This is a genomic window from Pseudonocardia nantongensis, assembly GCF_046546495.1.
Lineage (GTDB): Bacteria > Actinomycetota > Actinomycetes > Mycobacteriales > Pseudonocardiaceae > Pseudonocardia > Pseudonocardia nantongensis.
Map to the genome: position 1 here is coordinate 1 of NZ_JBKGXT010000004.1, position 114615 is coordinate 114615.

General features: G+C 73.5%; 105 protein-coding genes, 2 tRNA genes and 1 pseudogene (1 of these 108 only partly in view). 36 read left to right on the forward strand and 72 right to left on the reverse strand.

Annotation, left to right across the window (positions count from 1 at the left end):
* Positions 1-126: 126 nt before the first annotated feature.
* Positions 127-1299 carry an LLM class flavin-dependent oxidoreductase gene (locus ACLFMI_RS05560; RefSeq protein ID WP_410946636.1) on the reverse strand — a complete coding sequence of 391 codons (1173 nt, stop codon included), beginning with the start codon at positions 1297-1299 and terminating at the stop codon, positions 127-129.
* Positions 1300-1536: 237 nt separating this feature from the next.
* Between ACLFMI_RS05560 and ACLFMI_RS05565 the strand changes: the two genes are divergently transcribed.
* A complete protein-coding gene (locus tag ACLFMI_RS05565; protein ID WP_410946637.1) occupies positions 1537-1920 on the forward strand; it encodes a hypothetical protein in 384 nt (127 codons plus the stop codon).
* A gap of 19 nt (positions 1921-1939) precedes the next feature.
* Here the strand turns inward: ACLFMI_RS05565 and ACLFMI_RS05570 are convergent.
* From ACLFMI_RS05570 to ACLFMI_RS05580, 3 genes and pseudogenes are all read right to left on the reverse strand, one after another.
* Positions 1940-2104, reverse strand: a pseudogene (locus ACLFMI_RS05570) (cytidyltransferase); the annotation flags it as partial.
* 41 nt (positions 2105-2145) lie between these two features.
* Entirely contained in the window at positions 2146-3720 is a 1575-nt protein-coding gene (locus ACLFMI_RS05575) for a 4-hydroxyphenylacetate 3-hydroxylase family protein (RefSeq protein WP_410946638.1), read from the reverse strand.
* A 66-nt stretch (positions 3721-3786) separates the two neighbouring features.
* Complete coding sequence (locus tag ACLFMI_RS05580; RefSeq protein WP_410946639.1) at positions 3787-4332, reverse strand: flavin reductase family protein; 546 nt, start codon at positions 4330-4332, stop codon at positions 3787-3789.
* Between the two features lie 148 nt (positions 4333-4480).
* Here ACLFMI_RS05580 and ACLFMI_RS05585 point away from each other — a divergent pair, with 148 nt between their 5' ends.
* Entirely contained in the window at positions 4481-5299 is an 819-nt protein-coding gene (locus tag ACLFMI_RS05585; protein ID WP_410946640.1) for an IclR family transcriptional regulator domain-containing protein, read from the forward strand.
* Positions 5300-5303: 4 nt separating this feature from the next.
* Here ACLFMI_RS05585 and ACLFMI_RS05590 read toward each other — a convergent pair whose 3' ends face one another.
* From ACLFMI_RS05590 to ACLFMI_RS05615, 6 genes are all read right to left on the reverse strand, one after another.
* A complete protein-coding gene (locus ACLFMI_RS05590; RefSeq protein ID WP_410946641.1) occupies positions 5304-5744 on the reverse strand; it encodes a VOC family protein in 441 nt (146 codons plus the stop codon).
* A gap of 245 nt (positions 5745-5989) precedes the next feature.
* A tRNA-Thr gene (locus ACLFMI_RS05595) sits at positions 5990-6063 on the reverse strand.
* A gap of 56 nt (positions 6064-6119) precedes the next feature.
* Complete coding sequence (locus ACLFMI_RS05600; protein WP_410946642.1) at positions 6120-7271, reverse strand: DNA polymerase III subunit delta'; 1152 nt, start codon at positions 7269-7271, stop codon at positions 6120-6122.
* The gene (locus ACLFMI_RS05605) at positions 7268-9331 is read right to left on the reverse strand and encodes a bifunctional MFS transporter/dTMP kinase (protein ID WP_410946881.1); all 2064 of its coding nucleotides are present in this window, start codon (positions 9329-9331) and stop codon (positions 7268-7270) included. Before ACLFMI_RS05605 ends, ACLFMI_RS05600 begins: the two co-directional genes overlap by 4 nt.
* 107 nt (positions 9332-9438) lie before the next feature.
* Entirely contained in the window at positions 9439-9591 is a 153-nt protein-coding gene (locus ACLFMI_RS05610) for a hypothetical protein (RefSeq protein ID WP_410946643.1), read from the reverse strand.
* A gap of 719 nt (positions 9592-10310) precedes the next feature.
* Positions 10311-12692, reverse strand: a complete 2382-nt coding sequence (locus ACLFMI_RS05615; protein ID WP_410946644.1) for a penicillin-binding protein — start codon at positions 12690-12692, stop codon at positions 10311-10313.
* Between the two features lie 161 nt (positions 12693-12853).
* Here ACLFMI_RS05615 and ACLFMI_RS05620 point away from each other — a divergent pair, with 161 nt between their 5' ends.
* Entirely contained in the window at positions 12854-13225 is a 372-nt protein-coding gene (locus ACLFMI_RS05620) for a WhiB family transcriptional regulator (RefSeq protein ID WP_410946645.1), read from the forward strand.
* A 19-nt stretch (positions 13226-13244) separates the two neighbouring features.
* Positions 13245-13958 carry a class I SAM-dependent methyltransferase gene (locus ACLFMI_RS05625; protein ID WP_410946646.1) on the forward strand — a complete coding sequence of 238 codons (714 nt, stop codon included), beginning with the start codon at positions 13245-13247 and terminating at the stop codon, positions 13956-13958.
* Positions 13959-13970: 12 nt separating this feature from the next.
* Here ACLFMI_RS05625 and ACLFMI_RS05630 read toward each other — a convergent pair whose 3' ends face one another.
* Both ACLFMI_RS05630 and ACLFMI_RS05635 read right to left on the reverse strand, forming a co-directional pair.
* Positions 13971-15149 carry an ArsA family ATPase gene (locus ACLFMI_RS05630; protein ID WP_410946647.1) on the reverse strand — a complete coding sequence of 393 codons (1179 nt, stop codon included), beginning with the start codon at positions 15147-15149 and terminating at the stop codon, positions 13971-13973.
* On the reverse strand, positions 15146-16198 hold the full coding sequence (locus ACLFMI_RS05635; protein ID WP_410946648.1) for an ArsA-related P-loop ATPase: 1053 nt from the start codon (positions 16196-16198) through the stop codon (positions 15146-15148). Before ACLFMI_RS05635 ends, ACLFMI_RS05630 begins: the two co-directional genes overlap by 4 nt.
* Before the next feature lie 226 nt (positions 16199-16424).
* On the opposite strand from ACLFMI_RS05635, the gene ACLFMI_RS05640 reads away from it, so the two are divergent.
* Genes ACLFMI_RS05640 through ACLFMI_RS05655 form a run of 4 tightly spaced genes read left to right on the forward strand, consistent with a single transcriptional unit; the run spans position 16425 to position 19415 of the window.
* Positions 16425-16595 carry a hypothetical protein gene (locus ACLFMI_RS05640; protein WP_410946649.1) on the forward strand — a complete coding sequence of 57 codons (171 nt, stop codon included), beginning with the start codon at positions 16425-16427 and terminating at the stop codon, positions 16593-16595.
* The gene (locus ACLFMI_RS05645; protein ID WP_410946650.1) at positions 16592-17050 is read left to right on the forward strand and encodes a RidA family protein; all 459 of its coding nucleotides are present in this window, start codon (positions 16592-16594) and stop codon (positions 17048-17050) included. Before ACLFMI_RS05640 ends, ACLFMI_RS05645 begins: the two co-directional genes overlap by 4 nt.
* A 1-nt stretch (position 17051) precedes the next feature.
* Positions 17052-17657 (forward strand): hypothetical protein, encoded by a 606-nt coding sequence (locus ACLFMI_RS05650; protein ID WP_410946651.1) that lies wholly within the window; start codon positions 17052-17054, stop codon positions 17655-17657.
* A 51-nt stretch (positions 17658-17708) separates the two neighbouring features.
* A complete protein-coding gene (locus ACLFMI_RS05655; protein WP_410946652.1) occupies positions 17709-19415 on the forward strand; it encodes a hypothetical protein in 1707 nt (568 codons plus the stop codon).
* A 35-nt stretch (positions 19416-19450) separates the two neighbouring features.
* Here ACLFMI_RS05655 and rph read toward each other — a convergent pair whose 3' ends face one another.
* Together rph and ACLFMI_RS05665 are read right to left on the reverse strand one after the other, a co-directional pair.
* A complete protein-coding gene (gene rph, locus ACLFMI_RS05660; RefSeq protein WP_410946653.1) occupies positions 19451-22063 on the reverse strand; it encodes a rifamycin-inactivating phosphotransferase in 2613 nt (870 codons plus the stop codon).
* Positions 22064-22197: 134 nt separating this feature from the next.
* Positions 22198-23094 carry a Gfo/Idh/MocA family protein gene (locus tag ACLFMI_RS05665; protein ID WP_410946654.1) on the reverse strand — a complete coding sequence of 299 codons (897 nt, stop codon included), beginning with the start codon at positions 23092-23094 and terminating at the stop codon, positions 22198-22200.
* A 52-nt stretch (positions 23095-23146) separates the two neighbouring features.
* Here ACLFMI_RS05665 and ACLFMI_RS05670 point away from each other — a divergent pair, with 52 nt between their 5' ends.
* Positions 23147-23953 carry an NUDIX hydrolase gene (locus tag ACLFMI_RS05670; RefSeq protein WP_410946655.1) on the forward strand — a complete coding sequence of 269 codons (807 nt, stop codon included), beginning with the start codon at positions 23147-23149 and terminating at the stop codon, positions 23951-23953.
* Positions 23950-24738 (forward strand): MBL fold metallo-hydrolase, encoded by a 789-nt coding sequence (locus tag ACLFMI_RS05675; RefSeq protein WP_410946656.1) that lies wholly within the window; start codon positions 23950-23952, stop codon positions 24736-24738. Before ACLFMI_RS05670 ends, ACLFMI_RS05675 begins: the two co-directional genes overlap by 4 nt.
* A 17-nt stretch (positions 24739-24755) precedes the next feature.
* Here ACLFMI_RS05675 and ACLFMI_RS05680 read toward each other — a convergent pair whose 3' ends face one another.
* From ACLFMI_RS05680 to ACLFMI_RS05695, 4 genes are all read right to left on the reverse strand, one after another.
* Positions 24756-25466 (reverse strand): HD domain-containing protein, encoded by a 711-nt coding sequence (locus tag ACLFMI_RS05680; RefSeq protein ID WP_410946657.1) that lies wholly within the window; start codon positions 25464-25466, stop codon positions 24756-24758.
* On the reverse strand, positions 25463-26722 hold the full coding sequence (locus ACLFMI_RS05685; protein ID WP_410946658.1) for an MFS transporter: 1260 nt from the start codon (positions 26720-26722) through the stop codon (positions 25463-25465). The genes ACLFMI_RS05680 and ACLFMI_RS05685 overlap by 4 nt, the downstream gene beginning before the upstream one ends.
* Before the next feature lie 45 nt (positions 26723-26767).
* Positions 26768-27442 (reverse strand): Crp/Fnr family transcriptional regulator, encoded by a 675-nt coding sequence (locus tag ACLFMI_RS05690; protein WP_410946659.1) that lies wholly within the window; start codon positions 27440-27442, stop codon positions 26768-26770.
* 176 nt (positions 27443-27618) lie between these two features.
* Positions 27619-27867: a hypothetical protein gene (locus tag ACLFMI_RS05695; RefSeq protein ID WP_410946660.1), complete on the reverse strand. Its 249-nt coding sequence runs from the start codon at positions 27865-27867 to the stop codon at positions 27619-27621.
* A gap of 260 nt (positions 27868-28127) precedes the next feature.
* Here ACLFMI_RS05695 and nth point away from each other — a divergent pair, with 260 nt between their 5' ends.
* The 4 genes from nth to ACLFMI_RS05715 are packed head-to-tail and all read left to right on the forward strand — an operon-like array spanning position 28128 to position 31598.
* On the forward strand, positions 28128-28934 hold the full coding sequence (nth, locus tag ACLFMI_RS05700; RefSeq protein WP_410946661.1) for an endonuclease III: 807 nt from the start codon (positions 28128-28130) through the stop codon (positions 28932-28934).
* On the forward strand, positions 28931-29593 hold the full coding sequence (locus tag ACLFMI_RS05705) for a TlpA family protein disulfide reductase (protein WP_410946662.1): 663 nt from the start codon (positions 28931-28933) through the stop codon (positions 29591-29593). The genes nth and ACLFMI_RS05705 overlap by 4 nt, the downstream gene beginning before the upstream one ends.
* Positions 29590-30402, forward strand: coding sequence for an NUDIX hydrolase (locus tag ACLFMI_RS05710; RefSeq protein WP_410946663.1), 813 nt, complete (start codon positions 29590-29592; stop codon positions 30400-30402). The genes ACLFMI_RS05705 and ACLFMI_RS05710 overlap by 4 nt, the downstream gene beginning before the upstream one ends.
* Positions 30399-31598, forward strand: coding sequence for a MarP family serine protease (locus tag ACLFMI_RS05715; RefSeq protein WP_410946882.1), 1200 nt, complete (start codon positions 30399-30401; stop codon positions 31596-31598). Before ACLFMI_RS05710 ends, ACLFMI_RS05715 begins: the two co-directional genes overlap by 4 nt.
* A 59-nt stretch (positions 31599-31657) precedes the next feature.
* Here ACLFMI_RS05715 and ACLFMI_RS05720 read toward each other — a convergent pair whose 3' ends face one another.
* Positions 31658-32932 carry an adenylosuccinate synthase gene (locus ACLFMI_RS05720; protein ID WP_410946664.1) on the reverse strand — a complete coding sequence of 425 codons (1275 nt, stop codon included), beginning with the start codon at positions 32930-32932 and terminating at the stop codon, positions 31658-31660.
* Between the two features lie 227 nt (positions 32933-33159).
* Between ACLFMI_RS05720 and ACLFMI_RS05725 the strand changes: the two genes are divergently transcribed.
* Positions 33160-33738, forward strand: a complete 579-nt coding sequence (locus tag ACLFMI_RS05725) for a hypothetical protein (protein WP_410946665.1) — start codon at positions 33160-33162, stop codon at positions 33736-33738.
* Between the two features lie 5 nt (positions 33739-33743).
* Here the strand turns inward: ACLFMI_RS05725 and ACLFMI_RS05730 are convergent, their stop codons facing one another.
* The 4 genes from ACLFMI_RS05730 to fbaA form a co-directional block, all read right to left on the reverse strand.
* A complete protein-coding gene (locus ACLFMI_RS05730; RefSeq protein ID WP_410946666.1) occupies positions 33744-34433 on the reverse strand; it encodes a lysophospholipid acyltransferase family protein in 690 nt (229 codons plus the stop codon).
* Between the two features lie 187 nt (positions 34434-34620).
* The gene (locus ACLFMI_RS05735; RefSeq protein WP_410946667.1) at positions 34621-35772 is read right to left on the reverse strand and encodes an FUSC family protein; all 1152 of its coding nucleotides are present in this window, start codon (positions 35770-35772) and stop codon (positions 34621-34623) included.
* 85 nt (positions 35773-35857) lie between these two features.
* Positions 35858-36271 carry a DUF3151 domain-containing protein gene (locus tag ACLFMI_RS05740; RefSeq protein ID WP_410946668.1) on the reverse strand — a complete coding sequence of 138 codons (414 nt, stop codon included), beginning with the start codon at positions 36269-36271 and terminating at the stop codon, positions 35858-35860.
* A gap of 61 nt (positions 36272-36332) precedes the next feature.
* Positions 36333-37370, reverse strand: a complete 1038-nt coding sequence (gene fbaA / locus ACLFMI_RS05745) for a class II fructose-bisphosphate aldolase (RefSeq protein ID WP_410946669.1) — start codon at positions 37368-37370, stop codon at positions 36333-36335.
* A 192-nt stretch (positions 37371-37562) separates the two neighbouring features.
* Here fbaA and ACLFMI_RS05750 point away from each other — a divergent pair, with 192 nt between their 5' ends.
* From ACLFMI_RS05750 to ACLFMI_RS05760, 3 genes are all read left to right on the forward strand, one after another.
* Positions 37563-38258, forward strand: a complete 696-nt coding sequence (locus ACLFMI_RS05750; RefSeq protein WP_410946670.1) for an RNA polymerase sigma factor — start codon at positions 37563-37565, stop codon at positions 38256-38258.
* On the forward strand, positions 38255-38602 hold the full coding sequence (locus ACLFMI_RS05755) for a hypothetical protein (protein ID WP_410946671.1): 348 nt from the start codon (positions 38255-38257) through the stop codon (positions 38600-38602). The genes ACLFMI_RS05750 and ACLFMI_RS05755 overlap by 4 nt, the downstream gene beginning before the upstream one ends.
* A gap of 104 nt (positions 38603-38706) precedes the next feature.
* Positions 38707-39720: a DedA family protein gene (locus ACLFMI_RS05760; protein WP_410946672.1), complete on the forward strand. Its 1014-nt coding sequence runs from the start codon at positions 38707-38709 to the stop codon at positions 39718-39720.
* A gap of 123 nt (positions 39721-39843) precedes the next feature.
* Here ACLFMI_RS05760 and ACLFMI_RS05765 read toward each other — a convergent pair whose 3' ends face one another.
* From ACLFMI_RS05765 to ACLFMI_RS05775, 3 genes are read right to left on the reverse strand one after another with little or no spacing between them, the layout of a single operon-like run.
* Positions 39844-40503: a TrmH family RNA methyltransferase gene (locus ACLFMI_RS05765; protein WP_410946673.1), complete on the reverse strand. Its 660-nt coding sequence runs from the start codon at positions 40501-40503 to the stop codon at positions 39844-39846.
* Complete coding sequence (gene pyrE, locus ACLFMI_RS05770) at positions 40500-41057, reverse strand: orotate phosphoribosyltransferase (protein ID WP_410946674.1); 558 nt, start codon at positions 41055-41057, stop codon at positions 40500-40502. The genes ACLFMI_RS05765 and pyrE overlap by 4 nt, the downstream gene beginning before the upstream one ends.
* Positions 41058-41115: 58 nt before the next feature.
* Positions 41116-41889, reverse strand: a complete 774-nt coding sequence (locus ACLFMI_RS05775) for an SDR family NAD(P)-dependent oxidoreductase (RefSeq protein ID WP_410946675.1) — start codon at positions 41887-41889, stop codon at positions 41116-41118.
* A gap of 150 nt (positions 41890-42039) precedes the next feature.
* Here ACLFMI_RS05775 and ACLFMI_RS05780 point away from each other — a divergent pair, with 150 nt between their 5' ends.
* A complete protein-coding gene (locus ACLFMI_RS05780; RefSeq protein ID WP_410946676.1) occupies positions 42040-43647 on the forward strand; it encodes a flavin-containing monooxygenase in 1608 nt (535 codons plus the stop codon).
* A gap of 42 nt (positions 43648-43689) precedes the next feature.
* Here the strand turns inward: ACLFMI_RS05780 and ACLFMI_RS05785 are convergent, their stop codons facing one another.
* The 8 genes from ACLFMI_RS05785 to ACLFMI_RS05820 all read right to left on the reverse strand — a co-directional run bounded on the left by ACLFMI_RS05785 (position 43690) and on the right by ACLFMI_RS05820 (position 51866).
* Positions 43690-44682 (reverse strand): adenosine deaminase, encoded by a 993-nt coding sequence (locus ACLFMI_RS05785; protein WP_410946677.1) that lies wholly within the window; start codon positions 44680-44682, stop codon positions 43690-43692.
* Between the two features lie 50 nt (positions 44683-44732).
* Positions 44733-45755, reverse strand: a complete 1023-nt coding sequence (locus ACLFMI_RS05790) for an SDR family NAD(P)-dependent oxidoreductase (RefSeq protein ID WP_410946678.1) — start codon at positions 45753-45755, stop codon at positions 44733-44735.
* A 90-nt stretch (positions 45756-45845) separates the two neighbouring features.
* The gene (locus ACLFMI_RS05795; protein WP_410946679.1) at positions 45846-46493 is read right to left on the reverse strand and encodes a type III secretion system chaperone family protein; all 648 of its coding nucleotides are present in this window, start codon (positions 46491-46493) and stop codon (positions 45846-45848) included.
* Between the two features lie 103 nt (positions 46494-46596).
* Complete coding sequence (locus ACLFMI_RS05800) at positions 46597-47454, reverse strand: WXG100-like domain-containing protein (RefSeq protein WP_410946680.1); 858 nt, start codon at positions 47452-47454, stop codon at positions 46597-46599.
* Between the two features lie 41 nt (positions 47455-47495).
* The gene (locus tag ACLFMI_RS05805) at positions 47496-47825 is read right to left on the reverse strand and encodes a type VII secretion target (protein ID WP_410946681.1); all 330 of its coding nucleotides are present in this window, start codon (positions 47823-47825) and stop codon (positions 47496-47498) included.
* Positions 47822-48172 (reverse strand): YbaB/EbfC family nucleoid-associated protein, encoded by a 351-nt coding sequence (locus ACLFMI_RS05810; protein WP_410946682.1) that lies wholly within the window; start codon positions 48170-48172, stop codon positions 47822-47824. Before ACLFMI_RS05810 ends, ACLFMI_RS05805 begins: the two co-directional genes overlap by 4 nt.
* 49 nt (positions 48173-48221) lie before the next feature.
* Complete coding sequence (gene clpB, locus ACLFMI_RS05815; RefSeq protein ID WP_410946683.1) at positions 48222-50870, reverse strand: ATP-dependent chaperone ClpB; 2649 nt, start codon at positions 50868-50870, stop codon at positions 48222-48224.
* Between the two features lie 180 nt (positions 50871-51050).
* Positions 51051-51866, reverse strand: a complete 816-nt coding sequence (locus ACLFMI_RS05820; RefSeq protein WP_410946684.1) for a pyridoxamine 5'-phosphate oxidase family protein — start codon at positions 51864-51866, stop codon at positions 51051-51053.
* Positions 51867-52181: 315 nt separating this feature from the next.
* Between ACLFMI_RS05820 and ACLFMI_RS05825 the strand changes: the two genes are divergently transcribed.
* Complete coding sequence (locus ACLFMI_RS05825) at positions 52182-53354, forward strand: globin domain-containing protein (protein WP_410946685.1); 1173 nt, start codon at positions 52182-52184, stop codon at positions 53352-53354.
* 49 nt (positions 53355-53403) lie between these two features.
* Here ACLFMI_RS05825 and ACLFMI_RS05830 read toward each other — a convergent pair whose 3' ends face one another.
* The 4 genes from ACLFMI_RS05830 to ACLFMI_RS05845 form a co-directional block, all read right to left on the reverse strand.
* Positions 53404-54213 carry a TauD/TfdA family dioxygenase gene (locus ACLFMI_RS05830; RefSeq protein ID WP_410946686.1) on the reverse strand — a complete coding sequence of 270 codons (810 nt, stop codon included), beginning with the start codon at positions 54211-54213 and terminating at the stop codon, positions 53404-53406.
* Between the two features lie 62 nt (positions 54214-54275).
* On the reverse strand, positions 54276-55106 hold the full coding sequence (locus ACLFMI_RS05835; protein WP_410946687.1) for an ABC transporter permease: 831 nt from the start codon (positions 55104-55106) through the stop codon (positions 54276-54278).
* 17 nt (positions 55107-55123) lie between these two features.
* On the reverse strand, positions 55124-56080 hold the full coding sequence (locus ACLFMI_RS05840) for an ABC transporter permease (protein WP_410946688.1): 957 nt from the start codon (positions 56078-56080) through the stop codon (positions 55124-55126).
* On the reverse strand, positions 56077-57630 hold the full coding sequence (locus ACLFMI_RS05845; protein WP_410946689.1) for an ABC transporter substrate-binding protein: 1554 nt from the start codon (positions 57628-57630) through the stop codon (positions 56077-56079). The genes ACLFMI_RS05840 and ACLFMI_RS05845 overlap by 4 nt, the downstream gene beginning before the upstream one ends.
* 152 nt (positions 57631-57782) lie before the next feature.
* On the opposite strand from ACLFMI_RS05845, the gene ACLFMI_RS05850 reads away from it, so the two are divergent.
* Positions 57783-59081: an MDR family MFS transporter gene (locus tag ACLFMI_RS05850; RefSeq protein ID WP_410946690.1), complete on the forward strand. Its 1299-nt coding sequence runs from the start codon at positions 57783-57785 to the stop codon at positions 59079-59081.
* Between the two features lie 128 nt (positions 59082-59209).
* Here the strand turns inward: ACLFMI_RS05850 and ACLFMI_RS05855 are convergent, their stop codons facing one another.
* The 4 genes from ACLFMI_RS05855 to dnaK all read right to left on the reverse strand — a co-directional run bounded on the left by ACLFMI_RS05855 (position 59210) and on the right by dnaK (position 63694).
* Positions 59210-59689 (reverse strand): heat shock protein transcriptional repressor HspR, encoded by a 480-nt coding sequence (locus ACLFMI_RS05855; protein WP_410946883.1) that lies wholly within the window; start codon positions 59687-59689, stop codon positions 59210-59212.
* A gap of 23 nt (positions 59690-59712) precedes the next feature.
* Positions 59713-60933: a molecular chaperone DnaJ gene (gene dnaJ / locus ACLFMI_RS05860; protein ID WP_410946691.1), complete on the reverse strand. Its 1221-nt coding sequence runs from the start codon at positions 60931-60933 to the stop codon at positions 59713-59715.
* Positions 60934-60995: 62 nt separating this feature from the next.
* The gene (grpE, locus tag ACLFMI_RS05865; protein WP_410946692.1) at positions 60996-61784 is read right to left on the reverse strand and encodes a nucleotide exchange factor GrpE; all 789 of its coding nucleotides are present in this window, start codon (positions 61782-61784) and stop codon (positions 60996-60998) included.
* A 35-nt stretch (positions 61785-61819) separates the two neighbouring features.
* Entirely contained in the window at positions 61820-63694 is a 1875-nt protein-coding gene (gene dnaK / locus ACLFMI_RS05870) for a molecular chaperone DnaK (protein ID WP_410946693.1), read from the reverse strand.
* Positions 63695-63942: 248 nt separating this feature from the next.
* On the opposite strand from dnaK, the gene ACLFMI_RS05875 reads away from it, so the two are divergent.
* From ACLFMI_RS05875 to ACLFMI_RS05890, 4 genes are all read left to right on the forward strand, one after another.
* A complete protein-coding gene (locus tag ACLFMI_RS05875; protein ID WP_410946694.1) occupies positions 63943-64509 on the forward strand; it encodes a DUF3558 family protein in 567 nt (188 codons plus the stop codon).
* 72 nt (positions 64510-64581) lie between these two features.
* Positions 64582-64965 (forward strand): hypothetical protein, encoded by a 384-nt coding sequence (locus ACLFMI_RS05880; protein ID WP_410946695.1) that lies wholly within the window; start codon positions 64582-64584, stop codon positions 64963-64965.
* Positions 64966-64970: 5 nt separating this feature from the next.
* A complete protein-coding gene (locus tag ACLFMI_RS05885; RefSeq protein ID WP_410946696.1) occupies positions 64971-66521 on the forward strand; it encodes a WXG100 family type VII secretion target in 1551 nt (516 codons plus the stop codon).
* Positions 66518-67363: an ESX secretion-associated protein EspG gene (locus ACLFMI_RS05890; protein WP_410946697.1), complete on the forward strand. Its 846-nt coding sequence runs from the start codon at positions 66518-66520 to the stop codon at positions 67361-67363. Before ACLFMI_RS05885 ends, ACLFMI_RS05890 begins: the two co-directional genes overlap by 4 nt.
* On the opposite strand, the gene ACLFMI_RS05895 is transcribed toward ACLFMI_RS05890, so the two are convergent.
* Genes ACLFMI_RS05895 through ACLFMI_RS05920 form a run of 6 tightly spaced genes read right to left on the reverse strand, consistent with a single transcriptional unit; the run spans position 67360 to position 75129 of the window.
* Positions 67360-68388, reverse strand: coding sequence for a C40 family peptidase (locus ACLFMI_RS05895; protein ID WP_410946698.1), 1029 nt, complete (start codon positions 68386-68388; stop codon positions 67360-67362). The genes ACLFMI_RS05890 and ACLFMI_RS05895 overlap by 4 nt on opposite strands.
* Complete coding sequence (locus ACLFMI_RS05900) at positions 68385-68942, reverse strand: hypothetical protein (RefSeq protein WP_410946699.1); 558 nt, start codon at positions 68940-68942, stop codon at positions 68385-68387. The genes ACLFMI_RS05895 and ACLFMI_RS05900 overlap by 4 nt, the downstream gene beginning before the upstream one ends.
* Positions 68943-68973: 31 nt before the next feature.
* Complete coding sequence (locus tag ACLFMI_RS05905) at positions 68974-70905, reverse strand: hypothetical protein (protein WP_410946700.1); 1932 nt, start codon at positions 70903-70905, stop codon at positions 68974-68976.
* The gene (locus ACLFMI_RS05910; RefSeq protein WP_410946701.1) at positions 70902-73937 is read right to left on the reverse strand and encodes an ATP-binding protein; all 3036 of its coding nucleotides are present in this window, start codon (positions 73935-73937) and stop codon (positions 70902-70904) included. The genes ACLFMI_RS05905 and ACLFMI_RS05910 overlap by 4 nt, the downstream gene beginning before the upstream one ends.
* Positions 73924-74850, reverse strand: a complete 927-nt coding sequence (locus ACLFMI_RS05915; protein WP_410946702.1) for a hypothetical protein — start codon at positions 74848-74850, stop codon at positions 73924-73926. The genes ACLFMI_RS05910 and ACLFMI_RS05915 overlap by 14 nt, the downstream gene beginning before the upstream one ends.
* A 3-nt stretch (positions 74851-74853) precedes the next feature.
* Positions 74854-75129 carry a hypothetical protein gene (locus ACLFMI_RS05920; protein ID WP_410946703.1) on the reverse strand — a complete coding sequence of 92 codons (276 nt, stop codon included), beginning with the start codon at positions 75127-75129 and terminating at the stop codon, positions 74854-74856.
* A gap of 534 nt (positions 75130-75663) precedes the next feature.
* On the opposite strand from ACLFMI_RS05920, the gene ACLFMI_RS05925 reads away from it, so the two are divergent.
* Entirely contained in the window at positions 75664-78189 is a 2526-nt protein-coding gene (locus ACLFMI_RS05925; protein ID WP_410946704.1) for a (Fe-S)-binding protein, read from the forward strand.
* Positions 78190-78376: 187 nt separating this feature from the next.
* On the opposite strand, the gene ACLFMI_RS05930 is transcribed toward ACLFMI_RS05925, so the two are convergent.
* Positions 78377-79264: a hypothetical protein gene (locus ACLFMI_RS05930; protein ID WP_410946705.1), complete on the reverse strand. Its 888-nt coding sequence runs from the start codon at positions 79262-79264 to the stop codon at positions 78377-78379.
* A 42-nt stretch (positions 79265-79306) separates the two neighbouring features.
* Positions 79307-80473, reverse strand: coding sequence for a UDP-N-acetylglucosamine 2-epimerase (locus ACLFMI_RS05935; protein ID WP_410946706.1), 1167 nt, complete (start codon positions 80471-80473; stop codon positions 79307-79309).
* 163 nt (positions 80474-80636) lie between these two features.
* Here ACLFMI_RS05935 and ACLFMI_RS05940 point away from each other — a divergent pair.
* Positions 80637-80707 (forward strand) — tRNA-Gly (locus ACLFMI_RS05940).
* A 268-nt stretch (positions 80708-80975) separates the two neighbouring features.
* Here ACLFMI_RS05940 and ACLFMI_RS05945 read toward each other — a convergent pair.
* From ACLFMI_RS05945 to ACLFMI_RS05960, 4 genes are all read right to left on the reverse strand, one after another.
* Positions 80976-81218: a DUF2267 domain-containing protein gene (locus ACLFMI_RS05945; RefSeq protein WP_410946707.1), complete on the reverse strand. Its 243-nt coding sequence runs from the start codon at positions 81216-81218 to the stop codon at positions 80976-80978.
* 157 nt (positions 81219-81375) lie between these two features.
* A complete protein-coding gene (locus ACLFMI_RS05950; RefSeq protein ID WP_410946708.1) occupies positions 81376-82167 on the reverse strand; it encodes a bifunctional nuclease family protein in 792 nt (263 codons plus the stop codon).
* Positions 82164-82532 carry a hypothetical protein gene (locus ACLFMI_RS05955; RefSeq protein ID WP_410946709.1) on the reverse strand — a complete coding sequence of 123 codons (369 nt, stop codon included), beginning with the start codon at positions 82530-82532 and terminating at the stop codon, positions 82164-82166. Before ACLFMI_RS05955 ends, ACLFMI_RS05950 begins: the two co-directional genes overlap by 4 nt.
* Positions 82533-82874: 342 nt before the next feature.
* On the reverse strand, positions 82875-84032 hold the full coding sequence (locus ACLFMI_RS05960) for a hypothetical protein (protein ID WP_410946710.1): 1158 nt from the start codon (positions 84030-84032) through the stop codon (positions 82875-82877).
* Positions 84033-84553: 521 nt separating this feature from the next.
* Between ACLFMI_RS05960 and ACLFMI_RS05965 the strand changes: the two genes are divergently transcribed.
* A complete protein-coding gene (locus tag ACLFMI_RS05965; RefSeq protein WP_410946711.1) occupies positions 84554-84931 on the forward strand; it encodes a DUF2267 domain-containing protein in 378 nt (125 codons plus the stop codon).
* Between the two features lie 115 nt (positions 84932-85046).
* On the opposite strand, the gene ACLFMI_RS05970 is transcribed toward ACLFMI_RS05965, so the two are convergent.
* Together ACLFMI_RS05970 and ACLFMI_RS05975 are read right to left on the reverse strand one after the other, a co-directional pair.
* Positions 85047-85895 (reverse strand): ANTAR domain-containing protein, encoded by an 849-nt coding sequence (locus tag ACLFMI_RS05970; RefSeq protein WP_410946712.1) that lies wholly within the window; start codon positions 85893-85895, stop codon positions 85047-85049.
* A gap of 298 nt (positions 85896-86193) precedes the next feature.
* Positions 86194-86322 (reverse strand): hypothetical protein, encoded by a 129-nt coding sequence (locus ACLFMI_RS05975; RefSeq protein ID WP_410946713.1) that lies wholly within the window; start codon positions 86320-86322, stop codon positions 86194-86196.
* A gap of 518 nt (positions 86323-86840) precedes the next feature.
* On the opposite strand from ACLFMI_RS05975, the gene ACLFMI_RS05980 reads away from it, so the two are divergent.
* Entirely contained in the window at positions 86841-87566 is a 726-nt protein-coding gene (locus ACLFMI_RS05980) for a GAF and ANTAR domain-containing protein (protein ID WP_410946714.1), read from the forward strand.
* A gap of 136 nt (positions 87567-87702) precedes the next feature.
* Here the strand turns inward: ACLFMI_RS05980 and ACLFMI_RS05985 are convergent, their stop codons facing one another.
* Positions 87703-88800 (reverse strand): FUSC family protein, encoded by a 1098-nt coding sequence (locus ACLFMI_RS05985; protein WP_410946715.1) that lies wholly within the window; start codon positions 88798-88800, stop codon positions 87703-87705.
* 561 nt (positions 88801-89361) lie between these two features.
* Between ACLFMI_RS05985 and ACLFMI_RS05990 the strand changes: the two genes are divergently transcribed.
* Positions 89362-89598 carry a LuxR C-terminal-related transcriptional regulator gene (locus ACLFMI_RS05990; RefSeq protein WP_410946716.1) on the forward strand — a complete coding sequence of 79 codons (237 nt, stop codon included), beginning with the start codon at positions 89362-89364 and terminating at the stop codon, positions 89596-89598.
* Between the two features lie 90 nt (positions 89599-89688).
* Here the strand turns inward: ACLFMI_RS05990 and ACLFMI_RS05995 are convergent, their stop codons facing one another.
* The 13 genes from ACLFMI_RS05995 to ACLFMI_RS06055 form a co-directional block, all read right to left on the reverse strand.
* A complete protein-coding gene (locus tag ACLFMI_RS05995; protein ID WP_410946717.1) occupies positions 89689-90669 on the reverse strand; it encodes a lactate/malate family dehydrogenase in 981 nt (326 codons plus the stop codon).
* A gap of 57 nt (positions 90670-90726) precedes the next feature.
* Positions 90727-91680 (reverse strand): DUF5996 family protein, encoded by a 954-nt coding sequence (locus tag ACLFMI_RS06000; RefSeq protein WP_410946718.1) that lies wholly within the window; start codon positions 91678-91680, stop codon positions 90727-90729.
* Between the two features lies 1 nt (position 91681).
* Positions 91682-91819 carry a hypothetical protein gene (locus ACLFMI_RS06005; protein WP_410946719.1) on the reverse strand — a complete coding sequence of 46 codons (138 nt, stop codon included), beginning with the start codon at positions 91817-91819 and terminating at the stop codon, positions 91682-91684.
* Between the two features lie 271 nt (positions 91820-92090).
* Positions 92091-94253: an HNH endonuclease signature motif containing protein gene (locus ACLFMI_RS06010; protein ID WP_410946720.1), complete on the reverse strand. Its 2163-nt coding sequence runs from the start codon at positions 94251-94253 to the stop codon at positions 92091-92093.
* A 502-nt stretch (positions 94254-94755) separates the two neighbouring features.
* A complete protein-coding gene (locus ACLFMI_RS06015; RefSeq protein ID WP_410946721.1) occupies positions 94756-95133 on the reverse strand; it encodes a hypothetical protein in 378 nt (125 codons plus the stop codon).
* Positions 95134-95229: 96 nt separating this feature from the next.
* Positions 95230-95868, reverse strand: a complete 639-nt coding sequence (locus ACLFMI_RS06020) for a pyridoxamine 5'-phosphate oxidase family protein (RefSeq protein WP_410946722.1) — start codon at positions 95866-95868, stop codon at positions 95230-95232.
* Between the two features lie 119 nt (positions 95869-95987).
* A complete protein-coding gene (locus ACLFMI_RS06025; protein ID WP_410946723.1) occupies positions 95988-96656 on the reverse strand; it encodes a maleylpyruvate isomerase N-terminal domain-containing protein in 669 nt (222 codons plus the stop codon).
* Positions 96653-97618 carry a ketopantoate reductase family protein gene (locus ACLFMI_RS06030; RefSeq protein WP_410946724.1) on the reverse strand — a complete coding sequence of 322 codons (966 nt, stop codon included), beginning with the start codon at positions 97616-97618 and terminating at the stop codon, positions 96653-96655. The genes ACLFMI_RS06025 and ACLFMI_RS06030 overlap by 4 nt, the downstream gene beginning before the upstream one ends.
* Before the next feature lie 15 nt (positions 97619-97633).
* A complete protein-coding gene (locus ACLFMI_RS06035; protein ID WP_410946725.1) occupies positions 97634-97795 on the reverse strand; it encodes a hypothetical protein in 162 nt (53 codons plus the stop codon).
* Complete coding sequence (locus tag ACLFMI_RS06040; RefSeq protein ID WP_410946726.1) at positions 97767-98489, reverse strand: alpha/beta fold hydrolase; 723 nt, start codon at positions 98487-98489, stop codon at positions 97767-97769. The genes ACLFMI_RS06035 and ACLFMI_RS06040 overlap by 29 nt, the downstream gene beginning before the upstream one ends.
* Positions 98490-98499: 10 nt before the next feature.
* On the reverse strand, positions 98500-99324 hold the full coding sequence (locus tag ACLFMI_RS06045; protein WP_410946727.1) for a hypothetical protein: 825 nt from the start codon (positions 99322-99324) through the stop codon (positions 98500-98502).
* A 67-nt stretch (positions 99325-99391) separates the two neighbouring features.
* A complete protein-coding gene (locus tag ACLFMI_RS06050; RefSeq protein WP_410946728.1) occupies positions 99392-99757 on the reverse strand; it encodes a hypothetical protein in 366 nt (121 codons plus the stop codon).
* A 274-nt stretch (positions 99758-100031) separates the two neighbouring features.
* The gene (locus ACLFMI_RS06055; protein WP_410946729.1) at positions 100032-102134 is read right to left on the reverse strand and encodes an Hsp70 family protein; all 2103 of its coding nucleotides are present in this window, start codon (positions 102132-102134) and stop codon (positions 100032-100034) included.
* Between the two features lie 279 nt (positions 102135-102413).
* Here ACLFMI_RS06055 and ACLFMI_RS06060 point away from each other — a divergent pair, with 279 nt between their 5' ends.
* From ACLFMI_RS06060 to ACLFMI_RS06075, 4 genes are all read left to right on the forward strand, one after another.
* Positions 102414-103286 carry a hypothetical protein gene (locus ACLFMI_RS06060; RefSeq protein ID WP_410946730.1) on the forward strand — a complete coding sequence of 291 codons (873 nt, stop codon included), beginning with the start codon at positions 102414-102416 and terminating at the stop codon, positions 103284-103286.
* Between the two features lie 132 nt (positions 103287-103418).
* Positions 103419-104249 carry an IniB N-terminal domain-containing protein gene (locus tag ACLFMI_RS06065; RefSeq protein WP_410946731.1) on the forward strand — a complete coding sequence of 277 codons (831 nt, stop codon included), beginning with the start codon at positions 103419-103421 and terminating at the stop codon, positions 104247-104249.
* 182 nt (positions 104250-104431) lie between these two features.
* A complete protein-coding gene (locus ACLFMI_RS06070) occupies positions 104432-106234 on the forward strand; it encodes a dynamin family protein (RefSeq protein WP_410946732.1) in 1803 nt (600 codons plus the stop codon).
* The gene (locus ACLFMI_RS06075; protein WP_410946733.1) at positions 106231-107724 is read left to right on the forward strand and encodes a dynamin family protein; all 1494 of its coding nucleotides are present in this window, start codon (positions 106231-106233) and stop codon (positions 107722-107724) included. Before ACLFMI_RS06070 ends, ACLFMI_RS06075 begins: the two co-directional genes overlap by 4 nt.
* Before the next feature lie 238 nt (positions 107725-107962).
* Here the strand turns inward: ACLFMI_RS06075 and ACLFMI_RS06080 are convergent, their stop codons facing one another.
* Positions 107963-110671, reverse strand: coding sequence for a helix-turn-helix transcriptional regulator (locus ACLFMI_RS06080; protein ID WP_410946734.1), 2709 nt, complete (start codon positions 110669-110671; stop codon positions 107963-107965).
* 88 nt (positions 110672-110759) lie between these two features.
* Here ACLFMI_RS06080 and ACLFMI_RS06085 point away from each other — a divergent pair, with 88 nt between their 5' ends.
* Positions 110760-111401 (forward strand): IspD/TarI family cytidylyltransferase, encoded by a 642-nt coding sequence (locus ACLFMI_RS06085; RefSeq protein WP_410946735.1) that lies wholly within the window; start codon positions 110760-110762, stop codon positions 111399-111401.
* Positions 111402-111468: 67 nt separating this feature from the next.
* Here the strand turns inward: ACLFMI_RS06085 and ACLFMI_RS06090 are convergent, their stop codons facing one another.
* Positions 111469-112629 (reverse strand): peptidoglycan recognition protein family protein, encoded by a 1161-nt coding sequence (locus ACLFMI_RS06090; protein WP_410946736.1) that lies wholly within the window; start codon positions 112627-112629, stop codon positions 111469-111471.
* Between the two features lie 333 nt (positions 112630-112962).
* Here ACLFMI_RS06090 and ACLFMI_RS06095 point away from each other — a divergent pair, with 333 nt between their 5' ends.
* Positions 112963-114615 carry the 5' portion of an acyl-CoA dehydrogenase gene (locus ACLFMI_RS06095; RefSeq protein ID WP_410946737.1) on the forward strand. The gene runs 186 nt beyond the window's last position, so the window shows 1653 of its 1839 coding nt (coding positions 1-1653); it begins with the start codon at positions 112963-112965; its stop codon lies beyond the right edge, outside the window.

Here is a 114615-nt window from a genome sequence, read left to right on the forward strand (position 1 = left end):
GAACAGATCCTCGGCAGGCAACATGACCGGCGCCCCTGACAGGTCGGCGACTTCAGCAATCACCAGCCTGTCCAGGGGCACCTTCATGTCGTGCGCCGACACGCCGATCAACCCACAGAACGCGCCTCAGCCGGTGGCGCCGCGCTCGTGCTCGTACTTCTTGCTCATGTGGTCGACGGCGTCGAGCTGGCTCCGGGCGTGCGCCTCGCGGGTGTCCGAGGCCCGGTTCTTCGCCGCGATCGTGCCCTGCGCCTGGCCCTGGAACTCCGGCATGACGTGCTGGGCGATGAGCTCGTAGGAGCGCTTGGTGGCTGCCGGATTGGCCCACTCGTGCCCGAGCAGCAGGAACGCGCCGAACCCGCCTGACTGGTCGGCCAGCTTCTGCACCTGGGCCTTCGCGTCCTCGACGGTGCCGATCGCGCCGATCCCGGCCTGGTTGATGAAGTCGATCATCCCCTTGACGTCGGTGCTGTCGCCGACGGCCATCTGCGGGAACGCGGCCACCTTCTGGAAGTAGTTGAACCAGTGCTCGATGCCGTACTCGACGTCCTTGTACGCCTGCTCCCGGGTCTCGGCGATGTGCATCAGCCCGACCAGGCGCCACGTGTCCCGGTCCGGAGCCGGCTGCCCGTGGTGCGCGGCGCGCTCCTCGACCACGTTCCAGTGGTGGGCCAGGGCGTCGAACCCGTCCTGGGTCAGGGTGGCACCGATCGACAACAGCCCGACGCCGTGCTTGCCGGCCATCCGCGGCCCGGTCGGCGAGGCCACCGCCGCGACCGCGATGTCGAAGCACGGGTCGGTGTAGGGGCGCAGCTGCAGCTGGGCGTCGACCAGGTTGTGCGTCGCCGTCCGGCGGGTGACCGACTCCCCGCGCAGCAGCCGCATGATGATGTCGAGGTTCTCCTCGAGCAGCTCGCGGGTGTCGGTCGGGTTCAGCCCGATCATCGACGAGTCGGTGGGCAGCGAGCCCGGACCGCAGCCGAGCATCGTGCGGCCCCGGGTGAGGTGGTCCAGCATCACCATCCGGTCGGCCACCCAGAGCGGGTTGTGGTACGAGATCGAGGTGACCCCGGTGCCCAGCTTGATGTGCCGGGTCCGCTCCGCGGCCGCGGCCATGAAGATCTCCGGGGAGGCGATGATCTCGCTTCCGGCCGAGTGGTGCTCGCCGATCCACGCCTCGTCGTAGCCGAGCCGGTCGAGATGTTCCACCAGCTCCAGGTCGCGCTGCAGGGCCAGGGTCGGGTTCTGACCGGGCTTGTGGAAGGGCGCCAGGAAGGTACCGAAACGCAGACGGCTCACAGATGCTCCAAACGATCTCGATCAGCGGCCGGTCCCGACCGCTCTGTCCGGAACCCCCAGCATGACGGTGCTCACACCTGTCGGCAGTGTGCGGAAAGTGGACAGCGAGCCGAGGGATCATGCGCGCCCGACGCCCCGATGAACAGTTCCGGCGAGCCGTGCATGCAGGGTCGGGACAACCACGACCCGAACTGTTGACACCACCGGTCTCCGGGGATCCAGGTCTACCCTGCGGGAATGAGCATCAGGGTCGCCCCGGAACAACTCGCCGCGACGATCCGCGACCTCCCGATCGCCTACCTGCTGACGTCCGGGGCCGGCCCCCGTCCGCACGTGGGGCGGGTGCAGATCGCCCTGTCCCAGGACCGGATCGCGGTGTCCGGCGCCGGTGCGACGAGCAGGGTGCACGTCGCCGCGGACGCGGCCGTCACGCTGCTGTGGCCGCCCCTGGCACCGGAGGGGTACTCGCTGATCGTGGACGGCACGGCCGGGCTGCACGACGAGCTGGTCGTCGTGCAGCCGGAGCGGGCCGTGCTGCACCGACCCGCGGCGGCCCCGGCAGCGCCCGAGCCCGAGACCGGATGCGCGGCCGACTGCATGGAGCTCCCGGTCGACGGGTGAGTCGGCCCGAGCGCGCGGTTCACACCGCGGTCAGCAGCCGCACGCCGTGGGCGGTGAACCCCTGTTCGGCGCCCCGCTGCCGGAGGACGCCGAGGTCGCCCGCGCCGCGATGACCGAAGGTGAAGTTCGCACCGACCACGACCGCGCTCGCTCCCGGCCCGCCGGCCAGGACATCGGCCGCGAACTCCGCGGGACGCCGACCGGCTCACCAGCGGTGCGAGCGTCTCAGCGGCGCCCGATGACGGACGTGTCGCCCGGGTTGATCAGGTCCGGCACGGTCCAGCCGTTCAGGTCGTACTCCGACATGCACTGCTCGGCGAACCCCTTCATCGCCTCCGCCGCACCCGACTGCTCGGCATTGAACAACAACTCCGCCCGCACACCCTCATGGTTACCCGAGTAGTTGCGCTCGTACAGCTCGTGCCGGCCCCCGAACTCCGACCCGATCGAGTCCCAGATCAGCTTCATCAGCTTCACCCGATCCACGGCCTCGACACCGTGCGAACCCCGCACATACTTGTCCAGATACGGGCGCACCTCCGGCGACAGGAAATCCGCCGAATGGCTCGGCAGATAGATCAACGACGCCCCCAGATCCTGCATGATGATCTCCCGCACCCGCGGATACCCCTGGGTCATGAACCACCGGTACGCCAACCCGTAGTCCAGCTTCGGCAGCTTCGCCCCACCGACCCACTCGTCCGGGTTCGCACACATCGCATCCGACAGTGCCCAGAACATGTTCCGCCAGCCGATGACCTCCCCCACCCGGGTCTGCACCCCCCGGAAGTCCTTGGTGCCGGTCACCTCCAGCCCCTTCATCAACAACCCCGCGATGAAGTCCAGCTTCACCGCCAGCCGGGTCACCCCGTGGAAGGTGAACCGGTGCAGGAACCCCGACCCCGGGAAGAACGTCGAGGCCTTCTCCGGATCCCCGTAGATGAACACGTTCTCCCACGGGATCAGCACCCGGTCCAACACGAAGATCGTGTCGTTCTCATCCATCCGCGACGACAACGGATAGTCGAACGGGCTCCCCATCGTGTTCGCCTGCTGCGCATACGACGGCCGACAGATCAGTTTCATCCCCGGCGCCCCCATCGGCACCGTGCACACCAGCGAGTACTCCCGCTTCTTGATCGGCAGACCGTAATGGGCCAGGAAGTTGAAATGCGTGATCGCCGACCCGGTCGCCACCACCTTCGCCCCGGACACCACGACACCCCGGTCGTTCTCCTCCTCCACGTGCATGAACACGTCGGAGACCTCGTCCGGCGGCCGGTGCCGATCCACCGGCGGGTTGATGATCGCGTGGTTCCAGTACAGCACCTTCTCCTGCGACTCCTCATACCAGCGCCGCGCGTTCGCCGCGTACGGGTCGTAGAAGTCCGAGTTGGCGCCCAACGTGCCCAGGAAGCTGGCCTTGTAATCAGGCGAGCGACCCATGAACCCGTACGTCATCCGGGCCCACTCTGCGATCGCGTCCCGATCCTTCTGCAGGTCCTCCACCGAGCGCGGGGTCCGGAAGAACGGATGCGTGACCCCACTGCTACCGGTGTCGGTCGGCACCGTGAGCGTGTCCTGCTTGCCCGGGTCGTGCAGCGCGTCATACAACCGCGCGGTCATCCGCACCGCATTGCGGAACGCCGGATGCGTGGTGACATCGTCGACCTTCTCACCGTAGAGGAACACCTCCCGGCCATCGCGCAGGCTCTCGACGTACTCGTCGCCTGTCATCGGCCGGGTCGCGCGGCCGTCGTCGGCGGTGGGGGTGGGAACGGAATCCTGTTGAAGCGTCATCGTCGACTCCTTCGAGTGTCTACGGTGCTGTCTCGGTCTCCGGCGCGCGAAGCGGTGGAAGGGGGCTCAGCCCGCGGCAGGCTGCTGGATCCATGCCTGGCCGGACGGACCGTCGGCGGAATCGCCCCAGAGCAGGGGGTCGTGGTCCCCGCCCAGGTGGTGGAACTTGCCGGTGTGGAAGAGCAGCGGCTTGCCGTCGTGCATCACGAAGTCCTGGACCTCACCCAGGTAGAGCACGTGATCCCCGCCGTCGTAGTGCTGCCAGGGAGTGCACGAGACGTGCGCGAGCGCCCCGCCCAGCCGCGGAGCGCCGCACTCGCTGTCGGGCAGCCACTCGACGTCCTGGTTGGGCTTGCCGGCGAAGTGCAGCGCCAGGTCCTTCTGCTCGGACTCGAGCACGTTGACCGTGAACGGGCTCTGCTCCACCAGCGAGCAGAGCTTCGACCGTCGGTCCAGCGAGACGAGTACCAGCGGCGGCTCCAGCGACACGGCGGTGAAGGCGTTCACGGTCGCACCGTGCGGGACGCCGTCGGCACCCTGGCAGGTGATCACGGTGACGCCGGTCGTGAAGTGGCCCAGGCACCGCCGCAGTTCTCGCGGGTCGATCGCCATTGATCAGTCCTACTTTCTGTACGCTTGGCGTACGAGCGGAACGCACTGCGTTCGAAAGACATCGTGACGGGACCTCGGCCGGCCGTCAACGCGTGAAGACACCATGAACGTGACTCGATTCCACTGCATTGAGAGGGTGAGCGACTCGATGGATGACCGTCGGAACGCCCCGGAGGGCCGGGACCACATCCAGAGCATCGAGCGCGGATTCGCCGTCCTCCACGCGTTCGACGCCGACCGCCCCCGCCCCACGTCCACCGACCTGGCCGAGGTCACCGGGCTGTCCCGGCCGGCGGTGCGGCGCATCCTGCTGACGCTCCAGCACCTCGGCTACGTACAACCGGTCGACGGCCGCTGGCGCCTCACGCCCCGCGTGCTGTCGCTCGGGCAGCACTTCACCTCGACGAACTCCATCGTCGAGGTCGCCGAGCCGCATCTTGCCCGGCTCTCCGAGACGACGGCGGAATCCGCGTCGCTGGCCGTGCTCGACGGCACCGAGGCCGTCTACATCGCTCGCGTCAGCGTCCGGCGGATCATGAACATCGACGTCTCACCGGGCACCCGGCTGCCGGCCGCGGCGACCTCGATGGGCCGGGTACTGCTGGCCTGGGCGGAGGAACCGCAGATCGAGCGCGTCCTCAGCGCCGGGGCCCCGGCCTACACCGACCGGACCGTGACCGACCCGAAAGCCCTGCGCGGCATCCTGCGTGACGTCCACTCCCAGGGCTGGTCCCTCGTCGACGGCGAGCTCGACGCCGAGCTGATCTCCATCTCGGTACCGGTCCGCGATCACTCGGGATCCGTGGTCGCCGCGCTGGTCTCGTCGACGAGTGTCGCGCGGGCGACACCGGAGGAGTTCCGGGCCGACGTGCTCGAGCCGCTGCTCGCGACGGCGGCGCGCCTGAGCACCGATCTCGGGCAACCTCGCGGTCTCGCTGCTCGGGAACAGCGGGAGGGGTTCTTCTGAGGCGTCAGCTCGCGCCCGGAACCGGGTGCGAGCCGTCGGCCGCCTTCGGCACGAGCACCTCGCCCTCGAGGCCGTCGGGATCGCGGAAGAACATGCTGTAGGCCGACCCGAAGTCGTTGATCGCGCCGTCGGAAGCACCGTGCTCGATCAGCCGCTCGCGGATCGTCGCGAACGCCGCGTAGGACGACGCGTGCAGCCCGAAGTGATCCAGGCGTCCGCGGTGCCACATCGGCGTCTGGCGGTCGGCCTCGTCGCTGTCGGGCACGGTGAACACGTTGAGCTCGGTGTGCGGCCCGATCCGCATCACCGTCATCGTCTCCTCCCCGCGCTGCCCGTGCGACCGGGTGGAACCGATCTCGGCGTCGAACACCGCCCGGTAGAAGTCTCCGAGCCGCGCGGGATCGTGGGTCAGACAGGCGATGTGGTCCACCCCGCTGAGCAACATGCTCGATCCCTCCCGTCACCGTGGGCCGGGGCTCCGGCACCGATCCGCACGGTCCCACGCCGGCCGATCGGCAGGCGACAGTGCGAAGGCCGGAATCCCCAGGCGGGGAAGCGGCGGATGACGTCACGCTCTGCAACCATCGGCAGCGGCCCCCGCCCTCCCTCTCGACGGGCGAAGGGTACGTAGCGACAGGATCCCGAACAGCAGACAACCCCCGGTAGCGGTGCTACCAGGGGTTTTGGCGGAGCCGCCTGGGAGAGTCGAACTCCCGACCTACGCATTACGAGTGCGTCGCTCTAACCGACTGAGCTAAGGCGGCGTGGTGCGGATCCAGTGTAGCGAGCCGACACACCGGTCCCGGGAGCCCCCCAGGTGTCAGCCCCGGTACAACGCGGTCATCATCGCCTCGACCGCGATCCGCGGCTTCACGTTCTGCGCCAGCGCCTCGCGGCAGGCGAGCACCGCCTCCAGCCGCCGCAACGCCGACTCCGCGCCCCACTCGGCGGCCGCGGTCCGGATCTCGCGCTCGCGGTCCGGGTTGGCCAGCGGCACCGGTGCACCGGACGCGCTGACGATCACGTCCCGGTAGAAGCCGGCCAGGTCGACCAGGGCCCGGTCCAGGGCGTCCCGCTGGGTCCGGGTGGCCCGGCTCTTCTGTCGCTTCTCCAGGTCCTTCTCCGCGGCCTTCGCCGACCGGGCGGCCGCGGCGGCCCCCTTCCCGGTGCCCCCGGCGCCCATCGCGACGGCGAGCTCCTCGCGCTCGGCCTCGTCCCGGGAGGCCCGCAGCGTGTCGGCCTCGCCCTCGGCGGAGCGGATCAGCGCGTCGGCGTGGTGGAACGCGTCGCCGAGCCGGCGCAGCGCGGTCGGGACGGCGAGGATCGCCTCCCGGCGTGCCCGCGCCTGCGGGTCACGGGCCAGCCGCCGGGCGCGGCCGACGTGCCCGCCGCACACCGACGCCGCCCACTGTGCCTGGTCGGGGTCGATCCCGTCCCGCTCGCGCAGCACCCCGGCGACCGCCTCCGGCGACGGGCTGCGCAGGTAGATCGGCCGGCACCGGGAGCGGATGGTCAAGGGCACGTCCTCCGGGTGGTCGGAGGGTGCGCACAGCAGCCACACCGTCTCCGGCGACGGTTCCTCGACCGCCTTGAGCAGGGCGTTCGAGGCGCCCTCGGTGAGCCGGTCGGCGTCAACGATGATCACGATCTGCCACCGGCCCGTGTACGGGTGCCGAGCGCCGATCTGCACCAGGTCACGCATCTCGCGTACCGAGATCGACAGGCCCTCGGGGTTGATCTCCCGGACGTCGGAGTGCGTCCCGGCGAGCACGGTGCGGCACGCCTGGCACTCGCCGCATCCCTGGTACGGGCACTGCAGCGCGGCCGCGAACGCGCGCGCGGCGTTCGACCGCCCCGAGCCGGGTGGCCCGGTGAACAGCCAGGCGTGCGTCATCGCCGACTCCTGCGATGCCGCCGCGTCCAGCTCGGTGACAGCGGCCGGCTGGCCCACGACGTCGTCCCAGACGGTCATGCCCCACCCTCCTGCGGCTGCGTGCGCGCGACCGCGGCGCCGTCGGAGCCGGTCTCCGGTGCCGGTTCACCGCCGGTCGGAGCGGGCAGCAGTGGCAGCACCCCGTCGCGGACGCGGGCGGCGACCTCGTCCTCGGTGCCGTCGGCGTCCACGACCACGTGCCGCTGCGGCTCGCTCGCGACGGCGCGGGTCAGCAACCGCTGCACCCGGGCGTGCTCCACCCCGGCCACCGCGGGCGCCGGGGAGTCCTCCGGGGCGCGGTCCAGCAGCACCGAGAGGTCCGGGCGGAGCCCGCCGGTGGCCCAGCGGGCCAGGTGTTCGAGCTCTCCGTCGTCCGGTCCGGACCCGATCTGCTCCGCGGCCGCACCGAAGCGGGCCAGCGGGCTGGTCATGAACCGGTCCATGACGACGACGGCGCCACCGTCCAGCGCCGGGCGCACCACGCGTTCCACCAGGTCGGCGCGCACCGCGGCGGCCGCGAGGGCCTTCGCCCGGAGCCCGGCGAGGTCTGCCTCCCGGGTGGCCGCGGCCCAGCGGGCCGCGTCCTGCTCACCGGGTCCCGACTCGAGGACCCGGTGTCCGCGCTCGCGCAGCGTGCCGGCCAGCCGCCGGGCGTGCTGCACGGTCTCGGCCGGGGTGGCGCCCTCGACGGCGATCAGCACGCCCTCGCCGGTCCGTCGCTCGCCCGCCCGCAACGCCGAGACCAGGTCCTTCACCAGCGGTTCCAGGCCGCGGTCGTCCATCTGACGGTAGGCGAACGCGCCGACGACCGCGGCCACGATCCCGCCACCGGCCAGCACGAACCGGGTGCCGTCGACCAGGAAGTCCGAGCCGCCGATGGTGATCGTGCGGGTGGCGACGACCCCGACGACGACCGGCACCACCGACATCGAGCCGAGCAGCACCAACCGGACCAGGGACTGGACGAACGCGTTGATCCGGCCGCGGATCCCGTCCGCGACCTGGGTCCCGATGATCGTCAGCCCGGTGAGGAACGCGATCCCGGCGAACCCGCCGACGAACATCACCGCCGCGATCGCCATGAACAGGTGCACTGCGACGGCGACCACTATCAGCGACAGCCCGGCCGCGACGATCGCGGTGCCGAACAGCCGGTTGTGCGGCAGGCGCCGGGCCAGCCGCGGCCCGAGGCCCATCCCGATCGCGAGCCCGCCGAACACCGCGACGAACAGCACCGAGTACGCCGCGTCACCGCCGCCGAGGCTGGCCGCGTAGAGCTTCGCGGTGGCGATCACCGCGCCGCCCGCGGTGAAGGCCCCGACGATGCCGATCACCAGCCCGCGCACCAGCGGGGTGTCGACGACGAACCGGAACCCGTCCCGGAGCAGGAACAGCATCGACGGCGGCGCGTCCCGGCGGTCCTCGACCGCGGTGCGACCGGAGATCTCGGGGATCCGGAAGAACACCACCACCGCGGAGAACAGGAACACGAACGAGTTGAGGAACAGCGCCACGTTCACCGCGGCGATCGGGCTGCCCTCGTCCACCAGCGGGGCCAGCTTGGTGACCAGCGCGAACAGCCCGGCCCCGCCGAGCACCGCGACGCCGTAGGTGACGACCAGGCCGAGCTGGGCGGCCGCCTCCATCTGGTCCGGGCGCCGCAGCAGGTTCGGCACCGCCGCGTCCTTGGCCGGGATCCAGAACATCGTGCACAGCTCGATCAGCAGGGTGACCACCAGCAGCCACCAGAGCGACCCGGCGAACGGGATCGACGCCAGCAGGCCGAACTTCAGCAGGTCGCAGGTGACCATCACCTTGCGCCGGTCGAAGCGGTCGGCGAGGACCCCGGCGAGCGGGCCGAACACCAGCGACGGGATCAACTTGGTGGCGACCACCCCGCCGAGCGCGAAGCTCTGCGCGGTGTACCCGGAGCTCGCGGTGAGGTGGGTGGCCAGCGACGTGAGCGCCAGCAGCGACATCCACTCGCCGGTCGAGGTCAGCGCGGTGACCGACCACAGCCGGCGGAAGGCCGGGATCGCCAGTACCGAGGAGACGCGGTGCGCGGTGGAGGCGGACCGCGGCGAGGCGGGGGATGCGATCGCCGGTCACCTCCTCCGGATCGCCGGCGGGCCGGCTGCCCGTCCGTCCGTCCCCACCAGATTAGTCGGGCGCACCGACGGTCCGGCGGACCGGGCGGCCGGGTGGATCAGAGGATCGTCGACAGCGTCTGGATCGCGATGACCAGGTAGACGAGCACGAAGAACACGGTGAACGCCCGGGCGCCAGTGCGTCCGCGGGTCAGTCGGGAGAAGCCGACCAGCCCCGGCTCGGGATCGACCCGCGGGCGGGCCGACACCACGGGTGGGCGGTAGGTGGTGCCGGCTCCACGATCGCCGGCAGGGCGGTCGGAGCCGGCAGCGCGGTCCGAGTCGGCAGCGCGGTCCGAGCCGGCAGGGCGGTCCGAGCCGGCAGGGCGGTCCGAGCCGGGGGTGGAGGTTGCGGAGCGCGGGCGGCGCGGCGTGGGCAGGCCGGGGAGTGGGCTCCCGGGGGCGCGGCGTGGGAACGGCGGAGCCGGGGTGCGCAGTGGTCGGTCCGGGGGGATCGGGGCGCGGGGGCCAGGGACGGGGCCGTCCGTGCAGCCCTCCGGTCCCGCGGCGGACCCGGACTCGGACCCGGCCTCGGGTTCGGACTCGGGCTCGGACTCGACACGCGTCGGCGCCGCAGGTTCAGGGGGCGAGCCGGTGGACGAGGCGGCAGGCGCGGCGCCGTCGTCGACGGCTCCTGGCGTTCGCTGCTCCAGGGCTGCGCGTTCGGCGGCGCGCTCCGCGACCAGCCTCGCGACGCCCCAACGCCGGTCGTCGGCGGGGGGCTGCGCGGAGGCACGCCTCACCTTCCACCGCACCGCCATCCGGGCATGCTAAAGGCCCGGCGGGCCGACCGTCCCCCTCGGAGCGCGGTGTGCCGCGGACCGCCCCCGGACGGGTGACCGGCGGCGACGGCTCCGCCGTACAGCCGGAGCGTCCTGCGTGGGCGCTCCGGCACGCGGTGAGTCCGGCGCGGTGGGCCGGGCGGCGCGGGTCAGCCGCCGTCCGGTGGAGGCGGCCCGTCACCGCCCCCGGCGGGCGGGGGCGGGGCGGCCGGCGGCGCGGCGCCCGGGAGCGGCGGCGGCGCGGGGACCGAACCGCTGCTCACCTGCAGCGTGACCTGCTCACCGGGCAGCGCCGCCCCACGCGGCTCCTGGCCGACGACCGTCCCCTCGTCGGCGCGATTGTCCACGGTCCGGGTGCTGACCTGCCAACCCGCACCCTCCAGCTCGCCGCGGGCGGCCCGCTCCGAGCGGCCGACGACGTCCGGGATCCGGGACTCGGCACCGCCCTCGAGGTAGCGCGGGTCGGTCGGTGGCAGTGGCGTCGGCGGGGTGCCGGCCAGCAACGGGGTCAGGGCGCCGTACCAGGTCCGGGCCGGCGTCTTGCCGCCGAAGATGTTGCCCTCACCGCAGGCGAACGGGCCGCTGCCGCCGTCACAGAGCGGCCGCGGCGAGTCCGAGTTGTCGAACGTGATCACCGCACCGGACATCTCCGGCACCGCGCCCATGAAGGCCGCGGACTTGTGCTGCTGGGTGGTGCCGGTCTTGCCGGCCATCGGCCGGTTCCAGCCGGCGGCGCGCGCCGCGGCCGCCGAGGTGCCCGAGATGTCGTCCTTGCTCAGGCCGTGGACCAGCGTGTTCGCCAGGCCGGGCTCGACCGCCTGCTGGCAGCCCTCCTCGGTGATCGGCACCGGCGCACCGTTCGCGTCGGTGATCGTGTCGATCGGTGTCGGTGGGCACCACTTGCCGCCGGAGAACAACGTCGCGCCGACGTTCGCCAGCTCCAGGACGCTCGTCGGCGTCACACCGAGGGTGAACGACGCGAGCTTCTGCGCCTTGGTCACCTCGGCGATCGAGCGGTCGGTGCGCTCGCCGGTGGCCGGGTCCACGAACGGCGTCGTGGCCAGCGACTTCATTCCGAGCCGGACCGCCATGTCGACGACGTCCGGGACCCCGGTGAACTCCTCCAGCTTGATGAACGCGGTGTTCGGCGACTGGGCGAGCGCGTCGGTCATGCTCAGCCGGGGTGGCAGGCCCTCGCTGGCGTTCGCGACCGGGATCGGACGGCCGCCGCCGTCGACGTAGATCGGCGAGGCGTAGCCGGACGGCGGCACCTGCATCGAGTAGTTGATGCCCAGGCCCTTCTCCAGCGCCGTGGCCGCGGTGAACATCTTGTACGTCGACCCGGCACCCAGGTTGACCGGCTGGTACGGCAGGCCATAGCTGGTCTGTTCCTCGTCGGCGTTCAACCCGAAGGTGCGGCTGGAGCCCATCGCGAGCACCCGGTGCTCCTCCTGGCCCGGCTGCACCAGCGACATCACGTTCGCGACGTTCGGAGCGTCCGGCGCGACCTCCTTGTCGAGCGAGCGCTTGACCTCCTCCATCGCGCGGCGGTCCAGCGTGGTCTTGATCGTGTAGCCGCCACGGGTGATCTGCTGCTCGGAGAAGCCGGCCTCGGTCAGGTACTGCACCACGTACTTGCAGAAGAAGCCCATGTCACCGGCACCGTTGCAGCCGTTCGGCACCCGGACCAGCGGATCCGCCACGCCGAGCGGGGATGCGGCCGCGTCCTTCGCCTGAGCGTCGTCGATCATGCCCTGCTGGCGCATCTGCTCGATCACCAGGTTGCGCCGCTGGGTCGCGACCTCCGGGTTCTGCACCGGGTCGAACTGCGTCGTGGAACGCACCATGCCGGCCAGCAGCGCAGCCTGCGGGACGGTCAGCTTGTCCGGGGTGGTGTTGAAGTAGGTCCGCGCGCCCGCGGCGACGCCGTACGACCCGTTCCCCAGGAAGACGATGTTGAGGTAGCGGTTGAGGATCTCCTCCTTGGGCAGCTGGCGCTCCAGCTGCAGGGCGATCCGCGCCTCCTTGAGCTTGCGCGCCGGTGTCTGCTCGGTGGCCTTCAGCCGGTCGGCCTCGGTCCGCGCCTCGACGTAGAGCATGTAGTTCTTGACGTACTGCTGGGTCAGCGTCGACGCGCCCTGAACGACGTCCCCGGACGCCGAGTTCGCGACCACCGCCCGCAGCGTGCCCTGCCAGTCCACCCCGTCGTGGTCGTAGAACCGGCGGTCCTCGATCGCCAGGATCGCCGCCTTCATCGCCGGCGAGATCTGCTCGTTCGGGACCTCGGTCCGGTTCTGGTCGAACAGGTAGGCGATCGGCTTGCCGTCCGAGTCGGTCAGCGTGGTCGTCTGCGGAGCCGGGTTGTTCACCAGGTCGACCGACGTCGAGGTGACGCTGTCGCCCGCCTCGTTGGACAGCATGCCCGCGCCACCGACCAGGGGGAACGCCATCCCGGCGGTGACCACACCGAGCAGGACGCACAGGCCGGCGAGCACGCCGAGGGGCCGGAGCAGGCGGCGGGGGAACCTCACGAGAGGCAAGGGTACGGGCGATCAGGTCAGGAATCCGTCAGGTCGACGTCCCCCGGGTTGCGTAGTTTTGCGACCTGCCCCCGACCACCTCCGGTTCCGAGAATCGACGGTGCGAGCGCGGGCCGCTGGGAGAGCCCGCCCGGACCGCCGAGGGGCTACAGATGACCGAGCAGAACGTCACCCCGATCGACGCCGGCCGCCGGACCGGGCGGCCCCGGTTGCGTGCCGCCGGGCGCCGGGCGTCCGGCCCGGTCTGGAACTGGCGGGCCGCGGCCCGCTGCCGGGCCGCCGACGCCGAGGACCTGTTCGTGACCGGCGCCCCGCAGCGCGAGGCCCGCGACTTCTGCTTCGCCTGCCCGGTCCGCACCGAGTGCCTGGCGCACGCACTGGACCAGCAGGTCGAGTTCGGCGTCTGGGGCGGGATGACCGAGCGGGAACGGCGGGCGGTGCTGCGCCGGCGTCCGGACGTCACCGACTGGGCCGGCCTGCTCAGCCGGGCGCGCAGCGACCACTACTCCGGACGGGGGGCGTGAGCCGGTAACTTTCCGGCTCGTGCGCACCACCGACCGCCTGGAGTTCCTCTCCGACCTGTACCGGACCCACGCCGAAGCGCTCGCCGCGGTCGTCGCGCAGCAGCAGGAGTTCCTCGCGGCCCACCCGGAGGCCGTCACCCCCCAGCTCGACGACGTCGAGGCCGAGCTGACCTACCTGCTGCTGCGCCACCACCGGCCGGCGCAGGTCGTCGAGATCGGCACCTTCCACGGCTGGTCCACCACCTGGATCCTGAGTGCCCTGCGCGACAACGACCTCGCCCATCCACCCGGGGGGCACCTGCACTCGTTCGACCGGGTCGACCACGCGCGGCGCACCGTCCCGGCCCCGCTCGCGGACGGCCGCTGGACGTTCCACCAGGGAGACCTGCGGGACACCGTCGACCGGGTCCCGCCGGACACCGGCTACCTGTTCGTCGACGCCGACCACGGACGCCGGTTCGCCCGCTGGTACCTGGACACCCTGTTCCCGCGGATCGCCTCCGGCACGCCGACCTCGGTGCACGACGTGTTCCACCTGCGCTGGGTGCGCCCCTGGACCGAGGGTTCCGAGGTCGTCCGCTGGCTGGACGAGCGCGGCGTCGAGTGGTTCACCGCCGCCCGACCGGCCGCGCGGCCGACCCTCGGCGAGCTCGACGCCGTCCGGGCGGAGCTCGGGATCACCGGGGCGCGCGGGACCGCGCGGAACCCGATGATCTGGTTCGAGATGCCCTGACCCCGGCGGCCCTCAGCTGCCGGTGGCCGCCGAGCCCGGTGTGGTGTCCCCGGCCAGCAGGTCGCCCACCGTGCGCAGCCCGTCCAGGTCGGCGACGTCCCCGGCGACCGCCGGGACCCGGGTCACCGGCACCGACGGGTGCGCGGCGGAGAACCGGGTGAGCAGGTGCTCCTCGCGTTCGGCCAGGTCGACCCGGTCGGCGTGCAGTCGCAGCACCGCGGCCGCGATCTGCGAGCCGGGCCCGCCGACCTGCTCGGCACCGGCCCGGGCACGGGCCGCGGAGACCGGCGCCAGCACCGGGTGCGTCCGGTTCAGCACCAGCCCGGCCAGCGGCATGTCCTCCGAGGACAGCCGGTCGGTGAAGTAGGCGGCCTCGCGCAGCGCGTCCGGCTCCGGTGAGGCGACGACCAGGAACGCCGTGCCCGGGGAGCGCAGCAGCGCGTAGGTCTTCTCGGCCCGCTCGGCGAAGCCGCCGAACAGCGTGTCGAAGGCCTGTACGAACGCCGAGGCGTCCTGCAGCATCTGCCCGCCGATGATCGACCCGACGGCCTTGGCGAACAGCCCGAAGCCGGCCTCGACGATCTTGCGCAGGCCCCGGCCACCGGCCCGGGCCGGCGAGGCGAGCAGCCGGATCATCCGGCCGTCGAGGAACCGGGACATCCGCTGTGGCGCGTCCAGGAAGTCCAGCGCGGACCGCGACGGCGGGGTGTCGACGACGACGAGGTCCCAGGTCCCGGTGGCGACCAGCTGGCCCAGCTTCTCCATCGCCATGTACTCCTGCGTTCCGGAGAACGACGACGAGATCGTCTGGTAGAAGGGGTTCTCGATGATCTTCTGAGCGCGCTCCGGCGGGGCGTGGCCGTGCACCATCTCGTCGAAGGTGCGGCGCATGTCCAGCATCATCGCCGAGAGCTTCCCGGCCGTGCCGTCCGCGGCCCGCCCCGTCCCGACGCCCGGCACCGGTGCCGGGTCGTTGCTCAGCTCGTCCAGGCCGAGCGCCTGGGCCAGCCGGCGCGCCGGGTCGATCGTCAGCACCACGACCTCGCGGCCCTGCTCGGCCGCGCGCAGCGCGATCGCGGCGGACGTCGTCGTCTTGCCGACCCCGCCGGAACCGCAGCACACGATCACCCGGGTGTCCGGGTCGGCGACCAGCGCGTCGACGTCGAGCTCGGGAGCGGTACGCGGGCTCACCGCCGGACCTCCAGGTGCACTCCCTGCGCGGTCATCGACTCCGCCAGCTCGTAGAGCGAGCCGAGGTCGACCCCGCCGAGCAGCGCGGGCAGGGTGAGCCGGGGCAGCGGCGGGTCGGGTTCGGCGTCCAGGCGGCCCAGCGCGGCGGTCTCCCCGGCGACGGCGACGGCGTGCTCGACGGTCTCCGCAACCAGCCCGTCGACCTCCTCGGGGGCGAGCGTGATCCCGGCACTCTGCAGGCCGTTGCGGACCCGCCCGGCGTCCACCCGGCCGCCCGCGGCCGCGCTCACCGACCGATCCGGCAGCCACTGCTCGCGCATCCGGTTGACGACCACCGACCCCAGCGGGATGTCCGCGGCGGCGAGCTCGGCGGCCGCGTCCAGGGTCTCGGTGACGGGCAGGTCGGACAGCAACGTCACCAGGTGCACCGCGGTCAGCGGTGAATGGATCAGCTGGTTGACGCCCTCGGCCTGGCCGTGGATCGGGCCGACCTTCGCGAGGTCGGCCATCGCCTTCGTGACGTCGAGGAAGGTCACCAGCCGGCCGGTCGGCGGCGCGTCGAGCACGACGGCGTCGTAGGCGGGGCGGCCGTCGGCCTCGGTCCGGGTGACGCACTCCTTGGCCTTGCCGGTCAGCAGCACGTCGCGCAGGCCGGGGGCCAGCGTCGTCGCGAACTCGATCGCGCCCATCCGGCGCAGCGTCCGGCCGGCCACGCCCAGCCGGTAGAACATCTCGAAGTACTCCAGCAACGCGGCCTCGGTGTCCACGGCGAGCGCGCGGACCTCGCCGCCACCCGGCGCGACCGCGATCTTCCGCTCCTCGTAGGGCAGCGGCGGGGTGTCGAAGACCTGGGCGATGCCCTGACGACCCTCCACCTCGACCAGCAGCACCCGCTTCCCGCCGGTGGCCAGTGCCAGTGCGAGCGCCGCGGCGACCGTCGTCTTGCCGGTGCCGCCCTTGCCCGACACCACGTGCAGCCGTGCGTGGGACAGCCCCTCGGGCCAGGGGGCGGGTCGTGTCGCGGGGTCGGCGCGGACGGTCGTCGTCACGCGGTCAGCGTACGGAGGGTGCCCGATGTCAGCCTGCCGACGAGGTGCGGCCCACAGCTCTGACGCTCGTTCCGCAAGCTCCACTCGGCACTGATGCTCGTTCCGCAAGCTTCACTCGGCACTGATGCTCGTTCCGCAAGCTCCACTCGGCAACGTCCGTCGCAGTGGGACGGCCATCCGCCGCGCTGCCCGGCCCGTCGCGGGTACTCCACGTTAGAGTCCGGCCATGAGCTCCCCGGTCGTGAAGTGGGAATACCTGACCGCCCCGCTACTGATCCACAACACCAAGCAGATCCTGGACAACTTCGGGCAGGAGGGCTGGGAGCTGGTCACGGTGATGGCCGGCGCCAGCTCCGAGCAGCTCGTCGCGTACTTCAAGCGGCCGGTGCAGCAGTGAGCCCGTCCGAGAACCTGTCCCGTCTCGGGCTCACGCTGCCCCCGGTCGCGACACCGGCCGGCGCCTACGTCCCGGCCCGGCGTTCCGGGAACCTGGTGTTCACCGCGGGCCAGGTGCCCCTCGTGGACGGCAAGGTCGCCCGCACCGGCAAGGTCGGCGCCGACGTCTCCGCCGAGGACGCCTACGACCTGGCCCGGATCTGCACGCTCAACGCGCTGGCCGCCGTCGACGGGCTGGTCGGCCTGGACTCGGTCGCCGGCGTGGTGAAGGTCGTCGGGTTCGTCGCGTCCTCGCCGGACTTCACCGGTCAGCCGGGCGTGATCAACGGGGCCTCCGACCTGCTCGGCGAGGTCTTCGGCGAGGCGGGGCAGCACGCCCGGTCGGCCGTCGGCGTGGCCGTCCTGCCGCTGGACGTGCCGGTCGAGGTCGAACTCGTCGTCGAGGTCGGAAGCTGAGATGACCGCGGCGACGTCCGCGGTCCCGGCCGGACACGAGCTGCTGCTGCGGCTGGCCGGCCGGTTCCCGGACGAGCTGCTGTGGCGGCTGCGCGACTGGCTGGCGTCCGGCACCACCGGGTCCGCGGACGCCGTCGGCGCGGTCCTGCCGCGCACCCTGCTCCGCCACCGGATCGGGCTGGACGACGACGAGCGCGCGCTGCTGGCCGCCGTCGTCGGGCCCGGCTCACCGTCCCGGCGGCTGGTGGCGGCCGTGCTGCCCGGTTCCACGACCCCGGAGATCACCTTCGGTGCCGCCGAACCGGACCTGGGCATCTGGTCGGCGCGATCGGTGGTGGCCGGTCACCCGGGTGCGACCGGCCTGCAGGTCGCCACCCGCGGCGACGGCGCCCAGGTGGTGCTGGTCCGCTGCGTGGCCACCACCGCGGCCCCACCGGCCGGGCTGACCGCCGTGCTGCAGCGACTGCTGCGGGTACACGGTGAGCGCACCCCCCGGGTCGAGGTGCTGCCCGGCGACGTCGAGCCGCCCGCCTACCACCGGGACGCGCTGGCCGCCTCGACCACGGTCTGGACCGGATCCCCGGCTCTGGCGGGCACCGCGCCCTGATCAGTGCCGGGCGCCGTGCCCGCGCCCCGGCCCGCCCGCGAAGGAGGCCCCATGTCCGACCCCGCGTACCGGTTGCTGCTCGAGCTGGCCGGCCGGGTGGACGACGACCTGCTCGCCGCCGGGCGGGAGCTCGTCGCCGTAGGCGAGGAAGGGCACGCGCTGGAGCTGCTGGTGGCCGAGCTGGTCGCCGGGCGGGTCGAGCTGCCCGGCACCGTGCGGCTGGAGCTGGTCGCCGAGGCCGCCGCGCGCCGCGTCCAGCCGGACGCCGACCGCTGCCTGCCCCGCGGCACCGGCGACGGTCCGGGCCACCGGTTCACCGGATCCGGCCCGGGTGGGCCGGCGATCGCGGCGGCCGTCGCGGCGGTGCCGGAGCTGGCCGACGGCGCGCTGGCCTGGCGGACGACACCGGCCGGGGCGGCCCCCGGCGCGCTGCCGCATCCGGTGCTGCTGGCCCGGGCCGGCGACGGCGGGTCCGCCGAGGTCGTCACCTACCGGGGCCAGGTCGCGCTGACCCGGGCCGGGCTGGTGGCCTCGGTGGAGGTGCAGGACGACCGCGACCCGCACACCGACTACCACCGGGCGGCCTGGGCGGCCTCGATACCGGTGCGGTCGCTGGGCCCCGGCAACGACGCCGACGCCGCCGCCGGTGCTCGCACGCCCCCGTCGGCCCCGTTCCCGGCGTCACGGCCGGCGCCGGCGCACTCCGCCCCACCGGCCGGGGTGGAGGACGCTCCGGAACCGGACGGGCCCGCACCCGGCCACGATCCGGGCGAACCGGACCGTGACCCCACGGCGGACACCGCCGACACCCCGCCCACCGGGGTTCCGACCGTTCCGGCGCCCACCGGCGCCGCGGGCCCGCAGCAGGCCACCGATGATCTGCCCGCCGGTGCCGGCACCGGCCCCGCCCCGGGCGCCGGCCCGTTCGACGACGGGCCCACCACGCCCCCGGCACCCGCGCCCGACCCGGCCTCCGACGGTGCGGATCCCGCGCATCCGGCGCCGCGGCCGTCGCCGCCGATCCGGGCGCTGCGCGAGGCCTCGGCCCCGCTCGCGACGGCCGGCGACTGGTTCGGCGGCACTCCCGACGGCGCGCAGGCCCCGTCCGGGAACGGCGTGCACGAGGCGCCGCGGAACGGGTCGGCGCCGGCACCCCCGCCGTCCGGCGGTCCCGCCGTCCCCACCCGGCGGGACGAGGACGTCTGGGCCCGGGACTGGGCGAGCGGCGCCTGGGCCGGTGCCGTGCTCGCCGAGCCGCCGTCCGACGGCCCGTCGACTGCCCGTCGGGAACCGGGGCAGCCGGGCCGGGGCGACGCCGGCCTGCCGAACACGCAGGGCGCCGGGACCGACGCCCCGACCCCGGCACCGGGGGTGCCGATCGCGCGCGCTCCCGCCCCGCCGCCGGGCGCCGCGGACGACTCCCGGCGGCCCCGCCATCTGCTGTTCGGCGGGGACACCACGGACGTCACGTCCGAGGACGCCGGAACCGCTCCGGACTCCCGGCCCGACCCGCAGGACGGTACGGGCGCCCCCGGTCCGACGGCGGAGCCGGCACCGGGAACCACCGCTGACCCGGCCCCGGAGGGCCGGCCGGTGCAGGCGCCGCAGCCGTCACCGGACACGCTCGCCGAACGGCTCAGCCCGACCGAACAGCAGCTCCTGGCGCGGTTGCACGACGAGCTGGATGCCCGGGAGGGCAGCGGCGAGCCGACCCCGCGCAACGGGACCGCCCGGCAGCCGGGGCCCGGACCGGAGTAGGTGCGCTGCCCGGCCGCGGACGGTGCTCGGCACCTCTACGGGAGGATCTCGACGCGCCCGTCCGTGCCGTTCACGCGGATCCGCTGCCGGTCCCGGATCAGCCGGGTGGCGCCCTCCACCCCCACGACGGCCGGCAGGCCGTACTCCCGGGCGATCACGGCGCCGTGGGTCATCAGGCCGCCCACCTCGGTCACCAGGGCCTCGATCGTGACGAACACCGGCGACCAGCTGGGGTCGGTGAACACCGTGACGAGGATGTCGCCCGGTTCGAGATCGGCCCCGGCCATGTCCGGGACGACGCGGGCGCGCCCCTCGACGGTTCCCCGCGACACCGCCAGCCCGACCAGCGCGCCGGCCGGTAGGTCGTCGCGCCGGTAGGCCCCGGCGATGGCCTCGCCGTCCGAGGTGAGCACCCGGGGAGGTGTCAGCGTCCGGTACCCGGCGAGTGCCTCCGCGCGTTCGCGGATGAGTGTCTCGTCGACCTGCCCGGTGCGGACCACCTCGCGCAGCTCGTCGAACCGGAGGTAGAGGATGTCGCCCCGGTCGCGCAGCACGCCGTCGGCCACGAGGCGCTCGGCCTCGCCCAGCAGGGCCCGCTTGTAGACGAGGTAGCGGCTGACCATGCCGAACTTGGGGTACTCCCGATACCCGATGAAGGTCCGCAGCCGGTCGATCATCGCCTTGGTCTCGTCGGCCTTCCGATCGCCGTCGGGCAGGGCGCGCAGGCGTTCCAGCAGGTCCTGCTCCTTGTGCCGCGCGACCTGGCGGCCCTCTTCGACACGCCGCCGGCCGGCGCCGGCTTCGAAGTTCTCCACGTTGCCGAGGATCATCGGGATCAACGCGGTGGGGCGCTCGCTCCACCGCGGCCTGCCGATGTCGATCTCCCCGACACAGCGCATGCCGTAGCGCTCGAGATAGGCGCGCAGCGCGTCGCGCGCCGCGCACCCGCCCGCGAGTCCGGGCAGGTCGTCGAGGAAGTCGTCGTCGGTGACGCCGCGCAGGAACGCCACCACCTCCGGATACGGGCGGATCACGTCGGCCACGTCCAGGAGCGCCAGCCCCATCTCCGAGGTGACGTTGTGCGGGACGGACCGGGTGAGCGTGTCGGCCGCGTTCTGCTCCCCCAGCCAGGCGTGCAGGTGCTCGTCCAGCCACCACGCCGCGTCCATCGCCGTCGTGAACACCTGGTGGCTGCGTGGGTCGAACAGCAGCCGTCGCAGCTCACCGAAGTCCTCCACGATGAAGTCGAGCAGGTCCGGTCCGCGCTGTGTGCGGATGTCGCGTGCGACGGCGGCGAGCGATGCCCGGCTACGGTCGATCAGCTCCTCGACCAGCGCCGGATCGGCGTCGATCATGGTCGACGCGCCACCGGCCGGCGGCCCGCCTGCCCTCTCGCCCGAGGGCGCCCCGACGACGTCGCCGCGGTCGATGACCGTCTGCAGCGCGTCCCGGAGCAGCGGGTCGGACCGCCCCGCCGTCTCCAGGAACCCGTCGCGGGCGGTGGGCGAGGCCAGGATCGCGGTGACGTCGACGAACAGCCTCCCGCCGGCCTCGGCCATCGGACGGGGCGTGGTCATCTGCCACACGGACAGGCCCAGCGGCGTCATCGCGTCGGTCATCATCTGCTGGTGGCCGACCGAGACGTAGACACGGCCGTCCCCGTCCTCGGCCCCCGGGATCGGGAACAGCGTGGTGATCGGCCGGCTCTGGACGATCCGGAATCCGTCGCCGGCCAGGCACCACTCGATGTCCTGGGGACGGCCGAAGTGCGCCTCGATCCGCCGTCCCAGGGCCGCGAGCTGCACCGTCTGCGCATCGGTCAGCGCCGGCCGCCGCTGCTGCCCGGACTCGACGACCTGCTCGCGCGTCCCGCCGCCCGGTGCGGCAACCACGGCCCGCTCCTTGACCGCGACCGCCCGGTCGACCACGGCACCGTCGCGCACCGTGTAGCGGTCCGCGTCCACCAGGCCGGAGACCAGCGCCTCACCGAGGCCGAGCACGGCTTCCACACTCGTGACGGTCCGGTTCGACGTCACGGGGTCGGCCGTGAACAGGACACCCGACGCGTCCGGCGTCACCATCCGCTGCACGACCACGGCCATGTGGACCGTGCGGTGGTCGACGCCGTGGCGCATCCGGTAGGTCACCGCCCGTTCGCTGAACAGCGATTCCCAGCACGACCGGACGCGCTCGAGGACCGCCGCAGGACCTACGACGTTCAGGTACGTGTCCTGCTGGCCTGCGAACGAGGCCGTCGGCAGGTCCTCGGCCGTCGCGCTGGATCGCACGGCGTACGCCGCGTGCTCGCCCGCACGCGCCAGTGACCGGGTGATCGCCGCCGCCAGATCGTCGGGGACGGGGTGCCCACCCACGGCGTCGCGGATCTCCGCACTGATCGCACCGATCGCGTCCCGGTCGTCCGGGCCAAGGCCCGACAGCCGATCGAGGCGGTCCTCGAACGACGGCACCCCCGCCATGGCCCGGCGGAACGCGCCGGTCGTCACGCAGAAGCCGGCCGGCACGGCGACGCCCGCGATCCGCGAGAGCTCCCCCAGGTGCGTGCCCTTGCCACCGACGTCGGCGATCCGGCTCCGGTCGATCTCCTCGAGATCCAGCACGAACGGAGGGAACGAGGCGGTCGTCGCCACGCCGCTACCGGCATCCACCACAGGTTCTCCCGTTCACGACGAAGGTGCCGGAACCAGGACGTCCCCGCAGGTCCCGGCGCCGGAAGGGAGATGGTGCGGCACGACCGGGGCCTTGCCGCAAGACCCGCCATCCGCTATAGCTTGGGAGTGGGAAGGGCCGCCGTCCGGACCTGCTCGACGACCCGTTGCAGGTGCAGCGCGCGCGATGCGTCGACCGGCGAGTGCAGGTCCCCGGCGTCGACCGCGGCGGCCAGGTCGTCGAGCAACCGGCCGTAACAGGCGACGGCGTCGGCCGGTCGGACGTCGATCCGGTGCCGCCCGGCCACACCGACGATCGCCACCTCGAACTCGGTCGGGTCGACCGGGATCCGCAGCGACAGCGCCAGCGAGCTGCGCGCCCCGCCCGCGTGCGCCAGCCCGATCCGCCACAGGTCCGGCTCGTCCCGGCGGGCCTGGTCGACGCCGACGACCGGGCCCAGCGCGGCGTCCAGCAGGTCGATCACGTGCGGGCCGACGTCGAGCAGGGCGCCGTGCTCGGCCCGCCACGCCGAGGTCGCGAACGGCCCGCCGAGCAGCGCCCCGGACAGCCAGCGCGCGGTGGCGGTCGTGTCCGGCCCGTGCGGGCCGGGCGGCACCGCGTCCAGCCAGGCCGCGATCGCCGGGTCGAACCGCAGGGTCAGCACGGTCGCCGAGCACACCCCTGCCGTGGTGATCGCGTCCGCGACCCGCTGCGCCGAGGCCAGGTCCGCGGCCAGCGGCTTCTCCAGCACCAGGTGCTTCCCGGCGGCCGCGACCCGGGGCGCCAGCTCGCCCTGGACCTGCGGCGGGACGGCGAGGGCGACGGCGTCGCAGGCGGCGAGCAGGTCGTCGAACTCCTCGTGCACCGGGCCACCGGACACCGCAGCGACCTCGGCGGCGGCCTCCGGCCGGCGGGCCCACACCCCGCCGGCGCTCCAGCGCGGGTGGGCCGCGATCGCCGGGGCGTGCACCGTGCGGGCCCAGGGGCCGGCACCGGCCAGACCGATCCTCATGCGGGCATTCTCACCATCGGGGCGTGCCCGGGATGGCTTAGGGTCGGCGCCCATGAACGCTCCTCCGTCGGCGCAGCCGGTCGAGCCCAGCCCGGCGGCGACCGTGCTCCTGGTCCGCGACGATCCGGACCGCGCCGGCCTGCAGGTGTTCCTGCAGCGTCGGGTGACCGGCATGGCGTTCGCCGGCGGGATGACGGTGTTCCCCGGCGGCGGGGTGTCCGGCGACGACATCCCGGACCCGGCGCGCTGGCGCGGCCCGCAGCCCGGCTGGTTCGGCGAGCGGCTCGCCCAGCCGGTCGACCTCGCCGCCGCACTGGTGACGGCCGCGGTGCGGGAGACCTTCGAGGAGTGCGGGGTGCTGCTGGCGTCCCGTCCCGGCGCCGAGCCCGGTGCGCTGGACGCCGCCACCGCGCTGCGCGCCGAGCTCGTCGGACGCCGGGCGACCCTGCCGGGCCTGCTCGCCGAACAGGACCTGGAGCTGCGCGCGGACCTGCTGCTCCCGTGGGCCCGGTGGATCACGCCGCCGGCGAACCCGCGCCGCTACGACACCGCGTTCCTGGTCGCCCGGGTGCCCGACGGCCAGATCGCCGACGACGCCACCACCGAGGCCGTCGAGGCCCGCTGGTGGACCCCGGCGGAAGCGCTGGCCGGTTTCGACGCCGGCGACCTCGAGCTGATGGCACCGACCCGGCGCACCCTGCAGGAGCTCGGGCGGCACGACACGGCCGCGGCGGTGCTCGACGCCGCCGCCCGCCGGGACATCGACCCGATCACCCCGGAGGTGCGCCGGGAGGGCCGGGTCGCGACGATCACCCTCCCCGGCGTCCCCGACTGGCGGCACGAGGAGACCAGGGCATGAGTCACCCGCTCTACGGCAGCCTGCGCGCGGTGCACCCGCTGGCGTCGGTGCTGCTGCAGGACAATCCCGGCCGGATGACCCTGGACGGCACCAACACCTGGGTGGTGTCGGTGCCGGACTCGGGGGAGCGGATCGTCGTCGACCCCGGCGAGGACGACGGCGTCCACCTGGAGCGCCTCGCCGACGGCCCGCCGGTCTCGGCGATCGTGCTGACCCACCGTCACCCCGACCACGCCGGCGGCATCGGCCGGTTCGTCGAGCTGACCGGGGCGCCGGTGCACGCCGCGGACCCGTCGCTGACCGCCGGCACCGATCCGCTGACCGACGGAGCCGTGATCGTCGGCGCCGGGGTCGAGCTGACCGTCCTGACGACGCCAGGGCACACCTCGGACTCGGTGTCGCTGCTGCTGGACGGCCCCGGGTCGAACGGCCGGGCGCTGCTGGCCGGGGACACCGTCCTGGGCCGGGGGACGACCGTCATCGCGCACCCGGACGGCGCGCTGGGCCCGTACCTGGACTCGCTGCGCCGGATCGCGGAGCTGCCGTCCGGGACGCCGGTGCTGCCCGGGCACGGCCCCGAGCTGCCGGACGCCCGGGAGATCGCGAACGCCTACCTCGAGCACCGCCGGGAGCGCCTGGAGCAGGTCCGCGCCGCGGTGGAGCAGCTGGGCCCGGACGCGACGCCGCGGCAGGTCGTCGAGGTGGTCTACGCCGACGTCGACACCTCGCTCTGGGACGCCGCCGAGCTGTCGGTGAAGGCACAGCTGGATCACCTGCGGGGCTGAGCCGCCGCCCGGCCGGCTCAGGGCGCCGGCGGTGCGGTGGCGTCGTCGTCGTGCGACTCGATCCACTCGTCGCGGAAGCGGCGCAGGAACTCCTCCAGCACCGCGTGCCGGCGCTCGCCCATCGTGCGGCCGGCGTCGGTGCGCAGCTCGCCGCGCAGCCGCAGCAGCTTCTCGTGGAAGTGTGCGACGACCGACCCGGTCGGCCCGGACCGGTACCCGTCGGCACGCACCGCGGCCGCCGGGTCCCACAACGGCTCGCCGATCGCACCGCCGTAGGCGAACGCACGGGCGATCCCGGTGGCACCCATGGCATCGAGCATGTCGGCGTCGTGCAGGAAGGCGGCGATCGCGGCGGCCTGCTCCGACGGCGGCGCGGGCGCCTCCCCGGCGGAGAACGAGTAGCGACCGGTCGCCTCGACGGCGTCGAGCACCGGCCCGTGGAGCCCCTCGTCGATCCCGGAGCGGCGCAACGCGTCCCGGGCCGCCTCCCGGCATTCGGCGGGCGCCACGGACCGCCCCAGGCGGGCCTCGGCAGCGCGGTGGTGGTCGTGCACGTAGGCGGCGACGGCGGTGACGAACCCGTCGTGCCCCTCCCGGGAGGCGATCCGCGCGGCCAGCCCCGCCACCCGGTCCAGGTGCCCGAGGTCGTGCGCGACGTCCGCACCGGCCATGTCCCCCGCCACGACGTCCCGGAGCGGCCCGAGGCCCCCGGCGGGGCGACGGCTCACGTCCGCGCTCCGGCCGGCACGGGCGTGGTGGCCCGGGCGACGCCGTGCCGGCGCAGCCACAGCAGGCCCGCGACCACGGTCCCGAGCGCCCCGCCGACGGCGTAGCCGGCCGGCCCGAGCAGCTCCACCGACACCCCGGCCAGCGACTGACCCGCCGAGACGCCGAGGACCGCGGCCGTCACCACCCAGTTGAACGCCTCGGTGGCCGAGTCCGTGGGTGCGGTCTGCTCGACGCCCAGCGAATGCGCGGTCACCTGGGGGGTGATCAGCGCGCCGGCGAGCATCATCACCACGGCCAGCAGCGCCAGCGAGCCGATCGGCGAGACCAGGCCCATCGTCGTCACGAGCAGGGCGAAGCCGCCGAGCAGCGCCGGGAACCGCAGGTGCAGCGACCGCGGCCAGGGCCGCAGCCCGTACAACACGCCGGCCAGTACCGAGACCACCGACCACCCCGAGAGCAGGACTCCGCCGGCCGCCGGCGCCCCGGCGAACGCCGCCGCGGCCAGCACCCCGACCTCCGCGGTGCCCACGACCAGCCCGAAGCCGAGCGACGCGAGCGCGACGGTCTGCAGGCCCGGACGCCGGATCACGCCGAGCAGGCCGCCGTCACCGGTCCGGACCCCCGAGGACCGGGCGGCCCGGATCCGGGCCGAGCGCCGCCGGACTGCCCGGGTCAGCGCGAACCACGCGGTGCCGACGATCTCCGCCGCCGCGGCGACGACCAGCGCGGTCCCCGGCCACGGCGTCATCAGGACCAGGACGGCGGCCAGCGCCGGCCCGAGGATGAAGAACGTCTCGAGGCTGATCGCCTCGTAGGTGTAGGCGGCCTCCCGGCGCGGCCCGGCCGGCACCAGATCCGACCACAGCGCCCGCGACGACCCCTCGATCGCCGGCGTGGTCAGGCCGGCGAGCAGGGCGACGGCCAGGACCACCGGCAGCGCGACGGCGGCCTCGATCGCCACCACCAGCCCCGTGACCAGCACCAGATAGGCCGCGACCAGCAGCAGCAGCGGCCGGGTCGGCCCGAGCCGGTCCAGCAGCCGTCCCTGGACCACCATCCCGGCCGCCACCCCGACCAGCAGCGACGCCGAGACGGCACCGGCGGCCGCGTAGGAACCCTGGGCCTCGCGGACGTAGAGCAGCACCGCGAGGCTCTGCATCGCGATCGGCAACCGGCCGAGCGCGGACGCGCAGACCGGTCCGGCCGCCCCGGGGCTGCTCAGGGCAGCCCGGTAGTCGATCAGAGATGCGGGCACGCCGCCAGCATCACACAGTCTGGTACGGGCGTACCAGAGAATTGCTCAGCGGGCCCGGCGGGCGAGCCGCTCCGGCTCCAGGATCAGCACGCTCTTGCCCTCGAGCCGCAGCCAGCCGCGGTGCGCGAAGTCGGCCAGCGCCTTGTTCACGGTCTCCCGGGAGGCACCGACCAGCTGGGCGATCTCCTCCTGGGTGAGGTCGTGGGTCACCCGCAGCAGCCCGGACTCCTGGGAGCCGAACTGGCGAGCGAGCTGCAGCAGCGACTTCGCCACCCGGCCCGGCACGTCGGTGAAGATCAGGTCGGCCAGCATGTTGTTGGTCCGGCGCAGCCGTCGCGCCAGCACCCGCAGCAGCTGCTCGGCGATCTCGGGCCGCTTGCCGATCCACTCGCGCAACGCGGTGCGGTCCATCGTGTGGGTCCGGACCTCGGTCACCGCCGTCGCCGACGACGTGCGCGGACCCGGGTCGAAGATGGAGAGCTCGCCGAACATGTCCGACGGCCCGGCCACCATCAGCAGGTTCTCCCGGCCGTCCGGGGACTTGCGGCCCAGCTTCACCTTGCCGCCGGCAACGATGTAGAGACGGTCACCGGGCTCGCCCTCGGAGAAGATGACCTGCCCACGGGAGAACTCGACGGTCTCCAGCGCCTCGGCGAGCGCCTCGGCCGCCTGGGGCTCCACGCCCTGGAAGATCCCCGCCCGGATCAGAACCTCGTCCACTGAAATGCTCCTCGCTCACCGGCCGCTTCGGTCACGGCGGGTCGTCGGCGCGCCAGTGTAGAGGTCCAGGCCACACACGTGCGCACCACTGACCCGATCGGACCCTACGCCGATCGGGTCACACCTCTACCCGGACGCGCCGCGACAACCTCACGGCGTCCCCGTATTGGATCCTGTCAGGCCGATGGCACCTGGCTCCGCCGGGCCCCCCGACGACGGCGGTTGCGCAGCCGGAAGAGCTCCAGTGCCCGGGTGGTCCCGGACCGGAACAGGGCACGGACCTCGTCCGGCCGGGGCTGCTCGAGCATCTCGTCCAGCTCGTCCTGCCGCACGGTGGATTCCCGCAACCGGGACTCGACGCGCTCCATGCCGAGCGCGAAGAACATCACGAGCAGCGGGACGAGGACGCTCAACCAGGCAGTCATGGCACCTCCGATCATCCACTACGTGTTCGCACGCCACGCCGTGGGGGGTAACCGAATTGCCCGACCCGTGATACATCCGTGACCTCACCGGCCGCCGATCCGGCGTTCGGCCGACCGGGAACGCCGTTCGGCGCCACGCCCGCGCGGCGAGGCGTTGCGATGACCGGGCGAGCGATCCGGGCGGCTGCGTGCTGCCGTCGCCGGGGCCCGCGCGCGACACGGTGCCACGACTGTCGGTGCCCACCCGTACGCTCGGTCACGTGAGCACCTCCGTCCGGCGGCCCACCCCGCGCGCCGCGGCCGGTCTCGCCGCACGGGTCGCGGCCGGGGAGAACCCGATCGGGCGAGCGCGGCGGGTGAACCGGATCCTGCGATCCCTGGCCGAGGCGTACCCGGCCGCGCGCTGCGAGCTCGACTTCCGGACACCGCTGGATCTGGCGGTGGCCACGATCCTCTCCGCCCAGTGCACCGACGAGCGGGTCAACCAGGTGACCCCGGCACTGTTCGCCCGCCACCCCACGGCCGCGGACTACGCCGGCGCCGACCGGACCGAGCTCGAGGCCCTGATCCGCCCCACCGGCTTCTACCGGAACAAGACGAACTCGCTGATCGGGCTGGGCGCCGCCGTCGTGGAACGGCACGGCGGGGAGCTGCCGGCCACCCTCGACGACCTGGTGAAGCTGCCCGGGATCGGGCGCAAGACCGCCAACGTCATCCTGGGCAACGCCTTCGACGTCCCCGGCATCACCGTGGACACGCACTTCGGGCGGCTGGTGCGCCGCTGGGGCTGGACCGCAGAGGAGGACCCGGTCAAGGTCGAGCAGACGGTCGGCGAGCTCGTCCCGCGCCGGGACTGGACGATCGTCTCGCACCACGTGATCTTCCACGGGCGGCGCGTCTGCCACGCCCGCAAACCCGCATGCGGTGCCTGCACGCTGGCCTCGGACTGCCCCGCCTACGGGCTCGGCCCGACCGACCCCGGCGCGGCGTCGGCGCTGGTCAAGGGCCCTGAGCGGGAGCACCTGCTGGCGCTCGCCGGCATCGTCACCGACGAGGCGGGCCGGTGAGCCGGACCGGCGCCCGCCGTTCCGAGCTCGTCTCGACGGCCGTGGTCGCCGTGCTCGTCGCGTTCGCCGTCTGGGCGCTGTGGCCGTCCGCCCCGGAGCCCGCGGGCACCGACCCCGCCGGCACCGCGGCCCCCGCCGGGGGCCCGGACGGCGACCCGGCCGCCGCCGACCCCGCCGCGCTGGCCGCCGCCCGCGATGCCGCCGCGCTGCCGCCGTGCCCGGCCCCGACCGGCGCCGCCCCGGCCGGCCCGCTCGCCGGGATCGACGTGTCCTGCCTCGGCGCGGACGGCACGGTCGACCTCGGCGCCTCGCTGGCCGGCCGGCCCGCGCTGATCAACGTCTGGGCGTCCTGGTGCGTGCCGTGCCGCGCCGAGCTGCCCGCGCTGGCGGAGTACGCGGCCCGGCCCGGCGCGCTGCCGGTGCTCACCGTCGACGTCCAGGACGACCCGGTCGCCGCGCTGGACCTGCTCGCCGAGCTGGGGGTGGCGCTGCCGGCGGTCACCGACCCGCGCGGCACCCTGCGCGCGGCGCTGGCGGTCCCGCCGGTGCTGCCCTCCAGCTACGTCGTCCGCGCCGACGGGTCCGCCGCGATGGTCGCCCCGCCGGTCCCGTTCCGCAGCGCCGACGAGGTCGCGGCCGCGGTGGAGCGGTTGACGTGAGCGGCCCCGTCCCGAGCTCGCTGCAGCCGCTGGTGGACGGCGCGGCCGCACTCGACCTGTCCTGGTTCGGCGCGCGCCGGGAGAAGCCCCCGGGCGGCCCGGACGGGCAACCGGCCGGCGTCCGGCGGGCCGCGGTGCTGATGCTCTTCGCCGACGACGGCGGGCCGCCGGACGTGCTGCTCACCGAGCGCGCCTCGACCATGCGGACGCACGCCGGCCAGGTCGCCTTCCCCGGCGGCCGGCTGGACCCCGGCGACTCCGGGCCGGTGCACGCCGCGGTGCGCGAGGCCGAGGAGGAGACCGGCCTGGACCCGGCCGGGGTCGTGCCGCTGACGGTGCTGCCCGAGCTGTTCATCCCGCCGACCGGGTTCCTGGTGACGCCGGTGCTCGCGCACTGGGCGAACCCGGTCCCGGTCCGGGTCGTGGACCCGGCCGAGACCGCCCGGGTGCTGCGGGTGCCGGTCCCGGTGCTGACCGATCCGGCCAACCGGTTCACCGTGCGTGGTCCCCGGGGACACGCCGGCCCGGCGTTCCGGACGTCGGGGATGGTGATCTGGGGCTTCACCGGGAGCCTATTGTCCGCCCTGCTGCAGCAGTCCGGCTGGGAACGTCCATGGGACGCGAACCGGATCGAGGACCTCGACGGCGCCTGGTCCCGGGCGCGGGCCGAGCACGGCGACGAGGCGGCCGACGACGGGACCGACGACGATCGGCCCGGCGGCGAGACGGGCCCGGACCGACGGCGAGGAGAGCGCGTGACCGACCCCGCACACCACTCCGGACGGGACCGGGAGCGCCGGTGGGCCTGAGCTGGGTGGACGTCGTCGTCGTGATCCTGGCGCTGCTCGCGGCGGCGTCCGGCTGGCGGCACGGGGTCGCGGTGGCCCTGCTGTCGTTCGTCGGGGTGCTGACCGGGGCGGTGCTCGGGCTGCGGCTGGCCCCGCTGCTGGCCGCGCAGGTCGAGTCGCAGCAGGCCAAGGTGCTGCTCGGGATCGGCGCGGTGGTGCTGCTGGTCGCCCTCGGCGAGGCCACCGGCGTCTACCTGGGCCGGTTCATCCGGGACCGGATCCGCCGGGAGGGCACGCTCAAGGTCGACTCCGCGCTGGGTGCCTGCGTGCAGGCGGTCGCGGTGGTGGTCGCCGCCTGGCTGATCGCCCTGCCGCTGGCCTCGACCAACCTGGCCGGGCTCACCAGCGGGCTGCGCGACTCGCGGGTGCTGGCCGGGGTGGACGGCGTGATGCCCGACGTCGCCCGCCAGCTGCCGGCCGAGCTGCGCCAGATCCTCGACGACTCGGGCTTCCCGGACGTCGTCAGCCCGTTCTCCCGGACGCCGGTCGCCGCCGTCGGGCCACCGGACTCGGAACTCGCGCGGTCGCCGGTGGTCTCCGAGGTGCAGGACCGGGTGCTGAAGGTGCGCGGGCGGGCGACCTCCTGCCGCCGCGCCCTGGAAGGCACCGGGTTCGTGGTCGCCCCGCAGCGGGTGATGACCAACGCGCACGTCGTCGCGGGGACCTCCAGCACCGCCGTGGAGGTCACCACGGCCAGCGGCCGCACCCGCAACCTGGACGCCACTGTGATCTTCTACGACCCCGAGGTCGACGTGGCCGTGCTGGACGTCCCGGAGCTCGAGGAGGAGCCGCTGCAGTTCAGCCCGGACCCGGCCCGGGTGGGCGACGACACGATCATCCTCGGCTACCCGCTGGACGGCCCGTACACGATCACGCCCGGCAAGGTGCGCGAGCGGATCCGGTTGCGCGGCCCGGACATCTACGAGCAGGGCAGCGTGGTCCGCGACGTCTACACGGTGCGCGCGGTGGTCCGTTCCGGGAACTCCGGCGGCCCGATGATCACCCCGGACGGCCGGGTGGTCGGCGTGGTGTTCGGCGCGGCCCTGGACGACTCGGAGACCGGTTTCGTGCTGACCGCCGAGCAGGTGGCGCCGGCGCTGAACGCCGCCGTCGACGGCGGTGCGCAGGAGGTGGACACCGGGCGGTGCGCCTCCTGACGCCTGTGGCCCGTGAGTGGTTACCGCGGTCAGGACCGCGATAACCACTCACGGGCGCGTCAGCGCGTGATCGTCTGGTCCCGGCCGGGGCCGACGCCGATCGCGGACACCGGCGCGCCGGTGAGCTCCTCGATCCGCTCGACGTAGGCGCGGGCGGCCGCCGGCAGGTCCTCCCAGGTCCGGGCGGCGGACAGGTCCTCGAACCAGCCCGGCATCTCCTCGTAGACCGGGACGGCGTGGTGGAAGCCGGTCTGGGTCATCGGCATCTCGTCGATCCGGTGACCGTCGACCTCGTAGCCGACGCAGATCGGCACCGTCTCCAGGCCGGACAGCACGTCCAGCTTGGTCAGGAAGAAGTCCGTGATGCCGTTGACCCGCGCCGCGAACCGGCCGATGACGGCGTCGAACCAGCCGCAGCGCCGGGCCCGGCCGGTGTTCACCCCGACCTCGCCGCCGGTCTTGCGCAGCCGCTCGCCCATCTCGTCGTGCAGCTCGGTCGGGAACGGGCCGGACCCCACACGCGTGGTGTAGGCCTTCAGGATCCCGATCACCCGGTCGATCTTGTTCGGGCCGATGCCGGACCCGACCGAGGCGCCGCCCGCGGTCGGGTTCGATGACGTGACGAACGGGTAGGTGCCGTGGTCGACGTCGAGCAGCGTGCCCTGCGAGCCCTCCAGCAGCAGCGTCTCGCCGCGCTCCAGGGCCTGGTTGAGTAGCAGCCGGGTGTCGACGATCTTGTCCGCGAACTCCTTGGACTGCTCCAGGACGGTGTCGACGACCTCGGAGAAGTCCAGCGCGCGCCGGTTGTAGACCTTGACCAGGATCTGGTTCTTCAGCTCGAGGGCCGCCTCCACCTTCTGGTGCAGGATCTTCTCGTCGAGCAGGTCGGCGGCCCGGACGCCGACCCGGGCCACCTTGTCCTGGTAGGCCGGGCCGATACCGCGACCGGTGGTGCCGATCTTGGCCTTGCCCAGGTAGCGCTCGGTGACCCGGTCGATCGCCACGTGGTACGGCATGATCAGGTGCGCGTCCGCCGAGATCAGCAGGCCGGAGGTGTCGACGCCGCGCTTCTCCAGCCCGGCCTTCTCCTCGATCAGCGCCTCGGGGTTCACCACGACGCCGTTGCCGATCACGTTCTGCACGCCCGGCGAGAGGATCCCGGAGGGGATGAGCTTGAGCGCGAAGTCGCGGCCGTCCGGCGTGACGACGGTGTGGCCGGCGTTGTTGCCGCCCTGGTAGCGGACGACCCAGCCGAACTCGCCACCCAGCAGATCGGTCGCCTTGCCCTTGCCCTCGTCGCCCCACTGGGCGCCGATCAACACGATTGCGGGCATGTAAGAGACTCCAGTTCGCACACGTCGTCACGGCCGCGGATCCGGGCGTGTGTTCCGGATTCCGCGGCGGGGAGGGTACTCGATCAGTGGGTTCGACCGATCCCGAAGCGGTGCTGCTCACCTGCTCGCCCGCGAGTGAGCCACGGCGGCACCGTCTCCTGTTCCACGGTATCCGCACCGGTACGCGCCCGGAACGGGTACCGCCCCGGCCGGCCTCGGACCCGGCGATGCGCTCGGTCACGGTGGGCCCGCGCCCCGGCAAGGACGCGGTCGATCCGCTGCTGGCCGAACACCCCGGGACGCGGCTGATCGTGCACGGCACCGACGCCGACCTGGCCGCGGTCCTGCTGCGACTGCTGCGTCGCTCCGCACTGGACACCGAGATCGGCTACATACCGGTCGCCCGGCGCTCGGCCGTCACCGCGTGCTGGGGGCTCCCTGCCGCACCGGCGGCCGCGGCCGTCCTGGCCCGGACCGGTACCGCCCGGCCGGTACCGCTGATCCGGGACGACAACGGCGGCGTCCTGGCCGGTCGGGGGGAGATCGGCGACATCCACGGCGAGGCCTACTGCGACGCCGTGCGGGTGTTCCACGGGCGCATCCCGAAACTGGTCGTCGACGCCGGGCCGGGCGGCGTCGTCGTGCACCGGGGTCGTGGGGTGCGGGCGGCGACCGGCCGGGCCATCCAGATCGGCAGCACCGGCGCCACCCCGGTCCGCGACGGGGTCCCGTATTCCAGGGAGATCCGACGCTGGGCCTGGTACCGGCACACCGAGCCCTGGCACCTGGTCCTGCACCCGACGTGACCGCGTCAGGCGGCGTGGGGCTCCTGACCGGGGAGGTCCTCGGGGCGGCGGTGGTAGGAGTCGACGTAGACCTGGCCGGAGAGGTCGGCGATCGCGTCCATGATCTCGTCGGTGACGGCGCGGCGGATCGCGGGCGAGCCCTGCAGGCCCTCGTAGCGGCTGAACTCCAGCGGCGCACCGAACCGGATGTCGACCCGGGCGAGCCGCGGGAACAACCGCCCGACCGGCTGCACCCGCTCGGTACCGGCCAGCCCCACCGGCACGACGACGGCACCGGTGGACAGTGCGAGGCTGGCGACGCCGGTGTGCCCGCGGTGCAACCGTCCGTCCAGCGAGCGGGTCCCCTCCGGGTAGATGCCGAATGCGCCGCCGCGCTCGAGCACCGCCCGGCCGGCGGCGAGCGCGGCCAGCCCGGCGCGGGCGTTGCCCCGGTCCACCGGGATGTAGCCGAGCGCGCCGAGGAAGGCCGCCATCAGGCGTCCGCGGACACCGCGACCGGTGAAGTAGCCCGCCTTGCCCAGGAACGCGACCGGACGCGGCGCGACGAGCGGGATGAACACCGTGTCCACCGCGGCCCGGTGGTTCGCGGCCAGGATGACCGGGCCGGTCGTCGGGATGTGGTCGGCGCCGCGGACGCGCGGGCGCCAGAACAGCCGCACCAGGGGCGCGAGGACGTAGCGGAGGAGGAACTGCACGTGTGGACCCCGATCACCGAGCGGAGCTTGCGGAGCGAACATCAACACTGATCGACGGCGGGCGGTTTCAAGGGACGGCCGCACCACGTCGTGCAGGGGGCCGGTCGGGGCCCCGGCGCCGGAACGATGCCCGATTCTGCTCCGTGACCGGGTGCCGACGGAACCCTCGACTCCCGATCCGCCCCGATCAGCCCACGTCGGACGAGGGGAGCTCGGCCCGCAGCGCACGCAACGCCTCGGTCCGGCTCAGCCCGGTCGCCTGCAACAGGTCGACGGCGATCGAGCGGACCTGCGCGACCAGCACCGGCCCGGAGAACGACGCCGGGTCGTCGGTCGTCGACCGCGCCGGATCGGCGACCAGCACCGACGCCCGGTGCACCGCGTCGAGCACCGCCGGCCGGGCACGTTCCCGGTCGCCGTTGAGTCCGAGCTCGTGGATCAGCGCACCGATCGCACCGGTGAGATCGGTGATCGCGTCGGCCAGTTCGCGCGGGACCTGCTCGCCGTCCTCCAGCACGGTCAGCGCCCGGCGGGCGAGCACCCGGGCGTTGCGGTGCGCGTAGTCGGCCCGCTCGGCCAGATCCCGGTAGCGGCGCAGCATCCGGCGCCGTGGCCGGTACAGCGGCGACACCGTCGCGACCTCGCCGGCCGAACGCACCGCGGCCCGCAGCTCGTCGATCGCCGGCTGGGTGTCGCGGGCCCGGCGCAGCGCCCGCGACGCGTGCCGCGGATCGCCCTCGCGCAGCGCGGCGGCCACCTCGGTGAGCACGGTGACCAGGTCGTCGAGGACCCGGCGGGCCTCCCGCCGGACGATCCGGATTGGGTTCACCGGGACCACGGCGGCGACCAGGATCCCGGCCGCGCCGCCGACCAGGGCGTCGACGCAGCGGTCGATCCCGCCGCTCTCACCGGGCGGCAGCAAGGTCGTGACCAGCACCGCTGACGCCCCGGCCTGGTTGACGATCAGGTTGCCGCCGTCGGTGAACACCGCGATCGTCATGGCGAGCGCGACGACCAGGATCAGCTGCCACACCCCGCTGCCGATCTGCGCGATGATCAGGTCGCCGACCAGCACGCCGAGGCTCACCCCGACGACGAGCTCGGCCGCCCGGCGCAACCGCGAGTTCAGCGAGATGCCGAGGCTGACCACCGCGGCGATCGGGGCGAAGAAGGGCCGCTGGTGCCCCAGCAGGTCGGCGGCCACGTAGAGCGCGATCCCGGCCGCGAACGCGCACTGCAGGATCGGCAGCCAGGACGCCCGCACCCGGCGGCCCCCGACCCGGCCGCGGCCCCGCACCCGCTGCACGGTGCGCCGCAGCAGTCCGGGCCCGGACGTCACGAACCGGCCCCTCTGGGCGCCGGGCGCGGCGGGGGGCCCGTTCGTGGCACGGCGACGGGTCGGCCGGGGGCGAGCGGCACCGGGGTCAGGCGATGCCGAGGGCGCGGAGGGCCTGCGGGTCCGAGTCCGAGATCAGCGTGCGCAGCCGCTCGACCTCGGCGGTCTCGCCGATGCCCTCGGCGGCGCGCAGCAGCGCCCCGGTGGAGCGCAGGAAGCCGCGGTTCGGCTCGTGCGACCACGGGACCGGGCCGAAGCCCTTCCAGCCGTTGCGCCGCAGCTGGTCCAGCCCGCGGTGGTAGCCGGTGCGGGCGTAGGCGTAACCGGCGACAGTCTCGCCGGCGTCCAGCGCCCGCTCGGCCAGCACCGCCCACGCGATGCTCGACGCCGGGCTGGCCGCGGCCACCTCGGCCGGATCCGTGCCGGCGGCCAGCTCGGCCGCCGCCGGATCGGCGGGCAGGCGGGTGTCGTCCGGTTCGAGCAGGTTGCCGTGCAGACTCATGACCCCATCTTGGCCCTTCGGGCTCGTGAGTGGTTATCGCGGTCCCGACCGCGACAACCACTCACGAGCGCGCCAGCGCCTTCCCCGCCGACTTCAGCGACTCGCAGGCCTCGATGACGCGGTCGGCCATCGCGACCTCGGCCTTCTTCAGGTACGAGCGCGGGTCGTAGACCTTCTTGTCGCCGACCTCGCCGTCGATCTTGAGGACGCCGTCGTAGTTGGAGAACATGTGCGACGCGATCGGGCGGGTGAAGGCGTACTGGGTGTCGGTGTCTACGTTCATCTTCACCACGCCGTAGCTCAGCGACTCGTGGATCTCCTCCAACAGCGAGCCGGAGCCACCGTGGAAGACCAGGTCGAACGGCTTGTCCGCGGCACCGGAGCCGAGCTTCTCGCGGGCCACCTGCTGGCCCTGCTTCAGGATCTCCGGGCGGAGCTTGACGTTGCCCGGCTTGTAGACGCCGTGCACGTTGCCGAACGTGGCGGCCAGCAGGTAGCGGCCCTTCTCGCCGCCTCCGAGCATCTCGACGGTGCGCTCGTAGTCGCCCGGGGCGGTGTAGAGCTTCTCGTTGATGTCGTTGGCGACGCCGTCCTCCTCGCCGCCGACGACGCCGATCTCCACCTCGAGGATGATCTTCGCCTTGGCCGCCTCGTCGAGCAGCTCGGCGGCGATCTTGAGGTTCTCCTCCAGCTCGGTGGCCGAGCCGTCCCACATGTGCGACTGGAACAGCGGGTTCCGCCCCTGGTTCACCCGCTCCTGGCTGATCGCGACCAGCGGGCGGACGAAACCGTCCAGCTTGTCCTTCGGGCAGTGGTCGGTGTGCAGCGCGATGTTGACCGGGTACTGCTCGGCGACGACGTGGGCGAACTCGGCCAGCCCGACCGAGCCGGTGACCATGTCCTTGACCCGGGTCCCGGAGAGGAACTCCGCGCCGCCGGTGGAGATCTGCACGATGCCGTCCGAGCCCGCCTCGGCGAATCCGCGCAGCGCGGCGTTCAGGGTCTCCGTGCTGGTCACGTTGATCGCCGGGTAGGCGAACTCGCCGGCCTTGGCGTTGTCCAGCATCTGGTTGTAGATCTCGGGCGTGGCGATCGGCACGTCGGCCTCCTCGTTGCGGCGGTCGCTGCTTCTGCTCGCGCAGCGGGTCTCCGGCGGGTCAGTATCACGTACGCCCCCGGGAGCCGGGAGCATCCCCGACATGGGCCTGATCACCTCCTCGGCCCGGCCTCCGGACACCGGATCCGGGCAATCCCGTGAGAGCCGTCGGTGGTGGTCGCTAGGGTGGGCGCCGTGGAGGAGGAGCGCGCCGAGAACGCCGTCGACCGGACCCTGGGCCGGTTGCGCGCGATCGACAGCAGGCCCGCGCCCGTCGACGGGACCGGAACGGCGAGTCCGTTCCCGCCAGGGCAGGCGTCCGGCGGGCCGGACGGCGACGGCGTCCCGGACCGGCCACTGACCCTGGCCGACCTCTACCGGGACCACCGGCTGCGCCTGATGCGGCTGGCCATGCTGCTGGTCGACATCCCGGCCACCGCCGAGGACGTCGTGCAGGAGGCCTTCACCGGCCTGCATAGGCACTGGTCCGGGCTGCGGGATGAGACGGCCGCCGTCGCCTACCTGCGGGCCGCGGTGGTGAACGGGTCCCGCTCGGTGCTGCGCCGGCGCCGGACCGCCCGCGAGTACGTCCCGCCGCACTCGGCGAACGCCCGCTCCGCGGAGTCGCTGGCGATGCTCTCGGCCGAGCACCAGTCGGTCGTCGACGCGCTGGGGCTGCTGCCGCCCCGGCAGCGGGAGGTGCTCGTGCTGCGCTACTACGGCGGGCTGAGCGAGTCCGAGATCGCCGAGGCCGCCGGGATGAGCCGGGGCACGGTGAAGTCGACCGCGAGCCGCGCGCTGGACGCCATCGCCCGGGTCATGGAGGAGCGCGCCGGTTCCGCCGGCAACCGGAGCGGCGGGCTCCCGGGGATGCCCGGGGAGCTCCGGTGACCGGCCCGCAGCAACACCAGGACCCGTTCCGGGACGATGCCGCGCGCCGGATCGGCGAGGCGCTGCAGGCCCAGGCGCGCGGCCGGCCGATGCCACCCCGCCCCGGTGGCCCGCCGCCGTCACCCCCGCGGGTGCCCGGCCGGATCCCGCCTCCCGCGCCCCGCGGGGACGCGGCGCCGCCGCCGCAGCGGCCTGCACCGGTGCCCGCGCCGGCCACGGCCCGGCCGTCGGCTCGCCCGATCGTCTGGGCGGCGGTGCTCGCGCTGCTGGTCGGCGCGCTGCTCGGCGGCGGGATCGCGCTGGTCTCGGTACTGCTGCCGGGTGCGTTGCCCCCGCTGGGCTGAGCGGTCCCGCGCGGCCGGGACTTCGTGCCCGTCCGTCCGGTTCGTCCCTGGTCCGGCGAGGGCGGGGATGGCCACCCGTCATCCGACCGATAGCGTTGTCCGGCGTGACGGTGCTCGCCGCAACGCAGACGCTCGCCCTCGGTCCCGACTGGCTGGACCCGGCGGTCATCATCGAATCCCTGGGTCCGTGGGCCCTGGTCGGTGTCGCCGCGATCATCTTCGCCGAGTGCGGCCTGCTGCTCGGCTTCTTCCTGCCCGGCGACTCGCTGCTGTTCACCGCGGGCCTGTTCGTGGCCTCGGGCTCGATCGGCGTCCCGCTGTGGCTGGTCGGCCTGATCCTGGTGGTGGCCGCGTTCGTCGGCAACGCCATCGGGTACGGCATCGGCTACCGGGCCGGACCGGCGATCTTCGACAAGCCGAAGTCGAGGCTGTTCAACCCGAAGCACGTCGAGAAGACGCACGACTTCTTCGAGAAGTACGGCAACCGGGCCATCGTGCTCGGCCGGTTCGTGCCGATCGTGCGGACGTTCATCACGGTCAGCGCGGGCGTCGCCCGGATGGACCCGAAGCGCTACCTCACCTACTCGATGATCGGCGGCATCGCCTGGGCGGCCGGGGTCACGGTGCTCGGGTACTTCCTGGGCCAGTTCACCTTCGTCCGGGAGAACATCGACCTGATCCTGGTCGCGATCGTGCTGGTCTCGGTGCTGCCGATCGTCGTCGAGGTGCTGCGCGCGCGGGCCGCGACGCGCAAGGGCGAGCCGACGCCCGACGTGCGCGGTGCGCTCGCCGCCGGGGCCGCCGCGGCCACCGTCCCCGGTGCCACCGGGGAGGGCGACCCGGGCGCCGTCACCACCCGGATGGCCGCGGTGCCGGCCACTACGCAGCACCCGACCGCCACCCCGCAGCCACCGGCCGACCAGCAACCCCCCGCGCCCCAGCAGCGCCCGGCCGGCCCCCAGGGACCGAGCGGGCAACCCGGGCCGTCCGGGCAGGCACCGGGTGGGCAGCAGCGGCCGACACCACAGCGGCCCGCCGGTCCGGGACCGGACGAGCCGCCGTACCGGCACAGCTCCGGACGCCCGGTGATGGGCCGCCCGGATCATCCCGGCAACTGACCCGGCACGCACTTCCCCGGCCCCGCTGCGTCCGCTCACTCGTCGAGATGCACACCAGCGGCCCGACCTGATCGACAGTTCCCGCTGAGCCGCATCTCGACGGGTTGGCCGGCGGGTGGCCGGTCACCAGGCGTCGGACAGGTTCGCGTGTACCCGGACCCAGGCGTGCATCACGATCCCGGCCGCGACGCCGGCGTTGACCGAGCGGGTGGATCCGAACTGGGCGATCGAGACGGCCAGGTCGGCCGCGGCCCGGGCGTCGTCGGACAGGCCGGGGCCCTCGGCGCCGAAGAGCAGCACGCAGTCCCGCGGCAGCGTCGTCTCCTCCAGCCGGACCGCGCCGGGCAGGTTGTCCACCGCGACCAACGCGAGCCCGCGCTCCCGGGCGAAGCGCACGAGCCCGGACGCGGTCTCGTGGTGGTGCAGCGACAGGTAGCGGTCGGTGACCATCGCGCCGCGCCGGTTCCACCGCCGCCGTCCGACGATGTGCACCCCGCCCGCCCCGAACGCGTTCGCGGTCCGGACGACGGTGCCGATGTTGTGGTCGTGGCCGAGGTTCTCGATCGCCACGTGGAACGGGTGCGCCCGCCGGGCGAGGTCCGCGGCCACCGCCTCCCGCCGCCAGTACCGGTAGGGGTCGACGACGTTGCGCCGGTCGCCGTGCTCGAGCAGCTCCGGGTCCCAGTGCTCGCCGGCCGGCCACGGCCCCTCCCAGGGGCCCACCCCGACCTGGCCCGGGACCGACCACTCGCTGGGCCCGGAGCCGGGGTCGGGGGCGCTCACCCCAGCTGCAGGTCCGCCAGCCCGAGCAACGCCCGGTAGGGCACGTCCTCGGACTCGACGGCCTGCCGCGCCCCGGTGTCCCGGTCGACGACCGTGCACACCCCGGCGACCTGCGCACCGGCCTCGCGCACCGACCGCACCGCCGTCAGCACCGAGCCCCCGGTCGTCGAGGTGTCCTCGACGACGAGCACCCCGCGCCCGGCGACGTCCGGCCCCTCGATCAGTCGCTGCAGGCCGTGCTTCTTCGTCTCCTTGCGGACCACGAACGCGTCCACCGGATCGGTGTCCGGCTCCTGCGCGGCGGCGTGCAGCACGGCCGTGGCGACCGGGTCCGCGCCGAGCGTGAGCCCGCCGACGGCCGAGTACGCCCAGTCCGTGGTCATCGCCCGCAGCAGCCGCCCGATCAACGGGGACGCCTCGTGGTGCAGCGTGACCCGGCGCAGGTCGACGTAGTAGTCGGCGTCCGCCCCGGACGACAGGGTGACCTTCTCGTGCACCACGGCCAGCTCGCGCACCAGCGCGGCCAGCCGGGCCCGGTCCGCGTGCGCCGTCATCGGCCCTCCTCGCTGATGCTCGTCGCTTCCGTGCTCCGGCACGACCGCGCGGGCCCGATCATGTCCGCTCCCGGTCGAACGTCGCCATGAGCCGCCGGACCAGACCGCGGGGCAGCACCCCGACCAGCCCGACGATCGCCTTGTACTGCCGCGAGGGCACCGACACCACCCGTCCCCTGTCCAGATCGGCGAGGGCCTCGTCGACCACCTGTGCGGCATCCAGCCAGAGCGGGCCGCGCCGGGCGCCGGCGTCGATGCCGGCCCGCTCGTGGAACTCCGTGCGTACGAACCCCGGGCAGACCACCGTTGCCCGCACGCCGGTGCCCTGCAACGACGCCGCCATCCCCTCGGTGAACGAGATGACCCACGCCTTGTCGGCGGCGTAGGTGGAGCCGCGCCCGGCCAGGAAGCCGGCCACGCTCGCGACGTTGAGCACCGCACCGGTGCCGCGGTCGACCATGCCGGGCAGCGCGGCCCGGGTCAGCTCCAGCACGCTCGTCACGTTGACCTGGAGCTGACGGCTCAGCTCGGCCGGGTCGTTGCGCAGGAACGGCGCCCCCAGCGCGAGCCCGGCGTTGTTGACGAGCAGGTCGACCGGCGCGACGTCCGGGTCGCCGAGCCGCCGGATGACCCGGGCCCGGCCGTCCGGGCCGGCCAGGTCGGCCGGCAGCACCTCGACGGCGACGCCGAGGTCGCGGTAGCGGGACGCGGCGGTCTGCAGGCGGTCGGCGTCGCGAGCCACGAGCACGAGGTCGCGGCCGTCGGCGGCGAGCCGGTCGGCGAACGCGGCCCCGATCCCCGCCGACGCGCCCGTGATCATGACGGAGGGCACGCGGGGAGCGTAGTCCGTCGCCTCCACCCCGCGCGGCGGACGACGGTGACCGACCGGTAGGTGTGATCCTGCCGACACCGGCGGCAGGCGCGCCCGTGAGACGGACCGCTCTCACGTGCCGCAGCGTTATGCAGCCTTTACCGTCGAATCATGACGTCCGAGGCGCTGCCGATCCAGCGACCGGCCGGTCCCACCACCCCGGACGCCGGTGGCAGCGGTGATCGAACGAGCGGTCCGTCGCCCCGACACTCCCGGGTCGCCGTCGTGGGAGCCGGGTTCACCGGCCTCGCCGTGGGCCTGGCGCTGCTGCGCCGGGGGGTCCACGACTTCGTCCTGCTGGAACGGGCCGACGACGTCGGCGGCGTCTGGCGGGACAACACCTACCCCGGCGTCGGCGTCGACACGCCGTCCCCGCTCTACCAGCTGCGCGCGATGACCAACCCGGACTGGTCGGCCCTCTACGCCCCCGGCCACGAGGTGCAGGACTACGCTCGCCGGCTCGCCCGCTCCACCGGCCTGCACCAGCACGTTCGGTTCGGCGCCGAGGTGCTCTCCGCCCGCTGGGACGCCCGCGCGGCCCGCTGGCGGGTCGAGACCCCGCACGGGATCTACACCGCGGACGTGTTCGTCAGCGCGGCCGGGCTGGTGGCGGATCCGAAGCTGCCGGACATCGAGGGGCTCGCCGAGTTCCCCGGTCCGGTGTTCCACTCGGCCCGCTGGGACCACTCGGCGGAGCTGGCCGGCAAGCGGGTCGCGGTCGTTGGGACCGGGGCGACGGCGATCCAGCTCGTGCCGGAGCTGCAGCCGCAGGTGGCCGAGCTGCACGTCCTGCAGCGCACCCCGGCATGGGTGATGCCGAAGCCGGAGCGGCCGGTCGGGGAGCGCGCCCGGCGCGCGCTCGCGGCGAACCCGGTGCTGGGCCGGATGCAGTTCGACGTGATCTACGCCGGCGCCGAGCTGCTGGCGGCGACCCGCCGCTCGCGGCTGCTGCGCGAGATGCTGAGCCGGGTCGGACACCGGCACATGGCCGCGCAGGTCCCCGATCCGGCGCTGCGGGCCCGGCTCACCCCGGACTTCGACTACGCCTGCAAGCGTCCGCTGGTGTCGAACACCTACCTTCCGGCGATGACCGCGGCGAACACCCGGCTGCACACCGGCGGGCTGGCCCGGGTCGGGGGCAGCACCGTGCACTCCGGCGACGGGACGTCCGCGGAGGTGGACGCGATCGTGCTGACCACCGGGTTCGAGGTCGGTGCCACCGCCCCGATCGCCCGCCGGATCCAGGACACCGGCGGCCGGTCGCTGCACGACCACTGGGGTGCCTACCCGCGGGCCTACCTGGGGATGAGTTACCCGGGCTTCCCGAACCTGTTCCTCATGCAGGGCCCGAACGCGACCAGCGGGGCCAGCTCGACCCTGCTGTTCTCGGAGGCACAGGCCCGCTACGTCGCCGACGCCGTCTGCCGGATGGCCGACCAGGGCATCCGCGCGGTCGACGTGCGGCCCGAGGTGGAGCGGCGCTGGACCGCCTGGATCCGGAAGCGGTCCGCGCGGACCGTCTACGAGACCGGCGGCTGCGCCAGCTACTACCAGAACGGCGAGGGCCGCAACGTCGTCATGTGGCCGGCGAACACCGCCGAGTACCAGCTGCGGACCCGCCGGTTCCGGCTGTCGCCGTTCCGGGCCGAGCGTGGCCGGACCGGGGCCGGCCGGCCGCTGGAGCCGCTGCGCCCGGTCCGGCTCGCTGCTACGGCCTAGCGGCTCGTGAGTGGTTATCGCGGTCCTGACCGCGATAACCACTCACGGGCGCCAACGGCGCACCTCCTCGGTGAAGCCCTCCCGGGCCGACGAGTCCAGGAAGGACGCCTCGAAGGAGTTCCCGGCCAGCGTGCGGAGCTGCTCGGCGTCCAGGCCGAGGCCGTCCCGGGCTGCGGTGTAGTTGTCGTCGGCGTAGCCGCCGAAGTACGCCGGATCGTCGGAGTGCACCGAGACCATCAACTCGGCGGCCAGCATCTCCGGCAGCGGGTGCAGGCCGATCCCCGGCACGCAGCCCAGCCGCACGTTGGACAGCGGGCAGACGGTCAGCGGGGTGCGGTCCCGGCGCAACCGGGCGACCAGATCGTCGTCCTCGATCGCGCGGATGCCGTGGTCGACGCGCAGCACGCCGAGGTCGTCGAGTGCCTCCCGGACGTAGGACGGCGGCCCCTCCTCCCCGGCGTGCGCGACCGGCTTGAGCCCCAGGCCCCGTGCCCGCTCGAAGACCCCGGCGAACCCGGACGGCGGGTGACCGACCTCCGCCGAGTCCAGCCCGACACCGACGATCCGGTCCAGGTACGGCTCGGCAGCGCGCAGCGTGGCCTCGGCGTCGGCAGCCGGCTGGTCGCGCAGGAAGCAGAGGATCAGCCCGGCCGAGACGTCGCCGGCATGCGCATCGATCGCGTCGGTCAACCCGCCGACCACGTCGGCCATCGGCACACCGCGGGACGTGTGCGCCTGCGGGTCGAAGAACATCTCGACGTGCCGGACGCCCTGCCCCGGGCACCGGCGCAGGTAGGCCGACGCCAGTTCGGCGAAGTCGTCCCGGGTGCGCAGGACGGCCATGTTGGCGTAGTAGACGTCCAGGAACGACTGCAGGTCGCTGAAGTCGTAGCGGGCGCGCAGGTCCTCCACACCGGAGTACGGCAGCGCGACGTCGTTGCGGCGGGCCAGCTCGAAGACCGTCTCCGGTTCGAGGGTCCCCTCGATGTGCAGGTGCAGCTCGGCCTTCGGCAGCGGCGGGGTCCCTGTCGTCATCGGAACATCATCCCGGCCCGGACGCCCGGGCCCACCGCAGACCCCGTCGATCAGGCCGGGTGCCGGTCGACCGTGCCGCGGGCCCGGCGGTCGCTGCGGGCGCGGTCCCGGGCCGCGGCGGCCGCGCGGGCCCGCTGCTGCGCGGTCCGCGGGCCGCCGGCCAGGAAGTGCTCGCTGCGGCCGCACCCGCCGGCGGCGGCGACCGCACGGCCGGCGTCGGGGCGGGTCGGTGAGTCCGGCAGCCGGGGCGCCTCGGCGGCATCGCGACGCGCGGGCACCGGCATGAGCGGCTGGCGGGTGGCGTCGGCGAGGAGCTCCGCGCCGCGCCGGGCCATCCGGGCACCGGTGCCCACCGTCCGCAGGGCGCGTCGCGGGAGCTCCAGCGCGGCGATCAGCGGGCGAGGCCCCGGGGCCGGGCCCGGGTCGCTGACGGCGCGGCCCGCGTCGAGGTCGGCCAGCGCGGTGTCGGCGACCCGACCGGCGTCGACCCGCAGCACCCGCCCGGCGGCACCGGACGAGCGCCCGTCGACGTTCCAGGCGGTGTCGACCGCCCCGGGGCACACGGCGAGCGCGCGGACGCCGGTACCCGCCAGCGTGGGCCCGAGCGAGTCGGTGAACGCCGTGACCCAGGCCGCCGCCGGGCCGTGCCCGGCCGTGGCGCCGACGTTCACGATCGCGCCGGTGCCACGGCGGACCATGCCGGGCAGTACCGCGTGGGTGATCCGTGTCGTCGCGGTGACGCACGGGTCGGTCCCGGTCCGGCGGGCCCCGGCCGGGCCGCGCGCGAACCGCTCGGCGGTCTCGCCGGCGGTGTCGTTCACCAGCACGTCCACGGCAGGCGCCTCGATCCCGGACAGCAACGCCGCCACCCGGAACGCGCCGCGCCGGGTCGCCACGTCCGCGACCAGGACGTCCGCCCGGACGGCGTGCCGCTCGGCGACGGCCCTGGCCGTCGCGTGCAGCCGATCGGGGTCCCCGGCTACCAGCAGCAGGTCGTACCCACGGGATGCGAGGCGGTCGGCGAACGCCGCACCGATGCCGGCGCCGCCGCCGGTGATGAGAGCCACAGCCACCCGAACAGGGTATCCAGCCCTGCTCTAGTTAGCGCAATCGGGTGGTCACTTCACGTATCGAATGATCAACCGTGCGCGATCGTGTGCAGGTCAGGACTCGACCGCGGGACGCGCGCCCTGCATGTTCTCCTCGAGCACCGTCGCGACCTCGGCGAGGTCGGCGAGCAGGTCCTGCATCCGCTCCGAGGAGATCCCGACCGGGGCGGCGGCGAGCACCCAGGCGTCCTCGGCCCAGAGCAGCTCGACGTCCTCGCCGACCGCGTCGCTGGCGTCGGCCAGCCGGGCGGTCAGCAGCGGGCGGACGGCGTCGGCGTCGCTGACGAAGGCGTAGCGCTCGCCGACCGGCTCCAGCAGGTCGAGGCCGGCGTCGTCGGGCAGCGGGGCGGACGGCAGCCGCAGCTCGACGGCGGCCGGGAGCGTCTCCTGCACCTGCACGGCGCAGAGCACCGAGCTGATCCGCCCGGCCTGCTCGTGGTCGAACGCGTAGGCCCGGCGCGGCTCGTCCGGGGTCGGGACGTAACCGGAGACCAGGTTGCGGGCCACCCCGGGCCCGCCCTGGTGGATGGTCCCGTAGCGCCAGCGGCTGGGCAGGACGGGGTCGGAGTCCTGGAACTCCCACTCCCGCAGCGACGCCCACCGCCGGCGGTCCCGCGTCGCGCCCCCGCGGAACCGGTCGAACAGGAGGAGACCGATCCCGATGAGGATCGCGACGACGGCGATGACGAACCAGACCGACATGCCGCGGAGCGTAGCCCCGACACGGCCTGCACCGTGGTAACGCCACGACCCCGACCGGGCCTTTCACCACGATCCGGTCCCGTCGGCGCCGCTGTCCGACCCCTCAGCCGGCCGGGGCGTCCCACTCCCGCTCGGTGACCCGTCCGGCGGCGTCCTGCTTCGCGGCCTCGACGCCGACTCCGAGACCCGGCACCGCGCCGAGGGCGGCCTCCAGCCCCCCGGCGGCGCGCAGGCCGGCCGGTCCGAGCCCCGCCGCGAGCTCGTCGGCCAGCCGGGAGAGCCGGCCCAGCTCGCGCAGCACCGCGGCCACCCCGTCGGCCATGTTCGACGCCGTCACCGCGGCGTCGGCGACCAGCGCGGTGACCGCGGCGGGCGCCCCGACCCCGCCGGTGCCCAGCGCGACGGCCAACCAGCGCACCGCCGTGACCACGAACGACGCGATCGCGTCCCGGATCACCGCCCGCTCGGTCCCGACCATCACGCCGGACTCGAGGACCAGCCGAGCCACCTCGCCGGCCGTGCCTGCAACGCGGACGAGCTCCGCCCGGCGGGCGGACGCGCCGTCCAGGTAGCCGTCGGCTGCGGCCCCGGACCAGCCCTGCGCGGCCCGCCGGACGGACTCGTCGAGCTCGGTGGCCCGTTCGGTCAGCGACCGGGCCAGTGCCTGCCAGGCCCGGGCCCGGCCCTCGATCTCGCCGGGGTCACCGCAGAGCTGGTCGAGGGGCTCGCGCAGCCAGGACACGTGTTCCATCGCCCAGCCCAGGCCGGCCTCGGCGAACGCGCCCAGCGGGTCGGCGACCGCGCCGAGCGCGTCCAGGCCGGCGGCGGTGCCCGCCGCGGCGATCCCGGCGGCATCCTGCTCCTGCACGGCGCCGGCCAGGTCGTGCACCGAGGACACGACGCCCGCGCCCTCGAGGATGTCGCCGTCGGCATCGTCGGGGGCGGCGGCCGGGGTGGCCACCCGGGTATCGGTACCCGCTCGGGAGTCCGGGCCGGGCGCGGTCACCGGTCCGGACCCGCAGCCGGGACCTCGATGCCGGCGAACCGCTCCGCGGCGGCGGACTCGGCCCGCCGGTACTCCTCGGCGCAGGCCTGTACCCGGTCGGCGGCACCCTGCAGGGCGGCGGCGAGGTCGGTGACGGCGAGCGCTCCCCGCCCCATCGCGCCGGTCGCGGACGCGGCGAACAGGCCACCGACCAGGCCGTAGGCGCCGGGGGAGAGCGCGGCCGCGGTGGGCCGGCTGCGCCGGACGGCCTCGGCGATCCCGGCGAGCTCGTCGGCGTGTGCGGTGAGCCGGTCCGGTTCGGCCCGGAACCCGCCGGGCCCGGTCACCGGCCGTCCTCCGACGTGAGCGGGGCGACGATCGCCCGGACCTGAGCGCCGGCGTCCGCGGCGGCCTCCCGGGCCAGCCGCAGCACCAGCTCGGCGAGCCGGGCCCGGGGCAGGTCCTCGGCGCGCACCCCGAAGGTCAGGCCGGTCAGCGCGCCGGACGGGTCGACGGTGACCGTCACCGCACCGTCCCGGGTCCGCGCGGTGGCGGTCACCTGCTGCGCCTGGTCACGGGCCCGTTCGGCCCGGACCCGGATGCGGTCGATGCGGTCGCGGTAGTCGTCGAGCCAGACCCGGGCGGCCTCACCCGCGGCGGCCCGGTCCGGGACGGCGATCAGCGGCGGTTCCATGCGCCGGGACGATGACGGGCGCCGTCCCGGTGCACGGCCGGGTGGCCGATCAGTTCGCGATCGCGACCCGGTCCGCCGCCGCGGCCCCGACGACCAGCCCGCCGGTCCCGCCGGACGCCGACGGGTCCAGGTCGACGCGGACGGTGTCGCCCTCGCGGATCGAACCGGCGAGCAGCTCGCGGGCGAGCTGATCTCCGATCGAGGACTGCACCAGCCGGCGCAGCGGGCGCGCCCCGAAGACCGGGTCGAACCCGTTCAGCGCCAGCCACTCCCGGGCCGGGTCGCTGATCTCCAGCGACAGCCGGCGCTTCGCCAGCCGCCGGCCGAGCACACCGACCTGGATGTCGACGATGTGGGTCAGCTCGTCGGTGGACAGCGCGTGGAAGACCACGACGTCGTCGAGGCGGTTGAGGAACTCCGGCTTGAAGTGCGACCGGACCACGGACATCACCGCGTTCCGCCGCCCCTCGTCGTCCAGCGACTGGTCGGCGATGGCCTGGCCGCCCAGGTTGGACGTCAGCACCAGGATGGTGTTGCGGAAGTCCACCGTGCGGCCCTGGCCGTCGGTGAGCCGCCCGTCGTCGAGCACCTGGAGCAGCGTGTCGAACACGTCCGGGTGCGCCTTCTCCACCTCGTCCAGCAGGACGACGGTGTAGGGCCGCCGCCGGACGGCCTCGGTGAGCTGGCCGCCCTGGTCGTAACCGACGTATCCGGGCGGTGCACCGACCAGCCGGGCCACCGAGTGCTTCTCGGAGTACTCGCTCATGTCCACGCGGACCATCGCCCGCTCGTCGTCGAACAGGAACTCCGCCAGCGCCTTGGCCAGCTCGGTCTTGCCGACCCCGGTCGGGCCGAGGAACAGGAACGAGCCGGTGGGCCGGTTCTCGTCCGCGATCCCCGTGCGGGCGCGGCGCACCGCGTCGGACACCACCCGCACCGCCTCGGCCTGCCCGACCACCCGGTGCCCGAGCTCGTCCTCCATCCGGAGCAGCTTGGCGGTCTCGCCCTCCAGCATCCGGCCGGCGGGGACCCCGGTCCAGGAGCTGACGACGTCGGCCACGTCGTCCGGGCCGACCTCCTCCTTGAGCATGACCGCTGTGCCCGCTGTGCCGTGTCCCCCGGCGGTCCGCTCGGCCGCGGCGGTCTTCTCGGCGAGCTCCTTCTCCAGCTGCGGGATCCGCCCGTAGCGCAGCTCCGCGGCGCGGCCCAGGTCGCCGTCGCGCTCGGCCCGCTCGGACTCGCCGCGCAACTGCTCGAGCTGCTCCTTGAGCTCGCGGGTCGACTCGATGGCGCCCTTCTCGTTCTGCCAGCGCGCGGTCAGCGCGGACAGCTCCTCGCGCTTCTCGGCCAGCTCGGCCCGCAGCGCGACCAGGCGCTCCCGGGAGGCGTCGTCCGACTCCTTCGCGAGCGCCATCTCCTCGATCTCCAGCCTGCGCACGGCCCGCTCCACGGTGTCGATCTCCACCGGACGCGAGTCGATCTCCATCCGGAGCCGGGACGCGGCCTCGTCGACCAGGTCGATGGCCTTGTCCGGGAGGAACCGGGCGGTGATGTAGCGGTCCGACAGCGCGGACGCGGCGACCAGCGCGGCATCGGTGATCCGGACGCCGTGGTGCACCTCGTAGCGCTCCTTGAGCCCGCGCAGGATGCCCACGGTGTCCTCCACGCTCGGCTCGCCGACCAGCACCTGCTGGAACCGGCGCTCCAGGGCCGCGTCCTTCTCGATGTGCTGCCGGTACTCGTCGAGCGTGGTGGCGCCGACCATCCGCAGCTCACCGCGGGCGAGCATCGGCTTGATCATGTTGCCGGCGTCCATGGCACCCTCGCCGGACGCGCCGGCGCCGACGATCGTGTGCAGCTCGTCGATGAAGGTGATGACCTCGCCGGCCGAGTCGGTGATCTCGGAGAGCACCGCCTTGAGCCGCTCCTCGAACTCGCCGCGGTACTTCGCGCCGGCCACCATCGAGCCCAGGTCGAGCGCGATCACCCGCTTGCCCCGCAGCGACTCGGGCACGTCACCGGCGACGACCCGCTGGGCCAGGCCCTCGACGATCGCGGTCTTGCCGACACCCGGCTCGCCGATCAGCACCGGGTTGTTCTTGGTGCGCCGGGACAGCACCTGCACCACGCGACGGATCTCGGTGTCCCGGCCGATCACCGGGTCGAGCTCGCCCTCGCGGGCCCGGGCGGTGAGGTCCTGGCCGTACTTCTCCAGCGCCTGGTAGCTGCCCTCGGGATCCGGGCTGGTGACCCGGGCCGACCCGCGGACCGAGCCGAACGCCTCGCGCAGTGCCTCCGCCGTGGCGCCGTGCCGCTGCAGCAGCTGCGCGACCGGGCCGCCGGACTGCGCGAGCCCCACCAGCAGGTGCTCGGTGGAGACGTACTCGTCACCCATCTCGGTCGCGAGCCGCTGGGCCGCTGTGATCGCGGCCAGGGCGTCGCGGGACAGCTGCGGCGCGCTCACCGAGGAGCCGGACGCCGACGGAAGCCGGTTCCCGAGCGCGGTCACCTCCTGGCGGACGGCGTCGGTGTCCGCGCCGACGGCGGTCAGCAGCGGGGCGGCGATCCCGTCACCCTGGGCCAGCAGCGCACCCAGCAGGTGGGTCGGGCCGACGTCGGGGTTGCCGGCCAGCGTCGCGGCCTGGACGGCGGCGGAGACGGCCTGCTGGGTACGGGTGGTGGGGTTGAAGGAGTCCATGCTCCGCGTCCTTCCCGGTCCTTCTCTTCGTCGTGTCACGTGGTCTCGGGAGCGGTACCGGCCCAGTCTGCCCGGGCGGTGCGCTCTTCGATACGTGCAACGTCAGGAAAGTTGAGTCTGTTCCGCTCAACGCGAGAAGGAGGCGGTGCTGCGCACCTCGCTGCTACCCGACCGTGCCGGTCACCGGGCGGGCGGGCGTCGACGCAGCGTCCGGGACGCGCCCGCACCGAGGTGGGTGGTGCTGGGGAAGCGCCGCCGCGGCGGGCGCGGCACCCGCTGCGGGGTGCCCCGGGCGCCGAAGAAGTCGCCACCCTTGCGGGCCGGGTCGTCGGTGCCCCACGGCCGCCGCTGCGTCACCCGCTCCATCCGCGGGATGTGCTTGCGGCAGTGGATGTAGGCCTCCTCGACGTCGATCACCACCCAGTGCTCGGCCCGCCGGCCGCGCTCGCCGTCCCGGGCGTGCTCGGGGTAGCCGAGCCGGAACGCCTCGTCGTCCAGGATCCGGGCGCGGCCGTTGACGTGCAGCCCGATCAACGAGTCGACGAAGTCGACCATCAGCACCCCGACGTGCGGGTTCTCGACGAGGTTGCCGAGGCTGGCGTAGACGCCGTTGCCCCGGTACTCCGGGTAGGCCATCGTCCGCTCGTCGAGGACCTGCAGGAAGCCTGGCGGGCCGGCGCGCAGCGAGCTGTCGCACTCGCCGTGCCCGTCGGCGGTCGCGATGAACGCCATCTCCATCCGCCCGATGAACTCGACCATCCGCGGCAGCAGCCGGTCCCGCAGCTGGTCGCCGTAGAACCGGTCGGCGCGGGCGGTGCTGCCCAGCTCGTCCTGCAGCACGTGCTCGCCACCCGATCCGGGCCGTCCGTCCGGGTCGTCCGGGAGTTCGGGGCCGCCCGCCGGGACCGGGTCGGCGGGCACGGTCGGCCCACGGTCCGGAGCCGGCGCGGGGCGCTCCCGGCCGGGCATCACCGGGATGGGGGTTCGCAACGGCACGTCGTCAACCGTGCCATCCCGCGCGGCCAGGACCAAACGACGAGCACCGGCGAACCGGACGGCCTGCCACGTGGGGCAGTCCGGCGGCCGGGCGCTATCCTGAGTGCGGCGCCACCCACGCCATGACGAGTGACCACCGTCCCCGAACGGATGAGACGTGACCGTACGTACCGGTGAATGTGGCGAGAGCAGTCTCGCCGTCGGACGCCGTCCCGGCGGACGGAGTGTCTCGCGTACCTTGACTGCCGAGGCACGGGCGCCGGGGCCCGGTGCCACCGCGTTACGGAGCACGACCGAGGAGAGTGTCCGCCAGGCATGACTGCTGACCAGCTGATCGCCGGCGGCGTCGCACCGCCGCGGCGGCCCGCATCGGAGGCCGACCGGACCGTCGAGCTCATCCGGACGAGCTGGCAGCTCGTCGAGCCGCAGGCCGAGGAGATCGGCAAGCACTTCTACTCGACCCTGTTCAGCCGCGCCCCCGAGACGCGCGACCTGTTCCCGGTCAACATGGAGGTGCAGCGCAGCCGGTTGCTGCGCGCCCTCGTCCACGTGGTCCAGATGGTCGACCAGCCGGACGACCTGGTCCCGTTCCTGCAGCAGCTCGGCCGCGACCACCGCAAGTTCGGCGTGCTGTCCCAGCACTACGCCGCGGTCGGCGAGGCGCTGCTGTCGGCGATCGCGACCTATTCCGGCGAGAACTGGACCCCGGACGTCTCGAAGGCCTGGCACGGCGCGTACGGGATCGTCGCCGACGCCATGCAGCAGGCCGCCGCGGCCGAGCGCGGGCCGGCGTCATGGCTGGGCCGGGTCGTCGAGCACCGGCGGATCGGCTGGGACCTCGCGGTGGTCACCGTGGCGACCGACGATCTCGTGCCCTACCAGGCCGGTCAGTACGTCTCGGTCGAGACGCCGCACCGTCCCCGGCTGTGGCGCTACCTGTCCCCGGCCTGCGCCCCGCGCCGGGACGGAACCATCGAGTTCCATGTCCGCGCGGTGGAGAACGGCTGGGTCAGCCGGGCGATCGTCGCGCACAGCCGGATCGGCGAGACCTGGCGGATCGGCCCGCCGATGGGCCGGATGGCCGTGCCGCAGGGCAGCGAGCGGGAACTGCTGATGGTCGCAGGCGGTACCGGTGTCGCACCGATGAAGGCCCTGCTCGACGAGGTCGGCCGCCGCCCGCGCCCGCCGCGGACCCAGGTGTTCGTCGGCGGTCGTACGTGGGAGGACCTCTACGACTTCGGGGCGCTGCGCAAGCTGTCCTACAGCCACCCGTGGCTGGACGTGATCCCGGTGGTCGAGCACGAGGACGAGCCCTCCGGCGCGGAGACCGGCACCCTGGCCGACGTGGTCACCCGGTTCGGCGCCTGGAGCGAGCACGACGTGCTGGTCTGCGGCTCCCCGGCGATGATCCGCTCCACCGTCTCCCGGATGCTGGTCGCCGGCACCCCGCTGGACCGGATCACCTACGACCCGTTCACCATGGACTGACCCACCTCACCCGGGTATGGCGCGTGCGGGCTCCACAACGCGGGTGGGGTCAGAAGGCGTCGGTGCTGCGGACCGAGAGGACGTGCAGGGCGCGGGACCCGGTGAAGGCGTCCCGGCCGTGCAGGTACCGGTAGTTGTCCAGTAGCAGCACGTCCCCGGCGTCCATCCGGAACCGCGGCGCGACCTCGTAGGCCCCGGCCAGCAGGTCGGCGTACTCCTCGATCCGGCCCAGGTGCTCGTCCCAGTGCGGCTCGCGCGGCACCGGCAGCGCGTAGTCGCTGGCCCGCACCGCCCGCCGTCCACCCCGGGTGTGCTCGACCATCCGGCGCAGCAGCGGGGTGTCGGGCACCCCGCGCGGCGGGTTCACCCGGCTGCCGAAGAAGTCGACGTCGCAGCCGGTCAGGAACGCGTGCAGCTCCGGGTGGCCGTCGGCCAGCCGGTCGACCAGCGCGTAGCCGTCGACCAGCACCGAGTCCCCGCCGGACGGCGCCGGCACCGAGCAGTGCATCAGCAGGTAGTCCTCGTCCGGGTCGCGCAGCTGCACGGTGCGGCCGTGCACGTCGGCCTCGAGGTACGCGCCGTCGTTGTGCAGGCCCAGGACCGGCGAGTCGGTACCGCCCTGCGGCCGGATGCCGAACAGTTCCCGCAACCGCCCGCCGAGCACGGTCGCGGCCAGCACGACCAGCGCCTCCGGGTCGTCACCCGCATCCGGGACGAGCACCACGCCGTCCTCGGCGAGCACCTCCCGGGCACCGGTGGACGTCGCGCGCCGCGGCACCACCCCGGTGCCGTCCACCAGGTCCTTCAGCTCGGGCCGGGGCTCGCCGCGCCGCCGTCCGTCCGTGCCGGTCTCCGCCACGTCGTCCTCCGTTCGTGCCGTGCAGATGCTCCGGCACAAGTGTGGCAGGAGCGAGGCCGATGTCAGAACTGTCCGGACGACCAGCGTCGCTCCAGCACGCGGCCGGCCGCCGTCACGAGCAGCGCCGTCCCGACCACGACGACGGCCGGCACCAGTACCAGCTGCGGCGCGGCGAACATGTACTGCCGACCCTCGGCGATCATCGCGCCCCACTCCGGGGCCGGCGGCTGCGGGCCGAGGCCCAGGAAGGACAGTCCGGCCACGGTGAGCAGGATGTTCGCGAACCGCAGGCACAGGTGCGAGGTCAGCGGCCGGGCCAGGTTCGGCAGCACGTGCCGCAACGCGATCCGGACCGGACCGGCCCCGATCGCGACCGCCCCCTCGACGTACTCCCGGGACCGCTCGCGCACCACGAGCTGGTAGGTCAACCGGGCGAACGGGATCCAGCCGACGACCACGATCGCGATCAGCAGCGTGTCCAGGCCGGGCGCGCCGTCCTCGGACGCCGCGATCACGATCAGGCCGATCAGCACCGCGGGCACCGCGACCAGCACGTCGACCGTGCGCTGGAAGACCTGCCCCACGACCCGGCCGCACCAGCCGGCGACCAGCCCGAGGAGGGTACCGGTCACCGCGCAGATCACCAGCGCGAGCAGCGTGAACCCGACCGAGATCCGGGCCCCGACGGCGAGCCGGGCCAGCACGTCACGACCCAGCTGGTCGGTGCCCAGCAGGTGCTCGATCGAGGGCCCGTCGAACCGCGACGACAGGTCGGTGCCGTAGGCGTCCAGCGGCAGCAACGCCATCCCGAGCAGGCCCGCGGCCAGGACCGCCGCCACCACCCACAACGGCCGCCGCAGCCGCTCGACCCAGCCGGTCCGGCTCCCGGTCATGACGCTCGCCCAGGCCGTCACCGGACCCCGCCCCCCGTCGCTGCGCCGCGCGCCACCGGGTCCAGGGCAAGCGCGAGCAGCTCGGCACCGATCCCGGCCACCGCCGCCACCGCGACGACCGCAAGCAGCCCCGCCTGGACGACCGGCAGGTCCTGGCCGAGGACGGCGTCGTAGAGCAGCCGGCCCAGACCGGGGATCGAGAACAGCACCTCGACCACCACCGAGCCGCCGAGCAGGCCACCGAGGAAGAGCCCGGACAGCGAGGTGACCGAGGTCAGCCCGAGCCGGCCGCCGTGCCGCCACAGCACCGACCGGTCCGCGAGCCCCTTGGCCCGGGCCACGGTGACGTGCGGCCGGGCCAGTGCGTCGACGGTCTCGGCCCGCACCAGCTGCGCGGCCAGCGCGGCCGGGAACGCGGCCAGGGTGAGCACCGGCAGCACCGCCTCGGCCGGGTTCCCCCAGCCGGTGGCGGGCAGCAGCGGCAGCGTCACGGCGAAGGTCAGCACCAGCACGGTGCCCAGCACGAACTCGGGCACCGCGACGCCGAGCACCGATCCGGTCGTCAGGATCCGGTCCAGCCGGCCGCCGGGCCGCCGCGCGGCCCGCACCCCGAGCGGGATGCCGATCAGCCCGGCGACGACCAGGGCGGAGATCGTGAGCACCAGCGACGTCCCGAGCGCGGGCAGCAGCAGCCCGGACACCGGTGTGCGGCTGGTGTAGGAGATCCCGAGGTCACCGGCGAGCATCCGGCCCGACCAGCGGCCGAACTGCTCGAGCCAGGAGCCGTCCAGGCCGTACTGCGTGCGCAGCGCGGCCAGCACCGCCGGGTCCGGCTCCGCCTCGCCGGTCCGGCTGCGCAGGATCGACAGTGCGGTGTCCCGCCCGGAGATCCGCGGCAGCGCGAACACGAAGGCCGCGGCCGGCACCAGGACCAGCGGCAGTGCCAGCAACCGGCGGGCGAGGAGCGCCCTCACTCCGTCTTCGCCAGGCCCGGCACCACCAGGGTCTTCGCCAGCGGGTCCACCGTGTAGCCGGCGACCTGCCGGCCGACGCCGCCTGCCTGGGTGTGCACCAGCGGTACGCCGACGGCGTCGGCGTTCAGCTTCGCGGCCGCCTGCCGGAAGACCTCCTGCCGGGCGGCCGGGTCGGTCTGGCCGGCCAGCGGGGCGAGCAGGGCGTCGAACTCCGGCGAGCAGTACCGGTTGATGTTGTAGGAGCCCTGGCAGCTGTAGTCGGTGCTCAGGGTGGCTCCGGCGTCCGGGACGTCGAGCAGGTAGCTGCGCGAGGCCAGGTACATGTCGTAGTCGCCGGCGAGCAGATCGGGTTCGCGGGCGTCGTAGTCGCCGACCCGGATGTTCGCCTCGATCCCGACCTCACGCAGCATCTGCTGGACGGCGGTGGCCAGGGTGGGCAGCTCGGGCCGGTTGGCGTAGGTGCCCAGCTCGACGCGCAGCGGGTTGCCGGGGCCGAACCCGGCCTCGGCCAGCAGCTCGCGGGCCCGGGCCGGGTCGGCCGCGGGCGCCGGGCCCTGCGCACCCCACGCGACGGCCGGGCCGAACAGCTCCGAGGCGGGTACGGCGGACCCGGCCAGCGCCTGCTCGCCGAGCGCGGTGCGGTCGATCGCCGCGGTGACGGCCTGCCGGACCCGGATGTCGGCGAACGGCGGCCGGGACTGGTTGAGCTGCAGCGACGCCGTTCGGGGCGCGGCGACGGTCTCGTTCACGTACTCGCCGTCGGTGAACTCCAGCGCGGCCGACTCCGGCAGCTCCTGGGCGATGTCAACGTCCCCGGCCCGCAGCGCGAGCGCGCGGGCCGACGGGTCCGGCACGAAGTTCGCGGTGATCCCGGACAGCTGCGGTCGCTCGCCCCAGTACCGGTCGTTGCGGGCCAGCTCCGCCGACTGGGTGCCGTCGAGCTGCGTGATCGTCATCGGGCCGGTCCCGGTGCCCTGCACCGACGGCGGCGTGGACCGGTAGGCCGACGGGGCCAGGATCCCGGTGTTCGCGCCGCTCAGGCGCAACGGCAGGATCGGGTCCGGCTCGGTCGTGGCGACCCGGACGGCGCCGGTGCCGTCGGCGGTCGCGGTCAGGCCGATCCCCTGGATCGCGCGCGGCGGAGCCGGCACCCCGGCCAGCCAGGTCAGCGCCCCGGCGACGGCCTCGCCGGTGAGCGGCTCGCCGTTCTGGAAGGTCACCCCCGGGCGCAGCTGGAACCGCCAGGTGCGCGGGTCGACCCGGTCCCACCCGGTGGCCAGCGCCGGGCGCGCCTGCCCGTCCGGGCCGGAGTCGACCAGCGACTCGGTGACCCCCAGCTGGGAGAGCACGAACGCGTCGTCGGTGTCGATCGCGTATCCGGCCCCCGGGGCGAACGCCATCGCGAGGGTCATCCGGGCGTCCGGGATCACCCGCCCGGTCCCGCCACCGGACCCGCCACAGCCGGCGAGCACGGCGGCGCTCGCGGTCAGGGCGATCACGGTGCGGAGGAGTCGACGGCGGCGGGCGGGCGGGGCCTGGACGGCGGGCATGCGGGACGGTCCTCTCCGGCGCCGCGGAGTCGTCCGGCGCCCGAAAGATCCTCTGCAAGGCCGCTCGAGCGGTCAAGCTTGTGCGTGGGTGCGCATATCTCGTTACTGCCATCGATTCGCGGCTGCAGCACGGGGTTTGGTACCACTTGACCGTGCTGCGCAGCCTGCTCCGCCGGCCGGTGGATCCCGAGTCGGACCCACGGCCGGTCACCCCGCCCACGCCCGGCCGGTGGGCCCGTTTCACGGCGTTGCCGCCGGTGATGCAGCTGCTGGTGTCCACCCAGCTGGCGTTCAACGTCGGCTTCTACATGGTGCTGCCCTACCTGGCGACGCACCTGGCGGAGGATCTGGGCCTGGCCGCGGCCGCCGTCGGGCTGGTGCTGGGGCTGCGCACGTTCAGCCAACAGGGCCTGTTCGTCGTGGGAGGTGCGCTGACCGACCGGTACGGCGCCAAGCCCGTCGTGCTGACCGGCTGCGCCCTGCGTGTGATCGGGTTCATCCTGCTCGGGGCGGCCGGAACGCTGCCCGCCGTGATCGCCGGGGCACTGCTGACCGGGTTCGCCGCGGCGCTGTTCTCGCCGGCCGTGGAGTCCTCGCTCGCCCGGGAGGCGGGCGAGCGCGAACGCGCCGGACGGGGGCCGGCCCGGACCGAGGTGTTCGCGCTGTTCGCGATCGCGGGGCAGGTCGGCACGGTGACCGGTCCGCTGGTCGGGACGGCGCTGCTGCTGGTCGACTTCGGCGTCGCCTGCCTGGTCGCGGCGGCCGGTTTCGTGCTGGTCGGGCTGGCGCACTGGCGGTGGCTGCCGCGGCGGGCCGCGGAGCACGCCGGCGAGCCGGCGCTGGCCGGCTGGCGCGAGGTGCTCGGCAACCGGGCGTTCCTGGCGTTCGCTGCCGGCTACTCGGGCTGGCTGCTCTGCTACAACCAGCTGTACCTGGCGCTGCCCGCCGAGCTGGAACGCGTCGACGGGACGGCGGCGCTCGGCTTCCTGTTCGTGCTGATGTCGGTGCTGGTCATCACGCTGCAGCTGCGGGTCACGGGGTGGTCGCGGCGGATCGGTTCCGGGCGCTCGGTGGTGCTCGGGTTCTGTCTGATGGCGTCGTCGTTCGCGGTGGTGGCGCTGGCCCGGCTGCTGCCGGACCCGCCCGGCTGGTGGGCCCTGGCCCCGGCGGTCCTGATGGTGCTGCTGCTGACCGCCGGCGAGATGCTCGCGGTGCCGGTCGCGCAGGACCTGGTGCCGCGGCTGGCCGGGGAACGCCGGCTGGGCGCGCACTTCGGCGTGCTCGCCTCGTTCGGCGGGCTGGTGGTGCTGGTCGGCTCGACCGGGGTCGGTGCGCTGCTCGACCCCGCGGTGCCGGCCGCGGTGCCGTTCCTGGTGCTGGCGGCGGTCCCGCTGGCCGGTGCCGCCGTGCTGCGGACGCTGGCCCGGCGCGGCGCGCTCGCCGTGAGCTGAGCTCGAGTGGTCGCCGGTGGTGTGATCACGGGTCGGGTGCGGATCCGGCCGTGGCCGGCCGGATCGGCACCGGATCGTGGATCATCGGCGGGCAGGACCCGGCGCACCGGGCTCACCGGGCGTCGCGGCTACTCGGGCCGCGTCGGCCGCCAGCGGACGACGGCCTGGCGCCGGTCCACCGGGACCAGGTCCCGCCGGTAGGAGCGGTGCACCGCCGCGGTGGCCTGCGCGGCGGCCGCCCGCACGGCCTCCAGCTCCGCAGTGGTCTCCTCGAGCCGCTGCTGCAGCTCGTCGACCAGCTGCTCGAGCTCGATGATCCGCTTGATGCCGGCGAGGCTGACGCCCTCGTCCTGGGAGAGCCGCTGCACCTCGCGCAGCAGCGCGATGTCCCGCGGCGAGTAGCGGCGCCCGCCACCGGCCGACCGGCCCGGGCTCACCAGACCGAGCCGGTCGTAGCTACGCAGCGTCTGGGCGTGCAGGCCGGAGAGCTGAGCGGCGATCGAGATGACGAACACCGGGGTGTCCTGGCCGGCACCGTCCGGGAGGCCGGCGTCCGCGGACGCACCGGGACCGCGCGGGTCCGGTGCGTCACCGTGCCCACCGGGGATGGGTCCTCGTCCGGCCACCGCCGTCACCTCCTGGCGTCCCCGAGCAGGTCGGCCCGCGGTTCGGTGCCCTTCGTCGCCTCGGCGTAGGCCTGCAGCGCGTCGGTCGCCGCCTGGTCGAGCTTCTGCGGCACCGCCAGCTCCACCGTGACCAGCAGGTCGCCCTTCTTGCCGTTCTTCCGTTCGACACCGCGCCCGCGCACCCGCAGCGTGCGGCCGCTGGAGCTCCCGGCCGGGATCTTCAGCGAGACGGTGCCGTCCAGCGTGGGCACCGTCAGGGTCGCACCCAGCGCGAGCTCGGGGAAGGTCACCGGAACGGTGATCGTCAGGTCGTTGCTGTTCTTCGACGACCGCCCGAGCACCCGGTGCGGGGTGACGTGCACGGTCACGTACAGGTCACCCGCGGGCGCGCCGCCGCGCCCGGGCTCGCCCTGCCCGGCCAGCCGGACCTTCTGCCCGTCGTCGACGCCGGCCGGCACCCGCACGGTCAACGACCGGGTCCGGGTGCTGACCCCGTCGCCGCGGCACTCCGGGCAGGGGTCGTCGACGATCCGGCCCGTGCCGCGGCAGTCCCGGCACGGCTCGGAGAACGAGAACGCGCCCTGGCTGCGGTTCACCAGGCCGGCCCCGGAACAGGTGGGGCAGGTGCGCGGCGTGCTGCCGGGCCGGGCTCCGGTGCCGCCGCAGCGCTCGCAGCGGCCCGGTGAGGACAGCTTGATCGGCACGGTCGCACCGCGGACGGCGTCGTCGAACGAGATGGTCAGCTGACTCTCGACGTCCTGTCCGCGCCGGCCCCCTGCGGGCCCGCGCCCGGGGCCGCCGCCCTGGTTGCGGGTGGACCGGCCGAGGATGTCGCCGAGCAGGTCGGAGAAGTCGCCACCGCCGCCCCCGGCCTGGCCGAAGAGGTCGTTGAGGTCGAAGCCGCCGGCCCCGCCGGGGCCGCCTGCGCCGGTCGGCCCACCGCGGGGGAAGCCGCCGCCGGCGCCGAAACCGCCGAAGCCGCCGCCACCCGCGAACATCGCGCGGGTCTCGTCGTACTCCTTGCGCTTGGCCTCGTCACCGAGCACGCCGTAGGCCTCGGAGACCGCTTTGAAGCGGACCTCGGCCTTCTCGTCACCCGGGTTGGCGTCAGGGTGCAGCTCCCGGGCGAGCTTGCGGTACGCCTTCTTGATCTCGTCCTGGGACGCCGAGGACGAGACGCCCAGCTCGCGGTAGTAGTCCTTCTCGATCCAGTCGCGCTGGGTCATCCCGCCTCCTTCCCGTCGTGGCTTGCGCCGCACCACGTGCCGGCGTCCCTGGTCGTTCCCGGTCAGCCCGGGTTCGACGGCTCGCCCGGCCCGGGCTCGCCGTCCGCGGTGCCGGGCTCGGGACCGGAGTCGGGGCCGGGCTCGAAGCCGCCCTCGACGACGGTCTCGGCGCCGGTCTGCGCGGGGACCTCGCCCTCGGGCCGGTCCTGCACCGTCACCATCGCCGGGCGCAGCACCCGGTCGGAGATCCGGTAACCGCGGCGCAGGACCGCGGAGAGCACGGTCGTCGTGGGGCCGGAGCCCTCGGCCGGCTCGTGCTGGACCGCCTCGTGCAGCTGCGGGTCGAACAGCTCGCCCTCGATCCCGAAGGGCTCCAGGCCGAGCTTGGTCAGCACACCGGTGACCTTGTCCGCCGCCGACTTGAACGCACCCGTCAGGTCGCCGTGCGCCTCGGCCCGCTCGAAGTCGTCGAGCACGGTGAGCAGCTCGGACACGAAGGAGACCTTCGCCGAGAGCAACGCCTGGTCCCGGTCCCGGTCGGCCCGGCGCCGGTAGTTGGCGTACTCCGCGGTGACCCGCTGCAGGTCGACGGTGCGCTCGGCGATCTCCGCGGTCAGCTTCTCGACCTCGGGGTCGGCGCCGTCGGCCGGGCCCGCGACCGGGTCGGTCCCGTCGGTGCCGTCGGTGCCCTCGGTGCCCTCGGTGCTCTCGACGGTGGCCCCGGCCGGGGCCGCCGCGTCGGCGGCCCCGGTCGCGGGGCGGGCCTCACCGGTGTCCGGGTCCACCTTGCGGTTGTCCCGGACGGTCACCGGCTCGTCCTGGTGCGCGTTCTCGTCGCTGTCGTGTGCCATGTCGACCGTCCCGCCTCCTGGATGGCCGTCGGCCCTCACTTGTCGCCCTTGTCCTTCTCGTCGTCCACGATCTCGGCGTCGACGACGTCGTCGTCGGCCTGGGAGCCGGCCGCCGCACCGTCGGAACCCGAGGCACCCGGCTCGCCACCGCTCGCACCCTCGGCGCCCGGCTGCGAGTACAGCGCCGAACCCATCTTCTGGGACTCGGTGGCCAGCTTCTCCATCGAGGACTTGATCGCCTCGGTGTCGGTACCCTTCAGGGCCTCCTGGGTCTCGCCCAGAGCGGCGTTCACCGAGTCCTTGACCTCGGACGGGAGCGTCTCGTCGTTCTCCTTGACGAACTTCTCCGTCTGGTAGACGAGGGTCTCGGCCTGGTTGCGGGTCTCGGCCTCCTCGCGACGCCGGCGGTCCTCGTCCGCGTGCGCCTCGGCCTCCTGCACCATCCGGTCGATCTCGTCCTTGCCCAGGGCGGAGCCGCCGGTGATCTGCATCTCCTGGCTCTTGCCGGTGCCCATGTCCTTCGCGGACACGTTCACGATGCCGTTGGCGTCGATGTCGAAGGACACCTCGATCTGCGGGACACCGCGCGGGGCCGGCGGGAGGCCGGTCAGCTCGAACATGCCGAGCTTCTTGTTGTACGCGGCGATCTCGCGCTCGCCCTGGAAGACCTGGATCTGCACCGAGGGCTGGTTGTCGTCCGCGGTGGAGAAGATCTCCGAGCGCTTCGTCGGGATCGTGGTGTTCTTCTCGATCAGCTTGGTCATCACGCCGCCCTTGGTCTCGATGCCGAGGGACAGCGGGGTGACGTCGAGGAGCAGGACGTCCTTGACCTCACCGCGGAGCACGCCGGCCTGCAGCGCGGCACCGGCGGCGACGACCTCGTCCGGGTTGACGCCCTTGTTGGGCTCCTTGCCGCCGGTCAGCTCCTTGACCAGGTCGGTGACGGCCGGCATCCGGGTGGAGCCGCCGACGAGCACGACGTGGTCGATCGAGCCGACCGAGATGCTCGCGTCCTTGACCACCTGGTTGAACGGCTGACGGGTCCGCTCGAGCAGGTCGGAGGTGATCTTCTGGAACTCGGCGCGGGAGAGCGTCTCGTCCAGGAAGAGCGGGTTCTTCTCCGAGTCGACCGTGATGTAGGGCAGGTTGATGCTGGTCGACGACGAGCTGGACAGCTCGATCTTCGCCTTCTCGGCGGCCTCGCGGAGCCGCTGCATCGCCATCTTGTCCTTGGTCAGGTCGATGCCCTGCGAGCTCTTGAACTTGTCGACGAGCCAGGTGACGATCCGCTCGTCCCAGTCGTCGCCACCGAGGTGGTTGTCACCGTTGGTCGCCTTGACCTCGACGACGCCCTCGGCGATCTCCAGCAGGGACACGTCGAACGTGCCGCCACCCAGGTCGAAGACCAGGATGGTCTGCTCCTTCTCGCCCTTGTCCAGGCCGTAGGCCAGCGCGGCCGCGGTCGGCTCGTTGACGATGCGGAGCACGTTCAGGCCGGCGATCTGGCCGGCCTCCTTGGTGGACTGGCGCTGCGCGTCCTCGAAGTACGCGGGGACGGTGATGACGGCGTCGGTGACCTCGTCGCCCAGGTAGGCCTCGGCGTCGCGCTTCAGCTTCTGCAGCACCCGCGCGCTGATCTCCTGCGCGTGGTAGGTCTTGCCGTCGATATCCGACGTCGTCCAGTCCGTGCCGATGTGCCGCTTCACCGAGCGGAACGTGCGGTCGGAGTTGGTGACGGCCTGGTTCTTGGCCGACTGCCCGGTCAAGACCTCGCCGTTGCGTGCGAACGCGACCACCGAGGGGGTCGTCCGGGACCCCTCCGAGTTCGCGATCACCGTCGGCTCGCCACCCTCGAGGACGGCGACGACGGAGTTGGTTGTCCCGAGGTCGATACCGACCGTACGAGCCATGGTGACTGCCTCCGTGCTGTTCGGGGATGAGTGCGTCAAGCTCAAGTTGTATCAGGCCGGGGAGGGATGCGTGCATCTCCCTTGAGTGACACCTGCTCAACTTGCTCGCACCCGGTCCAACGGGCGGGTCCGCGGAGTTGTTCCCGGTCGACTCAACTTTTTCCGCCGTCCTGCGGCTGCGCCGAACGGGACCGTGCGACGACCGCCGCGGGCTAACCTGTGGCTCCCGTCCGAGTCCGGAGGATCCCGTGGCACGACCGGCCCGGCGCCGCGCCCCCGTCCTGTTCGCGCTGCTCGGGGCCGCCGTCGTCATCGCGGGGTGCGGGGGTGCGGAACCGGTCGCACCGCCCGGCCCGTTCCCGCCGCGTCCGGCGGACATCGACGTCTTACGGCTCGACCCGTGCGAGCTGGTCACCCCGGAGCAGCGATCGGCACTCGGAGTCGACGACGGCGAGGCGAGAACGGGCCGGCTCTCGAGCGGCGAGACCCGCGTGTGCCTCTGGCACAACTTCGACGACGGTTACAACTTCACCGCGCAGACAGTCGCGGGACCGTCGGCCGCGACCGCTGCAGGCGCTCCCGACACGTCCGTCGAGTCCGTGGCCGGATACGGCGCAGCGCGGACGACCGACTTCGGCGACTCGGCTCCGTTGTGCGGCCTCGTCATCGATGCCGCCGACGACGCAGCGATCCGCGTACAAGCCCAGGCGACCGGGCGAGGCCCTGACGGCTCGCGACAGACCTTCGATCAGGTGTGTGCGAAGGCCAGCGACGTCGCAACCGACGTCATCGGCAACGCCACTTCCGCCGGCTGAACCGTTCGCGGCTGCGAACGAGCCGTCGCGAACCGGGCCGGTCCCGGCGGCGGCGGGCCTACCGTTCGCCCCGTGAACATCGCCGCGAACGCACCCCGCGGGACCGCATCGGACAGCCTGATGTCGCAGGTCAACGTGGACAACGTGATGCAAGTGCATCGAATGCTCGCGCGGCAGGTGGTCGCCATGCAGCGAGCCCTGGGGGAGGCTGCCTGGCTCCGAGACATACCTCGTTGTGCGAACGACCTCGTCTCAATCGACGCGAAGGAGGTCTTCCAGCCGAAGATCGATCAGATCATGCGGGTGCACGAGGAGCACCTGAGCGAGGTCCGCGAAGCGCGGGACCGGCTCAAGGACGCGGCGGTGCAGTACGGCTTCACGGAGCACGAGGTCGCGGACTCCATCAAGACCACAGAGCTGCGGCCCGTGCAGCATGGCCCGTGGGTCCATCGCTGACAGTCATGGCTCTCCCTCGCTGTTACAACTTCCACGCCTTCGACATGGCGACCAAGTTCGCCTGGGTGAACGGGCAGCCCGGGATGGGTGCGGTCGAGCAGGTGACGGCGGGCCTCACCACTCTCGGCTCGGGCCTGGGCAGTGCCCGTGACGAGACCGATCGGAGTGCTGCGGACCTCTCGATCTCGTGGCGCGGTGCCGCGTCGGACGCGGCGCGCGAATCGCTGACCGGCACCGGCCAGGGCATGGACGCCACGGCCACCGTCACCGAGAACGCATCGACCCGGCTGACCGAATACGGCCACTCGTTCGAGGCCATGCGCCGCCAGATCTCCTACGTCGACCCGGACGACTACGGCTGGTGGCAGAAGGTCGGCGACTGGTCCGGCGAGCTGTGGCACACCCTCGGCGGCAACGGCAGCGACCACGTGACGATCGCCGAGCGCAACCAGGCCAACGACGATGTCGCGAACCGGGCACTGCAGGCGCACTCGGTCGAGACCTCCACCCTCGACGACCGGTTCGGCACCGCTACCGCCCCGGCCCCGCCTGCCGGGTCCGCGCCCCCGACCGGTGGTGGCGGCGCAAACCCTCCGTTCGGCAGCGTGCCGACAGCACCCGGACCGCTCGCGGGGCCGGGGACGGTGGGGCCGGCCGACGTCGGTGGACCGGGCCCGGGTGCCGCGCCGCCGCCGGCTCCGGGTGCCGCGGGGACGCCGAGCACCCCGGGTGCACCGGGCTCCGCAGGCGCACCGGGGCCACCGAATGCGCCGGGTGCACCGGGCGGAGCACAGCCGGGCCCGGTGCCCACCGGCCCGGTCGGCGCCGGTGCCACCCCAGGACCGGGGCCGGCGGGCGGCCGGCAGGGCGGCGGTGCCCGGCCCACCGGCGCCGCCGGAACGCCGGGAGGGCCGGGGACGGCGGGGCTGCCGGCCCCGCGGCCGGTACCCGGCACCGGCGGCGTCCCGGGGCCGGGCGTGACCGGCGTGCCGGGCCGGCCGTCGTCCGGCGGGCCCGCTCCGGTGGTCCGGGGCCCGGGACCGGGCGTGCCGGGCACCGGCACTCGGGACCGGGGGAGCGGCTTCGCGGACCGGCTCCGAGACCAGCCACCCTTCTCCCGCCCGATCCCGGGATACCCGCCGGGCACCGGTCCCGGAGCCGGGCACGGGCTCGGGCCGGTGCCCGGCGGCGGCCGGGAGCTCGGTGCCGGCCGCGGGCTCGGGGGTGGAGTCGTCGGGCCCGGCTCCGGCGCCGCCGCGGAGCCCCACGGCGGCACCGGCGGACGCGGTCCCGCGGGCGGGGCGGGGGCCGGCGGCGGGTGGGGCACCGAGTCCCGCGCGCCCGGCGGTCGCGGCGCGACGGCGCCCGAGAACGGCCCGGCCAGGCCGGGCGAACGGGGCGCCGGGGGCTACGGCCCGATGATGGGTGGCACCGGGGGCCTGCGGGACGGCCAGGACCACCGCAACCGCTACGTCGTCCCCACCGACGAGGTGTTCGACGTCCGGGTCGAGGTCACCGACGCGGTACTCGGCCCCGAACAGGACGACCCCCGATGACGTCGGTGATCGACTGGCCGAAGGCCGTCGTCCTGTCGGTCGCCGAGTTCGACGTCGTCCGGGACCTGCTCGATCTCGGGCCGAACCCGGCCGCGCTGGAGCTGTCGAGTCCCGGCGTGACCGAACTCGACCGCGCCCGCGTGGTCCGGGACGCCGCCGCCACGCTGGCCGCGCGCGGGCTGTTCGGCGGCGGACGGTTCCACCCCGGCCTGGCTGAGGACCTCCGCACGGTGATCGTCCCGGACGCCCGTCGGGACCTGCTCCTCGCGCCACCGCACCGGCAGCGTGCGCTGATCGGGATCCGCCGGGGCGGGGCGGTGCTCGCCATCCGGCTGGACGACGAGGTCGCCCTGGTCCGGATCACCGTCGAGCACGCCTCGGCCGCGCTCGTCGAGCTGCTCGGCCCGCTGACGCCGGGCTCCGGGCCGGCCGTGCGGATCCCCGCCCGGGTACTGGCGGACGCCGTCACCGCCTGCGACGGCGTCCGGGACCGGCTGACCACCGAGCTGCTTCGCCGCGGGACCTCCGGGGCCGAGGCCGCGCTCCTGCAGCGGATGGGCGACGCCGGCGGGCTCGCCCAGCTCGGCGCGGGCCACGGCGGACCGGAGCCGTGCCGCGCACCGGCCGTCCTGCTCGTGCACGCGACCGCACACGGCTGCTTCTACCAGCGCCGGCCCGTCCCGGAGCGGATCGGCGGGCCGCTTCCCGAGGACGCCGTGGTGCACGCCGGTCCGGCGGATCCCGCCCGCCTGGCCGAGGAGCTGGACCGGCTCGCCGAGGCGGCGGAGCACCGGCGCAGCCGGATCGCGGACCCGGGGCAGGGTGACCCGGTCGTGATCTAGGCGGGGTTCGGGGTCGTGCCGGGCCGGGTGGCCAGCGGCACGAGATCCTCGAACTCCCAGGGCACCGGCTGCACCCGCACCGGATTCTCCTTGTTGGGGGCCTCGACCATCTTCCCGTCGCCGATGAACATCGTGACGTGGTAGATCGTCGTCGGGTCCGACGGGTCGTGGGCGTAGAACAGGAAGTCGCCCGGCTGGGCGTCCCGGACCGGCAGGTGGCCGCCGGAGTTGAACTGGTCCCGGGAGACCCGCGGGATCGTCATCCCGGCCGCCTCGTAGGCGCGCAGCAGCAGGCCGGAGCAGTCGTAGGCGTTCGGGCCGGTCGCGCCCCAGACGTAGGGCTTGCCGACCTCACGCAACGCGAACCCGATCGCCGCGCCGGCCGCGCCGGGGGGCAGCGCGCCGGTCGGTCCCGGCTCGCAGCCGGTCGGGTTGGCGACCTCGCCGACGTTCTCGACCAGGCTGGCGGCCAGGCCCTCCCACTTGGAGTAGGCGTCCGGGAAGGCGGAGCGCTGCACGGTCTGTGCGGCCAGCGTGACCGGCATCTGCTCCCAGCCGGGCACCTCGAGCAGGCGCTCGTAGAAGATCCGGCTGCTGTAGGCCGGGTCGGTGATCTGTGCCGGTGACCCCCAGCCCTGGGAGGGCCGCTGCTGGAACAGGCCCAGCGAGTCCCGGTCGCCGTAGTCGATGTTGCGGAGGGTGGACTCCTGCATCGCCGTGGCCAGCGCGACCAGCCACGCCCGCGGCGGCAGATCCATGTCCTTGGCCACCGAGATGATCGCGGCGGCGTTGCCGCGCTGCTCGTCGGACAGCGTCTCGAACGTCGCACCACCGCCCCCGCCCCGGCCGACGGTCTCGGTGCTGATCCCGGTGTCGCACCACGCCGCGCCGGACTTCTGCCCGCCGAGGTTCGGGCTGTACGCGAGGAAGCCGACGGTGAGGAACAGGACCAGCGCCAGGCCGATCACCGCGAACGGCAGCAGCAGCCGAAGCGGTCGCAGCGCGCGGGTGAACGGCGTGCTCATTCCCGTTCGTAGCGAGAGACCCGCCACCCCACGTCGGTGTCGATGACCAGGACCTTCAGCCGGACCGTGTCGGTCGGCACCGTGACCTCGACACTCTTCGGCGACGCCCGGGTCGGGACGACCGGCCCGGTCACCCGGGACGCGGGCACGTTCGCCGGGTCGACCCCGGCGAGCACCCCGAGGAACTCGTCGGTGGTGTAGGGCCGCAGCCCCGCCAGCCACTGCTGGGCGGTCGTGCCCTCGGGGTGGTTCACCCACGCCGACGTCCACACCCGGGCCGCCTCGAGCGCCTGCGGCGCGGCCTGGTCGACCGGCAGCTGCTCCGGGGTCAGCGGCGCGACCGGGGGCAGCCTCGTCGGGGTCGGCGTCGCGGACACCCCGGACCCGCCGGAGTCCCAGCGGTCGCCCTGCCCACCGCCGGTCACACCGCCACCACCGGTGTTGCCGCCGCCGACCGAGCCGCCCAGATACACCAGGCCGAACACCAGCGCACCCAGCACGACCACGGTGAACGCCAGCCGGCCCGGGGAGCGCAGCGGCCACTGCCAGAACACGCGGTACGCCCCGGCCCGACCGCGCGAGGACCTAATCGGCACGGCCACCCCAGACGTCGCCGTCGGCGGTGCGCGCGGCCCGTGGCCGGTAGATCTTGTAGACCGGGACGCCGTCGACGAGCTCGGGCGCGACCGGCGTCGGGTCGCCCGGGCGGCGTGGCGTGGTGTCGCTGCGCCGGTAGATCGACCGGTCGTCGACCTCACCGGGGTCGGTGCGGCCGGGGACCCCGGACCCGGTGTTCGGCCGCCCGGACGCACCCACCGGCAGCTGGCCGCGGGTCCGGTCGGCGATCCGGCCGGCCTCCCGCCCCTCGACGGCGGGTTCCACCGCGGCCCGTCGGCGCCACGGCCGGGCACCCGGCCCGGCGACGGTCTCGGCCTCCGGACGGACGGTGTCGCCGCCCCCGCCGCCGGAACCGGGCGCGCGCTCGTTCCACCAGCGCGTCTGCCGCTCGTCGCCGGGCAGCGGGCCGCGCATCCGGTTCCACACCTTCGACATCGGCCCGTCCCCGGCGCCGGGGACGATCCCGCCGAACTGCTCGCGGGTCAGCGACACCATCGACACCAGCCGCCGGAACGGCCGCGCCACCGCCCACAGCACCAGCGTCACCACGCCGGTGACCAGCAGCGCCAGCCACAGGTCGATCCCGGCGCCGGGGGAGAACAGCGAGACCACCAGCAACGCGTGCAGCCCGGCCAGCGCGCCGACGACCAGGGTGTTCACGATCGCGGCGCCGCCGACCCGCAACAGCGCCGGGATCACGTCCGGCTTGAGCAGCGCCACGACCGCGACCGCCGGCGCGCACACCACCAACAACCGGATGATCAGCATCGCCACCAGCACCAGCACCTTGGACAGCAGCTGGAACAGCGCGATGCAGGCGGCCTCGATCAGCGCGAGCGTGCCGGCGCCGATCCGGCTCCCGGTGGCGCCGGTGAAGTAGGGGTAGCGGTCGCCCATCCGGTCGGCGATCGCGCCGTAGTCGGCCTTCTTGCGTTCCGCGGTCTCCGAGGTGTCCTGGCCCTGGTCGACCTCGTCGATGGTGAACGCCTGCGCCCGCAGCAGGTCCCGGCCGAGTTCCTGGGCCTGCGGGACGTCCGGCGCACCGAACGTGCCGCGGAGCCAGTTCTGGTAGCCGACCTGGTCGACGAGCACGGTCGGCAGGGTGTCCCGGGTGCCGAGCCCGACCTGACCGAGGAATCCCTCCTGCATCTGGGTGACGCCGTCGAGCAGCAGGTCGTCCGCCGCCCGCGACCAGTCCACCGGGGCGAGGTAGGCCGCCGATCCGATCATCAGCGCGAGCACCGCGATCCCGGTGCGCTGCGCCTGGCGGGCGAGGTCGCCGCGCATGGCCAGCAGCAGGACGATGATCGCGAACCCGAGCAGCGCGAGCCCGACCCAGGTGGTGAACACGGTCTCGTACATCGCCTGGGTGGCCGTGGTGATGACCCGGTCCAGCGGTTCGAACAGCGCGCCGCCGTCGGCGATCAGGTAGTGCGCCCAGTTCACCCCGCCGACGGTGAGCTTGGCCAGGTTGAACACCTGGTTGCCCAGCCAGGTGTCGGTGGTGACCGAGGGGTTCAGGACGCCGGAGGCGGCGCAGCCCAGGTCGTAGTTGTGCCAGACCAGGCCGGCGTAGCCGACCTCCTCGTAGACGCTGCCGATCTCACCGTGCAACGCCGATGGTCGATCCAGCGAACCGACCAGCCCGGTGCCGGGCCGGTCCGGCTCGGGCGGGGTCTTGCAGTCCAGGGACTGTGCCATCGCGGGGGATCCGAGCAGGATCGTGCCGCCGACCAGCGCCGCGACGACCAGCAGCGCGCGGCGCCGGGTGCGTGGCCGGGCATCGCCGGGGGTGCGGGCACGGCGCTCCTTGCGGACGGCCACGAGCACGGCCGCCAGCACGACTCCCAGCACCACCCAGAGACCGGCACCGCCGGACGGGTCGAGACCGCCGGTCACCGCCCGTCCCCGTCGGCGTCGGCGGACCCGTCGACGGTGGGCCGGTCGCCGTCACCGGCGCGGTCGTCGGGCCCGGCGGGCTCGTCGAGCAGGTCCTCGTCCAGCTCGTCGAGCAGGTCGAGCTCCTCGTCGTCGTACAGCTCGGTGTCGGCGAGGACGTCCGCGCCGTCCTCCGACGGCATCGCGACGACCTGCACCGAGCCCGCTCGGACGCCCGGCCCGCCCAGCACCGGGTCGGCGTCGCCGAGGCCGATCCGGGTGTCGGTGACGCCCGTCCCGGAGCGCGGGTCGAGGTCGACGTCGTCGCCGTCCAGATCCGGGACGGCCGGCGGCAGCGGGGCCGGGCGGGGCGTCACCGGCAGCGGGGTCGGCTCGTCCGGGGCGTTCATCTCGGGCCCGGACGCGGCCGCCCGCGGGACCGCACGGGTGGCGTCCGGGTTGGTGTCCAGCGCGTCCCGCACGTGTTCCAGGTGCGGTGCCTCCAGATCGATCCGGATCTTCTCGACGCCGCCGTGGCCGTCGGCGAAGACGAACTGGCGCGGGGTGTCGTCCGGCCGGTCGTCGTGCCGGGGGCGCGGGGACAGCGTCCCGAGCATCTCCTCGTAGCCGACGTCGGTGGGCACCCGCAGCAGTCGCAGCGCCTCGGACTGGGCCTCCTCGTCGTCGGTGCGGCCGACGAACACCGCGTTGACCAGCGACGCGAACCCGGAGACCCGCAGCAGGTCACCGGCCAGCTGGGAGGCGAACAGCGCCCGGACGTTGAACTTGCGGGAGTCGCGGGCGAGCCGGTCGATCAGCACCTTGCCGGTGGGGACCTGGGACAGGAAGTGCGTCTCGTCCAGCGCGACGCCCTTGCGCAGGTTCCGGTCGGCGTCGTAGATCGTGCGCTGGGTCAGCCAGGAGGCCAGGTTCAGCAGCTCGACGCCGAGCGCCTCGTTGTCGGTCCATTCCTCGCGCGGGCTGCCCGGCCGGGGCAGCGAGAGGCCCTGCATGGTCAGCACCGTGAGCCGGTAGTCGCGGTCGGCCTGCCACGGGTCGGCGCGGGTCTCGTCCGGGAACAGCAGCGCGGCCTGGGGCAGCTCGCGGCGCTCGTCCAGGAAGTCCGCGACGACGCCGGCGTGCTCCTCGCCCTCGGACGCGTGCCGGCGCAGCGTGTCGATCACCAAGCCGGGGTGCCGGTCGGGGGCGCCGCCCACCTCGCGGACCGCGCGCAACAGCACGATCCGGGTGTGCGGCTGCCGGGAGATCTCGTAGGGCAGCAGCCCGGACAGCACGTCGAGAACCAGCCGGCGGCGGGTGGCGGCGGCCAGCGACCGTTCGCGCTTCCAGGCGCGCTCGGGGGCCTCCTCGTCGGTGAAGTGGTCCGGGCGCGGTTCGGCGACCACCCGGTACGGGTTGAGGATCCCGGGGTCGGCACGCAGCAGGTTGATGTGCCGGGAGAACGGCGCCAGCTCCGGCAGCCGGGCCAGCTCGGCCAGCGGGCCCGACGGGTCGAGCACGGTCCAGCGGGCCCCACCGCGCAGCGTCTTGTAGACGGTCAAACCGGTCAGGAACGACTTCCCGGACCCCAGTCCGCCGATGATCGCCGTCAGCCCGGAGGCGCGGCGCACCTCCTGGGCCAGCCACGGGTCCCAGGCCACCGGGCGCCGGGTCGCGGTGCAGGTCTCGCCGAGCATGATCCCGCGCCGGTCACCGACGCTCGCGGTGGCGGCGGGCACCCCGGCCGCGGCCCAGGTCACCGAGCCACGACGCCGGTACGCCGTGGACGCCAGCGGCTCGCCCGGGATGAACTCGCGCGCGTAGCGGTACTGCGCCTCGGGGTGCTCGATCTGCACCTTCGGCCGGTACATGTCGACGACCTGCTGGGCCCGGGTAGTGGCCTCGGCCTCGTCCCTACCGGAGACCGCGATCCGCCACCAGCCGTAGATCCGGGTGTTGAGCTGGGTCAGCCCGGTGGTGAGCTCGTCCTCGACCTCCAGGACCCGGTCGGCCTGGCGGGCCAGCGACATCGGCGGGTCGAGGTCGTGGTCGTGGGTGTAGTGCCGGATCTGGCTGCGGACCTTGCCCATCTGGCGCTGCAGCTCGCCGGTGACGTCCTCGGGGCGGCGTATGTACATCCGCGCGGACCACTCGACCGGGAACGGCAGCCGGTCCGAGTGCTGCATCCAGGGGTCGTCGATCTCCGGGATGCGCAGGCCGTCCATCAGGCCGACCGAGAGCACGGCGACGTTGCGGGAGACCGCCTGCGACCGCATCCGCCCGACGACCTGCACGGTCGGCGCGTAGGGCTCCTGGTGCAGGTCGACGCCCTCGGTGAAGGTGGCGAGGTCCTCGGCCTCCCAGGTGCTCACCCCGCGCGGCACCGACGACAGCCCGCGCGGCGCGGGCAGGCCGAGCGCCACCGAGCGGTGCATCAGCCACGCCATGTCCTCGGCACTGGCCGGGACGGCGTCCAGGCCGGAGCCGGCGGCCAGCACGTCGAGGTGGTTGACCTCGGACTCCAGCGCGGCGAGCTCGGCCCGCACCGCCGACGGCGCGATCCTGTCGAGGACCGGAGCGGCGCGTTCCACCCAGCGGTCGAGCAGGCCGCGGCCGGAGACCTCGATGCCGAGGAAGACCTCCTTGTCGGCCATCGACAGCCCCATCAGGTGCCGCTGCTCGCCCTCCAGGAAGCCGTCCCAGCCCAGGGCTCCGGGGACGTCGGGCATCCGGCCGAGCGCGTTCTGGTCGAACGACTCGGCCCACATGTGCACCGGGTACGGCCGGGTCGTCACCCGCAGGTGCAGCCAGCGGCCCTGCAGCTCGCCGAGCTGGGCGGCGATCTGCCGGATCAGCACCTCGCGCTGGCCGTCCGAGCGGAAGCTCCAGGCCTGCGCGGCCAGCCGGTACCAGGCCATGACCTGGCTGCCGGTGCGCGTCAGGTGACCGTCGATCGAGCGGAGCGCGATCGACGGCGTGTAGTCCGATCCGCCCTCGCCGGCCCGGGCGCGGCCGCGGCGGGATCGGCGACGTGTCCTCTCAGGTGCGGCCACGGTGGCCACCCCTGCGCCACGGTTCCGGCTGACGGGTGCGGGCCGGGTTGGCGGTCTTGCGGGACCCGCCCGCGAGCCGACCGCGCGCGGTGCGCAGCCGGCTCCGCTTCGGCGCACTGCCCGGTTCGGGCAGCGGCGGGACCACGCGTTTCGGCTCGGCCCCCTCCGGCCCGGTCCGCCCAGCGTTCTCCGGCAGCACAGCGTTCTCGGGCAGCACAGCGCCCTCCGGCAGCACAGCGCCATCCGGCAGGACGGCCCCGGGCTGCACGCCCTCCGGTTGCGCGGCCGCCTGCGGTCCGAGCGGGCTCCTGGTGGCCACCGGCTTGCCGAACGACCCGTTCGTGCCGCCGGGCGCGGCCGGGGCGGTCGACGCGGCGGCACCGCGGTTGCCGAGCGGGCCCTTCGTCGCGACCGGCCTGCCGAAGGAACCGCTCGCGGCGGCCGGTGCCGTGCCGGATGCGGCGTCGCGCGACGAGCGACCGATCACGGCGCGGTCGCGACGGGACCGGGAACGCCACGGCTCCGGCTCCACGGCCTTCGCCCGGCCTGCCGGCCCACGCGAGCCCGAGACCCGCACGTGCCCGGCGTGCACCGAGCCACCGCCGGGCTCGCGACCCGCACGGGGACCGGTCACCTCGGCCCAGAACTGGCCGAGGACCTGCCCGAGCGGACGCTCGTAGTCGATCTTCTTGCCGAGCACGCTGGTGATCGCGACGGTGCCCACCAGTGCCCAGGCGATGGAGAAGAAGTCCAGGCCGATACCCAACCGCCGCTGCACCATCATGATCAGCATGATGACGAGGAGTCCGACGCCGTAGCTGACGTACCGCGCCCGCCAGGGGAAGGTGGCCCGCGGGGGACCCAGCCAGACCGCGTCGACCCGGTATACCTCGTCGTCGGTACGAACGAGCACGGGTCAGCCGGTGGAGACGAGCAGGTTGGCCAGCGCCTGGCCGACGGCCGGACCGTTGCCGGTCACGGCGATGCCCAGTGCGATCAGCCCCACGAGCAGTCCGACACTGCGCCGGGCCACGCCGGCGTTGTCCCCACGACCACCGACCCAGAGCAGGATGACGGCGATCGCGAGCAGGATCAACGGAACGATGTTGTTGGTGATCCAGTCGCGGAGGTTGACCGTCGTCAGCTCGCCCTGTGCGAGCACCAGCTGGATCGCCTCGACCGAGGTCTTCACAGCTCCTCCTTGCGGAATCCGCGTTTCTGGTCGCTCCCGCAGGCGAGTAGACCACGAGACCCGGCGCGATAGTAGTCGTTGGCCCGTACGTCGGATGTGAGCGCCACGCAGTGCGACGCCCCGAACACGGTCGGCTCAGCCTTCGAGCGTCCGACCCGGCGTGACTCGTGACTCACCTGGACCGCCCCGCTGGGCCGCCGCAGACGGAAATGTCATGGTCAAAGCCAGCTACCGTTCAGTAACGATGCACGACCGCCGGACGGTGGGGCACATGGCGGTGGCACGGGCGCACTACCCTTCCCCCGACCGCCGTCGCGCCCCACCACATCAGCGCGGCGACGACGTCCGAGGAGGCACCGCGATGGAGAGGCCCGCCCGGTCCCGGCGGCACGGCACGCCGTGCTCGCGACCGCGCGCCCGCGCCGCGCTGCCACCCCGGCCCCGGCACACGATTCCCGTCCCGTTCCGCCGTGACGACCGCGCTCCCTGTGACGCCCGTCCCCGGCCGGGAGCTCTCGAGGGAGGTTCCTCCACATGACCTGGGTGCAGTGGGTGCTCGGCATCATCACCGTGCTGTCGGCGATCGTCGCCGTGGCGCTGGTCGCCCGCACCGTGACGCAGATGGTGAAGATCATCCGGCTCGGCGGGCCGGATCCGACCCGGACCGGCCCGTTCGGGCCACGGTTCGTCACGATGCTCAAGGAGACCCTGGGCCACACCAGGATGCTCAAGTGGAGCCACGTCGGTGTCTTCCACTGGCTGGTGATGGTCGGCTTCGGCGGCCTGTTCCTGGCGCTGATCGAGGCGTTCGTCGAGGTGTGGAACCCGACGTACCACCTGCCGCTGATCGGCGAGTGGAGCATCTACAGCCTGTTCGTGGAGATCCTCGGCGTCGGCACCGTGGTCGGCATCGCGGTGCTGATCGCGATCCGGCAGCTCAACCACCCGCGCAGCCAGGGCCGGATGTCTCGGTTCTACGGCTCGTACCAGGGCCGGGCCTACTTCGTCGAGGCGATCGTCTTCCTGGAGGGCGTCGGCATCCTGGTGGTGCGCGGGGCCAAGTCCGCGCTCGGTGTGTTCGACGTGCCGACCTGGTCGGCCCCGGTCTCGGTGGCGCTGGGCTCGGTGCTGCCCGCCTCGACCACCCTGGTCACGGTGTTCGCGACGGTGAAGGTGCTCTCGGCGACGGTGTGGCTGATCGTGATCGCGGCGAAGCCGACGATGGGCGTGGCCTGGCACCGGTTCACCGCGTTCCCGAACATCTACTTCAAGCGCGACGACGACGGCCGCAAGGCGCTCGGCGCGATGCGGCCGATGATGTCCAAGGGCAAGGTGCTCGACCTCGAGGAGGCCGACCCGGACGAGGACACGTTCGGCGCGGGCAAGGTCGAGGACTTCACCTGGAAGGGCCTGCTCGACTTCACCACCTGCACCGAGTGCGGGCGATGCCAGAGCCAGTGCCCGGCCTGGAACACCGAGAAGCCGCTGTCGCCGAAGCTGCTGGTCAACGCGCTGCGCGATCACGCCTACGACAAGGCCCCCTACCTGCTCGCCGGCGGTAGCAAGGACATGGCCGGCGACGAGGTCGGCATCACCGGTGACGACGCCGAGGCCCGCCTCGCGACGATCCCGGTGGACGCCCTCAAGGAGGCCGAGCGGCCGCTGGTCGGCGGCGAGGACGTCCTCGGCGTGATCGATCCGGACATCCTGTGGTCCTGCACCATGTGCGGCGCCTGCGTCGAGCAGTGCCCGGTCGACATCGAGCACGTCGACCACATCGTCGACATGCGCCGGCACCAGGTGCTGATCGAGTCGGAGTTCCCTACCGAGCTCAACTCGCTGTTCAAGAACCTGGAGAACAAGGGCAACCCCTGGGGCCAGAACGCCAAGGACCGCCTCGAGTGGACCAAGGGCCTCGACTTCGAGGTCCCGGTCGTGGAGGGCGAGCTCGCGCCGGAGACCGAGTACCTGTTCTGGATCGGGTGCGCCGGCGCCTTCGACGACGGCCAGAAGAAGACCATCCGGGCCACCGCGGAGCTGCTGCACCGGGCCGGTGTCGACTTCGCCGTGCTCGGCTCCGGCGAGACCTGCACCGGCGACCCGGCACGGCGCTCGGGCAACGAGTTCGTGTTCCAGATGCTCGCCCAGCAGAACGTCGAGACCCTCAACGGCGTCTTCGAGAACCGCGAGCCGGGCACCCGCAAGATCGTCACCACCTGCCCGCACTGCCTCAACACCCTCGGCCGGGAGTACCCCGAGCTGGACGGGCACTACGAGGTCGTGCACCACACCCAGCTGCTGAACAAGCTGGTGCGGGACAAGAAGCTCACTCCGGTGTCGGCGCCGGCGGGCGAGGACGCCGCGGTCACCTACCACGACCCCTGCTTCCTGGGCCGGCACAACGAGGTCTACGAGGAGCCGCGCGCCCTGATCAACGCCACCGGGGCGGCCGGGTCGACGACGCTGACCGAGATGCCGCGGCACGGCGACCGCTCCATGTGCTGCGGTGCCGGTGGTGCGCGGATGTGGATGGAGGAGCGCATCGGCAAGCGCATCAACTTCACCCGCGCCGAGGAGGCCGTCGAGACCCTCGGCGACGCGCCCGGCGGCACCCAGGGCGGGGACGGCGCGACCTCCGGCACCCTCGCGGTCGGCTGCCCGTTCTGCCGCACCATGCTCACCGACGGCGTCAACCAGACGATCGGCGAGTCCGTGCAGGTCCAGGACGTGTCGCAGATGCTGCTGGCCGCGGTGAAGCGCGGGGACCCGGCCCCGGAGCCGCCGAAGCCGGCCGAAACCACCCCCGAGGACGCGCCGACGACCGACACCCCGGCCGTCGCGACGCCGTCGGCCGAGGTCGCGGAGGAGGTGGCGATCGAGGAGACCGCCACCGAGAACGCCGCCACCGGCGACACCGCCGGGACCGCGGCCGAGACGGGGACGACCACCGGGTCCGGGTCGGACGGCGCCTCGGCCGAGGGGGCGACGGAGACCTCGGCGAACGGGTCCACACCCGCCGGCGACCAGCCGCAGCAGGAGGAGGAGAAGACCGAGAACTGACGGTCCTCACCCGGACGACGGCCGGTCCGCCCCACCCGGGGAGGGTCGGCCGTTCGCCGTTCCGACCGTCGTGGGCCCGGCGGCCCCGCCGAGTGGCACACCACGTGTCCGCGCCCCGGTCCCCGACCCACGACAGGTGCCATTGACCGTAGGCCCGCTCTACGGTCCGACCGTCCTGGTGGTGCCGTCAGCAGGGAGTGAAGGCGCTGACCTGGTAGGTCGGGGTCGCGGCGTCGGTGCGGGTCAGCTCGACCCTCCCCATGGCGGGGCCGGCTGCGGTGCCCCAGGGCGTCGCGCAGGCATCGACGGTGGTGGTCCCGCCGGGCGGCACGTCCGGGTCGGGGCGGCGGTCCGGCGTGGTCACCTCGGCGCCGGCCGGGACCCGGGTGTGCAGCACGGCCACGGCGTCCTCGCAGGTCGCGGCGCCGGTGGCGGTACGCAGCTGGGCGATCGCGGCGTCCTGAGCCAGCCGGCAGACCCGTGCCGGGTTCCCGCCGACGACGCCCGAGTCCAGCGCCACCAGCGCCAGCTGCGGGCGATCGACGCCGAGCTCCGTCCGCATCTGGGCGCCGGCCTGGGCGTCGACCCGGGCCTGCTCCCGGTCGAGCTCGACCGAGCGGAACGTGTAGCCGATCCCGGCCAGCACCAGCAACACCGCACCCGCCGCGAGCACCTTCCAGCGCGGCAGGAGCAGCAGCCCGGCGACGACGACCCCCGCGGCCGTCGCCAGACCCCAGGCCCACGGGTTGCGGGCCGTGCCCTGGACCAGCGCGCCGACCAGCACCAGCCCGGCGACGTGCGGGGCCCACCCGTTCAGCAGCCGGTCCAGCCGCAGCAACGCGAGCAGCACGAGCGTCCCGAAGCCGAGACCGACCGGGACCCACCAGCGGTCCGGGTCGTCGAGGAACGGGAACAGCAGGACGGCCGCGCCGAGGATGCCCAGCCCGCTCGCTCCGCGCACGGAACGCGGACGCAGCCGGCGCCAGTGCTGCCACGGATCCGGGCCGCCGGGTCCGGCGGCACCGTCCCCGGACGGGGTTCGGCGGCGTCCGGTGGCCCACGGGTCGGCGTCCATCACGGCCAGCCTAGCGAGACGACCCGGGTGCGCGGGGCACGCTCAGGCGTCGGTCGACTCCTCGGCCGAGGCGGCGGATCCGGTGCCGCCATGCCGGCCCGGCGGGTCCTCCGACAGCTGCGGCGAGCGGCACAGGCCGAACATCCAGGCGACGGCCTGCTCGGCGCGGGCGGCCTCGAACCCGTCGGACGGCGCCGGCCTGCGACCGTGGTCGCCGTCGAGCACCTGGGCGACCGCAGCGGTCGCCTCCGGGGCCGAGATGCTGCGGATCGAGTCCCCCGGCTGCGGCACGTTCGGCCCGTCGACCAGTACCGCGAGGGTGCCCAGGCCGGGTGCGTCGGTGACCAGCTCGTGGTCGTCGCTGACCAGGACGGTCGCGGCGCCGAGCACCGCGATCCCGTCGGGCAGGTCCAGCTCGGGCACCACGGTCACCCGCGGGTGCCGGCCGAGGGCCGGCGCGGGCTCGTCGGCGGCGAGCTCACCGGTGATCACGATCTCGATACGCGGGTAGCGTTCCAGCAGGTCGGCCAGGCCGGAGAGCACCGGCGACGACGACGACCGCTGCAGGTCCACCAGGACCAGCCTGCGCTCCTCGTCGTGCACCCGTGCCACCGCCTCGGCGCAACCCCGGTCGCGCGGGCCCGGCAGCGAGTTGATCGTGTCGCCGATGGTCAGCACGTTCGGGCCGAGCGGGCTGCCCAGCGCCGAGCCGCTGGTCGTCAGGAACAGCGATGCCAGCTGGCCGATCACCCGGCGGTGCGCCTCCTGCGGGAACGGGCACAGCAGGTCGTCGGTACCCATCCCGGCCTGCATGTGCACGATCGGGATGCGACGCCAGAAGGCGACGGTCGCGGCGACCGCGGCGGCCAGCCCGCCGCCGTGCACCAGCACCGCGGACGGGTCCTGGTCCACCAGGAGCCGGTCCAGCCGGGTGAACAGGGCGGCCGCGACGTCGGCGACGCCCGGGCCGACGTCGGCGGGCAGCAGGATCGTGATGTCGGCCGGCACGCCGAGGGCCTCGAACGTCTCGTGCACGGTCATCGGGTCGGGCCCGGTGGCGACGGTGATCCCCTGGATGCGGTCGGCTGCCGCGACGGCGGTGGCGACCGGGGCGAGCCGGGCGACCTCGGAGCGGCTGCCGGCGATCATGAGGATGTCCTGCTCGTGGTCCTCGGACGGAGCACCCGTCAGCGGGTCGAACACACTCATCATCGATCCTTCCGGTCGGGGAGCAGACCGACTGGTACGAGTGTGCCGGTCGACCGCGACCGGTGCGACCGGCTCGCGCCGGGTGGTCGGTTCGTGCGACGACCGGGCGCCCCCGGGCCGTGCCGGGCTCCGCGCACCGGGTGCTAGGCTGATCACGCACCATGCGGATGTAGTTCAATGGTAGAACATCAGCTTCCCAAGCTGAATACGCGGGTTCGATTCCCGTCATCCGCTCACATGACGAAGGCCCAGGTCAGCGAGTTGCTCCCGCCGAACCTGGGCCTTCGTCGTTCCGGAGGAACCGGTCCGCGTGCGGTCCCCGTGCGATACGGACGCCCTCGTCCAGTAGCCGGCGGATCCTGCTCGTCGCCGTGCGACCTGGGTCCGCGCCGGTGGTCGTCGACCAGCCCGCTCAGCCCGTCGGCGATCCGGTGGTCCGCCGCGCTGGTCGCACGCTGGTGGATCAGGGCCGCACGCATGTCGTCGTGCCCCATCCGCGACATCAGGTCCTCGGTGCTCGCGCCGGTCTGCGCGGCCCATATGCTGATGGTCCGGACCCTGGCCCGGGACGTCGGCGGGCCGACGACGATCCCCCGTGGGTGCGGCCCGGGCCTTCGTAGGCGGCCAGCCGCTGCAGGAACTCGTCGATGTCGAAGGTCTCGGCCGGGCCGGTGTAGCGGCTCGGGGCCTCTTGGATCTCACCCGGCAGCTGGGCGGCCAGGTTGGCCAGCTCGTCGTACTGCACCGGTGGTGGCTCTCCTTCCGGTCGGCGGAGACGAGGACGGGGTCGGGGTGTGGAGCCGTGTCCATCAGCTATCGAACGCGGACAGCGCGTCCCACTTCTGCTGTGGGTGGACGTCGCCTCATCCAGCACCATTCTCAAACGCGCCGGTGGAGGCGGTCTAGTTGGCACCGACTTCTCCCTCAGTCGCGTAATAGACTGGGCCGTGCACGGCGAATTCGGATTTCATGTTACTCACTGAGCCGAGAGCGATCGGCGTGTCGGCCAACGTAGCTTCAGTTCGTCCCGTCGAACCCCCCGCACCAGGCTGTCCTGTTTCGTTCTTGAAAACAATGAGGTCGGCATCCTTTCCCGCGCTCCGTAGCAGAGCTTCAGTGCATCGAATGGGGGTTTCGGTGTGAAGTGCCAGGGCGACGGCGTCGCTGGGGCGGGCCGAGATGATCGCTCCGTTGTCGAGCACGACCTGGGCGTAGAACACTCCCTCATGCAGGCCGACAAGTTCCACTCGGAGAAGTCTGCAGCTCGACTGTTCGATTAGCTCGACGATGAGTCGGTGGGTGCCCGATCGCGGGGGGCTCGGGCACCGCCGGGCGCGAGCCAGCCTCGCGGCGTCACTGTGAGCGACGTGGATCGGCAGCACCCTGCCGGGAGGGTCGCTCTCCTGCAGCAGCATGACCGGCTTGGACGCTGGACGATGCAGGCCGACCGTGACGAACTGGATGCTACGCATGACGTCTGCGCTCGGAGCGTCGGTCGTGACGTCGTGACCGGCTGCAGAATACTTGCCGCCATACGAGGTTTGCGGTGCGGGAAGATGCTCGCGTCCACGTGCTCGACGGCGCTCGACTCCGGCTCCGACCTTGCCGGGGAGAAGCGCGGCGAGACCCAAACTGGCCGTGATGACGACGCCGCCGACACCGAGCAGAAGGATTGCCGTCTGCGACGGCGTCATAGCCCAGACTCGCTGAGATGTGCTACGGCTTCGTGCCGTTCTGCGACGGTGTCGCAGGCGACTGAGCGCAGGGCGGCCTCTACGGTGGGAAAACTACGAACGTGCCCGAGTCGGGCGCTTGCCGAGACGTTCGCGGCCGTGAGTCTGGAAGGGTGGCCTGCGATCGCGAACTCGATGTTGCGCCGGGTGCAGGCGTAACGAGCGTGCTCGATAGCTTGGGGCCCACCTCGTTCGAGCGCTTCCAGATGCGATACGTCGACGACCACGGCAACGACTCGCTTGTGGCCGCCCCGGGCCAGCAGCAGTTGCGAGTCGATCAGGCGCAGTAGCCGTGCCCCGGCGCCCGAGTCCAGCACGCCGCTCACGCCGAGCAGCCGGACACCCGGTGCGGGTGTCTCGATCGTCAGTCGGGCGGAGCCGGGCGTCGGGGAACCGGCACGTGGGGGCGGTGAGGCGGTCATAAGGCACTCTCCGGTGCTGAGCGAGCCGAACACTTCTGCAGAGAACGTGTGTCGGCTCAAGGCGAACCGGTGAGCTGGTCCTCAACTCAACACGGAATGTGCCCCGGAGATTTACCGCGCTACGTGGGCCGCAAACGTACGCGTCGCTTCCGGTGCGTGCGGATCGCACGCACCCCTACTGATCCCAGGCGCCGGGCCTCGCCCCCGGCTCGCCCTGCTGGCCCGGAGCGCTCAAGCCGGTGCGGGTCACTCCTGGCTGGAGTCGGAGGCGTCGGCCTCCTGCTGGTCCAGCCGGGTACGACGTTCCTGTTCGCGGCGGCTGTAGGCGGCCTGGCGGACTGCGTCCTCATCGGCGAATCCCGACCCGAGTGCGCCGGCGACCGTGCCCATCGACGTCGACAGCCAGGCGATCATCACGTAGTCGCTCACTCCGGGTGACTGCATGAGTGTGGAGCCGAGGTAGTCGGGTGGGATGACCAGCGCGGCCGCGATGAGGGCGAGGGCGAACAGCAGCGCGAACATGATGACGACCCCGCATGCGACGGTCAGCACCGTCGACGCGTTCGACAGCACCATCTCCTCGCGCAGTGAACGACTCTGGCGCGACTCCCACAGGCCGTTGTTGCTGATCAGCCAGGTGGTCATGCCGACCAGGGCGATCAGCATCACGAGCACGTGCCGAACTGGGCCCAGGGCCGTGGCGAGCTGCCAGATGTTGGAGTAGAAGATGCCGAACGCGGCGCCGGCCGCGGCGGCGGCGATGGCGGGTGCGAGGCTCGGCACCAGCCGCCACGGCCGGTTCGCCCGCACCATCCCGGTCAGCAACCGCAGTCGGCCCCGTGTGCCGGTCAGTGCGAGTCGGACGTCGACCTCGTCCTCGACGCCGGCGCTGCCGGTGTCTTCGTCACTGTTGGGATCGGTCGTGCCCTGGTCGGAGTCGACCCGGGTCAGCGAGCCCGCGCTACCGGCCGGTGCTTGCTCGCCGACCGACGCGCGGTCCTCGGCCGGGAACAGGTGCCGGGTGACCAGGCGGACGATCGTGTCCCGGCAGCGCCGGTACTGGTCCAGGGCACCGAGGGCGGGAATCGACACCAGACCCACCCGATCCGCGGTACCGGCATCGGCGACGACCGGATCGGAGCCTGCACGACGGGGCAGATCGGTGATCAATACCACCGCGTCGGTGCTCTGCCGTGTGCAGGCGCGACGACCGATTTCGATCATCGGCAGCGCGCCCTGCTCGTCGAGGAAGATCGGCTCGTCGCAGATCTGCACGTCCCACTGCCCGTCGCCGTGGCGCTCCAGTTCGGACGGCAGTTCGCGAGTGAGTCGGTCTGCGATCTTGGTGGGCAGGCCGGGGTCGGCGATCAGGCCAAGAACAGTGGTACGGGACGAGTCGGTCACGGCGCCGGAGGCTAGGGCCCGCACGCCCACTGGCGCATCTTCTGACTTCTACCGAGTGCCGGGGTCGACTACTCGGCTCGGGGTGTCACTGCCGAGAGCGCGTAGATGCGCTACCAGCGCCCGGGCCGGGCCCATGTTTGGATCGAGCGCCACGGGGGAAGACGCATTGCACGGTCGCAAGGCGGACCCGGGCTGCGTTGGACCGTAGGCCCTCGAGGTTGAGATTCAGCAGCTTCCGGGGCCGCCTCACGAAGGCGACCACGCACACGCCACCGGCGTTGCCTGGCAGCTCGCTCGACCGCAGTCTCCCGAACCTCGGTTGCTCGTCGCGGTGCGCAACTCACACAGCGTCGAGTGGACCGGATCGCGTCGATCCAGATGCGGGCTACCGCGCGCTGCCGGGTTCACATCATGTAGCGCTCCCCGTTGCTGTGGTCGCAGTCAGAGAAGCTCTGACTTTGCCCAATCAATTGCTATGACTGTGGATGTGCCGCCCGGTGCGTCCACAGAGAGGAATGATCGTGGAATACCAGCAGTTCATCGACCATGTTGCCGACAACGGTGCCTTCGGGACCAAGGCCGAAGCGGAGCAGGCGACACTGGCGGTGCTAGACATTCTCGGTCAGCGTCTGACCGCCGGCGAGTCCACCGACTTGGCCGCGCAATTGCCCACCGAACTCAAGGCACCGCTGGACCGCTACAACGACGAGGCAGAAGCGTTCGACGTCGACGACTTCCTGCGCCGGCTCGCCGACCAGCTCGGGCGCGGAATCGGCCCGGAGGAGGCCCGCCCCCAGGCCAGCGCGGTACTGAACACCCTGGCCCAGGCCGTCAGCCCCGGCGAACTGGACAACCTGCGCTCCCAGCTCCCAGCCGGCTTCGGCGCTCTGATCGGCTGACCCGACGGCGTGCGCTCAACGCCAGGACGCTGACGGCGGTACACCTCGGCGCCGCAGGAGGCGCCGAGGAGTACCGCCGTCGCCCTCGATATCGCGCGGAGGCGGTTTCCCCCGGTCAAATTTCGCCGTGACGACGGGCAACGGTCTCGGCGATTTCTGACAGCTTGACATTGAGATCTTGAGACGTCTTACGCAGGATGTCGAAAGCGGCGCCCGCGTCGATCTCGCGGCGAGCCATCAGGATTCCTTTTGCCTGACCGATGACGTCGCGACTGTCGACCGCGCGTTGCAACTGTGACTCGACGATCTCGGCGTTCGTGCCGGCATGACCGGCCGCCAACGCCAACGAGGCGTGCGTAGCCAACAGCATCACCTTGTCGGCCTCGACACCGTCGAGCCCGAACGGCTCACCCGAGTACAAGGTCAGCGCGCCCGACGGGCCGGGGTGATCCCCGGGCCACTGCTTCGCACCAACCTTGTCGGCTCCGCTGTGCGCCTTGAGGTGCATCGACAGAACCGCCCCTGCACCGATGTCAGCCGCGGCCGGAGTCCACTGTCCCCACCGCCGCTCTGCGCGCAGGTCACGAGACACCAGGGCCGAAGGTGCGCCGATCAGCGCGGCGTCGACAGCCGGCCCTTCCTGCAACTCGCCCTGGAGCTTGTCCACGCTTGGAAGGTTCGAACCGTGCTCGGCGACGACCTCGAAACGGCCGTCCCGGGTTCCCAGCATCACGCTGACCCGCTCGGCCTGTGGAACGATCCCGGACACTGCAGTCACGATCTGTTCCAGAACCTCCCCCACCGACGTGGCGTCGAGCAGGCTGTAGGTCAGAACGGCGAACTGCTGCCCCAGCGGACCCAGCGGGAAGCCGTGGTCACGTTCCGGCTCCCGGCCCTCGTTCGAGGCATCGGACCAGTCGCGCACGAAGCGCTCCCGATCGGTACTCCATCGCTGTTCGTCCACGCTGCACACCTACTGGTCCCACACAGCCCAAAGGCCTGATCGTCACGCACCACGCTCACGCCTGTCGGTCGCCATCGAACCACACGGCGGTGTGGGACGGCTGCTTCCGGCCTCGCCGGCCAGACAGGCAGGGCACCGTGGGGAACGACTGACCCCAACGCGGCATCGTCCAGGAGATCAGGGTGTGTGGGCTGATCGCCTCGCTCACGCACGCCAAGACGGCGATGCCGGGCGGAGTACCGTCTCGGGAGGAGCCTGCGTGGCTGACACCGGCGCCGCCTCCCGAGTCGGCTGCGGGTCAGCTGTCCTTCTTGAAGGCGTCCTTGATCTTCTCGCCGGCCTGCTTGAGGTTGCTCTTGACCTGGTCGCCCTCTTCCCGGCCCGCCCGCCACTGCACGCTCCTTCGCGACCGCCCAGAGCGGACCACCAGGACAAGATCCGCGGCTGAACCTTGCACGAGGCGAATACCTCTGGCCAGCGCCTGGAAACGGGTGGCCGACGATCTGCGTGAACGCTGAGCCGTGACGCCGATGCTCGGCCGATCAACGACGCCTGAGCGCCCGTGTCCAGCTCGGTGAGCTCGACGTCGGCGCTCTCCCGCCGGCCGGGCGCGGTCCGTTGGCGCCACCGGTAGTAGCCCTGGCGAGACACCCCGAGCCGGTCGCACATGAACGTGATCGGGAACGTGTTGTCCGGGTGATCGGCCTGGTCCGCGATCGCCGCGAACCTGACGGCGGCGGTCAGCGGCTGCCTACGTCGGCGTCAACCACAGCGGGGACGGTCCAGTAGGCCCGGAAAACACTCCCACGGGCGGCCCAGCCAGCTGGCTGCTTAACCGACCGGACCTGAGGGCCGGCCGGCGCATGCACCTACCGCCCCCTACGCACACATATACCCAGCCACGCGCCGTCGACACCCATTACCGGCATGATTACCTTGACCAGGGTGACGCTCTCTGAGTTCGAACGCCTCGCCGACGCCTTCGCGACGGTGGCTCGCGAGATGGAAGCCGCCGACGACGTCAGGGAGATCCGCCAGATCGTCACTCGCCGCGCGGTCGAGATGGTGCCGGGTTGCTCCCACGCGGGGATCACCTTGACCCATCGGAACGGCTCGGTCTCCACTGTCGCGTCCACCGACCAGGTCGCCGACCGTATCCACGTGATCCAGAACGAACTCGGCGAGGGACCCTGCCTCAGCGCGATCACCGACCACATCGTCTACACGGTCGACGACCTCCGCACCGACGAGCGTTGGCCGGAGTTCGCCCGCCGCGTCGCCGCGGAGATGTCAGTCGCCAGCATGCTCTCATTTCGGCTGTTCACCTCCGAGGAGACCACCGGCGCGCTGGACCTCTACGCCGACGCACCGCACGCGTTCGACACGTACTCGCGCGCCGTCGGGACGGTGCTGGCCGCGCACGCCGCGATCGCCATGCTCGCCGCCCGCGAGCACGAGAACGCTGAGCACCTCGAAACCGCCCTGCAGAACAGCCGTCAGATCGGCGTCGCGATCGGCATCCTGATGCGTGGCGAGAGCCTCACCCAGGACCAGGCGTTCGATTTCCTGGCCAACGTCTCGCAGCGACTCAACCGCAAGCTCCGCGACGTCGCAGGGATCATCGTTGACGAGGGCGGGGTGCCCAGCGGGCTGGGCGGTCAGGCTTCGTGAACCGGCCCCTCTGGCACGGATCGTCCACGCCGAGCAGTGCGGCCAGGACGATGGGGATGGGGAAGGCGTGGGCGCAAACCCAGTGCCATTGGGGCCTACGCCGCCCGATCTCGCCGCCGCCAGCCGGGCGAGTGACCTAGCCTTCCATCTGGCTCTCCGGATCTCCCTGCTGCGCCAGCTGGTGACGGGCCTCGCCGTACTCCTCGATCAGCCGGCGGGCGTCGGTGAGCAGGCCCGTGTAGATCGGACCGTCCCTGCCGTGGTCGAGATCATGAGTGTCGACCTGTTCGGAGGCCCGTGCGATGGCGTCGCGCCCCCTGTCGAGCGGTTCGTCGAGGTCAGACGCGCGATCGAGGTCCACCACGTGATGGATGGAGCCGAGTACCCGTGTGGCTTCCGCGGCGGCATGCAAGACCGACGCGAGCTCGCCGAGGACTCTGTCGGTGCCGTGCGGGGATTCGCGGGCATCGGACGAATGGCGCAAGCTCCGACACACCGACATGACCTGCTCGTTCGCGCGCTGGAAGGCGCAGACCGTCACCCGGTAACCGGAGAAATCGGTGCTCTGACGCATGAACAGGCGGCGCGGATTGAAGCGCATCGACTCGGCCGCGTGCTCGATGCTCGTGCGCGCCTGCTCGGCCAGATCGGGAATCCGGCCGGCCCGGTAACTCCACTGGCTGACCTGGTCGTCGTCCGGCATGCCGTCGGTCAGGCCATCTGCGACGTCGGTGAGCAGGTCACACAGTGACCGAGACAGCGAGTCCACCACGTAGGCGCCGCTACGGAACCGCATCGGCGGGACGACGAGCAGGTTGATCACTACACCGATCACGCAACCGAGCACGACCAAGCCCGCGATGCTGACCAGCTGCAGGTAACTCGATTGCGGATCGCTCTGGGTGAACGAGGCGTAGGCGAACAGCGCCGCCACCGCGACCTGGGGGCCCTGGCTGCCCAGCTTGTGCCACCGCCCGATGGTGAGCCCGGCCAGCATGAGCACGGCGAACGCCGCCATGGTGGCGCCCAGAGCGGGAATCAACAGGCCCGTGACGACGGCTCCTGCGATCACCGCTGCCGCGTAGCGCAAGGATTGGAACAGCGACTGCGAGATCGTGACCTGCACCATGAGCAGAGCGGAGAACGGCGCGAACGTCGCCGACGGTGCCCCGAGTAGGTCGTTCGCGACGAACCACGCCAACGACGCGGCCAACGCGCTCTTGACGATCAGCAAGAGCGTGTCGCGCTCCGGACCAGCATGCCCTACGGCACGTCGGACCGATCCCCACCAGCGCGAGAACCGACCCTGCATCACACGTCACCGTCCGCGCCGGTGCCGACTCCGTTGAACCCCACACCAGCTCCTTGCACATAGTCCAGCAGCATCGACTGATCGAAGACCGTGGGCGAGACATGCTTGCCCCACCCGACCGGCACCGTGGTCGAGACTTCCGTTGTCAACGCTCCAGGGTCCCACCTGCTCACCGCGGTCCACACCACGGGGCCCTCAGCTCTGCTCCCGTCAGCCACGCGCCTTCACCACACATGCTGCCGTTCGACGGGGCCTCCTCGCCGCGCATCGCTGCCGCTGCAGCGCCGACGGGACCCCATACCGAACGAGGATGCCCCGAAGTGTCCCGCGAGACCGTGTCGTAGCCGGTCGGCAGCCTGATCGGCTATGAAGTTCAAGATCCTGCGCACGGACCTGCACTCGGCCGTCATACCCGCCATCCGAGAACGGTGGCGGTCGGGGGCGGCATAGCCGGCTCGGCTCCCGTTCCCGGCTCAGTCCTACATGCCCCGAGTGTGCCCAGAACCAGGGTCCGCTGGGGTCAGCGGCGGGCAGCCAGGACCGCGCCGCGGTGCAGGTCAGTGCTTGATCTCGCGGAATGACGCCGGTCCCCAAGCTGCGCAAGCTCTGTCACTCTCGCGCGCCACCGTCAAATCCCACCTGGCCCACGTCGACAACAGGCTCGGGGTGCAGTCCCGGACAGCCGCCCTGTCGGTGGCCCGGCATCGGGGGATCGTGTGACCCCGTACCGGACCGGCCCCGGACAGCATGGACGTCGGCGAGTGGCGGCAGCTCGGGTTCGCCTTCCGTCTCCCAGCCGACCGGGCCCTACTACCGACTGTTACCGCGGCAGCGTTCGGCGGCGGTCCGGATCGCCTGAGCGCTGCGGAGCAGGGCGGCGTGCTCGTCGTCGGTCATGCGGGGATCGTGCATCTGCTCGACACCGTTGCGGCCGAGGACGCTGATCAGCGACAGGGTCACCCCGTGTCCGGTGTGGTGGGCGGCGACCGGGAGCACGGCGTGCTCGTCTCGCAGCACCGCCTCGGCCAGGCGGGCGGTGACGGCGCCGATGCCGTACTGGCTGGCGCCGATCCCGTCGATGATGTTGATGTTGGCATAGCGGATCTCGTTCTCCACCTGGCCGCGGACGGCGTCGAGGTCGTGTCCGCGTTCGGCGAGCAGGTCCGTCACGGGGAGGCCACCGACCGTGGCCGAGGACCACAGCAGCACCTCGGAGGTGCCGTGCTCGCCGACGACGAGGGCGTCCACGTCGGACGAGCGCACCCCGAGGCGCCGGGCCAGGTGTACCCGGAACCGCAGGCTGTCGATCAGTGTGCCGGTGGAGAAGACCCGGTCGTGGCCGGCGAGCTCGCGGGTGAGGTCGGCGAGCGGGTCGGGCGGGTCGGTGACCACCATGATGACGGCATCGGGGGCGTGGGCGACCACACGCGGCACGATCTCGTGGTAGGTCGCGGCGTTGGCGTCGAGCAGGCGCAGCCTGCCGTCGGGGTCGGACCGGTCGGTGGCGCCGCCGGTCCGTTCGTTGGCACCCGCGGTGATGATCACCAGGTGCGCCCCCGCGAGCTGCGGGTAGTCACCCTGAACGACGTCCACGGTCGGTGAGAGCGGGGCCGCGTAGGTCATGTCCAGTGCGACGCCGCGTGCGCGGTCGGCGTTCTTGTCGACGAGGACGAGCTCGCGGCAGGTGCCACGCTGGATCGCCGCCAGGGTGGCGGCCGCGCCGACCGCCCCGGTTCCGATGATCCCCACCTTCGTACCGATCGGGGTGGGCGGTCCGGCGTGATCAGTCATGGTCACCTCTCGAGGTCGGCGGGTGCGCGGCGGTTCTCGGCCCGACGAGCCGCGTGCTCATCGGCGGATGCGCTCGCCCCACCGGTAGGGGTCGTCCTCCAGCGCCGCGCGGTCCCAGTCCGCGCGCTCCGCGGCCGCCTCGTAGGTGGTGTGCAGGAACTCGGTCAACGCCCGGTCCGGGTCCGGGGCCGTACGGACCGCCTCGTAGGGCAGCAGGAACTGCCCGAACTCGTCACTGAAGTAGGCCGCCGCCGGACCCACCTGGTAGTCGCGGAAGCCGTCGGGTTCGGGGTAGGCATAGGAGTAGAAGGCGCCTTCCTCGCCGCCGCCGGGCCAGAACCCGCAGCTGGACAGCTCGCGGGAGTAGCCCTCGACCATGACCCAGTCCCCGCAGTTCGGCGCTCCTCCGGGGTGCGGGGGTGCGGGCCGTCCGGAGAACCGCGTGCAGGCCAGGTCCATCGCGCCCCAGAAGAAGTGCACCGGGCTGACCTTGCCCACGAAGTGCGACCGGAACTCGCCGATCACCCGGTCGGCCTGGAGCAGCTGGCGCCAGAACAGTGTTGCCGCCTCGCCGACGTAGGAAGCGTGCTCGTGATCGTCGGCGAACGGGATCGCGGGGTCGACCTCGTTGGGGCTCGGCCGGATCGGGGCCTCGATCCCGAGACGGCCGAGCATGTCCAGGACGTGGTGGTAGAACTCGGCGACCGGCATGGGGCGCAGCGTGAGGCTGCGGCTGCCGCCGTCGCTGCTACGCACCGCGAGCTGGTGATCCACGAAGTCGAACTCGATCTCGAACGCCCCTGACCGGTGGGGGATCGTGGACGTGGTCAGGCCCCGAGGACTGACGTAGAGCGTGACCTGCCACCAGTGGTTGACCAGCGGGGCGTGCGCCATGCGGATCTTGCCCACGATCTGGGTCCACATGTGCAGGGTGTCGCGGGTGGTGGTCCAGTCCGAGACCCGCAGGCTCGGCCAGCCGGCCGTGCTCGACCTGTCGTCGACTGCTCCCACGTCACACCTCGTCCGGGACGATGACCGGCTTGACGGCGTTGCCCGCGTCGACCTCGGCGAACCCCTCGCCGACCTGGTCGAGTGTCTCGTCAACGAGTGGAGGCGCCTGCGTGCGGGCCATCGGGACGGTGATCCACATTGTCGCTCCTTCGGGCCGTGTTCCTGCTCCGGTCGCAGCGGCCGGCCGAACGACGCGACAGTGCTCGTCACACGAAGCTCGTCACACGAGGCAGCCGTCCGGCCGACCTTAGGACGGGGTCCGGGCCCGTGCCAGGGCCCGGGGGTCCGTCGCCGACGCAGTACCTCTCCGGCGAGGAGTCGTCGGTGGGCCGGTCGGCGATCGCCACCACCCACGGCCGTCGGCCGAGAGGACCGGGCCGTGCCCGGGGACCCGGGGGCGGCCGGTACAGCTAGAACGGCGGCGGATCCCCGTCCGGGTGCGGCTCCGGTGGTGGCTTGGGCCCGGGCGACCGGGGTGGGTCCTTGACCGGTCGTTTCAACATCGGCGAGTCGTGGCAGTGCACCCGCTGGTCCACGTCGGCGGCGGTCTCCTCGCTCGGGTGCTCGGCGGGATCGGGATCGGGATCGGGATCGGGCAGATCCGGGCGCACCGGTTCCCCTCGGGTCCAGTAGACACGCCCGAGCGGGCTGGTCCAGCGGAACAGGCCCGGCTCGGGTTGGGTGAGCGCCCAGCCGCGGTCCTTGTCCGCATGGTGGCGGGTGCACGCCGGCCCGAGGTTGGCCTGCACGGTCCGGCCACCGCGGCCGTGATCGCGAGTGTGGTCCAGATCCGAGCGGCGGGCCGTGCGGGTGCAGCTCGGTCCGACGCAGGTCCGATCGCGGATGCAGACGTGGTCGGCGAGCGGACCGCGCGCGAACCGTGCCGACGGGTGGGCGACCAGCCGTTTCCGCCGTTCGTCGCGGTCGTTCCAGGCATGGGCGATCTCGGCGAGTAGCGGGTGCCACTCGGCCAGGGTGGGGTCGGCGGCGTAGCGCTGCAGTTCCTCGAGCGTCAGGTGCAGTTCGACCACCCCGCCCCGCACCGCAGGCAGTGTGCCGGTGTCGGTGCGGGGGCGGCGGCGCAGTGGCCCGGCCGGCAGCAGGTGACCGCGGGTGTCGACGATGGCGAACAGCCAGCGTGCCCCGCGTCGTTGCCGGGCAGTCGTGGCGCGAGCGACGTGTGCGCCCACCGGGCCGAGGCCGGGGATCTCGCCGGGCCGATCGTCCAGCCCGGCCAGGACGCCCAGCCCGGCACGGATCTCGATGCCCTCACGGGTGCCTACCCGCTCACCGGCCCAACGACCACGACCACCGGCATGCGGCGCGTCGGGGCGGCCGGCTCCGGTTTCGGCACAGTCGGGCCCGATGCCGGTTTCGCCGTTCGCGCCGTCGCCGCCGTCCGCGGCCCCGTCGTCTCCGGCCTCGGTGGTCCCGCCGTCTCCGGTCTCGGCGTCTCCGGCGTCGGTGCTCCTGGCGTTTCCGGTGCTCCCGGTCTCGTCGGTGTTCTCCGGGCTCGTGGCTCCCGCCGGTTCTCCGGCGTCGCCTGGCCGTCCTGCGCGGGCTGGCTCGTCGGCGTCCCCCGGCTCCTCGGCGCTCCCCGCAGTTTCGGTGCCCGCAGGGCTGTGCTGCTCGGTCTGCGCGGCAGCCTCGGCGATCACTGCGGCGCCCGTCGCGCGAGCGGCGTCGGAGTCGGTGTCGGGTTCGGCGTCGGCAGCAGGATCGTCCTCGGCGCGTCGGGTGTCCAGGAGTCGGTGGATGATCTCGTTCTCGGTGAGGCCGTGGAACTCGCCGTTGAGCATCCCGAGGTACAGGTCGCTGCTGATCTGGCCGAGTCGGCCGGGATGTCCGGCGCGTGTCACTGCCGCGGCCAGGCGGTCGATGCGTGCGGCCGCGGCGGCTGCCTCGTCGGCGGGTAGTCCGTCGCCGACCAGGGTGGCGGTGCCGGTCCGTGGATCCAGGTAGAGCGCTACGCGGCGTTCTTGGACGGCGCGTTCGTAGCGGCGTCGCCGCAGCTGTGGGTCGATGGCCAGCAATGCCCGGTAGAGCCGGTCCGCGAGTTGTTTCGTGGTCAGTCCCGGGGCGAGCGGGACGAACCGTTCGCAGAGCCGTCGGGCCTGGGTCTCGGTCACGTCCCCGCTCGCGGGGTCGAGGTACTCGACGAAGACGCGGGCCTTCCCCACGTCGATGCGGCCCTGCTGCAGGGCGGTGAACACCAGGGGCAGGCGCTCGCACAGGGCGACGCCGAAGGCGAGTTCGCGATCCGATGTGGTCGGGGTGAGGGTGAGTCCGGCGGCGATCTCGTGGGAGGCCCAGTCGAACTGGTCCTCGGTCCGCAGCACGGCCGTAACCCGGTCGCCGGGCAGGTCCTCGACGGCGACGGCGTGGCCGATCTCGACCATCCCGGCGTAGCACTCGGCCTGCTCGTGTGACAGTTGCCGGTACCGCGCCTGCAGCACCTCCACCAGGCGCGCGTTCGGGACCTTCTCCCACGGCAGTGCGGCCAGCACGGTGGACAGTTCCGGGCCGGGCGGCAACGCCACCACCCGGTCCACCAGTTCCGCCACCTCGGCCACGTTTCGAACATACGTGCGACCACCGACAGTTTCGGGTTGCGGGAACGGGGCACGGTCGGAGTCCACCCGGATGGCCCCGCCTCCGACAGCACGGAGTGACGATCGGCCGGCGTGATCAGCGTTCGTGTCCCCCCGTCCCGCCCGCACGGCCGGCCCGTGCGTCGCCAGGGACGACGTCACCAGTCCGTGACCGCTGCCCACCTCGAGCGTGAGCGGGCCAGGATGGTCCCGACGCACCGTCTCCGCGAAACCGGCAAGCATCGCCGATCGAGCGGGGCACCGTCGAAGTCCGCCCGGAACATGTCTGCGCAGCTCTCGGCGATCGCGTCGTAGCCGGCCCTCGTGCTCGTCAGATCCGCGGGCTCACTCACGCACCGGAACCTACGGCCCGTTGTCGCGCTGCGAGGCGCCGAGATGGGCGGAACGCCCAGTACGAGACCGCGCCGGGCGCGTCCATCGTTCCGAGGGTTCCGGGTTCAGTGGTGCGGGTGCGGAGCGGGCGTCACCCGGCCGGGTGCGGGACCGCGGCGCGGCGACCGATCCACCAGAGGACGACACCGGCCGCGGTCAGCAGCGGGATCGCCACCAGCACGGCGGGGCCGGCGAGGACGGCGAGCAGGGCCAGCACGACGGCGGCCACCCCGGACCCCAGCCCGGACGCCACCGCGAGCGCGGTCGCCCGGTCGCTCGGTCGCCCGGCCACCCAGGAGAGGGTGCGGGCCACCGCCCCGACGAACACCGCGAGCATCACTCCGGCCAGGATCGCGCGCGTCGGCAGCGCAGCACCGGCGGCGAGCGCGACCGGTACCGCGAGCGCGGTGAGCACGGCGTACAGCAGGGTGCGCAAGGACCGCGTCAGCGGCGGGACGGAGGCGTTCACGGCCCCATTGTTCACCGGCTGACCTGCGGTTTCGATGTAATCTGCATGACCATCGACCGGACGATGAGGCCCGTCGCCGGGCACGGGGCGGAGGTGTCAGTAGAGCCGCTCGGCGTAGCCCGCGCCGTAATACTCCTCGATCTTCTCCAACGGCTCGTCCGGCCGCGCGAGCTCCTTGGCGATCGCGGCGACCGACGGCAGCCGGTCCTTCGCAGGCCAGCCGTCGGGCTGCCACAGCTCGGAGCGCATGAATGCCTTCGGACAGTGGAAGAACACCTGGTCGACGTCCACCTCGCAGGCGAGCAGCGGGCGCCGGTTCCGCACCGCGAGCGCGTCGAAGTAGTCGGCGTCCCGGACCAGGCGGGCGCGGCCGTTGATCCGCAACGTGTCGTTGCGGCCGGGCACCAGGAAGATCAACCCCACGTGCGGGTTCTCCAGGACGTTGCGCCAGCCGTCGACGCGGCCGTTGCCGGGACGCTCCGGGATCGCGACCGTACGGTCGTCGACGACGTGCACGAACCCGGCCGGGTCGCCCTTCGGCGAGACGTCGCAGGTTCCGGCCGCCCCGGAGGTCGCCAGCAGCACGAACCGGGACACCGCCAGCCACTCGCGGTGCACGTCCACCAGGTGGTCGCGCTCCTTGGCCAGGGCCGGCGCCGTCGCGTCGCCGATGATCTCCTGCAGCTCGGCGAGGGTGCGGATCTGGGTCCCGGTGCCTTCCGGTGCCACGGTCATAACCTCACCGTAGGCACGCGCCCGGCCGACCGGCACCCCGATTCGCACGCAGGGCATGGTCAACGGCACCTGAGTGCACCCGGGTGGATCGACGAGCCATCACGTACCGCTCGGCGATCTCAGCCCAGCACGGCCCCCAGCCCGGGATCGGGCACCCGGCCGGTGGCGACGAGGGCGACGGACGTGTCGTCCCGCCCGTCGAGCGCGACGGGGTCCGGCAGCAACGCGGCGACCGTCTCCCGCACCACCGCCAGCCCCGACGCCGGGGGCTCCGGCGCGCCGGACAGGTCGACGGTCATGTCCAGGTGGTGCACGACGACCTCGACGACCCAGGTGGCGACGAAGTCCGACACCTCGAGCACGTGTCCCTGGAACTCGAGCCGGTGCCGCCCGGAGAGGTCGGCGACCAGCCGGCGCAGGCCGCGCACGGTCGTCCGGACATGGATGACCTGCGCAGACGGGCGCGCGTAGGCCGCCGCGATCCCGCGGGCGAACCGGACGTGCGCCCAGTCGGGTTCCTCGCCGCCCGGCGGGAACGCCGCCCAGTAGCTCGCGAACGTCGTGTCGGCGGGACGATCGGTGCGGGCGGGGAACCCGGCGAGCATCTCGACCAGGCCGAGGTGCAGGTGGGCGAGGACGTCCGCGACCAGCCAGCCCCGGCACCGGCTGCGCGCGTGCATCCGGTCGTCGCCGTGCTGCTCGTCGGCCAGGTGGTCCAGCAGCGCCGACAGCCCGTCGAGCGCGTCGAGGAACGCGGAACGGGCGTCGTCGAGCGGGTACGGGGTCACCGCGGCGGCACCGTCAGGTCCGCGGAAGTGCGCGAGGCCGGGGGTTCCCCGTTCGCGGCCATCTCCTCGGCCGCCCGCAGCAGCGCGGCGTTCACCGGGGTCGGCACGCCGTGCGCGGCCCCCAGCGCGACGATCTCGCCGTTCAGGTACCGGGCCTCGATCGTCCCGGCCCCGCGGTGCAGGCTCTGCCAGGACGACGAGCCGCCGCGCGAGCGACCGCTCACCGGCCGCTCGGTGAGGATGCCCTGCCGGCGGACCCGGTCGTCGTCGCCGGTCCGCGCGGTGATCCCGGCCGCGGACAGTACGGCCCGGCCCTCGGCGGTGGCCGCCTCGACCAGGTCGGCGAACCCGGGGGCGCCCGCGCCGCAGACCGCATCGGCGGCGTTGCCCAGGTTGGTGAGCAGCTTGCCGTACTTGCCGTCCAGCACCGCGGGATCGGTGCGGGAGGAGAACCCGGCCGCGGACAGGTCGGCCGCGATCGCCGCGCTCACCGCGTCCACGCCGGCCGGGTGGGTACCGATGTCGAGCACCCCGGGCACCGGCACCGACGACGCGATCACCACCCCGGGCTCGTAGTGCTCGGCGGGCAGGATCACCAGCACGGCCTGCACCGAGGCGAACAGCCGGGCGGCGGCCCGCTCGTTGGCGACGCCGTTCTGCGCGCAGGCCACCGTGACCTCCGGCGCGACCGCGGCCAGCGACTCCAGCACCGCATCGGTGTCCTGCGACTTCACCGCGAGCAGCGCGACGTCGTCCGGCCGCCAGGCGAGGTCTCCGACCGTCGCGACCGCGGGGATCCGCAGCGTCCGGGACCGGTCCGGGTCGTCGAGCCGTAGCCCGTGCGCGCGGATCGCGGCCAGGTGCGCACCCCGGGCGACCAGCACGACCTCCCGGCCCGCCTCGTACAGCCGGGCCCCGATCGTGCCGCCGACCGCACCCGCACCGACCACCACGTACCGCACGGGGCCGATCCTCGCTCAGCCCTCGTGCCGGCGCACGACGGTCACCGGCGCCGTGCGTCGCCAGGCCTCCTCGATCAGCTCGGCGAGCTGGCCGGAGCGCAGCCGGGCGAAGCCCTTCCCCCGCGTCCGGTGCGGTGTCGTGCAGGAATCAGACCAGGTGCCCGGCCAGGAAGTCATCGACGGCGGCCCGGCCGTCCGCGACGTGCTCGTCGGCCTTCCAGCGCTCCACGAGCTGCGCCCCGGGAGCCAGCTCGACCAGCCGCCGGGACACCGACTCGGGGTGGTAGTCGTCGCCACCCATCAGGACCAGCCACGGCGTCGTGAACCGGGTCAGCGTCTCGTCCGGGACCGAGAACAGGATCCCGCCACCGCCCCACATGTTGGCGCGGAAGTCCGTCCAGTCCTGTTCGGACGCCTCCGGGTGGTCGGCCTCGATCCCGGCCCGCCACTCGTCGAACTTCTCCTCGAACAGGTCCTGGTTGTCCGCGCGCCCGATCGGCTGCAGCCCGACGGCGGCGCGCACCCGCTGCGGGGCGGTGGCCAGCAGGTTCGCGATGTAGGCCCCGCCGATGCACATCCCGAGCACCGCGAACTCGTCGACGCCGAGGTGGTCGAGCAAGGCGAGCTGGTCGGCGGTGTAGGTGGACCAGCCGTCGCTGCCGTGCACCTCGGCGGTCGAGCCGCCGGCGTTGCGCTGGTCCATCGCGATCACCCGGTACCGGCCGGCGAGGTGCTCGACCGGGTTCCACGGTGCGTTGCCCCATGCCTCGACGGTCGAGCGCATCCCACCCGGGGCGATCAGCAGGATCGGGAAACCGGAGCCGCGCTCCTCGTAGTGCAGGGTGACACCCGGACGCTCGTAGGTCGCCATACCGGCGACGCTAGGCCACCCGTGGGGGGACCCGCTTCTCCGGTCGGCGCCGGGCCAGGATCGAGGTGCCGTAGACGACGAGCGCCAACCCGAGCAGCAGCATCCAGGCGAACCCGGCACGCACGGTGTCGTCGAGCAACGTGATGCCGACCATCCCGGGCACCACGACCTGCACGACCATGTAGAGGGCGGTCACCGTGGCGATGTCGCCGAGCTGCAACGCGCGGGCGTAGTTGTAGAGACCGGTGGCGGCCATCCCGGCCAGCACGTACAGCAGCGGCTCGGCGACCAGCCCGGGCACCGAGACGCCGTCGGAGACGTGCAACGCCCGGATGCAGACCGCACCGCCGCCGAGCCCGAGCCCGGCCAGCACCGAGGACGGCCACGGACGGGCGTGGTTGCGCACCAGCAGCGTGACCACCATGAACACCACCAGAGCGGCGACCAGCACCGCGACCGTCTGCCCGTGATCGGTCAGCGGCTCCTTGCGCTCGACGCCGGCGCTGCCCGCGACCATCGCCAAACCGAGGATGCTGGCCCCGATCGCCAGCCGGTGCACCGGCCGCAGCCACTCGCCACGCAGGTAGCGGGCGTAGAGGGCCGTCATCGCGATCGCGCCGGCCAGCGTCGCCTGCACCGCGAAGATCGGGATGTACTGCAGCGCGACGACCATGCACAGCCAGGTGACGACGTCCATGGCCAGGCCCCCGACGAACCGGGGTCGGGCCATGACCGCGCTGGTCCGGCCGCCCTGGCGGGCCGCGTCGGCCTGCAGGATCGCCGCGACCGTGCTGCAGAGCATGGCCAGGACGGCGAACGTCATCCCGATCAGCACGGGCCGCTCCGGCAGGACCGGATCCGGGCGGCGAGGGAGATCGACACCGCCCGATTGTCACCTATCGCTAGCGGGCTCCGGCCGGGCGGGCGGGCCTCGGTACCGGCCGCTGCCTCGGAACCGATCCGGACGAACCGGCGGCGTCCCGACCGGACTGCGGGCCCGGATCGAAGAAGCCGCTCATCAGGCCGCTGCCGGACGGCTCACCGCGCTCGGCGGCGGCACGCCAGGGGGAGTCCGGCTCGGCACGGCCTTCGCGGCGCTCGCGCAGCACGGCCCGCGGACCCTCGGTGAGCACCAGGACGGCGACAGTGGTCGTGATCCCGACGAGCAGCGGCCCGCCGAGCACCAGAACCGGCCACCCGAACCCCAGATAGGCCACCGCCAGTGCGACCGCCGCCATCCCGACGACAGCCCCCGCCAACCGCGTCACCGCGCGCTCCCCTCACTTCGTGTCGACACCGTGTCACCCGAAGTCTTACCACGTCAGACGGGGTGACAACGTCCGACGCGGCACCGCGGCGGTCACACCTTGCGGTGACCGGGTCACGAAGCGCCCGCGTCCACGGAGGAGGGCGCCGGGTCGGCGTGGGGGCTCCCGGTTCCACGCCGACCCGACGGTCCGAATCATCCCGCCCGGTGTCCGGTACGGGACGAGGTGGGGGGTCACCCGCCGCTGCCGTCCTGATGCGGCCGGTGACGACGGCTCATCCCGCGGCGGGCGCGGCCGCCGGTGAGCCGGTACCGGCCGGGGGTGGAGTGGTGCTCGCCGCGGGTGGCGCGGACGGCTCCGGGACTCCCTCCGACGGCGTCGGCTCCGGGGCCGGGACGGGCTCCGGCTCCGGGACGGGCCCCGGTGCCGGCTCCGGGGCCGGCTCCGGGGCCGGCTCCGGTTCCGGGACGGGGGCCGGTGCCGGGACGGGGGCCGGTGCCGGCACGGCCGGCCCGGTCGGCACGGGTACCGGCGCCGGGGCCTGCGCCGCCGTAGCGGGGGCCGTCGGGAGGCGCCCCGGTGTGTTCGGGGCGGCGGTCGCGGCACCTGGCGCGGCCGTTCCCACCGCGGCCGTTCCCGGCGCCGCCGGACCGGCGTTCCCGGTGGCCGAGGCGGCCGTCGTGCCGGGCGCGGCTGCGGGGGCGGGGGACGGCCCCGGGGCGCCCGGTGGGACCGGGGCCGGCGCCGCGGGTGCCGTGGTCGCGTCCGGCAGCACCGGGGCCGCGCTGAGCTCGCCCAACGACACCGGCGAGCTGGGCCAGAACAGCAGGACGCCGGTCACGGCGAGCGCCCCGGCCAGGCCACCGGCACCGGCCAGTACCCGCTTGCGGTACGGGTGCGCGAGGACGGGGTGGGGCGCGTCCCGGGTGACCAGGGTGTCCGGAGCGGGCCGCTGCGGGGCCTCCGGGGTGCCGGCGGCGGGGCCCCCGGAGATCCGCGCCGGTGTCGACCGCCCCGCCCGCCGCGGGGCGGGCACGGCGGGTGACGGACCGGTCGAGGGATCCAGGAGCGCCACACCGGCGATCTGCCGGGACGTGGCCACCCGGCCCGTCCGGGGTGACGTCCCGCTGCCCGAGGCCGGGGTGAGCGGGGCGGCCGGGGTGGGGACCGGAGCCGCGATCGTCGTGGGCCCCGGGGCCGGGTGGGCGTGCCCGGCCCGGCCGGTGGCCGGCCCGTGCTTCCCGGAGCCGTCCGGGTTCCCGGCCTGCACCGGGGTCCGCGCCCCCGGCCAGGACGTCCCGGCCCCCGGGACGACGGCCAGCGCGGCGCCGCGGGCGGCCCCGTGCACCGGTTCGGCGGCGACGGTCACCGGGCGGCCCAGCGCGGCCGAGAGCACCTGCACCGCCAGCGGCATCCGGGCGGTGCCGCCGGCCAGCAGGACCTCGGCGTCCGGGTGCTCGGCGAGCAGGTTCTCGAGCAGGCCGGCGACCGGATCGAGGACCGGGCGCGCCAGCTCGTCGAGGTCGCCGCGGTGCAGCCGGACCGAGGTGTGCAGGCCCGGGAGCCGGACCGGGATCGCGGTCTCGGTGTCCCGGGACAGGACCTCCTTGGCGGCCCTGCACTCGTCGCGCAGCGCGGCCAGCGCGGCCAGCACCTGCGGATCGTCCGGGTCCAGCGCGTCGACGGCGGCGGTGATCGCGGGTCCGGCGGCCCGCACGAAGCCGAGCACGGCGTCGTCGACGTCGGCGCCGGCGCTGCGGCACTCGGCACCGGGTCCGATGAGCGCGGGCAGCGCCCCGGGTGCGGACGGCGCGACCAGGGTCGCGGTGCTGCCGGTGCCGCCCAGGTCGACGACGGCGAGCGGGTCCACCGGCGGCGTGGCACCGGGAGCCGTGGTGGCCCGGTGCGCCAGCGCGACGGCCTGCGGTGCGGCGACCAGCGCGACGGTGAGGCCGTGCCGGGCGAGCGCGCCGGCCAGCAGGTCGCGCTTGTGCCGGCCCCAGCCGGCGGGGTGGGTGAGCCCGATCCGGGACGGGGCGGCGCCGTGCCGGGCACTCACCTCGTCGACGACGAAGCGGACCAGCCGGGAACAGAGGTCCTCGGGCCGGTGACCGACGCCGCCGAGGGACAGCGGGGTCGGGTCGCCGGCCCGGTTCAGGAAGTCGCGGGCCACCCGGTCCGGATCGGCCGGCGCGCGCCGCCGGGCCTGCTCGCCGCAGAGCAGGTCGCCGGCCGGGGTGGCGACCAGGACCGCGGGGAGCGAGAGCGCAGCGTCCCGCCCGCCGAGCCGGACCGGGCCGGCCGCCGTCCCGTCGGCGCGGAGCACGGCGGCGGTCACCGCGGTGCCGCCCAGGTCGATCCCGAGCAGGTAGGACATTCCCGGCTCCTCGTCGGCGGGGGCCGTCGGGGACGACCGTGCGGCGGCCCGCAGCACGCGGCGGCGGCGCCCTTCTCCCGGGTCATCGGTGGGTGCCTGCCCGTCGTTAGCCCGTGCGGCGCAGCGTCTGCCGATGGGGGACCGATCCCCTAAGGACCCCCCGACGGACCCGGAGCGATCCCCGATGGCCCTGCCCGGCGGTCGTCCTAGCTTTCGTCATCAACACCGGCCGACGCCCTCGGCCCGGTCACCACCCCGACATCCCGGAGGCGAGCCACCATGGCGAGCGAGCACATGACCCTCATGGAGTTCATCAGGATCCTGTTCGGCAGCGGGCCGGAGAGCGTCCAGATGCGGGACTACTTCGCGGACGACCCGGCCGCCGCGCTCGAGGAGCACGGCCTGGGCCACCTCACCGCCGAGGACGTCCGGGACGCCGCCGTCCTGCTCCAGGACAACGACACCGTGTCCTTCGACCGCAGCTACGACACCGGCTTCGACTGGGAGAGCGGCAACGCCGGCTGGGCGTGGAGGCCGGCCGCCGAGGGCGGGCAGCAGCACGACGGCGGGCACCGCGAGAGCGGGCACCACGACGGCGGCCACGGCGCGGAGCACGTCCGGACCCACGTCACGGACAACCACTTCACGTACAACGTGGACGACCGCGACACCATCGTCGACAACTCGATCAACCAGAACATCGACACCGACGGCGGCGACTTCCGCCAGGACATCGACACCAACTCCGTCGTCGCCTCCGGCGACGGCGCCGTCGCCGCCGGCCGCGACATCTCCGACTCCACCATCACCACCGGCAACGACAACCTCGTCGGCGACGGCAACCAGGTCGTGGACGGCGACGACAACACCACCGCCTTCGGCACCGGCGACGCGCTCTCCACCGGCGACATCGCCCTCGACGAGGGCAGCGCCTTCTCCATCGGCGGCAACGCCACCGGCAACGACTCGGTCAACGACTCCTACAACGAGACCGAGAACACCACCACGAACGAGACCACCAACACCACCGAGGACTCGAACAACCAGGAGTACGACTACTCCCAGGAGACGGTCACCCAGGACAGCGGCAACACCAGCATCGGCTCCGGCAACGAGGTCGACGCCCGGCTGGACGTCGACCTGACGATCTGATCGCGGCCGTCCGACCCCGGTCCCGCCGATCCGGTGACCGGGCCGGGCACCCCCGGCCCCGGCCCGGTCACCACCCCGCACCCAACCTCCGTCGCCCGCCCGAGCGCGACGGCACCTCGTGAGGAGAACGCCATGCCCGAGAAGTCGCTGATCCAGCTGATCCTGGACCTGCTCCGCGACCCGGAGCTGCTGGCCGAGTTCAAGGACGACCCGCAGGGCCTGCTGGCCTCCTGCGGCCTGTCCGGCGTCAGCACCGAGGACGTGCACGACGCGATCGTGCTGGCCCAAGACAACGACGACGTCAGCTTCGACCGTGACTACAACACCGGCTCGCAGGTCGGCGGCGCCCACGTGCCCCCGCCGCCGCCGATCTCGCACCCGGGGCCGGGCAAGGACCACCACGAGGACCACCACGAGGCCGCGGTCAAGTACCTCGACAACTACGTGACCAACAACCACTACACGTACAACGTGGACGACCGCGACACCATCGTCGACAACTCGATCAACCAGAACATCGACACCGACGGCGGCGACTTCCGCCAGGACATCGACACCAACTCCGTCGTCGCCTCCGGCGACGGCGCCGTCGCCGCCGGCCGCGACATCTCCGACTCCACCATCACCACCGGCAACGACAACCTCGTCGGCGACGGCAACCAGGTCGTGGACGGCGACGACAACACCACCGCCTTCGGCACCGGCGACGCGCTCTCCACCGGCGACATCGCCCTCGACGAGGGCAGCGCCTTCTCCATCGGCGGCAACGCCACCGGCAACGACTCGGTCAACGACTCCTACAACGAGACCGAGAACACCACCACGAACGAGACCACCAACACCACCGAGGACTCGAACAACCAGGAGTACGACTACTCCCAGGAGACGGTCACCCAGGACAGCGGCAACACCGACCTGCTGTCCGATAACGAGGTCGACGTCAACGTCGAGGCGGCGCTCTGATCGGACCGCGATCGAGCACCGGCCGCTGATCCGAGCGGCGCAACGGGCTCGGCCACCCGACGACGCCCGGCTCCGGTCACCCACCCGTGGGTGACCGGAGCCGGTCGCGTTCGTGTATCCATGACGACTGAGTGACGGGCGGTGTGCGCACCGTCGCCGGAACGACTGGGGGCATCGGGCACGTGGCGGTACCGGAGGCGGTCGGCCTGGTCGACCTCGCGCTCAAGGCCGTGGCCGCCTACGAGCGCCCCGAGCTCGCATCCCGGCTGCAGCAGGCGAAGACCCGGCTCGCCGATCCCGCGGTCCGGGTGCTGATCGTCGGCGAGTTCAAGCAGGGCAAGAGCCAGCTGGTGAACGCGCTGGTCAACGCGACCGTCTGCCCGGTCGACGACGACATCGCCACCGCCGTCCCGACCCTGGTCCGGTTCGGTGAGGACACCACCGTGACCCTCGTCCGGGAGGACTCCGGCGCGGAGCGCGCCGAGCGCACCCCGGTCCCGCTCGAGCAGCTCGCCGGGTACGTCTCGGAGGGGGGAAATCCCGGCAACCGCGCCGGCCTCACGCGCGCCGAGGTGACCCTTCCTCGCAAACTGCTGCAGAGTGGTCTCGTGCTCGTCGACACCCCCGGCGTCGGCGGACTCGGGTCCGCGCACGGCGCGGCGACGATGTCCGCGTTGCCGACCGCGGACGCCGTCCTGCTGGTCTCCGACGCCAGCCAGGAGTACACCGCCCCGGAGATCGAGTTCCTGCAGGCGGCGCGGAAGCTCTGCCCGAACGTCGGCTGCGTGGTCACCAAGACCGACCTCTACCCGCACTGGCGGCGGATCGTGGAGCTCGACGAGGGGCACCTGCGGGACGCCCGGATCGATGCCGAGCTGCTGCCGGTGTCCTCGGCACTGCGGCTGCACGCGGCCCGGACCCAGGACCTCGACCTGATCGCCGAGTCCGGGTTCCAGGAGCTGGTCGGCTTCCTGTTGCGCAAGGTCGTCTCCCGGTCCGACGACCTGGACCGGCGCTCGGCCGGCCAGGACGTGCTCGTCACCTGCCAGGCCCTGGAGTCGAAGATGCGGGCCGAGCTGGTCTCGCAGAACGACCCGGTGCGGGCCGGCGACCTGGCCCGCGAGCTGGAGTCCGCCCGCGGCCGGGTGGAGGGGTTGCGGCAACGCTCGGCACGCTGGCAGACCACCCTCAACGACGGCGTCGCCGACCTGATCGCGGACATCGAGTACGACCTGCGGGACCGGCTGCGCGCGGTCTCCCGGGACGCCGAGCAACTCCTGGAGGACGCCGACCCGGCCGACATCTGGGACCAGTTCGCCGAGTGGTTCCACAAGCAGGTCTCGCACGCCGTCGCGCAGAACTTCGTCTGGACCACCGAACGGGCTCGCTGGCTCGCCGAGCAGGTCGGCGACCACTTCGCCGAGGCCGTCGACGTGCAGCTGCCCGAGCTGCGGATCTCCGGCGGCGCGGTGGCGGGCAAGGTGGACGCCCTGGAGATGCCGGTCGGCGAGAAGTTCGGCATCGGGCAGACACTGTTCGTCGGTGCCCGCGGCGGCTACGGCGGCATGCTGATGCTCGGGCTGGCCTCGACGGTCGCCGGGTTCGCCCTGCTCAACCCGCTCTCGGTGGGCGCCGGCCTGCTGTTCGGTGCGAAGACGGTGCGGGACGAGAAGAAGCGGTTGGTGCAGCGCCGCCAGCAGGAGGCGAAGAACGCCGTCCGCCGGCACATCGACGAGGCCACCTTCCAGGTCGGCAAGGACTCCCGGGACAACCTGCGCCAGATCCAGCGCGAGCTGCGCGACCACTTCACCACCGTCGCCGATGAGCTGTCCGAGTCCCTGAAGGGATCGGTGGCGGCCGCGCAGACCGCCGTCAAGGACGACGCGGAGCGGCAGAAGCGGGTCGCCGACCTGGAAGCCGAGCTGAAGCGGGTCGAGGGCCTCGCCGAGCGGGCCCGCGCGCTCACCGCGGCGGTGCCGGCGTGAGCGGCCCCGGCCTCCGCGAGCAGACCCGGGCGCTGCTGCGGCACGCCATCGAGGTCTACTCCGGATCCCCGCAGGCCGTCGGCTGGCTGCAGCACCACCTGGACCGGTTCGACGAGCCACTGCGGGTGGCGATCGCCGGGAAGGTCAAGGCCGGTAAGTCCACGCTGCTCAACGCCCTGGTCGGCGAGCGGATCGCGCCCACCGACGCCGGCGAGTGCACCCGGGTCGTCACCTGGTACGCCGACGCGCCCGCCCCGGGTGTCCGGATGCGGCTGCGGGACCCCGAGCACCCGGGCGGACCGGAACGCCCGCTCACCCTGACCCGGCGGGACGGTGCGCTGCGGATCGATCTGCAGGGCACCCCGGTGGAGCAGGTCGACCGGCTGCTCGTCGACTGGCCCTCGCAGCACCTGCGCCGCACCAACCTGATCGACACCCCGGGCATCGCGTCGCTCTCCGCGGACACCGCGGGACGCGCCGGGGAGTTCCTGACCCCGGAGGACTCGCCGTCCCCCGCGGACGCCGTGGTCTACCTGATGCGCCACCTGCACGCCGGGGACGTTCGGTTCCTGGAGTCCTTCCACGACCGCGGTGTCGCCCGGGCGACACCGGTGAACACGATCGCGGTGCTGTCCCGGGCCGACGAGATCGGCGTCGGCCGGCTGGACGCGCTCACCTCGGCGCGCCGGATCGCGCGCCGCTACCGGGGCGACGACAAGCTGCGCGGGCTGTGCCAGACCGTCGTCGCCGTCGCGGGGCTGCTCGCCGAGACCGCCCGCACCCTGCGCCAGGACGAGTTCGTGGCGCTGTCCGAGCTGGCCGCGCTGCCGCGCGCCGACGTCGAGTCGCTGCTGCTGTCCGCGGACCGGTTCGGCCGCACCGAGCTGGACCGGCCGGACGCCGCGACCCGGGTCGCGTTGCTGGAGCGGTTCGGACTGTTCGGGGTCCGGCTGGCCTCGACGCTGATCCGGCAGGGCGTGGCCGACCCGAGCACGCTGGCCGACGAGCTGGTCCGCCGCTCCGGGCTGGACGAGCTGCGCCGGGTGCTGGAGACCCAGTTCGCCGAGCGCCGCGACCTGCTCAAGTCCCGCTCCGCGCTGCTCGCGGTGGAACTGGTGCTCAGCCGCGAACCGCGCCCGCAGGCCGCCGCGCTGCGCGCCGAGGTGGAGCGGATCCTCGCCGGCGCGCACGAGTTCGTCGAGCTGCGGGCGCTGGCCGACCTGCGCGCGGGCAAGGTCGTCTTCCCGCAGGAGGCGATGCTGGACGCCGAACGGCTGCTCGGCGGGGACGGCGGCTCGCCCGCCGCCCGGCTCGGCCTGCCCGACGACGCCGGGCACCGCGAGATCCACGACGCCGCGGGCGAGGCGCTGCGCCGCTGGCGACGCCGGGCGGAGAGCCCACTGACCGGGCGGGCGTCGGCCGAGGCGGCCCGGACCGTGGTGCGCAGCTGCGAGGGGCTGCTGGCGGCGCCCGCCTACGGCCAGGTCTGACCCCGCGGTGAAGCGGGGGCCGGCCCGGGGCGACCGGGACGGCTGCCCGGCCGCCCTCAGCCTCAGGGTGACACCTCCTCGAGCTGCCTGCCCCGGGTCTCGGGCCCGAGCAGTGCGAGACCCGCGACCACGATCGGTCCGAGAATGACACCGACGACCGGCCGGGCCTGTACCGGCATGTGTGTCTCGACCCATCGGTACGACTCTCGACGTGCCCGGACCCGCACGCTTCCGGGCCTCAGCGGGTCTCGAGGATCCGTCTCAGCTCGGCCAACAGCTCGCCGCGGCTGCCCGCCCCGAGACGCTGCCGGATCCGGGCCACGTGGTGCTCCACCGTCTTGGCCGAGATGAACAACGTCTCACCGATCTCCTTCTGGGTGCGGCCCTGCACCACCAGCTCGGCGACCTCCAGCTCGCGCTCGGACAGCAGCGCCGGCGCCGGTTCGGAGGCGCTGCCGTCCGACGGCCCGGTGTCCTGGGGGCTGCGGGGGGCCGGGGTCCCGCCGGACCGCGGCGGCCCGGCGGCCGGTGCGGCCGTGGCCGCGGTCACACCGTGCGCCCCGGCGTGGTCACCCGCCGCAGGGGCGGCCGGCTCGGGGGAGCGGGCGCCGGGCAGGTCCGGTGCGGCCGGCCGGTGATCGGCTCCGGCCGCCTGCAGCGCCCGCGCGCAGGCCAGCAGCGCGGACACCGCCCGACGGTCGGTGGTTCGCAGCGCGGCCTGCCCGGCGAGCTTGCCGCCGTCGAACGACAGGCCGACCGCGTGCAGCCCGCGGGCGGCCGCCTCGACGGCGTCCGGGTCCACCCGGCCCGCCAGGATCCCGACCCAGTGCGGCGCGGCGACCGCCATCGCGTGCGCGAACCGGCTACCGCCGGCGGCCTGCTCCAGGTCCGCGGTGTGCTCGCGGGCGGCGTCGGCGTCGTCGGTGAGCACGGCGGCCTGCAGCTGCGCCCAGTACAGCGGCGCCGCCCACAGCGCCGGCCGGTCCAGCCGGTCCAGCAACGCGGTCGCCTCGTCCAGGTGCGGGCGCACCCATGCGCCCTCGCGCAGCCGGGTGGCCGCGGTGACCAGCTCGCCGAGGGGCTGCAGCACGTAGAGGTCCACCGGGTGCCGGACGATCGCCTGCCGGGCCCGGGTCCAGGACCGCATCAACGCACCGAGATCGGAGTTCCGGCGGGCGATCGCCACCTGCAACGACGCGGCCAGGAACTCGTCCCGGGGCTCCAGGCCCCCGGAGCCGGCGTCCACTTCGGACAGCTGCTCGGCTGCGGCGCCGGTCGCCCCGCGCAGCAGCGCGATCCAGCCCAGCAGCAGCCGGTGCCGTGGCCGGGCGGGTGCCCCGCCCAACCCGGTGCGCAACGCCCGGCCCAGCACCGACGACGCGACGTCGAACTCGCCGGTGTGCACCGCGACCAGCGCGGCCAGCGCCGCCGGGGTGTCCGGCAGCAACGCGGCCCCGCGGGCGGTCTCCAGCAGGCCGGCTGCGCGGGCCAGCCCGGACAGCGCCGCGGTCGGGGAGCCCTGCACCGAGTCGAGCATCCCGCGCGCGGTCAGCTCGTCGGCGCCGTCGACCAGGGTCGGCGCCCGGCCCGCGGCGAACCGGTCCCCGGCGTCGAGGGCGGCCCGTGCCTCCGCCAGCGCACCGGTGCCGATCAGTACCGGCACCGCGGCCGCGGGCGGGCGCTCCCCGGAGACCGCCGCCGTCCAGCGGTAGAGCTCGGCACTGCGGGCCAGCAGCCCGCGCCGGGCGAGCACCGCCGCGGCGACCGACCCGGCCCGCACGGCGTCGTCCGGTTCGACGGCGTCGGTCGCCGACAGCACGGTGTCGGCGAACCCGAGTGCGCCGTCGGAGTCCCCGGCGACCAGGTGTGCCTCCGCACGGCGGGCGGCCACCCCCAGCGGCGCGGTCCCGGCGCGCACGGCCTCGGCGTAGAACCGGACGGCGTCCGGGTGCTCCTCGCGGGCGGCCTCGGCGGCCGCCGCGGCGAACACCGCCGCGGCCCGGTCCCCGGTCGCGCCCGAGCCGCGCAGCGTGCGGGCCACCGCGAGCACACTGCCGCCCCGGTCCAGCTCGATCTCGGCCAGCGCCCGGCGCAGCTCGGTGCGCCGGGCCGGCGGCACCCGACCGCGGACGGCCTCGCCGACCAGCGGGATCACCCGGCCGTCCGGCGTGCACAACCCGGCCGCGACGGCCTGCTGCACCAGATCGTCCAGCTCGTCGATTCCGCTGCCCGCGGTGTCGGCCAGCCCGAGCAGCGGGACCAGCACCTCGCTGTCCGACGGGGCGCCGAGCGCGACCGCGGTGACCAGCTCGACGACCCGGTGGTCCTCGGCGTCGACGGCGTACCCGATCTGCTCGGCCAGCGTGGCCGGGACCGGTCCGGAGGCGCCCGCGGCGAGCAACCGGTCCACCAGCAGCGGGGAGCCGGCGGTGCGCTCCAGCACGGCCCGCAGCACCTCGTCCGCCGGCCGGGAACCGGTCAGCCGCACGGCACGGGCGGCCACCGCGGCACCGTCCAGGGCGCCGAGCACCAGCGGCGGTGTGGCAGCGGCGAGCGCGGCCGCCAGCCCGGCCAGCGCCCGGCTGCGCGGCCACGGCCGGAACGCGACCAGCATCCGCGCCGCCGGGTCCCTGGCGAGCGCCCGCAGCGTGCCGAGGTCGTGCGCACCGAGCAGGTGCGCGTCGTCGACGACGAGCACCGCGCCGGGGACGGCGTCCGACGGGCCGTCCGGGACCGCCTCGACGACATCCACGCCGGCCTCGGACCAGGCCCGCACCAGCTCGCGCAGCACGGTGGTCTTGCCTGACCCGGCGGGACCGCCGACCGCCACGGTGCGCGGGGCGGCCGGGTCGTCGGCGACCGCTCGGACCAGGGCGAGCGCGACCGGCGCTCCGGCCAGCGGGCCGGTGGCCGGGAACGTCCCGGCCGGTGCCGTCGCTGCTGCCACGCCGCCTCCTCAGCCATCCCCGGTCGGGTGGGGCGAGGCTATCGGGTACGCCGTCGGGGCCCGGCCCCGGTCGGGCAGGATCACCGGTGTGCGCGACGAGGTCTGGGCGATCGTGCTGGCCGGCGGGACCGGGACCCGCTTCGGGTGCCTGAAGCAGCTCGCGGAGCTGGCCGGGACGCGGCTGATCGACCACACCGTCGGCGCCGCGCGGCGCACCTGCGACGGGGTCGTCCTGGTGCTGCCGGACGGGCTCGCCTGGGACGGCGCGCCGGTGGACGTGCTGGCCGTCGGCGGGGACCACCAGTCGGCGTCGCTACGCGCGGGGATGGCCGCGGTCCCCGACTCGGCCGGGATCCTGGTGCTCGCCGACCCGGCACATCCGCTGGCCGCGGACCGGATCTTCACCGAGGTCATCGCCGCGGTCCGGGACGGCGCCGACGGCGCGGTACCGGTGATCCCGATGCTGGAGGTCGTGCAGCGGGTGGTGGACGGCGTCGTGGTGGAGACCCTGCCCAAGCCGGACACCGTGCTCACACAGTCCCCGCAGGCGTTCCGGGCCGACGTGCTGCGCGCCGCGCACGCCGCCGAACCCCGGCCGGTGGAGAACTCCGGGATGCTGGCCGCGCTCGGGCACCGGGTCGTCACGGTGCCGGGGGATCCGGCGAACCTGCACGTCGCGACCGCCGAGGACCTCGCCGTCGTGCGCCGGTTGGCCGGACCGTCGTCCTGACCTCAGACCGCCAGCAGCTCCGTCGAGCCGAGGGTGCCCCTCGGGGCTCCGGGGTGGCGGAGCAGCGTCAGCGGTCGGCGACGCCGGCCGGGTCGGTGCCGGACGGCACGGGCGAGCCGCCGGTGCCGAGCAGCCGCTGCCAGACGGGATGGTCGACGACGTCCGGAACGCTCTCCACCTTCCGGTGCTCGGCCAGCAGCGCCACCGCCCGCGCCGCGTCGCCCTCGCTGCCGGCGGTCACCGTCCGGGCCAGCTCGGGCCAGGACTCGCCGCCGAGCAGGCCGTTCACGTCGTCGGCCCGGTGCACGGCCTGGAAGTCGCGCACCGCGGTGACGGTGCGGTCGTCGAACCGCCCGTCCGGCCGCCCGCGCAGGGTCCCGGCGTCGCGCAGCAGGTACTGGGCGGCCTCGACCAGCGGGCCGGCGTCCCCCTCGCGCAGCAGCGGCCAGCCGGCCTTGCGCCCCTCCCGCGCCGAGAGCCGTACGCCCAGCAGCCCGGCCACCTCGTCACGCAGCCGCGGGAGCATGCCGTACAGCCGGTCACCGGGGCAGATCGTGTTGCGGTAGTCGCGGTGGCCGTAGAGCTCGGTGGGCCGGATCCCGTACTGCGCGCAGATGTAGGCGCAGCTGGCGCGCAGCGAGTCCCACAGCATCGGTGTCGGCTCGGCGTCGATGTAGGTGCCCTCGTTCTCGATCCCGATGGCGATCACGTTCTGGCCGGGGCTGTGCGCGCCCTCGACGACCCGTCGCCCCTCGTTGAGCTCGCGCAGGCTCCACAGCCGGCCCTCCATCACGTGCCCGCCGCGCGAGATCGTGAAGTGCTGGCCCGAGTCCAGCCAGCCCTGCCGGTCCATGTGGTAGCTCTGGATGCCCCGGGCCATCCGGTGCGCCGCGGGTACCGAGAAGTCGCCGCCGTTCGCGCCGGCCGTGTGGTGCACCAGGATCCGGATCGGGCGCCGATCCCAGATCTTCGGCGGCGACGACGGCGGCCGGGCACCCCATTCGAAGCCGCGGAAGACGAACGGCGCCCGGACGCCCTCCGCGAGCGGCCCGGCGCCGGCCGGCCCGGGCAGCCCGGTCGGGCCGGGCACCGCGGTGGGCCCCGGGGCCCGGGTGGGCCCGGGCGCCGGTGGTTCGGTCCCGGGCGGTTCGGCGGCCCGGCCGGTGCCGGTCAGCAGCAGGCCCGCACCCGCCGTCAGCCCGGTGACCAGTGCGCCGCGCCGGTTCATCCGCGGCCACCCGCCCGGAGCACCCATCGCCGCCTGCCCTTCCGGCCCCGGTCCGGGATCCCGTGAGTCACATGCGTCCCGGAGGCCCCGGGCGTCACAAGCACGAGTGTTCCCCGAATCCACCCGAATCGGGCGCACCCACGCCGAGGGGCCCGATCACCCGGTCGGGTCGTCGCGACCGCGCGAGGGGCCCTTCCCGACCTCCGCGGCGGCTCCACAACACGGATGCGGGGGCCGTGGGCGGCTTGATCTGGTTACCGGCCAGTAATACTCTGGTGGTGGTTACCGGCCGGTAAGCGAGATCGGCCCTGGCAGGAACGGCGGTGAAGGACGATGGGCCACTACAGGAGCAACCTCCGCGACCTTGAGTTCAACCTCTTCGAGGTCTTCAACATCCAGGACACCCTGGGGACCGGGCCCTTCGAGGGGGTCGACCCCGACACCGCCAAGGGCGTGTTGTCCGAGCTGTCCGCAGTGGCCACCGGGCCGCTGGCCGACTCCTACGCGGCCGTCGACCGCAATCCGCCGGTCTACGACCCGGCGACCTTCTCGGTGACCACGCCGCAGGAGCTCAAGGACGCCTACAAGATCCTCTGGGACGGCGAGTGGTACCGCCTGGGCCTGCCCGTCGAGCTGGGCGGGTACGGCATCCCGCCGTCGGTGCAGTGGGCGGCGGCCGAGCTCATGCTCGGCTCGAACCCGGCCGTGTTCATGTACATGGCGGGCCCGAACTTCGCCGGCGTCGTGCACGCGAACGGCACCGAGGAGCAGCAGCGCTGGGCCCAGATCATGATCGACCGCGCCTGGGGCGCGACGATGGTGCTCACCGAGCCGGACGCCGGGTCGGACGTGGGCGCCGGCCGCACCAAGGCCGTGCAGCAGGACGACGGCTCCTGGCACATCGAGGGCGTCAAGCGGTTCATCACCTCGGCCGAGCAGGACCTGACCGAGAACATCATGCACCTGGTGCTGGCCCGCCCCGAGGGCGCGAAGCCGGGCACCAAGGGCCTGTCCCTGTTCCTGGTCCCGAAGTTCCACTTCGACCCCGGGACCGGCGAGCCGGGCGAGCGCAACGGCGCCTTCGTGACCAACGTGGAGCACAAGATGGGGCTGAAGGCCTCCACCACGTGCGAGCTCACGTTCGGTGCGCACGGCACCCCGGCGCAGGGCTGGCTGCTCGGCGAGGTGCACGACGGCATCGCGCAGATGTTCCAGGTCATCGAGTACGCCCGGATGTTGGTTGGCACCAAGGCCATCGGCACGCTGTCCGCCGGCTACCTGACCGCGCTGGACTACGCCAAGGAGCGCGTCCAGGGCGCCGACCTGACCCGGATGACGGACAAGACGGCGCCGCGGGTCACGATCACCCACCACCCGGACGTCCGCCGCAGCCTGATGCTGCAGAAGGCCTACGCCGAGGGCATGCGCGCCGTCTACACCTACACGGCCACCTTCCAGGACCGGATCCGGATCGGCGGCGAGGGCGGTGGGATCAGCACCGAGCTCGCGGAGAAGGTCAACGACCTGCTGCTGCCGATCGTCAAGGGCGTCGGCTCGGAGCGGGCCACCGAGCAGCTGATCCAGTCGCTGCAGACCCTGGGGGGCTCGGGCTACCTGCAGGACTACGCGATCGAGCAGTACATCCGGGACGCGAAGATCGACTCCCTGTACGAGGGCACGACCGCGATCCAGTCCCAGGACTTCCTGTTCCGCAAGATCGTCCGGGACAACGGCCAGGCGCTCGCGCACGTCGCCGGCGAGATCCAGACGTTCATCGACTCCGACGCCGGCAACGGCCGGCTCAAGGAGGAGCGCGCGCTGCTGGCGACCGCGCTCGCCGACGTGCAGGGGATGCTGGGCTCGCTGACCGGTCACCTCTACACCTCGGCCGAGGACGTCACGAACCTCTACAAGGTCGGCCAGCACACCGTGCGGCTACTGATGGCGGTCGGCGACCTGCTGGTCGGCTGGCTGCTGCTGCGCCAG

Coding starts and splice junctions, on each gene's coding strand:
- ACLFMI_RS05825 (WP_410946685.1), top strand. CDS start 52,182: ATGACTGCTGACCAGCTGATCGCCGGCGGCGTCGCACCGCCGCGGCGG.
- ACLFMI_RS06055 (WP_410946729.1), bottom strand. CDS start 102,134: ATGTCCTACCTGCTCGGGATCGACCTGGGCGGCACCGCGGTGACCGCC.
- ACLFMI_RS05665 (WP_410946654.1), bottom strand. CDS start 23,094: ATGAGGATCGGTCTGGCCGGTGCCGGCCCCTGGGCCCGCACGGTGCAC.
- ACLFMI_RS05675 (WP_410946656.1), top strand. CDS start 23,950: ATGAGTCACCCGCTCTACGGCAGCCTGCGCGCGGTGCACCCGCTGGCG.
- ACLFMI_RS05785 (WP_410946677.1), bottom strand. CDS start 44,682: ATGACGACAGGGACCCCGCCGCTGCCGAAGGCCGAGCTGCACCTGCAC.
- ACLFMI_RS05925 (WP_410946704.1), top strand. CDS start 75,664: ATGACCTGGGTGCAGTGGGTGCTCGGCATCATCACCGTGCTGTCGGCG.
- ACLFMI_RS05740 (WP_410946668.1), bottom strand. CDS start 36,271: ATGAGTCTGCACGGCAACCTGCTCGAACCGGACGACACCCGCCTGCCC.
- ACLFMI_RS05670 (WP_410946655.1), top strand. CDS start 23,147: ATGAACGCTCCTCCGTCGGCGCAGCCGGTCGAGCCCAGCCCGGCGGCG.
- ACLFMI_RS05650 (WP_410946651.1), top strand. CDS start 17,052: ATGACCGCGGCGACGTCCGCGGTCCCGGCCGGACACGAGCTGCTGCTG.
- ACLFMI_RS05810 (WP_410946682.1), bottom strand. CDS start 48,172: ATGGAACCGCCGCTGATCGCCGTCCCGGACCGGGCCGCCGCGGGTGAG.
- ACLFMI_RS05845 (WP_410946689.1), bottom strand. CDS start 57,630: ATGCCCGCCGTCCAGGCCCCGCCCGCCCGCCGCCGTCGACTCCTCCGC.
- ACLFMI_RS05695 (WP_410946660.1), bottom strand. CDS start 27,867: ATGACTGCCTGGTTGAGCGTCCTCGTCCCGCTGCTCGTGATGTTCTTC.
- ACLFMI_RS06065 (WP_410946731.1), top strand. CDS start 103,419: ATGCCCGAGAAGTCGCTGATCCAGCTGATCCTGGACCTGCTCCGCGAC.
- ACLFMI_RS05575 (WP_410946638.1), bottom strand. CDS start 3,720: ATGACGCTTCAACAGGATTCCGTTCCCACCCCCACCGCCGACGACGGC.
- ACLFMI_RS05795 (WP_410946679.1), bottom strand. CDS start 46,493: ATGTCGGTCTGGTTCGTCATCGCCGTCGTCGCGATCCTCATCGGGATC.
- dnaK (WP_410946693.1), bottom strand. CDS start 63,694: ATGGCTCGTACGGTCGGTATCGACCTCGGGACAACCAACTCCGTCGTC.
- ACLFMI_RS05935 (WP_410946706.1), bottom strand. CDS start 80,473: ATGAGTGTGTTCGACCCGCTGACGGGTGCTCCGTCCGAGGACCACGAG.
- ACLFMI_RS05990 (WP_410946716.1), top strand. CDS start 89,362: ATGCCCCGAGTGTGCCCAGAACCAGGGTCCGCTGGGGTCAGCGGCGGG.
- ACLFMI_RS05930 (WP_410946705.1), bottom strand. CDS start 79,264: ATGGACGCCGACCCGTGGGCCACCGGACGCCGCCGAACCCCGTCCGGG.
- ACLFMI_RS06090 (WP_410946736.1), bottom strand. CDS start 112,629: ATGAACCGGCGCGGCGCACTGGTCACCGGGCTGACGGCGGGTGCGGGC.
- ACLFMI_RS06020 (WP_410946722.1), bottom strand. CDS start 95,868: ATGACCGTGGCACCGGAAGGCACCGGGACCCAGATCCGCACCCTCGCC.
- dnaJ (WP_410946691.1), bottom strand. CDS start 60,933: ATGACCCAGCGCGACTGGATCGAGAAGGACTACTACCGCGAGCTGGGC.
- ACLFMI_RS06035 (WP_410946725.1), bottom strand. CDS start 97,795: ATGACTTCCTGGCCGGGCACCTGGTCTGATTCCTGCACGACACCGCAC.
- ACLFMI_RS05590 (WP_410946641.1), bottom strand. CDS start 5,744: ATGTTGCTCAGCGGGGTGGACCACATCGCCTGTCTGACCCACGATCCC.
- ACLFMI_RS05885 (WP_410946696.1), top strand. CDS start 64,971: ATGGCTCTCCCTCGCTGTTACAACTTCCACGCCTTCGACATGGCGACC.
- ACLFMI_RS05835 (WP_410946687.1), bottom strand. CDS start 55,106: ATGACCGGGAGCCGGACCGGCTGGGTCGAGCGGCTGCGGCGGCCGTTG.
- ACLFMI_RS05585 (WP_410946640.1), top strand. CDS start 4,481: ATGGATGACCGTCGGAACGCCCCGGAGGGCCGGGACCACATCCAGAGC.
- ACLFMI_RS05640 (WP_410946649.1), top strand. CDS start 16,425: ATGAGCTCCCCGGTCGTGAAGTGGGAATACCTGACCGCCCCGCTACTG.
- ACLFMI_RS05620 (WP_410946645.1), top strand. CDS start 12,854: ATGACCGAGCAGAACGTCACCCCGATCGACGCCGGCCGCCGGACCGGG.
- ACLFMI_RS05950 (WP_410946708.1), bottom strand. CDS start 82,167: ATGACGCCGTCGCAGACGGCAATCCTTCTGCTCGGTGTCGGCGGCGTC.
- ACLFMI_RS06040 (WP_410946726.1), bottom strand. CDS start 98,489: ATGGCGACCTACGAGCGTCCGGGTGTCACCCTGCACTACGAGGAGCGC.
- ACLFMI_RS06005 (WP_410946719.1), bottom strand. CDS start 91,819: ATGTGGATCACCGTCCCGATGGCCCGCACGCAGGCGCCTCCACTCGTT.
- ACLFMI_RS05655 (WP_410946652.1), top strand. CDS start 17,709: ATGTCCGACCCCGCGTACCGGTTGCTGCTCGAGCTGGCCGGCCGGGTG.
- ACLFMI_RS05720 (WP_410946664.1), bottom strand. CDS start 32,932: ATGCCCGCAATCGTGTTGATCGGCGCCCAGTGGGGCGACGAGGGCAAG.
- clpB (WP_410946683.1), bottom strand. CDS start 50,870: ATGGACTCCTTCAACCCCACCACCCGTACCCAGCAGGCCGTCTCCGCC.
- ACLFMI_RS06060 (WP_410946730.1), top strand. CDS start 102,414: ATGGCGAGCGAGCACATGACCCTCATGGAGTTCATCAGGATCCTGTTC.
- ACLFMI_RS05895 (WP_410946698.1), bottom strand. CDS start 68,388: ATGAGCACGCCGTTCACCCGCGCGCTGCGACCGCTTCGGCTGCTGCTG.
- ACLFMI_RS05995 (WP_410946717.1), bottom strand. CDS start 90,669: ATGACTGATCACGCCGGACCGCCCACCCCGATCGGTACGAAGGTGGGG.
- pyrE (WP_410946674.1), bottom strand. CDS start 41,057: ATGACGGCGCACGCGGACCGGGCCCGGCTGGCCGCGCTGGTGCGCGAG.
- ACLFMI_RS05725 (WP_410946665.1), top strand. CDS start 33,160: ATGCGCTCGGTCACGGTGGGCCCGCGCCCCGGCAAGGACGCGGTCGAT.
- ACLFMI_RS05780 (WP_410946676.1), top strand. CDS start 42,040: ATGACGTCCGAGGCGCTGCCGATCCAGCGACCGGCCGGTCCCACCACC.
- ACLFMI_RS05580 (WP_410946639.1), bottom strand. CDS start 4,332: ATGGCGATCGACCCGCGAGAACTGCGGCGGTGCCTGGGCCACTTCACG.
- ACLFMI_RS05600 (WP_410946642.1), bottom strand. CDS start 7,271: ATGACCGTCTGGGACGACGTCGTGGGCCAGCCGGCCGCTGTCACCGAG.
- ACLFMI_RS05565 (WP_410946637.1), top strand. CDS start 1,537: ATGAGCATCAGGGTCGCCCCGGAACAACTCGCCGCGACGATCCGCGAC.
- ACLFMI_RS05890 (WP_410946697.1), top strand. CDS start 66,518: ATGACGTCGGTGATCGACTGGCCGAAGGCCGTCGTCCTGTCGGTCGCC.
- grpE (WP_410946692.1), bottom strand. CDS start 61,784: ATGGCACACGACAGCGACGAGAACGCGCACCAGGACGAGCCGGTGACC.